The 113,526-nt window shown below is 60.7% G+C and carries 109 protein-coding genes, 1 tRNA gene and 1 riboswitch (2 of these 111 cut by a window edge); of the genes, 75 read left to right on the plus strand and 35 right to left on the minus strand.

All coding sequences use genetic code 11. The features are described 5' to 3' along the window. Both miaB and HWX91_RS15275 read right to left on the minus strand, forming a co-directional pair. Nucleotides 1-390 carry the 5' portion of a tRNA (N6-isopentenyl adenosine(37)-C2)-methylthiotransferase MiaB gene (miaB, locus tag HWX91_RS15270; RefSeq protein ID WP_028196367.1) on the minus strand. 984 nt of this gene lie to the left of the window's left edge, so 390 of the gene's 1,374 nt are visible here — the first part of the coding sequence; its start codon is at nt 388-390; its stop codon lies beyond the left edge, outside the window. Between the two features lie 200 nt (nt 391-590). Continuing rightward, nucleotides 591-1,574, minus strand: a complete 984-nt coding sequence (locus HWX91_RS15275) for a LysR family transcriptional regulator (protein WP_028196366.1) — start codon at nt 1,572-1,574, stop codon at nt 591-593. A 116-nt stretch (nt 1,575-1,690) separates the two neighbouring features. On the opposite strand from HWX91_RS15275, the gene HWX91_RS15280 reads away from it, so the two are divergent. From HWX91_RS15280 to ribB, 4 genes are all read left to right on the plus strand, one after another. Beyond that, nucleotides 1,691-2,101, plus strand: a complete 411-nt coding sequence (locus HWX91_RS15280; protein WP_028196365.1) for a VOC family protein — start codon at nt 1,691-1,693, stop codon at nt 2,099-2,101. A gap of 22 nt (nt 2,102-2,123) precedes the next feature. Next, nucleotides 2,124-3,290 (plus strand): MFS transporter, encoded by a 1,167-nt coding sequence (locus tag HWX91_RS15285; RefSeq protein WP_028196364.1) that lies wholly within the window; start codon nt 2,124-2,126, stop codon nt 3,288-3,290. A gap of 230 nt (nt 3,291-3,520) precedes the next feature. Beyond that, on the plus strand, nt 3,521-4,210 hold the full coding sequence (locus tag HWX91_RS15290) for a helix-turn-helix domain-containing protein (RefSeq protein WP_028196363.1): 690 nt from the start codon (nt 3,521-3,523) through the stop codon (nt 4,208-4,210). A 120-nt stretch (nt 4,211-4,330) separates the two neighbouring features. Further along, a riboswitch (FMN riboswitch) is annotated at nt 4,331-4,559 on the plus strand. 146 nt (nt 4,560-4,705) lie between these two features. Then, on the plus strand, nt 4,706-5,425 hold the full coding sequence (ribB, locus tag HWX91_RS15295; protein ID WP_028196362.1) for a 3,4-dihydroxy-2-butanone-4-phosphate synthase: 720 nt from the start codon (nt 4,706-4,708) through the stop codon (nt 5,423-5,425). Nucleotides 5,426-5,536: 111 nt separating this feature from the next. Here ribB and HWX91_RS15300 read toward each other — a convergent pair whose 3' ends face one another. The 4 genes from HWX91_RS15300 to glpD all read right to left on the minus strand — a co-directional run bounded on the left by HWX91_RS15300 (nt 5,537) and on the right by glpD (nt 10,408). Further along, on the minus strand, nt 5,537-6,223 hold the full coding sequence (locus tag HWX91_RS15300; RefSeq protein ID WP_028196361.1) for an HAD family hydrolase: 687 nt from the start codon (nt 6,221-6,223) through the stop codon (nt 5,537-5,539). Between the two features lie 196 nt (nt 6,224-6,419). Beyond that, the gene (locus HWX91_RS15305) at nt 6,420-7,133 is read right to left on the minus strand and encodes an MIP/aquaporin family protein (RefSeq protein WP_028196360.1); all 714 of its coding nucleotides are present in this window, start codon (nt 7,131-7,133) and stop codon (nt 6,420-6,422) included. 84 nt (nt 7,134-7,217) lie between these two features. Then, a complete protein-coding gene (gene glpK / locus HWX91_RS15310; RefSeq protein ID WP_028196359.1) occupies nt 7,218-8,717 on the minus strand; it encodes a glycerol kinase GlpK in 1,500 nt (499 codons plus the stop codon). Nucleotides 8,718-8,878: 161 nt separating this feature from the next. Then, entirely contained in the window at nt 8,879-10,408 is a 1,530-nt protein-coding gene (gene glpD, locus HWX91_RS15315) for a glycerol-3-phosphate dehydrogenase (protein ID WP_028196358.1), read from the minus strand. A 202-nt stretch (nt 10,409-10,610) separates the two neighbouring features. On the opposite strand from glpD, the gene HWX91_RS15320 reads away from it, so the two are divergent. After that, on the plus strand, nt 10,611-10,985 hold the full coding sequence (locus HWX91_RS15320; protein ID WP_028196357.1) for a hypothetical protein: 375 nt from the start codon (nt 10,611-10,613) through the stop codon (nt 10,983-10,985). On the opposite strand, the gene HWX91_RS15325 is transcribed toward HWX91_RS15320, so the two are convergent. The 3 genes from HWX91_RS15325 to HWX91_RS15335 all read right to left on the minus strand — a co-directional run bounded on the left by HWX91_RS15325 (nt 10,982) and on the right by HWX91_RS15335 (nt 12,988). Continuing rightward, entirely contained in the window at nt 10,982-11,608 is a 627-nt protein-coding gene (locus HWX91_RS15325; protein ID WP_028196356.1) for a TetR/AcrR family transcriptional regulator, read from the minus strand. The genes HWX91_RS15320 and HWX91_RS15325 overlap by 4 nt on opposite strands. Before the next feature lie 96 nt (nt 11,609-11,704). After that, nucleotides 11,705-11,902: a hypothetical protein gene (locus HWX91_RS15330; protein WP_028196355.1), complete on the minus strand. Its 198-nt coding sequence runs from the start codon at nt 11,900-11,902 to the stop codon at nt 11,705-11,707. A 306-nt stretch (nt 11,903-12,208) separates the two neighbouring features. Further along, a complete protein-coding gene (locus HWX91_RS15335; RefSeq protein WP_028196354.1) occupies nt 12,209-12,988 on the minus strand; it encodes a DeoR/GlpR family DNA-binding transcription regulator in 780 nt (259 codons plus the stop codon). Nucleotides 12,989-13,329: 341 nt separating this feature from the next. On the opposite strand from HWX91_RS15335, the gene ggt reads away from it, so the two are divergent. The 4 genes from ggt to HWX91_RS15355 all read left to right on the plus strand — a co-directional run bounded on the left by ggt (nt 13,330) and on the right by HWX91_RS15355 (nt 18,444). Next, nucleotides 13,330-14,967, plus strand: coding sequence for a gamma-glutamyltransferase (ggt, locus tag HWX91_RS15340; RefSeq protein ID WP_028196353.1), 1,638 nt, complete (start codon nt 13,330-13,332; stop codon nt 14,965-14,967). Nucleotides 14,968-15,176: 209 nt separating this feature from the next. After that, nucleotides 15,177-16,562, plus strand: a complete 1,386-nt coding sequence (locus HWX91_RS15345) for an MFS transporter (protein WP_028196352.1) — start codon at nt 15,177-15,179, stop codon at nt 16,560-16,562. A gap of 359 nt (nt 16,563-16,921) precedes the next feature. Continuing rightward, a complete protein-coding gene (locus HWX91_RS15350) occupies nt 16,922-17,749 on the plus strand; it encodes a ferritin-like domain-containing protein (RefSeq protein ID WP_028196351.1) in 828 nt (275 codons plus the stop codon). A 170-nt stretch (nt 17,750-17,919) separates the two neighbouring features. Then, the gene (locus HWX91_RS15355; RefSeq protein ID WP_028196350.1) at nt 17,920-18,444 is read left to right on the plus strand and encodes a hypothetical protein; all 525 of its coding nucleotides are present in this window, start codon (nt 17,920-17,922) and stop codon (nt 18,442-18,444) included. Between the two features lie 38 nt (nt 18,445-18,482). Here HWX91_RS15355 and HWX91_RS15360 read toward each other — a convergent pair whose 3' ends face one another. The 4 genes from HWX91_RS15360 to HWX91_RS15375 all read right to left on the minus strand — a co-directional run bounded on the left by HWX91_RS15360 (nt 18,483) and on the right by HWX91_RS15375 (nt 23,074). Beyond that, nucleotides 18,483-20,060, minus strand: coding sequence for a DEAD/DEAH box helicase (locus HWX91_RS15360; protein ID WP_028196349.1), 1,578 nt, complete (start codon nt 20,058-20,060; stop codon nt 18,483-18,485). Nucleotides 20,061-20,284: 224 nt separating this feature from the next. After that, nucleotides 20,285-20,905 carry a PAQR family membrane homeostasis protein TrhA gene (gene trhA, locus HWX91_RS15365; RefSeq protein ID WP_028196348.1) on the minus strand — a complete coding sequence of 207 codons (621 nt, stop codon included), beginning with the start codon at nt 20,903-20,905 and terminating at the stop codon, nt 20,285-20,287. Between the two features lie 117 nt (nt 20,906-21,022). After that, nucleotides 21,023-22,321: a c-type cytochrome gene (locus HWX91_RS15370; RefSeq protein WP_028196347.1), complete on the minus strand. Its 1,299-nt coding sequence runs from the start codon at nt 22,319-22,321 to the stop codon at nt 21,023-21,025. Between the two features lie 21 nt (nt 22,322-22,342). Then, complete coding sequence (locus HWX91_RS15375) at nt 22,343-23,074, minus strand: c-type cytochrome (RefSeq protein ID WP_035519891.1); 732 nt, start codon at nt 23,072-23,074, stop codon at nt 22,343-22,345. A 374-nt stretch (nt 23,075-23,448) separates the two neighbouring features. Here HWX91_RS15375 and copC point away from each other — a divergent pair, with 374 nt between their 5' ends. Next, nucleotides 23,449-23,826, plus strand: coding sequence for a copper homeostasis periplasmic binding protein CopC (copC, locus tag HWX91_RS15380; protein WP_028196345.1), 378 nt, complete (start codon nt 23,449-23,451; stop codon nt 23,824-23,826). Continuing rightward, entirely contained in the window at nt 23,823-24,752 is a 930-nt protein-coding gene (locus HWX91_RS15385) for a CopD family protein (RefSeq protein ID WP_028196344.1), read from the plus strand. The genes copC and HWX91_RS15385 overlap by 4 nt, the downstream gene beginning before the upstream one ends. Before the next feature lie 104 nt (nt 24,753-24,856). Here HWX91_RS15385 and HWX91_RS15390 read toward each other — a convergent pair whose 3' ends face one another. From HWX91_RS15390 to dgoD, 4 genes are all read right to left on the minus strand, one after another. Next, nucleotides 24,857-25,120, minus strand: coding sequence for a YodC family protein (locus HWX91_RS15390; RefSeq protein ID WP_370689572.1), 264 nt, complete (start codon nt 25,118-25,120; stop codon nt 24,857-24,859). 2 nt (nt 25,121-25,122) lie between these two features. Beyond that, nucleotides 25,123-25,425, minus strand: a complete 303-nt coding sequence (locus HWX91_RS15395; RefSeq protein WP_028196343.1) for a hypothetical protein — start codon at nt 25,423-25,425, stop codon at nt 25,123-25,125. 273 nt (nt 25,426-25,698) lie between these two features. Next, nucleotides 25,699-27,009: an MFS transporter gene (locus HWX91_RS15400; RefSeq protein ID WP_028196342.1), complete on the minus strand. Its 1,311-nt coding sequence runs from the start codon at nt 27,007-27,009 to the stop codon at nt 25,699-25,701. Nucleotides 27,010-27,074: 65 nt separating this feature from the next. After that, on the minus strand, nt 27,075-28,223 hold the full coding sequence (gene dgoD, locus HWX91_RS15405; protein WP_028196341.1) for a galactonate dehydratase: 1,149 nt from the start codon (nt 28,221-28,223) through the stop codon (nt 27,075-27,077). Nucleotides 28,224-28,416: 193 nt separating this feature from the next. Here dgoD and HWX91_RS15410 point away from each other — a divergent pair, with 193 nt between their 5' ends. Continuing rightward, complete coding sequence (locus HWX91_RS15410) at nt 28,417-29,094, plus strand: FadR/GntR family transcriptional regulator (RefSeq protein WP_028196340.1); 678 nt, start codon at nt 28,417-28,419, stop codon at nt 29,092-29,094. A gap of 66 nt (nt 29,095-29,160) precedes the next feature. Here the strand turns inward: HWX91_RS15410 and HWX91_RS15415 are convergent, their stop codons facing one another. Beyond that, on the minus strand, nt 29,161-30,699 hold the full coding sequence (locus tag HWX91_RS15415) for a DHA2 family efflux MFS transporter permease subunit (protein WP_028196339.1): 1,539 nt from the start codon (nt 30,697-30,699) through the stop codon (nt 29,161-29,163). Between the two features lie 179 nt (nt 30,700-30,878). Here HWX91_RS15415 and HWX91_RS15420 point away from each other — a divergent pair, with 179 nt between their 5' ends. The 5 genes from HWX91_RS15420 to HWX91_RS15440 all read left to right on the plus strand — a co-directional run bounded on the left by HWX91_RS15420 (nt 30,879) and on the right by HWX91_RS15440 (nt 37,162). Beyond that, nucleotides 30,879-31,322, plus strand: a complete 444-nt coding sequence (locus HWX91_RS15420) for a MarR family winged helix-turn-helix transcriptional regulator (protein WP_028196338.1) — start codon at nt 30,879-30,881, stop codon at nt 31,320-31,322. A 128-nt stretch (nt 31,323-31,450) separates the two neighbouring features. Beyond that, nucleotides 31,451-32,314: a LysR substrate-binding domain-containing protein gene (locus tag HWX91_RS15425; protein WP_028196337.1), complete on the plus strand. Its 864-nt coding sequence runs from the start codon at nt 31,451-31,453 to the stop codon at nt 32,312-32,314. Nucleotides 32,315-32,457: 143 nt separating this feature from the next. Further along, nucleotides 32,458-34,566: a LamG-like jellyroll fold domain-containing protein gene (locus HWX91_RS15430; protein ID WP_028196336.1), complete on the plus strand. Its 2,109-nt coding sequence runs from the start codon at nt 32,458-32,460 to the stop codon at nt 34,564-34,566. 13 nt (nt 34,567-34,579) lie between these two features. Continuing rightward, on the plus strand, nt 34,580-34,924 hold the full coding sequence (locus tag HWX91_RS15435; RefSeq protein WP_028196335.1) for a hypothetical protein: 345 nt from the start codon (nt 34,580-34,582) through the stop codon (nt 34,922-34,924). Between the two features lie 99 nt (nt 34,925-35,023). Continuing rightward, nucleotides 35,024-37,162: a phosphocholine-specific phospholipase C gene (locus HWX91_RS15440; protein ID WP_028196334.1), complete on the plus strand. Its 2,139-nt coding sequence runs from the start codon at nt 35,024-35,026 to the stop codon at nt 37,160-37,162. 94 nt (nt 37,163-37,256) lie between these two features. Here the strand turns inward: HWX91_RS15440 and HWX91_RS15445 are convergent, their stop codons facing one another. Next, nucleotides 37,257-37,607 (minus strand): hypothetical protein, encoded by a 351-nt coding sequence (locus HWX91_RS15445; RefSeq protein ID WP_028196333.1) that lies wholly within the window; start codon nt 37,605-37,607, stop codon nt 37,257-37,259. A gap of 346 nt (nt 37,608-37,953) precedes the next feature. Between HWX91_RS15445 and HWX91_RS15450 the strand changes: the two genes are divergently transcribed. The 5 genes from HWX91_RS15450 (at nt 37,954) to HWX91_RS15470 (ending at nt 42,518) form a co-directional block, all read left to right on the plus strand. Further along, nucleotides 37,954-39,291 carry an integrase family protein gene (locus tag HWX91_RS15450; RefSeq protein WP_028196332.1) on the plus strand — a complete coding sequence of 446 codons (1,338 nt, stop codon included), beginning with the start codon at nt 37,954-37,956 and terminating at the stop codon, nt 39,289-39,291. A gap of 239 nt (nt 39,292-39,530) precedes the next feature. Continuing rightward, nucleotides 39,531-39,737: a hypothetical protein gene (locus tag HWX91_RS40695; RefSeq protein WP_028196331.1), complete on the plus strand. Its 207-nt coding sequence runs from the start codon at nt 39,531-39,533 to the stop codon at nt 39,735-39,737. A 219-nt stretch (nt 39,738-39,956) separates the two neighbouring features. Beyond that, nucleotides 39,957-41,153: a styrene monooxygenase/indole monooxygenase family protein gene (locus HWX91_RS15460; RefSeq protein WP_127837950.1), complete on the plus strand. Its 1,197-nt coding sequence runs from the start codon at nt 39,957-39,959 to the stop codon at nt 41,151-41,153. Between the two features lies 1 nt (nt 41,154). Continuing rightward, nucleotides 41,155-41,712, plus strand: coding sequence for a flavin reductase family protein (locus HWX91_RS15465; RefSeq protein ID WP_081833047.1), 558 nt, complete (start codon nt 41,155-41,157; stop codon nt 41,710-41,712). Further along, nucleotides 41,700-42,518: an SDR family oxidoreductase gene (locus HWX91_RS15470; protein ID WP_028196329.1), complete on the plus strand. Its 819-nt coding sequence runs from the start codon at nt 41,700-41,702 to the stop codon at nt 42,516-42,518. Before HWX91_RS15465 ends, HWX91_RS15470 begins: the two co-directional genes overlap by 13 nt. A gap of 123 nt (nt 42,519-42,641) precedes the next feature. Here HWX91_RS15470 and HWX91_RS15475 read toward each other — a convergent pair whose 3' ends face one another. The 3 genes from HWX91_RS15475 to HWX91_RS15485 are packed head-to-tail and all read right to left on the minus strand — an operon-like array spanning nt 42,642 to nt 45,955. Beyond that, nucleotides 42,642-42,920 carry a SemiSWEET transporter gene (locus tag HWX91_RS15475; RefSeq protein WP_030101016.1) on the minus strand — a complete coding sequence of 93 codons (279 nt, stop codon included), beginning with the start codon at nt 42,918-42,920 and terminating at the stop codon, nt 42,642-42,644. A gap of 24 nt (nt 42,921-42,944) precedes the next feature. Next, a complete protein-coding gene (locus HWX91_RS15480) occupies nt 42,945-43,961 on the minus strand; it encodes a 2Fe-2S iron-sulfur cluster-binding protein (RefSeq protein ID WP_028196327.1) in 1,017 nt (338 codons plus the stop codon). 14 nt (nt 43,962-43,975) lie between these two features. Continuing rightward, nucleotides 43,976-45,955: a PAS domain S-box protein gene (locus HWX91_RS15485; protein ID WP_028196326.1), complete on the minus strand. Its 1,980-nt coding sequence runs from the start codon at nt 45,953-45,955 to the stop codon at nt 43,976-43,978. Nucleotides 45,956-46,172: 217 nt separating this feature from the next. Here HWX91_RS15485 and HWX91_RS15490 point away from each other — a divergent pair, with 217 nt between their 5' ends. From HWX91_RS15490 to HWX91_RS15515, 6 genes are all read left to right on the plus strand, one after another. Then, complete coding sequence (locus tag HWX91_RS15490; RefSeq protein ID WP_028196325.1) at nt 46,173-47,507, plus strand: acetamidase/formamidase family protein; 1,335 nt, start codon at nt 46,173-46,175, stop codon at nt 47,505-47,507. Between the two features lie 72 nt (nt 47,508-47,579). Next, entirely contained in the window at nt 47,580-48,782 is a 1,203-nt protein-coding gene (locus HWX91_RS15495; protein ID WP_030101019.1) for an aromatic ring-hydroxylating oxygenase subunit alpha, read from the plus strand. 14 nt (nt 48,783-48,796) lie between these two features. Further along, nucleotides 48,797-49,138 (plus strand): hypothetical protein, encoded by a 342-nt coding sequence (locus HWX91_RS15500; protein ID WP_042274897.1) that lies wholly within the window; start codon nt 48,797-48,799, stop codon nt 49,136-49,138. Between the two features lie 74 nt (nt 49,139-49,212). Beyond that, entirely contained in the window at nt 49,213-49,719 is a 507-nt protein-coding gene (locus HWX91_RS15505) for a nuclear transport factor 2 family protein (protein ID WP_051743358.1), read from the plus strand. 241 nt (nt 49,720-49,960) lie between these two features. After that, complete coding sequence (locus tag HWX91_RS15510) at nt 49,961-51,010, plus strand: porin (protein ID WP_028196322.1); 1,050 nt, start codon at nt 49,961-49,963, stop codon at nt 51,008-51,010. A 17-nt stretch (nt 51,011-51,027) separates the two neighbouring features. Next, the gene (locus HWX91_RS15515) at nt 51,028-52,446 is read left to right on the plus strand and encodes a purine-cytosine permease family protein (protein ID WP_028196321.1); all 1,419 of its coding nucleotides are present in this window, start codon (nt 51,028-51,030) and stop codon (nt 52,444-52,446) included. A gap of 69 nt (nt 52,447-52,515) precedes the next feature. Here the strand turns inward: HWX91_RS15515 and HWX91_RS15520 are convergent, their stop codons facing one another. Next, nucleotides 52,516-53,166: a response regulator transcription factor gene (locus HWX91_RS15520; RefSeq protein ID WP_042274862.1), complete on the minus strand. Its 651-nt coding sequence runs from the start codon at nt 53,164-53,166 to the stop codon at nt 52,516-52,518. Between the two features lie 987 nt (nt 53,167-54,153). Here HWX91_RS15520 and HWX91_RS15525 point away from each other — a divergent pair. The 7 genes from HWX91_RS15525 (at nt 54,154) to HWX91_RS15555 (ending at nt 61,765) form a co-directional block, all read left to right on the plus strand. Continuing rightward, on the plus strand, nt 54,154-55,632 hold the full coding sequence (locus HWX91_RS15525; protein ID WP_030101022.1) for a glutamine synthetase family protein: 1,479 nt from the start codon (nt 54,154-54,156) through the stop codon (nt 55,630-55,632). Between the two features lie 9 nt (nt 55,633-55,641). Next, nucleotides 55,642-56,433, plus strand: coding sequence for a type 1 glutamine amidotransferase (locus tag HWX91_RS15530; RefSeq protein WP_028196319.1), 792 nt, complete (start codon nt 55,642-55,644; stop codon nt 56,431-56,433). Continuing rightward, nucleotides 56,430-57,776, plus strand: a complete 1,347-nt coding sequence (locus HWX91_RS15535; protein WP_042274859.1) for an aromatic ring-hydroxylating oxygenase subunit alpha — start codon at nt 56,430-56,432, stop codon at nt 57,774-57,776. The genes HWX91_RS15530 and HWX91_RS15535 overlap by 4 nt, the downstream gene beginning before the upstream one ends. Further along, on the plus strand, nt 57,773-58,414 hold the full coding sequence (locus HWX91_RS15540) for an aromatic-ring-hydroxylating dioxygenase subunit beta (protein ID WP_051743359.1): 642 nt from the start codon (nt 57,773-57,775) through the stop codon (nt 58,412-58,414). The genes HWX91_RS15535 and HWX91_RS15540 overlap by 4 nt, the downstream gene beginning before the upstream one ends. Nucleotides 58,415-58,422: 8 nt before the next feature. After that, nucleotides 58,423-59,436 carry a ferredoxin--NADP reductase gene (locus HWX91_RS15545; protein ID WP_028196317.1) on the plus strand — a complete coding sequence of 338 codons (1,014 nt, stop codon included), beginning with the start codon at nt 58,423-58,425 and terminating at the stop codon, nt 59,434-59,436. Nucleotides 59,437-59,477: 41 nt separating this feature from the next. Beyond that, nucleotides 59,478-60,377 carry a LysR family transcriptional regulator gene (locus tag HWX91_RS15550; protein WP_028196316.1) on the plus strand — a complete coding sequence of 300 codons (900 nt, stop codon included), beginning with the start codon at nt 59,478-59,480 and terminating at the stop codon, nt 60,375-60,377. 173 nt (nt 60,378-60,550) lie between these two features. Next, nucleotides 60,551-61,765 (plus strand): porin, encoded by a 1,215-nt coding sequence (locus HWX91_RS15555; RefSeq protein ID WP_030101026.1) that lies wholly within the window; start codon nt 60,551-60,553, stop codon nt 61,763-61,765. A gap of 385 nt (nt 61,766-62,150) precedes the next feature. Here HWX91_RS15555 and HWX91_RS15560 read toward each other — a convergent pair whose 3' ends face one another. Beyond that, nucleotides 62,151-63,062 carry a LysR family transcriptional regulator gene (locus HWX91_RS15560; protein ID WP_028196314.1) on the minus strand — a complete coding sequence of 304 codons (912 nt, stop codon included), beginning with the start codon at nt 63,060-63,062 and terminating at the stop codon, nt 62,151-62,153. Between the two features lie 184 nt (nt 63,063-63,246). Between HWX91_RS15560 and catB1 the strand changes: the two genes are divergently transcribed. From catB1 to HWX91_RS15595, 7 genes are all read left to right on the plus strand, one after another. Continuing rightward, the gene (gene catB1 / locus HWX91_RS15565; protein WP_028196313.1) at nt 63,247-64,386 is read left to right on the plus strand and encodes a muconate cycloisomerase CatB1; all 1,140 of its coding nucleotides are present in this window, start codon (nt 63,247-63,249) and stop codon (nt 64,384-64,386) included. A gap of 29 nt (nt 64,387-64,415) precedes the next feature. Further along, nucleotides 64,416-64,706 carry a muconolactone Delta-isomerase gene (gene catC, locus HWX91_RS15570; RefSeq protein ID WP_028196312.1) on the plus strand — a complete coding sequence of 97 codons (291 nt, stop codon included), beginning with the start codon at nt 64,416-64,418 and terminating at the stop codon, nt 64,704-64,706. A gap of 103 nt (nt 64,707-64,809) precedes the next feature. Then, on the plus strand, nt 64,810-65,745 hold the full coding sequence (gene catA, locus HWX91_RS15575; RefSeq protein ID WP_028196311.1) for a catechol 1,2-dioxygenase: 936 nt from the start codon (nt 64,810-64,812) through the stop codon (nt 65,743-65,745). Between the two features lie 182 nt (nt 65,746-65,927). Then, nucleotides 65,928-66,725 carry a 3-oxoadipate enol-lactonase gene (gene pcaD / locus HWX91_RS15580; RefSeq protein ID WP_028196310.1) on the plus strand — a complete coding sequence of 266 codons (798 nt, stop codon included), beginning with the start codon at nt 65,928-65,930 and terminating at the stop codon, nt 66,723-66,725. Nucleotides 66,726-66,732: 7 nt separating this feature from the next. Further along, entirely contained in the window at nt 66,733-67,995 is a 1,263-nt protein-coding gene (locus HWX91_RS15585) for a GTPase (RefSeq protein ID WP_028196309.1), read from the plus strand. A 287-nt stretch (nt 67,996-68,282) separates the two neighbouring features. Beyond that, nucleotides 68,283-69,587: a dynamin family protein gene (locus HWX91_RS15590; RefSeq protein WP_244144077.1), complete on the plus strand. Its 1,305-nt coding sequence runs from the start codon at nt 68,283-68,285 to the stop codon at nt 69,585-69,587. 88 nt (nt 69,588-69,675) lie between these two features. After that, the gene (locus tag HWX91_RS15595; RefSeq protein ID WP_028196307.1) at nt 69,676-70,602 is read left to right on the plus strand and encodes an HTH-type transcriptional regulator ArgP; all 927 of its coding nucleotides are present in this window, start codon (nt 69,676-69,678) and stop codon (nt 70,600-70,602) included. Nucleotides 70,603-70,607: 5 nt separating this feature from the next. Here the strand turns inward: HWX91_RS15595 and HWX91_RS15600 are convergent, their stop codons facing one another. Next, the gene (locus tag HWX91_RS15600) at nt 70,608-71,894 is read right to left on the minus strand and encodes an SLC5/6 family protein (RefSeq protein WP_051743360.1); all 1,287 of its coding nucleotides are present in this window, start codon (nt 71,892-71,894) and stop codon (nt 70,608-70,610) included. Next, the gene (locus tag HWX91_RS15605; RefSeq protein WP_028196306.1) at nt 71,887-72,828 is read right to left on the minus strand and encodes a fatty acid desaturase family protein; all 942 of its coding nucleotides are present in this window, start codon (nt 72,826-72,828) and stop codon (nt 71,887-71,889) included. The genes HWX91_RS15600 and HWX91_RS15605 overlap by 8 nt, the downstream gene beginning before the upstream one ends. A gap of 210 nt (nt 72,829-73,038) precedes the next feature. On the opposite strand from HWX91_RS15605, the gene HWX91_RS15610 reads away from it, so the two are divergent. From HWX91_RS15610 to HWX91_RS15720, 23 genes are all read left to right on the plus strand, one after another. Further along, nucleotides 73,039-73,452 carry an ACT domain-containing protein gene (locus HWX91_RS15610; RefSeq protein ID WP_028196305.1) on the plus strand — a complete coding sequence of 138 codons (414 nt, stop codon included), beginning with the start codon at nt 73,039-73,041 and terminating at the stop codon, nt 73,450-73,452. A 186-nt stretch (nt 73,453-73,638) separates the two neighbouring features. Then, nucleotides 73,639-74,181 carry a hypothetical protein gene (locus HWX91_RS15615; RefSeq protein ID WP_030101028.1) on the plus strand — a complete coding sequence of 181 codons (543 nt, stop codon included), beginning with the start codon at nt 73,639-73,641 and terminating at the stop codon, nt 74,179-74,181. Between the two features lie 115 nt (nt 74,182-74,296). Then, nucleotides 74,297-74,536 (plus strand): helix-turn-helix transcriptional regulator, encoded by a 240-nt coding sequence (locus HWX91_RS15620; RefSeq protein WP_028196303.1) that lies wholly within the window; start codon nt 74,297-74,299, stop codon nt 74,534-74,536. Beyond that, nucleotides 74,529-74,813, plus strand: a complete 285-nt coding sequence (locus HWX91_RS15625; RefSeq protein WP_028196302.1) for a hypothetical protein — start codon at nt 74,529-74,531, stop codon at nt 74,811-74,813. The genes HWX91_RS15620 and HWX91_RS15625 overlap by 8 nt, the downstream gene beginning before the upstream one ends. A 367-nt stretch (nt 74,814-75,180) precedes the next feature. Then, complete coding sequence (locus tag HWX91_RS15630; RefSeq protein ID WP_028196301.1) at nt 75,181-75,756, plus strand: hypothetical protein; 576 nt, start codon at nt 75,181-75,183, stop codon at nt 75,754-75,756. Next, a complete protein-coding gene (locus tag HWX91_RS15635) occupies nt 75,756-76,406 on the plus strand; it encodes a lytic transglycosylase domain-containing protein (protein ID WP_030101029.1) in 651 nt (216 codons plus the stop codon). Before HWX91_RS15630 ends, HWX91_RS15635 begins: the two co-directional genes overlap by 1 nt. 48 nt (nt 76,407-76,454) lie before the next feature. After that, a complete protein-coding gene (locus tag HWX91_RS15640; RefSeq protein ID WP_028196299.1) occupies nt 76,455-76,796 on the plus strand; it encodes a TrbC/VirB2 family protein in 342 nt (113 codons plus the stop codon). Nucleotides 76,797-76,812: 16 nt separating this feature from the next. Then, the gene (locus tag HWX91_RS15645; RefSeq protein ID WP_028196298.1) at nt 76,813-77,133 is read left to right on the plus strand and encodes a VirB3 family type IV secretion system protein; all 321 of its coding nucleotides are present in this window, start codon (nt 76,813-76,815) and stop codon (nt 77,131-77,133) included. A 1-nt stretch (nt 77,134) separates the two neighbouring features. Then, nucleotides 77,135-79,612, plus strand: coding sequence for a VirB4 family type IV secretion/conjugal transfer ATPase (locus HWX91_RS15650; RefSeq protein ID WP_028196297.1), 2,478 nt, complete (start codon nt 77,135-77,137; stop codon nt 79,610-79,612). Then, nucleotides 79,609-80,766 carry a TrbL/VirB6 family protein gene (locus HWX91_RS15655; RefSeq protein WP_028196296.1) on the plus strand — a complete coding sequence of 386 codons (1,158 nt, stop codon included), beginning with the start codon at nt 79,609-79,611 and terminating at the stop codon, nt 80,764-80,766. The genes HWX91_RS15650 and HWX91_RS15655 overlap by 4 nt, the downstream gene beginning before the upstream one ends. A gap of 27 nt (nt 80,767-80,793) precedes the next feature. Then, nucleotides 80,794-81,498 (plus strand): P-type DNA transfer protein VirB5, encoded by a 705-nt coding sequence (gene virB5, locus HWX91_RS15660; protein ID WP_028196295.1) that lies wholly within the window; start codon nt 80,794-80,796, stop codon nt 81,496-81,498. A gap of 10 nt (nt 81,499-81,508) precedes the next feature. Next, nucleotides 81,509-81,709, plus strand: coding sequence for a hypothetical protein (locus HWX91_RS15665; RefSeq protein WP_081833044.1), 201 nt, complete (start codon nt 81,509-81,511; stop codon nt 81,707-81,709). Next, the gene (locus tag HWX91_RS15670; RefSeq protein WP_028196294.1) at nt 81,706-82,410 is read left to right on the plus strand and encodes a VirB8 family type IV secretion system protein; all 705 of its coding nucleotides are present in this window, start codon (nt 81,706-81,708) and stop codon (nt 82,408-82,410) included. Before HWX91_RS15665 ends, HWX91_RS15670 begins: the two co-directional genes overlap by 4 nt. Then, the gene (locus HWX91_RS15675; RefSeq protein WP_028196293.1) at nt 82,407-83,243 is read left to right on the plus strand and encodes a TrbG/VirB9 family P-type conjugative transfer protein; all 837 of its coding nucleotides are present in this window, start codon (nt 82,407-82,409) and stop codon (nt 83,241-83,243) included. The genes HWX91_RS15670 and HWX91_RS15675 overlap by 4 nt, the downstream gene beginning before the upstream one ends. Next, nucleotides 83,236-84,465 carry a type IV secretion system protein VirB10 gene (gene virB10, locus HWX91_RS15680; RefSeq protein WP_028196292.1) on the plus strand — a complete coding sequence of 410 codons (1,230 nt, stop codon included), beginning with the start codon at nt 83,236-83,238 and terminating at the stop codon, nt 84,463-84,465. Before HWX91_RS15675 ends, virB10 begins: the two co-directional genes overlap by 8 nt. Continuing rightward, nucleotides 84,462-85,580: a P-type DNA transfer ATPase VirB11 gene (gene virB11 / locus HWX91_RS15685; protein ID WP_028196291.1), complete on the plus strand. Its 1,119-nt coding sequence runs from the start codon at nt 84,462-84,464 to the stop codon at nt 85,578-85,580. The genes virB10 and virB11 overlap by 4 nt, the downstream gene beginning before the upstream one ends. A 9-nt stretch (nt 85,581-85,589) precedes the next feature. Then, complete coding sequence (locus HWX91_RS15690) at nt 85,590-85,964, plus strand: hypothetical protein (protein WP_028196290.1); 375 nt, start codon at nt 85,590-85,592, stop codon at nt 85,962-85,964. After that, a complete protein-coding gene (locus tag HWX91_RS15695; RefSeq protein WP_028196289.1) occupies nt 85,961-87,694 on the plus strand; it encodes a type IV secretory system conjugative DNA transfer family protein in 1,734 nt (577 codons plus the stop codon). Before HWX91_RS15690 ends, HWX91_RS15695 begins: the two co-directional genes overlap by 4 nt. Further along, the gene (locus HWX91_RS15700; RefSeq protein WP_028196288.1) at nt 87,691-89,589 is read left to right on the plus strand and encodes a PriCT-2 domain-containing protein; all 1,899 of its coding nucleotides are present in this window, start codon (nt 87,691-87,693) and stop codon (nt 89,587-89,589) included. Before HWX91_RS15695 ends, HWX91_RS15700 begins: the two co-directional genes overlap by 4 nt. A gap of 56 nt (nt 89,590-89,645) precedes the next feature. Beyond that, nucleotides 89,646-91,190 (plus strand): LPD7 domain-containing protein, encoded by a 1,545-nt coding sequence (locus tag HWX91_RS15705; RefSeq protein WP_028196287.1) that lies wholly within the window; start codon nt 89,646-89,648, stop codon nt 91,188-91,190. An 8-nt stretch (nt 91,191-91,198) separates the two neighbouring features. After that, nucleotides 91,199-91,738: a hypothetical protein gene (locus tag HWX91_RS15710; RefSeq protein WP_028196286.1), complete on the plus strand. Its 540-nt coding sequence runs from the start codon at nt 91,199-91,201 to the stop codon at nt 91,736-91,738. A gap of 1 nt (nt 91,739) precedes the next feature. Continuing rightward, complete coding sequence (locus HWX91_RS15715) at nt 91,740-92,753, plus strand: relaxase/mobilization nuclease domain-containing protein (RefSeq protein WP_028196285.1); 1,014 nt, start codon at nt 91,740-91,742, stop codon at nt 92,751-92,753. A gap of 15 nt (nt 92,754-92,768) precedes the next feature. Further along, nucleotides 92,769-93,560, plus strand: coding sequence for a DNA adenine methylase (locus HWX91_RS15720; RefSeq protein ID WP_028196284.1), 792 nt, complete (start codon nt 92,769-92,771; stop codon nt 93,558-93,560). A gap of 65 nt (nt 93,561-93,625) precedes the next feature. Here the strand turns inward: HWX91_RS15720 and HWX91_RS15725 are convergent, their stop codons facing one another. Further along, a complete protein-coding gene (locus HWX91_RS15725) occupies nt 93,626-94,057 on the minus strand; it encodes a hypothetical protein (protein WP_028196283.1) in 432 nt (143 codons plus the stop codon). A gap of 322 nt (nt 94,058-94,379) precedes the next feature. Between HWX91_RS15725 and HWX91_RS15730 the strand changes: the two genes are divergently transcribed. From HWX91_RS15730 to HWX91_RS15740, 3 genes are all read left to right on the plus strand, one after another. Continuing rightward, the gene (locus HWX91_RS15730; RefSeq protein WP_028196282.1) at nt 94,380-94,679 is read left to right on the plus strand and encodes an H-NS histone family protein; all 300 of its coding nucleotides are present in this window, start codon (nt 94,380-94,382) and stop codon (nt 94,677-94,679) included. A gap of 63 nt (nt 94,680-94,742) precedes the next feature. Then, nucleotides 94,743-95,678 carry a hypothetical protein gene (locus tag HWX91_RS15735; protein ID WP_127837949.1) on the plus strand — a complete coding sequence of 312 codons (936 nt, stop codon included), beginning with the start codon at nt 94,743-94,745 and terminating at the stop codon, nt 95,676-95,678. Between the two features lie 174 nt (nt 95,679-95,852). Continuing rightward, nucleotides 95,853-97,067 carry an SIR2 family protein gene (locus HWX91_RS15740; RefSeq protein WP_028196280.1) on the plus strand — a complete coding sequence of 405 codons (1,215 nt, stop codon included), beginning with the start codon at nt 95,853-95,855 and terminating at the stop codon, nt 97,065-97,067. 41 nt (nt 97,068-97,108) lie between these two features. On the opposite strand, the gene HWX91_RS15745 is transcribed toward HWX91_RS15740, so the two are convergent. Beyond that, entirely contained in the window at nt 97,109-98,143 is a 1,035-nt protein-coding gene (locus tag HWX91_RS15745; protein ID WP_127837948.1) for a hypothetical protein, read from the minus strand. Nucleotides 98,144-98,961: 818 nt separating this feature from the next. Here HWX91_RS15745 and HWX91_RS15750 point away from each other — a divergent pair. From HWX91_RS15750 to HWX91_RS15760, 3 genes are read left to right on the plus strand one after another with little or no spacing between them, the layout of a single operon-like run. Further along, nucleotides 98,962-99,423 carry a hypothetical protein gene (locus tag HWX91_RS15750; protein ID WP_028196278.1) on the plus strand — a complete coding sequence of 154 codons (462 nt, stop codon included), beginning with the start codon at nt 98,962-98,964 and terminating at the stop codon, nt 99,421-99,423. Nucleotides 99,424-99,432: 9 nt separating this feature from the next. After that, nucleotides 99,433-100,125: a nucleotide-binding protein gene (locus HWX91_RS15755; RefSeq protein ID WP_028196277.1), complete on the plus strand. Its 693-nt coding sequence runs from the start codon at nt 99,433-99,435 to the stop codon at nt 100,123-100,125. Beyond that, nucleotides 100,118-100,891, plus strand: a complete 774-nt coding sequence (locus HWX91_RS15760) for a hypothetical protein (protein ID WP_028196276.1) — start codon at nt 100,118-100,120, stop codon at nt 100,889-100,891. The genes HWX91_RS15755 and HWX91_RS15760 overlap by 8 nt, the downstream gene beginning before the upstream one ends. Here HWX91_RS15760 and HWX91_RS15765 read toward each other — a convergent pair. The 3 genes from HWX91_RS15765 to HWX91_RS15775 form a co-directional block, all read right to left on the minus strand. Beyond that, entirely contained in the window at nt 100,792-101,037 is a 246-nt protein-coding gene (locus HWX91_RS15765; RefSeq protein ID WP_028196275.1) for a hypothetical protein, read from the minus strand. The genes HWX91_RS15760 and HWX91_RS15765 overlap by 100 nt on opposite strands. A gap of 84 nt (nt 101,038-101,121) precedes the next feature. After that, entirely contained in the window at nt 101,122-103,359 is a 2,238-nt protein-coding gene (locus tag HWX91_RS15770) for a ParB/RepB/Spo0J family partition protein (RefSeq protein ID WP_028196274.1), read from the minus strand. 131 nt (nt 103,360-103,490) lie between these two features. Then, entirely contained in the window at nt 103,491-104,324 is an 834-nt protein-coding gene (locus HWX91_RS15775) for a DUF932 domain-containing protein (protein WP_028196273.1), read from the minus strand. 629 nt (nt 104,325-104,953) lie between these two features. Here HWX91_RS15775 and HWX91_RS15780 point away from each other — a divergent pair. The 4 genes from HWX91_RS15780 (at nt 104,954) to HWX91_RS15795 (ending at nt 108,600) form a co-directional block, all read left to right on the plus strand. Next, nucleotides 104,954-105,877, plus strand: a complete 924-nt coding sequence (locus HWX91_RS15780) for a toll/interleukin-1 receptor domain-containing protein (protein WP_051743362.1) — start codon at nt 104,954-104,956, stop codon at nt 105,875-105,877. Nucleotides 105,878-105,895: 18 nt separating this feature from the next. After that, nucleotides 105,896-107,278: a hypothetical protein gene (locus tag HWX91_RS15785; RefSeq protein ID WP_051743363.1), complete on the plus strand. Its 1,383-nt coding sequence runs from the start codon at nt 105,896-105,898 to the stop codon at nt 107,276-107,278. 66 nt (nt 107,279-107,344) lie between these two features. Next, nucleotides 107,345-107,815, plus strand: a complete 471-nt coding sequence (locus HWX91_RS15790) for a hypothetical protein (protein WP_028196272.1) — start codon at nt 107,345-107,347, stop codon at nt 107,813-107,815. Then, a complete protein-coding gene (locus HWX91_RS15795; protein ID WP_028196271.1) occupies nt 107,812-108,600 on the plus strand; it encodes a hypothetical protein in 789 nt (262 codons plus the stop codon). Before HWX91_RS15790 ends, HWX91_RS15795 begins: the two co-directional genes overlap by 4 nt. Before the next feature lie 201 nt (nt 108,601-108,801). Here HWX91_RS15795 and HWX91_RS15800 read toward each other — a convergent pair whose 3' ends face one another. The 4 genes from HWX91_RS15800 to HWX91_RS15815 all read right to left on the minus strand — a co-directional run. Continuing rightward, a complete protein-coding gene (locus tag HWX91_RS15800; protein WP_051743364.1) occupies nt 108,802-112,116 on the minus strand; it encodes an NERD domain-containing protein in 3,315 nt (1,104 codons plus the stop codon). Then, nucleotides 112,113-112,901: an AbiJ-NTD4 domain-containing protein gene (locus HWX91_RS15805; RefSeq protein WP_028196269.1), complete on the minus strand. Its 789-nt coding sequence runs from the start codon at nt 112,899-112,901 to the stop codon at nt 112,113-112,115. Before HWX91_RS15805 ends, HWX91_RS15800 begins: the two co-directional genes overlap by 4 nt. Nucleotides 112,902-113,273: 372 nt before the next feature. Further along, a tRNA-Met gene (locus tag HWX91_RS15810) sits at nt 113,274-113,350 on the minus strand. A gap of 86 nt (nt 113,351-113,436) precedes the next feature. Further along, nucleotides 113,437-113,526, minus strand: partial view of an MFS transporter gene (locus tag HWX91_RS15815; protein ID WP_028196268.1) — the end only. Its footprint extends 1,569 nt past the window's final position; 90 of the gene's 1,659 nt are visible here — the last part of the coding sequence; its start codon lies off the right edge, out of view; its stop codon occupies nt 113,437-113,439.

A 113,526-nucleotide genomic window follows, 5' to 3' on the forward strand; every position in this document is an offset into this window, starting at 1 on the left:
GAACGAGATGTCGACCTGCGCGCGGCCGCTCTCGCGGCGTTTGTCGATCATTTGCGGCAGACGGTGCAGCGTTTGCGGACCGAACACCAGATCGACATACGGCGCGCGCGACACGATCGACGCGCCTTCCTGGCTTGCCACGCAGCCACCCACGCCGATGATCAGATCCGGATTCGCTTCCTTCAGCTCGCGCACGCGGCCGAGATCGGAGAAAACTTTTTCCTGCGCTTTTTCGCGCACCGAGCACGTGTTGAACAGAATGACGTCCGCGTCTTCCGGCGTGTCGGTCTTGACGAGTCCTTCAGCCGCGCCGAGTACGTCGACCATCTTGTCGGAGTCGTACTCATTCATCTGGCAGCCAAAGGTTTTTACATAAACTTTCTTGATCATCGATTTTCGCCGGTCGCAGTGGTTAACCTGGGGGCGTCGTTTAAAAGGTGTAGAGGGGGCGAACGTGCGGGTAGCGTGCGGGCGGCCCGCGGGATGGTGTTCAAGTCCGCTCGAGCTGGCCCGGGGCCCGCGAGGGTCAATTCCGGTCCACGCTCATGACCCATTCGACAGATTCGACACGTTCGCAACGTAGCTCATCATTATAGCCCTTCATCGGCTGCGGTTTCTGCCGCGGCGGTTGCCCGCGACTGCTCCGGCGGCAAGCCCAGCAGGGCTTCCAGTTCGTCCGATACCTGCGCGAAGCGCTCGCTCAGGAAATCCAGCAACACGCGCACGCGCGGCGCCATGAACCGGTTGCGGTGGTAGAGCGCGTGCAACGGCGCGTCTGGATAGCGCCATTCGGGTAGCAGGATTTTCAGGCAGTCGCTGCGTAAGTCCGCTTCCACGTCCCACATCGACTTGATGACGATCCCGTAGCCGCGCCGGGCCCATTCGCGGGCCACGGCGCCGTCGTTGGTTTCCCGGGATGTCTCGAACGGCACGGTGTAGTGCTGCACTTCGTCGCCGCGCGTGAAGCGCCATTCGTTGACGGGCCCTGAAGCGGTGCCAAGAACGATGCAATCGAAATTCGCCAGATCGTGCGGATCTTTCGGCTCGCCCTTGCGCGCGATGTATTCCGGCGACGCGCACAGCACCCGCCGGTTCGGCGCGAGCTTGCGGGCGACCAGCGAGCTGTCCTGCGGCACGCCGAAGCGGATCGCCAGATCGATGTCTTCCTGCACCAGATTCGATAGCGAATCCGACAGCGTCAGCGCGAACGTGACTTCCGGGTAGAGCGCGTTGAACTCGTCGAGCCAGTGCATCAGCAGATTGCGGCCGAAGTCCGAGGTTGCCGACACGCGCACCTTGCCGCGCACCACGCCCTGGCCGGCCTGCAGTGCGGCCTCGGCGTCGTCGAGCGATTGCAGCGCCTGGCGGCAGCAGTTCAGGTACAGGCGCCCCTCGTCGGTCAGCCTGAGCTGCCGGGTGGTGCGCTCGAACAGCCTGGCTTTCAGGCCGGCTTCGAGCTTGGCCAGCCGCGCGCTGGCGGCGGCCGGCGTCAGGCCCATCTTGCGGCCCGCAGCCGAGAGGCTGCCTTGCTGCGCCGCTTCGACGAACAGGCGGATGTCACCGAGGCTATCCATCACGACCTTTCAACAGAATTTGAAAATGCTTCAAATGCTACGCCAATTATCAAATCGACGTGCCGCGCTCACAATGCAGTCCTCGTAAACCCTTTGTGCTGCGTGCAACCCACACCATGCAACTCGATCACGCAACGATCGTCACCGCCGATCTTGACGCCGCCCGACGTTTCTTCGTCGACGTCGTTGGGCTGACCCAGGGTGCGCGCCCGCCGTTTTCGATCGATGGCTACTGGTTGTACGCGAACGGCCGTCCACTGATTCATCTGATCGACGCGACCGTGGCTGCTCAGGTGGGCAGAGTCGCGCCGCGTATCGACCATATCGCTTTCCGGCTGGAGAGCGCTGACGAATGGCAGGCGTTGTTGCAGCGCCTGCATGCGACAGACACGCCTTATCAGCTAGCCGAAGTACCGCAGATGGGTCCGCAGCAAGCCGAATTGCAATTGTTCGTCGCGCTCGCGCCGGGTGTGGTCATCGAATTTGTGACCGCGCTGCAGCACGTCGACCGTAGTAAACACGCTTAACTTTAGAACCTGGAGTAGAAAAATGCCCATTCCATTATTGGCGCTAGCGATCAGCGCTTTTGCGATCGGCACGACCGAGTTCGTGATCATGGGCCTGTTGCCCGAGGTTGCGCGCGATCTGGCCGTGTCGATTCCGTCGGCCGGGTTGCTGGTGAGCGGCTATGCGCTCGGCGTCGCGGTCGGTGCGCCGCTGCTCGCGGTGGCCACCAGCAAGATGCCGCGCAAGCTCGCGTTGCAGTTGCTGATGGGCGTGTTCATTGTCGGCAACACGCTGTGCGCGATCGCGTCCAGCTATTCCGTGCTGATGATCGCGCGCGTGGTGACATCGTTCGCGCATGGCTCGTTCTTCGGGATCGGCGCGGTGGTGGCGGCTTCGCTCGTGCCGGCCGAAAAGCGGGCAAGCGCGATTGCGCTGATGTTCACCGGCTTGACGCTCGCCAATGTGCTCGGCGTGCCATTCGGGACGTTCGTCGGTCAGCAATTCGGCTGGCGTGCGGCGTTCTGGATCGTCAGTGCGTTTGGGGTGCTGTCGCTCGCGGGGGTGTCGCTGCTGGTGCCGAATCGTCACGATTCCGGTCCGGTCGGTTTGGGGCATGAAGTGCGCGTGCTGAAGGACCCGCAAGTCTGGACCGCGCTCGCGATGACGGTGCTCGGCTTCGGCGGCGTGTTCGTGGTGTTCACCTATATCGCGCCAATTCTCGAGCAGGTGAGCGGTTTCTCGCCGCGCGGCGTGACGCTGATTCTGGTGCTGTTCGGCATTGGCCTGACGGTTGGCAATACCGTGGGCGGCAAACTCGCGGACCGCGCGCTGATGCCTTCGCTGATGGGCATTCTGGTGGCGCTCGCGATCGTGATGGCGATCTTCGCGCGTACCAGTCATTCGCAGGTGGCCGCGGCGATCACCATTTTCGTATGGGGCATTGCTGCGTTCGCCACGGTGCCGCCGTTGCAGATGCGTGTGGTCGAGAAGGCCGCCGCGGCGCCGAATCTGGCTTCGACGTTGAACATTGGTGCGTTCAACGTGGGCAACGCGGGCGGCGCGTGGCTTGGCGGTCTGGTGATCAGTCACGGTTATGCGCTCGATACGCTGCCGTGGGTCGCGGCGGGCGTCAGTGTGGTGGCGTTGCTGCTCACGTGGTTCGCGGCGCGCATGGATGCGCCGACGGCCGCCGTGGCGCAACGGGCATGACGGTGGGGCGCCTGATGTCTGGCGCTGGACCCGGGTGCCGCACATGAGCTCTCCGGGCGTAGCCGAGCCCGGGGAGCCCATATGAAAAATTCGCACAAGCTTTGCGAGAATCGTCCTCCGCAATGCTGATAACAGTGTGAAGATAACTTCGTTGGGCGCGGCGGGACGCGATGCTATCTTGCTTCCACTAACTGCTTGCCCGCCGTACGGCGGCGCTTCTGGAGGCAATCATGCATTCCCCGCTTGCGCTGGTTCGGGACCCCACGGCCGACACTCATGCGTCGCCGCGTGCCGCGGAACCTTTCGATGCTCTCGAACATCTGGTCGGCGTGAATCTCGCCCGTTTGCGCGCCGAGCGCCAACTTTCGCTCGACGCTCTGGCCCGCGCTTCGGGCGTCTCGCGAGCAATGCTCGCGCAAATCGAGTCGGCGCGCAGCGTGCCGTCGATCAAGGTGCTGTGCAAGGTGGCCTCGGCCTTGAAGGTATCGGTGGCGGCTTTTCTGCGTCGCCATGCGACCAACGGCTTCGAGCATTTGCCTGCGGAGCGTTCGTCGCGTCTGGTCAGTTCGAATGGGCGGTACTCGGCCCGGCCGCTTTATCCCGACGCCGAACCGACCGCCGCCGAGTTTCACGAGTTGCGTATCGCGCCCTTGCATACCGAGGCCGGCACGCGCCGCGCGCCGGGCACCACGGTGAATCTGGTGGTGAGCGAAGGCACGCTGGAAGTCAGCGTGCACGACCAGCGCCAATTGCTGGCCACAGGCGACGCGATCGTGTTCGATGCCGACCAGCCGCACAGCCTGCGCAACCCCGGCGACACCGAGGCGCGCGCGTTTCGCGTGACGCTGAAGGCGGAAACGCCGCCGCGCTGGGATGTCCCGGCGCCGCACGATTTGACGCGGCAGGCCGAGCCGGTTTGAAGAACAGTGTTTTCAGGCGGACCGGCTGTCAAGCAGAGATGTCCGTCTAATCAGTAGGGGTTGCGCTGCAGGTCTCGCGCGACTGCTGTATCCTTTGCGAGCCGGTTGATCCGGCAATCAGTGCGTCTTCAGGGCGGGGTGAAATTCCCCACCGGCGGTATGCCGGCAGCGCGAAAGCGTGAGCCGGTGAGCCCGCGAGCGCCCGCGTCGTCAATGTATTTGGCGCTGTGCAACTCCGTTGCATAGGACCAGAGTAAGCGCCAAAGCGCTAACTCTGATCGACATGGGGTCAGCAGATCTGGTGAGAAGCCAGAGCCGACGGTTAGAGTCCGGATGGAAGAAGATGTGCAGATAGTCATGTTCGTTTCCGTGTCGCCGCCAGAGGTTGGAGCGGTGCATGAGCGTCGCTTTGCGCGGCGTTCAACGGCGCGTCTTTGTCTGTTTGCAATGCCCTGAAACGTTTTTCGCCCAACTTTTGCGATGAGCGTTTCAACTATGTCTTTTGCTACTTTTCCTGCTCCGTCGGTGATTGCGGACAACGCGATTCTCGACCTCCCCCTGCTCGCCACCGAACCCGTTCCGCCACGTATCGCCGCTGCCCTGCAAGCCATGCGCGATGGCCGTGCCGTCGTTTTGCAAGACGATCACGACCGCGAGAACGAAGCCGATCTGATTGTCTCGGCTGAACGACTTTCCGTCGAAACCATGGCTTTGCTGATCCGCGAATGCAGCGGCATCGTCTGCCTGTGCCTGCCCGACGAAAAAATCCGTGCGCTCGAACTGCCGCCCATGGCCGTCAATAACGAAAGCCGCCACGGCACCGCGTTTACGGTCTCGATCGAAGCACGCGACGGCGTGACCACCGGCGTGTCCGCTCTTGATCGCGTGACGACGATCCGCGCGGCCATCAGCGATACGGCAAAGCCTGCCGATATCGTGCGCCCGGGCCACGTGTTCCCGCTGCGCGCGCAGCCGGGCGGCGTACTGGCACGCCGTGGCCACACCGAAGGTACGGTCGATCTGGCCATTCTCGCGGGTCTGAAGCCGGCCGGCGTGCTGTGCGAACTGATGAATGCGGACGGCACGATGACGCGTGGCGCGGACGTGGAGCGCTTCGCGGCGCAACACAATCTGCCGATGCTGACGATCGCGGAACTGGTGGAATTCCGTCAGGCGCTGGCGGCAGCGCGCGAATGCGTGGCCGACGAGGTTTGATTCCGCAAAAAATAACCCCACGTTTGGAAAACCGTGGGGTTAGTCAGCAGTTTGATGCTTAAAGCCGGCGATTGCAGCCGGCTTTTTTTGTGGTTACGCCCGTTAAGCCGGTTAAGACTGCACGTCGCCAAACTCGCCGCGTGCGCCGGCTTCAACCAGCGCGGGCAGCTCATCCATATGCTTCATGATGCGTGTCATGCCCATCTTGCGCAGCGCATCCGCATAACCGTCCGGGATATGGCTCGCCCCCACGAAGGCAATTGTTTTCATGCCCGCCGCGCGTGCCGCATTCAGGCCGGCCACGCTGTCTTCCACGACCACGCATCGCGAAGGCTCCACGCCTAGCGTTTCTGCCGCGAACAGATAGACGTCGGGAAACGGCTTCGGCCGCGCGACCTGTTCGGCGCTGAAGATCCGGTCACCGAAAATCTGCTGCAAGCCCGCGCGCCGCACCGATGCGTTGACGCGTGCGAGACGGCTGTTCGAGACGACCGCGGCCGGCAGCGTCACGCGCTGCAACGCGTCGCGCACGCCGTTGATTGGGCTGAGCGATGCGGCGAGCGCGAGTTCGACGTTGTGTTCGATCGTATCGAGGAAGTCCGGCGGCAGTGTGATGTCGAACGATTTCTCGATCCCTTCGAGAAAGCGCGAGGTCTGCTGGCCGAACGCCGTCTTGACGACGGGCTCGAAATCAAGGCCGGGGAAAGTGGCGGACAGCGTTTCGAGCATTACACGGTCAGCGATGATTTCGCTGTCGACGAGTACGCCGTCGCAGTCACAAATGAGGTGGTCGATCATGCTTTAAGACGGGCAGCGAGAGGCACGCGAGCAGGGCAGTTGCAAGCTCATGCGCGGATATTGAAAGCATCATGATACGTGCTTTGGCGCCGGGTGCGCGGCGCCATCGCCTTCCGTCGGTGCTTAATTGCGTCTTGAGCGCGCTCACGGGGTGCATCGGATGCGCTTTTGCATGCGCCCGACGTACCCCGCAAGATCAATGCGCGTGCAGGTACAGATACAGCCCCGTTGCCAGCGCGCCGCCCAGCAGCGGACCGCACACCGGAATCCACGAATAACGCCAGTCGCTGTCGCGCTTGCCCGGAATCGGCAGCAGCGCGTGCATCAGACGCGGCGACAGGTCGCGCGCGGGGCTCATCGCATAGCCGGTCGGGCCGCCGAGCGAAATACCGATGCCGAGCACCAGCAGGCCGACCGGTAGCGCGTCGAGCGCGCCCAGACCCACTTGCGGCGAAGCCAGGTACAGCACGCCGAGAATCAGCACGAAAGTCGCGATCATTTCGGTGAGCAGGTTATGCGGCACGCTGCGAATGGCGGGCGCCGTGCAGAACACGCCGAGTTTCACATCGGCATCGCCTTCTTTCGCAAAGTGCTGACGGTACGCAATCCACACGAGCAGGGCGCCCGCCATACCGCCGAGCATCTGCGCGGCGACGTAGCCCGGCACTTTGGCCCATGCGAACTTGCCCGCCAGCGCAAGGCTGACCGTCACGACGGGATTCAGATGCGCACCGCTATACGACGCCGTGACGTATACGGCGATGAACACGGCCATCGCCCAGCCCATCACGATCACGATCAGATCCGCGCCTTTGCCTTTGGTGCGGGCAAGCAGCACATTGGCGACCGCGCCGTTGCCGAGCAGCACCAGCAGCGCGGTACCGATAAATTCCGCAATGTAAGGAGACATGGTTGGTTATCCGAAATATAGTTATCAGGGAAGCCGCGGGACAGGCGGCTTCGTTATATCAAGAGGTCTTGGGTGAATTCCGGATCAGGGCGTATCGGCCCAGGCCTTCGCCGCGCGAATCGCGCGCTGCCAGCCGTCGAGGCATTCCTTGACCTCGGCATGCGGCAGGGCAGGTGTGAAGCGGCGGTCGAGCGCCCATTGGCTTTGCAGTTCGTTCACGTCTTTCCAGTAGCCCACCGCGAGACCGGCCAGATACGCCGCGCCCAATGCGGTGGTTTCCGATACCTTCGGCCGTACTGCGTCGACACCGAGAATGTCCGCCTGGAATTGCATCAGCAGATTGTTCGCGCAAGCGCCGCCGTCCACCCGCAATTCGCCGATGCGAATACCTGAATCGGCTTCCATCGCCTTGAGCACGTCGAGCGATTGATAGGCGATCGAATCGAGTGCGGCGCGGGCGATATGCGCCGAACTCGTGCCACGCGTCACGCCGAACAGCGTGCCGCGTGCCCGGGCGTTCCAGTGCGGCGCACCGAGACCGGCAAAGGCGGGCACCAGATACACGCCATCGCAATGCGGCACGCTGCGCGCCATCGTTTCGATTTCAGCGGCGTTCTTGATGATGCCCAGGCCGTCGCGCAGCCATTGCACCACCGCGCCGCCGATGAAGATGCTGCCTTCGAGCGCGTAGTTGATCTGATCGCCGATCTGCCAGGCAATCGTGGTGACGAGATTGTTCTTCGATTCGATCGGCTTGTCGCCGGTGTTCATCACGAGGAAACAACCCGTACCGTAGGTGTTCTTCACCATGCCCGATTCCGTGCACATCTGGCCGAACAGGGCCGCGTGCTGGTCGCCGGCGATGCCCGCGAGCGGAATCTTGGAGGCGAATACGGTGGTCTTGGTCGGCCCGTACACTTCCGACGACGCACGCACTTCCGGCAGCATGTTGCGCGGAATGTCGAGCGCTTCGAGCAGTTCGTCGTCCCACTTCAGCGTGTGGATGTTGAACAGCATCGTGCGCGACGCGTTGGTCACGTCGGTGACGTGCAGGCCGCCCTTGGTGAAATTCCACACCAGCCAGCTATCCACGGTGCCGAAGGCGAGACGGCCTTGTTTGGCCTTTTCGCGTGCGCCTTCGACGTTGTCGAGAATCCAGCGGATCTTGGTCGCCGAGAAATACGAATCGATCGGCAGGCCGGTTTTCGCGCGGACTTTTTCTTCGAGACCCTGTTCTTTGAGTTGATCGCAGAAGTCGGCGGTCCGGCGGTCCTGCCAGACAATCGCGTTATAGATCGGATGGCCGGTTTCGCGATCCCACACGATGGTGGTTTCACGCTGATTGGTAATGCCGATCGCGGCGATCGACGTGCCGTTCATGCCGGCGCGCGTGACAGCTTCGGCGGCGACGCCGGCCTGGGTCGACCAGATTTCCTGCGGGTCGTGCTCGACCCAGCCCGGACGCGGATAGATTTGCTGGAATTCTTTCTGAGCGGTCGACACGACATTGCCGAGCCGGTCGAACAGCATCGCGCGCGAGCTGGTGGTGCCTTGGTCAAGCGCGAGGATGTACTGATCCTGCATTGTCTCTTCTCCATGCGTTTTATGAATCGCCGGACTGCTGACCGGCGACGGGAACGGCTTATTGTTTTAAGCGGGCTGCAACAGTTTGAGTATGTGCGTCCCGGCTTTCTCAGTAGCCGAGGGGTGAAAATCGATTCGGTTGATGCGGGTAAGTGACCCGATCAGGCACTCTGTCGGAAGGGCTCGCGGGCGAGCCACGCGTCGATGTCGTGTGTGATCGAATCGAGCGTGCCGGGCTCGACGTGCAGGCCGAGTTTCGAGCGGCGCCAGAGCACATCCTGTGCGCTACGCGCCCATTCGACATCGCGCAAATAGGCGAGCTCGGCTTCATGGAGACCGGGCGCGAACGCACGGCCGAGGTCCGCTACCGAGCGTGCGTTGCCGATGACATGCGTGACGCGCGTGCCGTACGCACGCGCGAGGCGGTGGGCCAGATCGGCCGGCAACCATGGATTCTGCTGTTTGAAGCCGGTGAGAAAGCGCTCGAAGTTGGCTTGCGGGATATCGCCGCCGGGCAACGGCACACCGGCCGTCCACGAAGGCGCGCCGTTATGCAGCGCGTGCGCGAGTTTGTCGACGGCTTCTTCCGCCAGCTTGCGGAACGTCGTGATCTTGCCGCCGAACACGGACAGAAGCGGTGCTTCGCCCGCGGGTGCGTCGAGTTCGAGCGAGTAATCGCGCGTGACCGCCGAGGGATTGTCCGCGCCTTCTTCCTCGAGCAGCGGACGCACGCCCGAGTAGGTCCAGCGCACGTCTTGCGGCGAGATCTTCTGCTTGAAGTAGCGGTTGATCGAATCGCACAGGTACTGTGTTTCTTCGGCGTTGATTGCGACTTGCGACGGGTCGCCGCGATATTCGAGGTCGGTCGTGCCGATCAGCGTGTAATCGTGTTCGTACGGAATCGCAAAGATGATCCGCTTGTCCGGATTCTGGAAGATATACGCGTGATCGTGCTCGAACAGGCGGCGCGTGACGATATGGCTGCCTTTCACGAGACGCACGCTGTGGGTCGCCTCGCGGCCGAGCGCGCCGTGCAGCAACTCGCCGACCCACGGTCCGGCCGCATTCGCGATCGAGGCCGCGCGCACGTCGAGGATCGTGCCGTCCGCTCGCTTGAGTTGCGCGCGCCATTCGCCACCGGCGCGCACCGCGCTCAGCAGTTTGGTGCGCGTGAGAATCTTGGCGCCCCGTTCCTGCGCATCCAGCGCGTTCAGCACGACCAGACGCGCGTCGTTGACCCACCCATCCGAATACACGAAGCCGCGCTTGATCGAATCGACCAGCGGCGCACCGGCAGGATGATCGCGCATGACGATGCCGCGCGAGCCAGGCAGCAGTTCGCGCCTCGCCAGGTGATCGTAAAGGAACAGGCCGGCGCGGATCAGCCAGGCCGGACGCAGATCGGGCATGTGCGGCATCACGAAGCGCAGCGGCCACATGATGTGCGGCGCGGCGCGCAGCAGCGTTTCGCGCTCCTGCAGCGCTTTGCGCACCAGCCCGAATTCGCGGTATTCAAGGTAGCGCAGGCCGCCGTGGATCAGCTTGGTGCTGGCCGACGACGTATGGGCGGCCAGATCGTCCTGTTCGCAGAGCAGCACCGACAGGCCGCGGCCCGCCGCATCGCGTGCGATGCCTGCGCCGTTGATCCCGCCGCCCACGACGAGCAAATCGTATCTCGAGCCTTGCGTCACCTTGCTGTGTCCCCTGCGTCGTATCCGGAAATGGTTTGGAAAAACTATCGAACCGATAGTGTTCGTTTGCGAACTTTAATGAACATATTCGAAAAAGTAAAGTTCGGTTTTCTTAGGTATTCCTCTAGTGCCTGGTGAAGGTGGTGGCGTAACGCGCGGCCACGGACGATACTCTCGAAAGGAGCCATTTCGAGGTGAATTCATGCGTGGACTTTGGATGATCGGTGGCGTTGCACTCCTGACGGGATGCATCAGTTCGCCGAGCTTGAACGGGACGATGGGCGCGCCTTCGTTCGCGTCGTTGCAACAGATGTGCGGTCCCCAAACGGTCGACTACGGCAACGATGCGCAGAACGTCTACACGACGCTGTTCGATGCGTACGTGGCGAACCGGCGCGGCAAGTTGTCGAAAGAGGATTACTGCGCGTTCCAGACGTCGCTTGCGCAGCGCTATACGGCACAAGGGACGAGTACCGATCCGCAGGTGCGTAATCAGTGGGTGAGCTTTTTCATCGATCAGCGGGCCAGGGCGTTGAGTTGGCGCGCGGCGGGCGATCCGACCTTGCGTGCGGGCTAGCCGCGCTGAGGCTGAGCTCCGCGCCACAACATCCGGCGGATTTGCGCGAACACGTCTTCGCGTGTCGGCGCGCTGCTTGTGGCGGGCTGTTGCGCCTGAGGCAGCGGCAACTGATTGGCGAGCGCGAGCATGGTGAAGCCGTGCAAGCTCGCCCAGTAGGCGTAGCCGATCAGGTAGGGATCGCCTTCCAGAATGCCCGCGGCAACCAGCTTCTCGAAGTGCGCCCCGAGCATCTGCCAGGCGCGTTGCGAAGCGGCGGCGAGTTCCGGGTAGGCCTCGTCCCGCTGGGCGAGATCGAACATCAGACGGTAGGCGTGCGGCTCGTCGAAGGCAAATGCCACGTAGGCGTCGCTGAGTGCGTAGCGGTCGGCCGAGGGGGCCTGTTTCGCCACGGCTTCGAGCCGCGCCGCAAAGCGGTTGAACGCCGCGGCGCGGACCATCGCGAGAATTTCATCCTTGTCGCGGAAATAGCGGTAGGGCGTCATCGCGCTGCAACCCAACTCCTTTGCCAGTTCGCGCATCGTTACGCCTTCTGCGCCGCGGGTGGCGAACGCATTTTCAGCGACACGCCGCATGGCTTCGCGAAATTGCTGGATGTCGTCGGAGGAGAGCGTTTTGGGCATGCGCGAGGGCTGAAGATCCGTCGCGACAATTTACAGCGTAAATGAATTAGGCACAATAAAGCGGCCGTTCAGGCGGCCGCTTCAAAAGCCAGCGTATTACGAAAAACGTTTAATGGCACGAAGTGCGCTGTCGCCGCTTTCAGTCACGCGCCATTGTTCGTTGCCCGATGCGAGCCGTTCGAGCTGCACCAACTGGCGTTCCAGCAGGGCATCGAGCTCATCTCGCTCCATGTCGACTTGATTGGGGGCGTCCTTGACGAGCAACAACGTGGCGAATTCATGCGGACTCAGCATCGTTCTCTCCATGTCAAGCTAACGCGGACGGCCTTGCCGGCGACTGGCACGATGCCAGTGAAGTCCGCTAGAGGATCAGGCGGGAGGTACGGCTCATACACACAGGGTCACTGCCAGCGCGCCGCGTAGCGCGGAACGGACGCTGGGGAACTGGAGTGTAGTCAACCGCCAGACAAACACCAAAGGGGCCCCAGTAAATTTTCCCTTTGACAATTGGGACCCTCACAGGCGGTTTGGGGCAGCGGTCAGATCCTTGATTTCACTCGAAGTTTTGCGTGCACTGCAACATGGCCGAAGACACCTGGATCACTCGGCGACATACACCTGGCAGTTGGCGGCGGCGAGCGTTTCGTTCATCTCGGCGGGTGGCGCGGCGTCGGTGAAAAGCGCGTCGATCTGGTCGAGATGACCCTGGCGGACGAGTGCCGGGCGGCCGAATTTGGAGTTGTCGGCGGCGAGAAACACGGTGCGCGCGTGCTGGATGATCGCCTCGGCCACGCGCACTTCGCGGGTGTCGAAATCGCGCAGCGTGCCGTCCGTTTCAATGCTCGACGTGCCGATGATCGCGAAGTCCACCTTGAACTGCCGGATAAAGTCGATCGCCAGTTCGCCGACAATGCCCTTGTCCCATGGCCGCACGATCCCGCCCGTCACCAGCACTTCGCAATCCGGATAGCCGCTCATCATGCTGGCGACGTTCAGATTGTTGGTGATCACGCGTAGGCCGCGATGCCGGTTGAGCGCTCGTGCGACTTCCTCGGTGGTGGTGCCGAGATTGATGAAGAGGGACGCCTGGTCGGGAATGTGAGTGGCCACTAGCGCCGCGATGCGCCGCTTCTCTTCATGGAACATCCGTTGACGCGCCGTGTACGAGACATTCTCGGAGCTGGTCGGCAGACTGGCGCCGCCGTGATAACGGCGCAGCAGGTTCATGTCGGCGAGCCAGTTGACGTCGCGGCGGATCGTCTGCGGCGTCACGTCGAAGTGGGCCGCGAGGTCGTCCACGGTCACGAAGCCGTCGCGTTGCACCCACTCCAGCAGTTCCTGTTGCCGGGCGTTGAGAGTCAGGCGGGGGTCTCGGGTCATGTGTCTCGGGTCGTGGGTTTTTATCGGCATGCCCCGCCAACAGCGCGAAAAGTCGAGCCGGAAAACGGGTCATGCGTGAACGAGGGTGAGCGTATTGTAAGACCATCGCACGTCTTGTCTGCCAACTCGTGCGTCATGGTTCGGATCCTCAGCGACCCGGCAGCGAGCTATTCAGATCATTTGTGCATTTATTCATTTGATAAATGAATTTGTTTTTTGTGCCGGATCGCGCTGCAATCCAAGGTTCCGCGTGTTACCCGCGTGTTACCTGAGTCTTACCCGTTTCCCATGGCTTCCGGCGTTTAAGAACACGCCGGGCCACGCTTTCGAGAGTGTTCGACATGACTGGCTTCAACTGGCAAAACCCCTATCCGACGCCGCGTCTGCCCGTATTCGCGCGCAACATCGTTTCCACTTCGCATCCGCTCGCCGCGCAAGCCGGGCTGCGGATGCTGTGGAAAGGCGGCAATGCCGTCGACGCGGCGATCGCGGCGGCAGCGGCCATCACGGTGGTTGAACCGGTGTCTTGCGGCCTTGGCGGCGACGCGTTCGCGCTGGTATGGGACGGCAAGAAACTGCATGGTCTGAATGCGTCGGGCGTCTCGCCGGCGGCGTGGAATGTCGATTACTTCAAGCGCAAGTACGGCGAAGAAGATGGTCTCGCGAAGCAACCCAAGCGCGGTTGGGACGCAGTGACGGTGCCCGGCGTGATTGCCGGCTGGGAAGCGCTGCATCAGAAATTCGGTTCGCTGCCGTTCGCCGATCTGATGGAGCCGGCGATCGAAATCGCCGAACGCGGTCATGCGGTGGCGAGCATCGTCGCTTATAAATGGGCGGCGGCGGTACCGGAACTGAAGGACCTGCCGGGCTTCGCGCAAACCTTCATGCCGCGCGGCCGCGCGCCGGAAGTGAGCGAACTGGTGCGCTTTCCCGGTCACGCGAAGACGCTGCGCAAGCTGGCTGAACAAGGCCCGCGTGCGTACTACGAAGGCGAGATCGCCGAACAGATCGCGGCGTTTGCGCGTGAAGGCGGCGGTGCGTTGACCCTCGACGATCTGCGCAACTACAAGGCGGATTGGGTCGAGCCGATCGGCAAGGATTATCGCGGCTACACCGTGCATGAGATTCCGCCGAACGGCCAGGGCATCGCGGCGCTGATCGCGCTGGGCATCCTCGAAAAGTTCGACGTGAAGGAACTGGCTGTCGACAACATCGAGTCGCAGCATTTGCAGATCGAAGCGATGAAGCTGGCGTTCGCCGACGTCTACCGTTACGTGGCCGATCCGCGTTCGATGGACGTCACCCCGGAGCAGATGCTCGACGACGCGTACCTCACGTCGCGCGCGAAGCTGATCGACCACAAGCGGGCCACGCAGTTCGACTTCGGCATGCCGAAGGCCGGCGGCACAATCTACATGTCGGTGGCGGACGAGCGCGGCATGATGGTCAGCTTCATCCAGTCGAACTACATGGGCTTCGGCTCGGGCATCGTGGTGCCGGACAGCGGCATCGCGATGCAGAACCGCGGCTGCGGCTTCTCGATGGACCCGAAGTCGCCGAACGTGGTGGAAGGCGGCAAGCGGCCGTTCCACACCATCATCCCGTCGTTCCTCACCCAGCAGGTGGACGGCAAGCAGGAAGCGGTGATGAGCTTCGGCGTGATGGGCGGCGACATGCAGCCGCAAGGCCATCTGCAATCGATCGTGCGGATGCTCGACTACGGTCAGCAGCCGCAGGCCGCCTGCGACGCACCGCGCTGGAAGGTCAACCGGGACTTCACGATCGATATCGAATCGACGCTCAATCCGAAGACCGCCGAGGCGTTGCAGAAGCTGGGCCACACGATCAAGTCGGTCGACGATCCGTACATGGACTTCGGCTCGGGCCAGTACATCTGGAAGCTCGACCGTAACGATCCGGAGCGCGGCTACGTGGCGGCGAGCGATAGCCGTCGCGACGGGCTGGCAGCCGGCTTCTGAACGACTTAAGCGAAGCGCGGCGCCGCGTGGGCGGCGGCCGCGTCTCGTTGCCGCCGTCGACGATGCATGTCGCATTGTCGTGAGGCGGACCGATCAGGCAATTAAAGCAGGGCGTCACGCACAACCGCAATGGACTGCGCGCGACAGCCGGGCGTCGAGTGCCTCGAGCGCTTGCAGCGCGTCAAATATCAGGCAGGGCAGGAGACATCATGAACACCCCCGCGTCGCAACCCGCGACAGCTTCTCCCCATTCCACGTCCGCGCCGCTTTCCAAAGCGATGGTGCGGCGTATCGTGTTTTCGTCGTCGGTCGGCAATGCGCTCGAGTGGTTCGACTTTCTGGTCTATGGCTACTTTGCGACGATCATCGCGAAACAGTTCTTTCCGATGCATGACGAGTGGCTCTCGACGCTGCTCGCCATTGCAACCTTCGGCATCTCTTTCCTGATGCGGCCGTTGGGCGCCATCGTGCTGGGCATGTACGGCGACCGCAAGGGCCGCAAGGCGGCGCTCACGCTCGCGATCGCGCTGATGATGGTCGGCACCTTCACGATGGCCGTGATGCCGCCGTATGCGTCGATCGGTCTCGCGGCGCCCGTGTTGATTCTGCTTGCACGGCTCGTGCAAGGTTTTGCGGTGGGTGGCGAGTTCGGCAGCGCGACGGCCTTCATGGTCGAGCATAGCGCGTCGCGTCGCGGCTACTACGCGAGTTGGCAGTTCGCAAGCCAGGGTCTCGCGGCAATCACCGCGGCGGCCTTTGGATCGCTGCTGACCGCGTGGATGCCGCCCGAGCAACTCAATAGCTGGGGCTGGCGCCTGCCGTTCGTGTTCGGTCTGCTGGTCGGGCCGGTGGGCTATTACATCCGTTCGCATCTCGACGAGACGCCGGAGTTTCTCGCGTTGCGTAAAGAACGTGAGGCAAGCGAAGCGGCGCGCCAGGCCGCGGGCAAGCGTCAGGCGCTGCCCCAGGAGAAGAACGCGTCGTTCAGCAGTCAATGGGTGAACCTGTTGCTGGCCGTGGGCATCGTGGCGCAGTCCACGGTCGGCGTGTACGTGCTGCAACTCTACATGCCGATGTACGCGGTCAAGCAATTGCATATGCCGGCTGCGGCGTCGTTCGGCGTGGTGGTGCTCAACGGCGGCTTGCAGTTCCTGCTCTCGCCGGTGATGGGTGCATTGTCCGATCGCATCGGCCGGATTCGCATCATGCTGACGACGTCGATCCTGATGGGCGTGCTGATCTACCCGATGTTTGCGTTGCTGCAATCGCATCCGACGCTCGGCTGGCTGCTTCTGCTGCAAGGCACCGCCGGAATCTTCAAGGCGGCCTATTCCGGGCCGATGCCCGCGCTGATGTCGGAGATCTTCCCGACCCAGGTGCGCTCCACCGGTCTTTCAATCGGTTACAGCATTGGCGTGACGATTTTCGGCGGCTTTGCGCCGACGATTGTGGAGACCTTCATTCACTTGACTGGCGACAAGCTTGCGCCAAGTTACTACGTGTTGATTGCCGCAGTGCTGTCGGGCTTGTCGCTGGTCGTCGTTGCATGGCGTATGCGGCGCGTCCGGCAGCTCGAACGCGTCCAGCTCGCATGACGCCATGACGCTTCGGCCGGCGGCCGTTGTGCTGTGCAGCGAGCCTTGCCGCAAGCGTCGCCGTGCCAGACATGCATCCGCGTCAACTCAAAGCCAGCTCTTCGAGCTGGCTTTTTTTCGCCTTGCGGGCCCCGCTTGTAATCAACCGAAGGATTCGACTACCGTGAATCTGGAACTGCGGGAGCCCGGCATGGTCTGTGCTGGGTTATCTGCAGAGTTGCTAAACACCGGCTAAGATGCAAGATACAAGGGGTTAACTCTAATTCAAGGCGCTGTATCCGACACGGCGGACCGTCCTTGCAAGCGGGCGGTTCCGGGCGGGCTCCACGAGTCGATACAGCTTTCGGAGCAAAGACACAATGCACACTGAGCTGAACCATGTGATGCCCTGGCGGATCGAGGATATCGACCTGACCCGCATAGATCGCCAGAAAGCGGTAGCTAACGAAGACCTGCTGCTTCTGTTGTGCGCCGCTTCGTTTATTGAAAGTGGTACCGATCTTTACACCAGCAATCTGAGCACCTTCTTCGACGGCGACCCGGAAGTTTCGGCGTGGCTCAATCAGGAATGGGAACCGGAAGAAATGCAGCACGGCCGGGCGCTCAAGACGTATATCGCCTACGTCTGGCCGGAGTTCGACTGGGACACCGCGTTCCGCAATTTCATGGAAGAGTATTCGCTGACCTGCTCGGTCGAAGACTTCGAGAAGACCCGCGCGCTTGAAATGGTTGCGCGCTGTGTGGTGGAAACGGGCACCGCCACGCTCTATCGCGCGATCGGCGAATGTTCGGACGAGCCGGTGCTCAAGCAGATCACCGACAACATCCGTACCGACGAGGTCCGTCATTACAAGCACTTTTTCAAGTACTTCAAGAAGTACAACAAGATCGAAGGAAATGGGCGTCTTGCGGTTCTCGGCGCGTTGATGCGTCGTGTGATGGAAATCAAGAACGAGGACTCGGAGATCGCGTTGCGTCATGTTTTTGCGATTCGATATCCGGAGCGGGTGCATGATTCGGCCTATAACCGCGAACGCGCGGCGCGCATCAACGCACTGGTGCGGCGCAATCTGTCGGCGGACATGTGCGTGAAAATGCTGCTCAAGCCGCTCGATATTCCGGCCAGGATTCAGCCGGGTGTGCATTACCCGCTCGCCAAGATCACGCAGCACGTGTTTTTCCGTTGATGTTCTTCGGCTGAGCTTGCGACGTATGGATGAAGAGGAATGGCCCGCTCGCGCGGGCCATTCGTTTTTCGAGGCATGATTGATCGTGGCAACGCCAGCGGCGCCACCAATGTCCGCGGCGCTGGCAACCCGCGCGACCCCCGTAACCCGTTTCAGACCGGATCGATACGATGAGCGATTTTCCTTCACCCGAACGCCCGCTCGAACAGCATGTGTTCGACGAATGGCCTGACGCGGTCCGCGCGCTGTTCGACGGCTCGTCACTGGCGAGCAAGACGGGGTTCACCGCGGCGCTGCTCACCGTCGATGCGAACGGCCACGTGCGCACGTCGCTGCTCGGCGTCGGCGAGTTGTACGCGCCTGATTCGCGTTCGCTCTGCCTCGCGTTGTGGCCACAGGCCCGGGCGGCGCGCGTGATCGCGCAAAGCGGACGGGCCGCGCTGACGTTCGTCTGCGATGAAGCGTTCTATCAGGTGCAGTTGCGCTTGACGCCGCTAGCGGGCGTGGCAGGCGACGACAGCGGCCTCGTGTACCTCAGCGGCTCGATCGACACGGGGGAGGCGCAAAGCGTGCGTTATGCGCGCCTGACAAGCGGCATTACGTTTGAACTGCAAGGGGAAGGGGAGGCGGTGCTCGATCGATGGGAAAGCCAGATCGAGCACCTGAAGCAAGCTGCCGCTGCGGCTAGCCGTTAGTCGGGGACCGGGGCTAGCGAGCAGGCATTGCCTGAAACTTAACGGCCGCGTTGGCCGCTGCGCGTCGGCTGACCGCCGCGCGGTGCGTCGTTGCGCGGCTTGGCGCCGCCGAGCAGTGCACCCGGGTTGCCGCCTTGCGGTTTTGCACCTTGCGGCTTGCGCGGCGCGTGTTGCGCGGCGCCCCCTTCGTGCGCCGCTGCACGCGGCTGAGCGTCGTGGCGCTGGCCGTCGCGGCGCGGCTGGCCGCCGTTGCCTGCCGGCTTCGCAGCTTGCGGCTTCGGTTGCTGCTGACCATTCGCCGGACGCTGGCCCGCGCGTGGCGCCGGCTTGGCAGCCGACGCGCCATCGCGCCTGACACCATCACCCCTACCGCCATCGCGCTTCGGCGCACCCTGGCTCTGACGCGGCGAACGACCGCCACCGCCGCCACCACCTTGGCCGCGGCGCAGAATCGGCTCCGGCTTCGCGGTCGGATCCGGTTCGAAACCGGCGATCACTTCCTGCGGCACCGGACGCTTGATCAGCTTCTCGATGTCCTTCAACAGTTGCAGTTCGTCGACACACACGAGCGAGATCGCCTCGCCCGTCGCGCCCGCGCGGCCCGTGCGGCCGATGCGGTGCACGTAATCTTCCGGCACATTCGGCAGATCGTAGTTGACCACGTGCGGCAGTTGATCGATGTCGATGCCGCGCGCCGCGATGTCGGTTGCGACCAGCACTTGCAGCGTGCCGTCCTTGAACTCGGCGAGCGCACGAGTACGGGCCGACTGACTCTTGTTGCCGTGAATCGCCAGCGCACTGATGTTGTCTTTCGTCAACTGTTCGGCGAGGCGGTTCGCGCCGTGCTTGGTACGCGTGAACACCAGCACCTGGAACCAGTTGTGTTGCTTGATGAGGTGCGTGAGCAACTCACGCTTCTTGTCGCGGTCGACCGGGTGAATCTTCTGCGCAACCGTCTCGGCCGTCGTGTTGCGGCGCGCGACTTCGATCAGCGCCGGCGAGTCGAGCAGATTGTCGGCGAGCGTCTTGATCTCGTCGGAGAAGGTAGCCGAGAACAGCAGGTTCTGGCGCTTCGGCGGCAACTTCGCAAGCACGCGCTTGATGTCGTGGATGAAGCCCATGTCGAGCATGCGGTCGGCTTCGTCGAGCACGAGAATCTCGAGATGCGACAGATCGATGGTCTTCTGCTGCATGTGGTCGAGCAAACGGCCAGGCGTTGCGACGACGATGTCCACGCCGCTGCGCAGCGCGCCGATCTGCGGATTGATGCCGACGCCGCCGAACATCACGGTCGACTTCAGCTTCAGATACTTGCCGTATGCACGCACGCTTTCTTCGACCTGGGCGGCCAGCTCGCGCGTCGGCGTGAGGATCAGTGCGCGCACGACGCGCTTGCCCGAGGCCGAGGTGACGGCGGGCATGGTGTTCAGACGCTGCAGGATCGGCAGCGTGAAGCCGGCGGTCTTGCCGGTGCCGGTCTGTGCGCCGGCCAGCAGGTCGCCGCCGTTGAGCACAGCGGGGATCGCTTGCGTCTGGATCGGAGTCGGGGTGGTGTAGCCGAGTTCGTGGACAGCGCGGACCAGCGGTTCGGACAAGCCGAGGGAGTCAAAAGACATAAATGCTCTTTGCAATGCAGTTTCGCGAACGGCACCAGACGGCACCACGTGGACCCAAGCGGGTACAGGCGCGGCATGAACACGCCCGCATGGCGCGTTCGAGGCCAAAGCCCAGTTCCGGTCGCAGAGAAATCGGCGGCACGCGCGATACGCGTGCCGAATGCTTCAACGCGCTATGCAGACACGTTGACTGGCCTTAAGTTGCATTTCGCCGCCGTGGGATGTCATGCGACGTAGCGCGCGACACTGACGAATTGACACAGACTGCCCGCCAGTACGAACAGGTGCCAGATACCATGTCCGTGCCGGATGCGCTCGTCGTTGATGAAGAAGTAGATACCGGCACTATAGATGACCCCGCCGGCCACGAGCCAGGCGGTACCCGCTGCCGGTAAAGCTTCAACCAGCGGGCGGACGGCAACGAGCGCGAGCCATCCCATCAATACATACAGCACCATCGAAACGCTGCGGGTGCGTCGTCCGAGCGTCAGTTCCTGCACGATGCCGAGAGCGGCAAGCCCCCAGCTTACGCCGAATAGCGACCAGCCCCACGGTCCACGCAACGTAACAAGTGTGAATGGGGTGTAACTGCCGGCGATCAGCAGGTAGATCGCCGAATGGTCGCATTTCTGCAGGACCGCTTTGACCCGCGGATTGCGCACGCTGTGATAAAGCGTCGAGATAGCATACAGCACGAACAGCATTGCACCGTAGACACTGAAACTCACCACCTTGTACGCGTCGCCAGCGAGCGCGCCCATTGTCACGAGCGTAGCCAGCCCCACCACCGACAGCACGGCGCCGACGAGATGGGTAATGCTGTTGAAACGCTCACCGACATGCACGGCTCTTTCCTCCTGCGCGGTTCATAAGGGTTTATCCCCACATGATACCGGTCCTGAAAAAACGAAGGGCGCGGCCGCGTGATTCGCAGGCCGCGCCCCAAGTGCATCACACGCTGCTTAGTCGAGCGGCGCCGAGCGCAGATCGGACACTTGCTGCGGCGACACAGCCGTACCGTGGTTGCCCCACGACATACGAATGTAGGTCACGACGGCGGCCACTTCCGTGTTCGACAGTGCCTGGGCAAACGGCGGCATGCCGTACGGATGCGGATTGGCATCCGTGCTCGGCGGGTAACCGCCGTTCAGCACCATGCGGATCGGATTGACCGCCGACGGCATCTGGATCGACTGGTTGTTCGCCAGCGGCGGGAAGGCCGGCGGCATGCCGAGGCCGTTGTCCGCGTGACACTTCGCACAGTTGTCAGCGTAGATCTTCTGACCTTGCTTCAACAGTTCGCCACCGAACTTTTCCGACGTTTCGAGTTGCAGGGGTTCCGGCGCCTCGCTCTTCTGCGGAATGGTCTTCAGGTACGTAGCCATCGCATTGATGTCTTCGTCCGACATGTACTGCAGGCTGTTGTGAACCACTTCAGCCATCGGACCGAACACCGCGCCGCGATTCGACACGCCGGTCTTCAGCAGATCGGCGATGTCTTTCGTGTCCCAGTCGCCGAGACCGGCTTCCTTGTTCGACGTCAACGACGGTGCATACCAGTTCTGCAGCGGGATCAGGCCGCCGGCGAATGCCGCCGAGCTGACCGGGCCGCCCATGGCGTTGATCGACGTGTGGCACATGCCGCAGTGGCCGAGGCCTTCGATCAGGTACGCGCCGCGATTCCATTCGACCGACTTGGTCGGATCAGCCTTGTACTCGCCTTCGCGGAAGAACAGCGTGCGCCAGCCGATCAGCATGTTGCGCTGGTTGAACGGGAATTTCAGTTCATGCGGACGGCTCGGCACATTGACCGGCGTGACCGAGCGCAGGTACGCGTAGATCGCGTCCGAGTCGGCACGCGTGACTTTCGTGTAGCTCGTGAACGGGAAGCCCGGATACAGCAGGCTGCCGTCTTTCGAACGGCCCGTGTGCATCGCGCGGTAGAAGTCGTCCTGCGTCCACTTGCCGATACCGTACTGGTCGTCAGGCGTGATGTTCGGCGTGAACATCGTGCCGAACGGCGTGGCCATGGGCAAGCCGCCGGCGAATTGCTTGCCGCCGCGCACCGTGTGGCAGGCGATACAGTCGCCGGCGCGGGCGAGGTACTCGCCCTTCTTGATCAGCGCGGCCTGGTCGGCGGGCGTTGCCGCCATAGCCGAGCCGTTATGCAGGTTGTCGCCGCCCGACCAGAGGACGGGAACGAGTGCGGCAGCCGCAACGACGACGACAGCCGAGAGGGCGAACAAAGACTTGCGTTTCATTTGAGTGTCTCTCCCGGTGCCTTATTGCGGTTCGCTGCCGCAGGCAAGCGGAGTCTTCATCGAGCGGGCCGGAGCCGGCACGGGGTTTTGTGGGGCCGTTTGCGTGGAAAGCCATGCCGCGACGGCGTTCACGTCGTCATCGGTCAGACGGGTGGCGATGGTGTGCATGCAATCAGGGGCGATGGCATGACGCGAACCCGAACGCCAAGCACCCAACTGCGCGCTGATGTAGTCCGCATGCAGACCGACCAGACCCGGAATCGCGGGCTCCATGCCGGTCAACGCCTTGCCGTGGCAAGCCGCGCAGGCCGGAATCTGTTTCGATGCGTCGCCGTGCAGCACGATCTGCTGGCCGCGCGCAACGATGGCCGCCGACACCGTCGGCTTGGCCGGCGCCGGGTACGGCGGGCGTTGCTGCGAGAAGTACGTGGCGATCTGATGAAGGTAGTCGTCAGAGAGATACGTGACGAGGTAGTTCATGGGCGGATACTTGCGGCGCCCTTCGCGGAAGTTCTGCAACTGGTTGTACAGATAGTCGGCCGGCTTGCCCGCCAGGCGCGGGAAGTAATCGTTGTCGGTACCTTGGCCGTGCGAGCCGTGACAGGCCGTGCAGCCCTGCACGCGCGCTTCCATCGTATCGGGGGCCTTCGGTTGAGTCTGCGCTTTCGCAGCGCTATAGACACCCGCGGAGCCGATCAGCAGAAGGGCAAGCAGCGGGCGGAAAATGCGTCTTGAAGACACGCGTAACTCCATCAAAATCGGGGACCTGACCGAACTTCGAGCGGCTCGGTGTGAAGGGCAGCCGGCGCTGCGGCGACGCAGCATTCTATCATCGAAGGGTGATGGTGACTATTTGCCACATTAGAGAAGGTTCCTGGTGTGATAACCATGCGACAGTTTGACGCGCGCTGGCGCCGTCAGGTGGTAAGTGGCCGGCCGTCTCGATTTTGTCCGGACGAGGCCGGGCGCGCGCCCGGTTCAGGTCGGTTGGCGTGACAAAGCAGGTTGAACCGACGCGCGTACCGGCCATCGAAGCGTACACTTCCGGGCTCGCCGGCCTCTGTCCGGCGTCCGTGCCCTTAAGCCCAACGTCCACCGTTTTACTTTTCACAAGCTATCGGCCTTACATGAAGCTATTCAATTTTTCCCGCCTGGCGCTGCGTGCGTCGATGGTCGGCGCCGCCACGCTGGTCGTGACGTCGACGGCTTTCGCTCACGCGCATCTGATCTCGAGCGAGCCGGCGGCGAACGCGGAAGTGACCGCCCCCACTGAAGTGACGATCCATTTCACCGAGCCGCTCGAGCCGGCTTTCAGCCGGATCGAACTGAGCGACGCGAGCGGCAAGCCCGCCGCGCCGGCTGCGTCGCAAGTCGACAAAAGTGATGCAAAGGTGATGCACCTGGCGCTGCCGCAACTGACGGCCGGCCGCTACGCAGTGCAATGGACCGCAGTTGCCACGGACGGCCACCGCACGCAAGGCAACTTCGCGTTCATCGTCAAATGAGCATGGACGGACTGTGGATCGGGCAGGTCGCCATGGCCGCGCTCATGAATGTCGCGTTTGCGTTTGCCGTCGGTTCGGCGTTGCTCGGCGCGTGGCTCGCTAAAGACGCTCAGGCCAAGATCAACCCTGCGCGCCCCGCCTGGTTGCGCGCGCAACGGTCGATGCTGACGGCCACCGTCGTGCTGGTGCTCGCGGATCTCGGCTGGCTGCTGTATCAGGCGGCGTCGATGAGCGGCGTCGCGCTGCCGTCGGCCATCGGCGTGGTGCCGACCGTCCTGACGCAAACCCACGTCGGCTATGGCTGGAGCGTGGCGTTCGCCGGCGCGCTGCTATTGCTGGGCACCACCATGGCCGGTCATACGGGCATGTTGCGCAATGCGCTGCTGTGGTTCGCGGTGATCGTGATCGCGGCGGGCAAGGCGTCGCTCGGGCACGCGGCCGATGCCGGTCCGCTGTCGGCGCCGATCGCCATGCAGACGCTGCATGTGCTGGTCACGAGCGTGTGGGGCGGCCTGGCCATGGCGGCGGGGCTCTCGGTATTGCCCGCGCTCGGCACTTCGACCGCCCGCGGGATGTTGATCCGCACGGCGACGCAGGTGTCGAACGTATCGATTGTGGCGGTCGGACTGGTGCTGCTCACCGGCATCTTCAATGGCGTGCGCGGCTCGGGCGGCTCGTTCCAGGCGATCGAGATGAGCACGTGGGGTCACGTGCTCACGCTGAAGCTGACGCTGGTCGGGCTTGCGCTGGTGCTCGGCGGCCTCAACCGTTTCCTCGCGCTGCCGCGCCTGCGCCGCACAGCCTCGACGATGGACGCGCATACCTTCGTCAACGTGCTGTATCTGGAAGCGTTGGCGATGATCGGCGTGTTCGTCGCAGCGGCCGCGTTGGCGCACAGCGTGCCGGCCTTTGCCGCATTGGGCTGAGGTCAAAAAAAGCGCCGCACAGCAAGAGCGTGCGGCGCAATACACACGGTCGCCCGGCGGTGGCCGGCTGATCCGTTACTGCCTGGTGCTGTCCTGCTGCCCTTTCAGGCGGCGAGTGCGTTATGCACCCGCTCCAGCGTTTCTTCCGGAAACATCTCCTGTTGCAGTTCGCCGTCGTCGCCGAACCACTGGCAGATCAGCCAGTTACCCGGCGCGAACAGTACCGGCCCGCTCCAGGCGGCGGTCATCCGGCGTCCACCGGACTTGAGCGTCAGGACGTCGCCGACGCGGTAGATGGGTTTTGCAGGCTTGGTGGGCCTTGCAGGCCGCTTTCCCGGCCGCATCGCGAGCATCCGTTCGATCAGCACGATTATTCGAGGCCGAGCCGGTGTCCGACAATCGGCGCGCAGAACAGCGCGATCGCGCAACCCGCCGCCTTGCCTTCCAGCTCCGCGCCGGCGGCGCGCGAGCCGTACATCTGCGTCAGCAAATCGAAGAGTTGCGGCAGGCAGTACAACACCGCGGCCGCGATAAAGCATTTCTCGACCACGGAGATGCGCCAGCCGCGCTCATAGGCGAGCATTGCACCGACGAGGCGAAGCACGCCGAACACTACCAGCGCGCCAACGGCAGCCTGTTCTCGGATCAGATAGTCTGGAAGGAATTCGCCCATGATGTTCCCCGCTGCATGTGTTGTTTGAGCACATTTGAGCAAGGAGCGGGCCATGCGTATGTCCGCTGCCGGACATACGACGTGAGAACCTTTGTGGATAAGGCTTTGCCCAAGGTGGGCGGGAGCGTGCGAACAGTCGGAAAACGCGGTTTCAGAGCGTTTCGGTCCGCGATGTTACGTAACTGCGACGGCGCGCGCGTCACGCCACGTAACGCCGCGTGACGTGACGCGCGAGGCGCCGGGAAAGCGTTCTGAAAGGCGCCTGGCTGGTCTTCAGCGAATCCGTTCGATGCGGCCGACCAGAAACAGATACGACAGCGCGCCGAGCAGGCCGACCGCGCTCATGAACACCAGCGCGGGCTTGAAGTCGTCGTTTCGGACAATGAGACCGATCACGATCGGCACGCAGATCGACGACAGATTGCCCATCAGGTTGAACATGCCGCCGGTGAGGCCGAGCAACTCCTTCTTCGCCATCGACGACACCAGAACCCACGTGATCGACGAAAAGCCGCTGCCGAAGAAAGCGATCGCCATGAAGAGGATCACCATCGACGGCGTCTCGACATAGTTTGCACCCACGATCGCGGTGGACAGCAGCAAGCCGGTCACGATCGGCACCTTGCGGGCGACGGTGGCCGACACGCCACGCCTGATCATCCCGTCCGACAGCAGTCCCGAACTCAGAATGCCGACGAATGCGGCGAGAAACGGCACGGCCGCCATGAAACCGGCCTTCAGGAAATCCATGTGCCGGTATTTGACGAGATAGGTAGGGAACCACGTCAGGAAAAACCACAGCGTCGAGGTCACCGCGATCTGGCCGATATACACGCCCCACAGTTTGCGGTTGCCGAGTACCGCGCGCCAGTCGGCGGCCGTATAACGCGCGCGGGCGCGGCGCGTGTCGCCCAGTTCGACGAGCCCCCCACCTGCGCGGATCGCCTCGAGTTCAGCCTCATTCACATCCGATGCTTCCGACGGCTCGCGATACAACGCATACCAGACCAGACCCCACGCGACACCAAGCGCGCCGGTCAGAAAAAATACCCCCTGCCAGCCGAAATGCTGCTGGGTAAGAACGAGCGCCGGTGTGAGAAACGCGAGCCCGACATATTGACCGGACGTGTAGGTGGCAATTGCGCGAGCCCGTTCGCTGTCGGGAAACCAGGTGGTGACGACACGATTCAGCGTCGGATAGGCCGGCGCCTCCAGTGCGCCGAGCAGCACACGCAACGACAGCAGGATCGCGAACGTGCCGGCGAAGCCTTGCAGAATCGTCGCCAGCGACCACAGCCCGATGACGAGCGCGAGCAGCAGCCGCGGCCGCGTGCGGTCGACCAGCATGCCGCCGGGAATCTGCAGCAATGCGTATGACCAGCCGAATGCGGAGAAAACCAGCCCCATATGGGCCGGATCGAGTTGCAGATCTTTAGCGATCGCGGTCGCGGCGATCGACAGATTGCTACGGTCGAGATACGTGATGACGACGGTGACGAACAGCATCGCAAGCAGACGGTGGCGCTTGCCGGTGGCATGCGTTCTAAGGTGGGTTGTCTCCACGGAGGGTGTCCTCTTATTGATTTTGCTGGCGGCGCGGCGGGTGAGCCAAAGAAAACGCCGCCCGCAGGCGGCGTTCACCTACACCATCACCATTCCGCGACGCTGCCGTCCTCGTGGCGCCACACCGGGTTGCGCCAGCGGTGGCCGACCTTCGCCATCTCGCGCACCTTCTCTTCGTTCACCTCGATGCCGAGGCCCGGGCCCTGCGGAATCGACACGAAGCCGTCTTCGTATTTGAAGACTTCGGGGTTCCTGATGTAGTCGAGCAGGTCGTTGCCCTGGTTGTAGTGAATGCCCAGGCTCTGTTCCTGGATGAACGCGTTGTAGCTCACGGCGTCGATCTGCAGGCAGGTGGCCAATGCGATCGGACCGAGCGGGCAGTGCAGTGCGAGCGCGACGTCGTAAGCCTCGGCCATCGATGCGATCTTGCGGCACTCGGTAATCCCACCCGCGTGCGACGCGTCCGGCTGAATGATGTCGACGTAGCCGCCCGACAGGATGTGCTTGAAGTCCCAGCGCGAATACAGGCGTTCACCCAACGCGATCGGCGTGTTGGTCTGATTGACGATGTCGCGCAAGGCTTCCGCGTTTTCCGACAGCACCGGCTCTTCGATGAAGAGCAGTTTGTACGGGTCGAGTTCCTTGGCCAGCACCTTTGCCATCGGCTTATGCACGCGGCCGTGAAAGTCCACGCCGATGCCGATGTTCGGCCCGACTGCTTCGCGCACCGCGGCGACGTTGTTGATCACGCCTTGCACCTTGTCGAAGGTGTCGATGATCTGCAGCTCTTCCGAGCCGTTCATCTTCACCGCCTTGAAGCCGCGTTCGACCACGGCGCGCGCGTTGTTCGCGACGTCGCTCGGACGATCGCCGCCGATCCACGAATACACCTTGATCTTGTCGCGCACCTGGCCGCCCAGCAGCGCGTGAATCGGCACGCCATGATGCTTGCCCTTGATATCCCACAACGCCTGGTCGACACCGGCGATCGCGCTCATGGTGATTGGGCCGCCGCGGTAGAAGCCCGCGCGATACATCACCTGCCAATGGTCTTCGATCAGCAGCGGGTCTTTGCCGATCAGATAGTCGGACAGTTCCTCGACCGCCGCCGCCACCGTGTGCGCGCGGCCCTCGACCACCGGCTCGCCCCAGCCGACGATGCCTTCGTCGGTCTCGATCTTCAGGAAGCACCAGCGCGGCGGAACGATGAAGGTTTCGAGCTTGGTGATTTTCATGGTGTGCGTCTCCTTGCGGGCTGGGCGTCCGCGTGTGCGGAATATTTCGAGGATTCACATGCTACAACAAAAGCGCGCTTAAGTACTATTAATAGTACTATTGGCCAAATAGTGGCAGGATGCCGGATAATCGCGGTCCATCGCGGGCTCAGGTCCGATATCAAAAGCGCCGAGAGGCTGAGGGGAGAAAGCTATTCAGCACGATCTGCATGGGCGCGTCGCCCATCTGCTGGCGACCGCGATATTGCGCGGCGACTACGCGCCCGACTCGATCCTGCCGCGCGAGGCCGAGTTGATGGACACCTTCGGCGTGAGCCGCACGGTGCTGCGCGAGGCGCTGCGCACGCTTACGTCGAAAGGGTTGATCGAATCGCGTCCGCGAGTCGGCACGCGCGTGCGGCCGAAACACGCGTGGAATCTGCTGGATGCCGATGTGCTCGACTGGTACTCGCGCGTTGCCGAGCCGATGGCCTTCGCGCTCAAGTTGCAGGAAATGCGCGAGATGATCGAGCCGTACGCGGCGGGTCTGGCTGCGGCCTCGCATACGGACAACACCTTTAATGCGCTGGCGGCGGCCCATGCGTCGATGGTCGCGGCGCGTAATGTCGACGAATGGGTGCGTGCCGATCTGCAGTTTCATCTGAGCGTGCTGACGGCATGCAGCAACGAATTGCTGATTCCGCTCGGCACGCTGATCGAGCGCACGCTGGAAGCGCAGCTTCGCCTGAATGCGAAACGTGCGGACGTGTTCAATGCGTCGCTGGCCGAACACACGGCGGTGTTCGAAGCAATCCGCGACCGTGATGCGAACGCGGCGCGCGAGGCGATGGCGGGATTGCTGGGCGTGACGCGCGGAAGAATCGAAGGGTAAGCGCGACGCGAATCGGTTAAGCGTGGCGCGAATGCGCCGCTGCATCCGTTGACTCGATCCTCGCGTTCAATCCATCGCCGCGTGCGCGACCGACGTATCCGGTGCGTGGCGCGCCGGCCGGATCAACAGCAGCAGCGGAATCACCAGCAGCGTAGCCATGAACATCAGTTTGAAGTCGTTCAGATAAGCGATCATCGACGCCTGCTGCGTGATCGACGCGTTCAACACCGCCAGGTCGTAGTTCGATCCACTATTGAGCATCGGCTGGATCGCCGGATTGAACGGCGTGATATTCGCGGCGAGGTCCGCGTGCGAGACCTGCGTGTTGCGCGTCATCAGCGTCTGCACGATCGAAATGCCGATACTGCTGCCGATATTGCGCATCAGGCTGTACGTCGCGGTGCCATCCGCGCGCAGTTCAGGTGTCAGCGTGGAGAAGGTCAGCGCGCTCAGCGGTACGAACACGAGGCCGAGCCCAAAGCCCTGAATCACACCAGGCCAGACGATGTCCGAGGCCGACAGCACGATCGTGTAATGCATCATCTGCCACAGCGCGAAGGCGGAGATCAGGAAGCCGGCGAGCAGCAACAGCCGCGCGTCGATCCGCTTCAGTAGCCGCCCGGCGAACAACATTGCGACCATGGTTCCGGCGCCGCTCGGCGCGGTCACAAGCCCCGTGGTTGCGACCGGGTAGTTCATCAGGTTCTGCAGCATCGGCGGCAGCAACGCGCGCGTCGCATACATCACGGCGCCGATCACGAAGATGAAGAACGTGCCGGTCGCGAAGTTCGGGTCCTTCAATAACTCGTATTTGAAGAACGATTTTTTTCCGACCGTGGCCGTATGCACGAGGAAGAACGCGAAGCTGATTGCCGCGACCAGCGCTTCGATAACGATCTCATTCGAGCCGAACCAGTCGAGTTGTTCGCCGCGGTCGAGCAGCGCTTGCAGCGCACCGATCGCGAGACCCAGGGTGGCAAAGCCGAACGCGTCGAACTTCGCGTCGTGCTTCGGTTCGCGCGCGGGCAGGAAGGTGGCCACGCCGAATAGCGCGAACGCGCCGATCGGCACGTTGATGAAAAACACCCAGCGCCAGTTGTAGCTATCGGTGAGCCAGCCGCCGAGCGTCGGTCCGAGAATCGGTCCGACCATCACGCCCATGCCCCACACCGCCATCGCCTGACCCTGCTTTTCGCGTGGATTGATGTCAAGCAGGATCGACTGCGACAGCGGCACCAGCGAGGCCCCGAAAATCCCCTGAAGCAACCGCGACGCCACGATCTGCGTCAGCGATTCCGACAATCCGCACAGCGCCGAGGCGACCGTGAAGCCGCCGATCGCGAAGAGCAGCAGCCGCTTGACGCTCAACCGGTCGGACAGCCAGCCCGTCAGCGGCGTGGCGATCGCGGCCGCGACGATATACGAAGTCAGCACCCACGTGATCTCGTCCTGCGACGCGGACAGCGTGCCCTGCATGTGCGGCAGCGCGACGTTGGCGATCGTGCTGTCGAGCGTCTGAATCAGCGTCGCGAGCATGATCGAGACCGTGATCATCGGCCGGTTGAGCGGGGCGGCGGCGCTCGTCGGCGTGGAATCGGAGGGCATGGGGGAGGGGTTCTTCGATATAGTAAGCATGCTTAGTATATCGGCCGTCGGCACAGGTGCCCATCAGGAATTATGCGGAGCCTGAATTGCGCCCGCTTTGTTTCCGCCTTATTTCTGTGGCGTACCCGTTCGCCACGCATTCCGACGATGACAAGCCAAAGCCTTCGTATAATCCGCACATGACCATCCAACTCGAAGAACGCTTCGGCTTTCTGATTTCCGACGTCGGACGCCTGACAGGCAAGCGTTTCGACGATCTCGCGAAGTCGTCGGTCGATCTGACGCGCGCGCAGTGCCGCGTGCTGGCCAACCTCGCCCACTACGGCGACGTCAACCAGGCGCGGCTCGCGGACCTGCTCGAAGTCGCGCCGATTTCGGCGGGGCGGCTGCTGGACCGCATGGAAGAGGGCGGCTGGATTGAGCGCACGGCCAATCCGAATGACCGTCGCGAGCGTCAGGTGAGCATGACGCCGAAGGCCGAGCGCACGCTCGGCAAAGCACGCAAGGTGGGCGATAAAGTCGCGCTCGAAGCGCTGAACGGTTTTACCGACGAAGAAGCGAAGCAGCTCATCGCGCTGCTGCAACGGGTGCGCGGCAATCTCAGCAGCCTCGTGGACCGCTAACGCCGCGCGCACGGTATTACGTCCGCGCGTTCGCGGCGGCGCTTGCAACTCATTACAAAATCAAAAGCCGTTCGTAACGAAATTGTCACGTTGCGGTAATAAGTTGGAAGTTTTGCCTTTGGCCTTCCATGCTTGCTCCGCTTCTGGTTGCCTTTTACGAAACCGTCCGGCAGGGCAGTGTCACCGCCGCCGCCAAGCGGCTCGAAGTCAGTCAGCCGACCATCACGGCGCGCATCCAGCAACTGGAAAAACAATACGGTGTCGAGCTGTTCCACCGGCGCGGCAGCCGTTTCGATCTGACCGACGCCGGCGCCGCATTGATGCCGCTGATCGATCGCATGCAGCAAACCGAAAGCGATATCGACTTCACGCTGCGCAATGAACGCGAACTGGCCGCCGGCAATCTGCGGGTCGGCGCGACCGGGCCTTACTACATTCTGCCTGCCATCGCGGCGTTTCATCGGCAGTATCCGGCGGTCAAGATTTGTGTCGAGATCGGCAATTCTCAGCAGATCCTCGATGCGTTGCTCGATTTCCGCGTCGATCTTGCGGTGTCGTCGCAACGGGTCGACGATCCGCGTTTCGCACGCCGTACGATTGCCGACGATCCGCTCGTCGTCGTCGCGCATTGCAGGCATCCGCTGGCCGCACAGAAAGTGGTCAAGCTTGCCGACGTTGCCGCCCATACGCTGCTGCTGCGCGAGCCTGGCTCGCGGACTCGCGAAGCCACCGAGGGCGCGCTCAAGCGTATCGGCGTGGTGCCGGCGAGGCTGATCGAAATCGGCAGCCGTGAGGCGATCTACGAAGCGATCCGCCACAACATGGGCTGCACGCTGATGCCGCTTGGCGAAGCGCCGGCGCATCCCGATCTGCGTCAACTGCCGCTGGACGCCGACGCGCCGGTCCTCCAGGAGTATCTGTATTACCTCGAGGCGCGCGCGGGGTCACGTCTCATCACCGCCTTCATGGCCAACGTCGGCGTGGCCGCTTAACCGCCCCTTAGCGGTCCCTAAAAATGCTGATGCCGGTATCGGCCAGCTTGCGCAAAACGACATAGCCGCGTCGCCCGCGGTCCCTATCGTTGCAACGACTCGCCGGATGGTCCGGCGCATATCGGCATCGAGAGGGGACAAACATGAGACGGCACACCGTCGTGCAATTAGCCTGCGGTCTGGCGCTGCTCGGCGCGCTCGGCGCAACGGCTGCGCTGAGTGGCTGCGGCGGCACATCGCAAACCGGCGCCGGTGGTTCCGGCAACGGCGCGGGCAACACGCAAGCCAGCGCGGGTACGCCGGCCAGCACACCGGCGGCGTCCGCCGGGCCGGCAGCCAAAAAGATACTGCTGGTCGAACTCGACGGCGTGACGTACGGCGCGTTGAGCGCGGGGATCGCCGGCGGCAAGCTGCCCAATCTGGCGAAGCTGAACGTGGCGCCCGCGTACAGCGGCGGTGTCAACGGCACGCTGTCGCAGCAACCCAATCTCGATACGCCGGGCTGGGCGACCGTGCTGACCGGCACGTGGGCCGACCGTCACCAGATCAACTCCGACGCGCCCAATCAGGCCTCGCATAGCAGCACGGTGTTTCAGATGCTCAAGACCGCGGGCGCCGGCACGGTGGGCGCGGCCGTCGATTCGAGCGGTCTCGCGGCCTTGCTGACGCCGGATCAGAATGCCGGCAATCTCGACACGCTCGTGAACTGCGCGTCGGTCGACGCCTGCGTCACGCAGAACGGCGTGAACCTGATCGACAACGGCTACTCGCTGGTGTTCGCGCAATACCACTCGGCGCAGGACGCCGCGCTGAACGACGGGTTGTCGTCGGCGAACTATGCGAGCACCCTGGCGCAACTGGATGCCGCGCTCGGCACGCTGGTCGCTGAAACCGCCAAACGCAGCAACGAGAACTGGCTGATCGTCGTGACCAGCAGTCACGGTCTGAACGCGGCCGGCGGCACCGACGGCTTACCGCTGCCGGCCGAGTCGACCAGCTTCATCGCGCTGAACCAGGCGCCGAATGCGCGCCTCGGTAACACCACGGCGCCGACCACGATGGCCGCGCTCTACACGCGCGCCAGCATCGCCGACATCACGCCGACGCTGCTCGCCTACAAGGGCGCGCTGCCCGATCCCACGACCTATGCGCTCGACGGCGGCCAGTTCATCGGCGCCACGCCCGTATCGCAACTGCTCGGCACCACTGGTAGCGACAACGCGAGCCTTGTGCTGACGTGGACCGCGCCCGCGACCGGCGCGATCAGCGTGCTGCGCAACGGCACCTTGATTGCGAGCCTGCCCGCCGGCACGGCGACCTATACCGACAGCCAACTCGGCCTGACGACGACCGGCGTCTACCCGTTCAACTACACGGTGGTGGCCGGCAGCGCGCCGCTCGCGACGATCACCCAGGTTGTGTACGTGCAACCCCCGCCGCCCCCACCTCCGCCGCCGCCGCTCGCAACGACGCTGACCAACGGTCTGTCGAGCTACTACCCGTTCGGTGCGCTGCCGCCGGTCGATCGCCTGAACGCCAGCACGATGGGGCCGTGGGCTGCGGATGCCGATAGCGGCACGCTGGTCACCGATCCGTTCGGCGGCAAGGGTTTGCAGATCGACACGCATACGGTCGACAGCAATGGCTTCGATGGCTACAAGCTCACGCAGACCAACGACGTTACGACCCACGCGCAATTCACCATCGGCTTCTGGTTCTACACCTCGTGCGCGAATCTCACGGGTAACGGCACGCCGGTGTTCTCGAACAAGAACTACTACTCGGGCGGCAATGCCGGCATCGCGATCGGCCTGTTCCCGGGCTCGAGCACGAGCTGCAACATCCGCTTCAATCTCGGCGACGGCAGCACGCGTAACGACATTAACAGCCTGAACGTCAGCGCCAACAAGTGGACCTATCTCGCGCTGGCTATCGACACCACAGCGAAGAAGATCAACGCCTACATCTTCGATCCGGTGCTCGGCGAGCAGAAGGTGCTGGGCCAGGCGCTGAGCGTCAACATCGCCAAGCTGCCGGGCCTCGGTGTGTTCGGCCTGAACGAAGACGGCACCGGCCGCTACTACATGAATGCCTGTAACGACACGCCGCCGTACACCGTCGGCAAATGCGCGGCGACGCCGCCGGATGTACAGGCGTTCGGCGACCTCGCGCTGTGGACCCGTGTCGTCACCGAAACCGAGTTGCAGTCGATCTTCGGTTCGGGCCAGCCGTTGTCCACGCTTACCCACTGACCGGAGTCCAGCGATGAACCCGATGGTTTCCTTTGCGAAAGCGCCTGAGATGAAGGCGATGGGCGAGGCGCGGCAAGCGCAAATCCGCAGCGGGCTGCGTCGTACGCGTGGCCTGCTGACGGCCGCTGCCCTCTGCGCGCTGTGCGTATCGATGACGGGCTGCGGCGACGGATCGAGCAGCAGCACCAGCAATGGTGCGGGCGGCTCCGGCACGGCCGCGAACAACGCGGCGGCCGGCGCGGGCGGTGCAAGCGCGCCGGTGCCGATCGTCGCGGCGCCGGCCTCCGGTGCGTGCGCCGCATCGGGCGCGAGCGCCGCGCAGCCGTTGCAGAACACGCAACTTGTCTGCGCGCCCTGACGTGCTGTTTGCCGCGTGCGCTTTGCCGCCTGCCTGTCGAGCCGCTGGCTGCGACGGCCCGGCAAGCGCACAGATTCTGACGATCCCAACACGCCAAACATGACCTCATTGGACCGCCGTACCTTCCTGCGCAGCGCCGCGGGCGCTGCCGCGCTCGGCCTGTTTCCGCCTGCGATCCGCCGCGCGCTTGCGATTCCCGCGAACAACACGACCGGCACCATCAACGACGTCCAGCACGTCGTCATCTTCATGCAGGAGAACCGCTCGTTCGATCATTACTTCGGCACGCTGCCGGGCGTGCGCGGCTTTAGCGACCGCTTCACGATTCCGCAGCCGGGCGGCACGACCGTGTTCCAGCAGAACGACGGCACGCGCACCGTGCTGCCGTTTTACCTCGACAGCACCAAGGGCAACGCGCTGCTGGCCGGCGGCCCGCATTCGTGGACCGACGCGCATCAGGCGTGGGACAACGGCCGTATGACACAGTGGCCGAAAGCGAAAGGCGATGTGTCGATGGGCTATCTGAAGCAGGCCGATCTGCCGTTCCATGTCGCGCTGGCGAATGCGTTCACGATCTGCGACGCCTATCACTGCTCGCTGCATGGCGGCACGAATTCGAACCGGATCTTTCTGTGGACCGGCACCAATGGCGCGAGCGCGGGCTCCAACCCGGTCGTCAACAACGACGGCTGGGACGGCCTCGGCGCATCGGCGACCGGCCTCACGTGGACGACTTATCCCGAACGTCTGCAGGCGGCGGGTGTGAGCTGGAAGGTCTACCAGAACATGCCGGACAACTACACGGACAACTCGCTCGCCGGCTTTGCGACTTACCGCAAGGTGAACGAGACGCTGCCGGGTTCGCCGTTGTTGCCGTACACCCAGTCGCTGGAGACCGTGGCGCCGTTGTACAAGGGCATCGGCAATACGATGCCCGACGGCGGTTTCCTCCAGTCGCTGAAAGACGACATTGCCGCCGGCCAGATGCCGCAGGTGAGCTGGATCGTTTCGCCGCAGGCCTACTGCGAGCATCCGGGCACGTCGACGCCGGGGCAGGGCGCCTACTACCTGCAACTGCTGCTCGACACGCTGACGGCCAACCCGGATGTGTGGAGCAAGACCGTGCTGTTCGTCAATTACGACGAGAACGATTGCTTCTTCGATCACATGCCGCCGCCCGATGCGCCGAGCAAAAATGCCGACGGCACGTTCGCCGGCAAATCGACGGTCAACGCGCAGTACGAATATTTCACGAAGGCCAACCCGCCCGGCGATTCGTCGCCGATCGTGCCGGACGGACAATGTTTTGGGCCGGGCCCGCGTGTGCCGATGTTCGTGGTGTCGCCGTGGAGCACGGGCGGCTGGGTGAATTCGCAGGTGTTCGACCATACGTCGGTACTGCGCTTTCTGGAGCAGCGGTTCGGCGTGACCGAGACCAACATCAGCCCGTGGCGGCGCGCGGTATGCGGCGATCTCACCTCGGCATTCAACTTTCGCAATCCGAACGATGCGCCGGTGGCGGCGCTGCCCGCGCCGACCAAGGCTCAGGCCGATGCGCAGAACACACAGCAGAGCGCCTTGGGGGCGGTGCCTGTGCCGCCGGCGGCGAGCCAGCAGATGCCGCAACAGGTGCTGATGTCGCGGCCATCGCGCGCGCTGCCGTATCTGCTGCACGTGAGCGCCAATGCCGATGTGCAGGACGGTCTGATCTGGCTGATTTTCAGCAATACCGGCACGGCGGGCGCGGTGTTCCATGTGTACGACCAGTTGCACCTCGACCGGCCGCCGCGCCGTTATACCGTCGAAGCGGGCAAGGAGCTGTCCGACTCATGGGCCGCGCTCGCCGACGATAAGGGCAATTACAGCCTGTGGGTGCTCGGGCCGAATGGTTTTCATCGGTCGTTTCAAGGCAGCGTGGCGACGGTTGCGACCGGGCCGAATCCGGAGGTGCGAGTCTGCTATGACGTCGTCAACAACGCGGTCTATCTGACGATCATGAATACCGGCAATGCGACAGCCAACGTGACCGTCACCTCGAACGCATATCGCAGCGATGGGCCGTGGACCTATGCGGTGCCCGCGGGCATGCAGGTCGAGCCGTACTGGTCGGTGAGCGCATCGGGCGGCTGGTATGACTTCACGCTGGCCGCGGCGGGCGGCTTTACGCGGCGTTTTGCGGGTCGTGTCGAAACCGGCAAGGACAGTATCAGCGATCCGGCAATGGGGGTGGCGAGTTAAGGCAGCGGCGATGTCGCGCTGATTAAGCGAGGAGTGGCATTTGATGGAGTCAGCTTCGGCTGACTCCTTTTTTTATGGCTATCTGGCCGAGTGTTTATTTGGCCTCGGACCCTGCGTTCGCGCCGGACGGCGGGGCCAGCTCGAAGCAGGCCGGCGGCATGGCCGGGGTTTTCGACTTCGCGTCCGGTTGCTGCGGGTCGATGCACTTGAAGGCGCTCTGATCGCGCTGGACGAAAATCGTATCGGCCGAGCCGCCATCGACATGGGCGCCGTTTACGACGGCGACGATTTTGTAGCCGTCCTGCAGCAGCGTCGACAGGGTGGCGGGGCTGGCACGCCACTGACTGCTGATCGGCGTTTGGGCGTTGGCGGCGAGCGGTGCTGCGGCGGCGAGAAGCGTGACGGCGGCGGTAGCTACGGCACGTGCGGCGGTGCGGAATGTCATCAAGAAACCTCCTTGAAGTTGCGTTTGGAAGACCGAACGGAAGACCAAAACAAAAAAGCCGCTGACCTTGTGGATCAGCGGCTTTTTCTTGCAACTGGTGGCGAATCAGGGACTCGAACCCCGGACCTGCGGATTATGATTCCGTAGTTTTGAATTCCGATGGCATCCGATGAAATCCGCTGAGATATGTAAAATAACTGCAAAAACAAGGAGTTATGAAATTATTCTGGCCGTACATTTCCGAGTTTTTCCGTTGTGATCCGAGCGATGAGTGTAGACCTAGTGTAGACTGAATTTGCTGCTGGGTTTCTGCGCCCATTGTTGGATTTATGCAACGGAGGCGGGCATGCTGACTGAAAGGACTGTCGCTGCGGCTATTCAGGAGGCCCGGAAAACTGGCGAGCAGCGATGGGTTCACGAATCGCGTGGACGAGGGCAGGGCGCTTTGTCGCTCAAGATTTCCGCTACGGGTACTGCTTCATGGTATTTCCGCTACGCCCTTGATCGGAAGAATCGATACTTTCCGCTGGGGCTTTACGGCGACCAAGCGGATCGGTTGACCTTGGCCAGCGCTCGGATTCGCTGTGGCGAGGCGGCGGCGCGGCGGCAAGAGATCACCGACGGCGATCTTCACTCCGACGAACGCGCAAGATTGATCGGCGAACAGGAGCGGAAAGACCAGGAAGTCCGAGCGAAAGCGGCTGCGGAAGCCGAAGCGTTACTCAAGGTGAAGTTCACGCTCAAGGCTTTGATGGATGCCTATATCGGCTATCTCGAGAATGCAGGCAAATCGAGCGCCGACGATGTCCGGCGACTGGTCACATTACACGTCTATGGGGCGTTTCCGGACTATTCGTCTGCGCCTGCTAGAGATCTGACGCGGCAGCAGGCTACAGAGATTTTCCGAAAGCTGGTGGAGGCCGGTAAAGGTCGAACAGCAGGCAAAGTACGAGCCTTTCTTCATGCGGCATATGAGCTGGCGCTGGGAATCGAAGGCGATGCTGCTGCCCCGTCCACTATGGAGGGATTCGAGATCGAGTTCAACCCGATCGCGGCAACGAGGTCTTTGACGCAGTTCAACAGGGTTGGGCATAGGCATCTTTCTACGTCCGAGTTTCGTTCGTTTTGGACACGCCTGTCGGAGATGGATAGTGCGGCAGCGGATGCCGCCAGGGTAGGTGTGCTCGCTGGTGGTCAACGTATCGCGCAGCTGCTTAGGGGGACTAGCCTGGACTACGATCTGGACGTCGACGTCCTTACGTTGTTTGACGGGAAAGGACGGCGGAGGGTGCCGCGTCGTCACGATATTCCGTTGCCGCCCACAGCAGCAGCGATAGTGCGTAAGCGTATTGGCGCGATTTCCTCAGAAGCAGACGATCGTCGCATATTCGGCACGACGGTGCCGGACACGGTCGGCGATGTGGTAGCCGAGATTTCGGCGGAAATGGTTAAAAGTAAGGAGGCTATGGCACCGTTCGGCTGGACTGATCTGAGGCGTACGGTCGAAACCTTACTCATCGAAGAGCTTCGCGTATCAAAAGACCTGCGCGGGCAGATTCTATCCCACGGGCTAGGGGGTGTTCAGGATCGGCACTATGATCGGGCGAACTACATTCGCCAGATGCGTCCCGTATTGGTCCAATGGGGCACGTGGATTAGAAAGCACTGCAAGAGTCAAAAATAGGTGTCGTGTGCGCGAGCATCACACTGTGAGGCCTACTATCCAAAGGCCAATTGCCTGATGCCGCTTGATTACAACATTGATCAGGACATCGGCGGGCTGTCATATACGCCGTGCCAGTTCGCGTGGCGCGGGCCGAAGTTCGATGCTGTAATCTTGCGGATAACTGCTTACCAGAGCGTTTTTCACTCCCACCCATGGAATCTAAATTCTACTGAGGCTGGCATCTCGCCAAGACGGATATGGAGTTTCAGACCACCGAGTTCGAGTGGCCGCTGATCCGTTTCTACGAAGCTTTCTCGCGTTTCGTGCTGACTACCGGCATGGTGACGATTGCCGCCGATGTCGATATCAAATATCAGGAGCATGTGGGGTCAGAGAAACGGATTCGCGTCCAAAAACAGGCTCTGACACATTACCACTGGCTCCTTGACGGGAGATGGAGTTGATTTCGACGCGTTGCTCTTGGTGGCGGCACATTCGGCGAGGTTACCTTGGCTCGAGTTCCATTATAGGTGCTTGCATCTATCCCCCTAAGTAGCTGATCGAATTTACCATGCAGGCGCGACCTCCTACGCTATGCCTTAATCAATCAAAAGGAGGTAGGAGACGTGAAAAGGATCGGAATCGTCGGAGGCGGTCAGTGTGGCTTTCATCTTGCGTTTGGATTGCTCGATGGCGGGCATGACGTCACGCTCTACACTGACCGGACACCGGAACAACTTATCGGAGGCAAGATACCGAGTACAGCTTTCCTGTTCAATGAAACGCTGAACTGGGAGCGCCGTCTCGGGCTGAACTTCTGGGAGGACGAGGCGCCCGTCGGTGAAGGCATGCTCGTCGACTTTCGGGAGCCGTCGGGTAAGAGTGTACTAACCGTGCGCGGGCGTTTGCATGGGAAGTCCGGGCAGGCAATCGATCAGCGCACGAAATTTGCGCGCTGGACCACGGAATTCGAGCAGCGTGGCGGCACGCTTATCTATCAGGCTGTCGACCTCACGAATCTCGAAGAAATTGCCGGTGCAAACGATCTCACGCTCGTCGCGTCTGGCAAAGGGGCAATCAACACGTTGTTCGAGCGCGATGGTAACCGCAGCACGCATGAGACGCCGCCGCGCCACCTTGCTGCGCTATTGCTGAAGGGGCCGAAAATCGTTGGTGAACGCCCGTGGCCGAAGGTGAATTTCCGGCCTTTGCGCTTCAATTTCGTTTTCGGTGTCGGTGAATTCTTTTCTCTGCCGTTCTACACGCATGCGGCTGGCGAATGTCGAAGTTTTTTGTTCGAGGCGCGCCCCGGTGGTGAAATGGACCGCTTCCAATCCGCCGCCGACGGCCAGGAGATGCTCGAAATCGCCCGCGCTGTGCTGAGGGATTTCGCGCCCGATGATGCGGCGCTCCTCGACGATGCGCAATTGACCGATCCCAACGCGTGGCTCAAGGGCGCGTTCACCCCGACCGTTCGGCATCCGGTGGGCCGCCTTGCATCTGGTCGTGTGGTCATGGGCGTCGGCGATACGGTCTGTTTGAATGATCCTATTGCTGGCCAAGGGGCTAACAACGCTTCGCGGATGGCCGCGCATCTCATTCGCGAGATCGAAGCCAACGAAGCATCCCGCTTCGATGCCGCGTGGATGCAGCGCACGTTCGATGACTTCTGGAACGCCTCAGCGAGCTTCACGACAGCCTTTTCCAATGCGCTGCTCGAGCCACCCGGCGAGGCCATCATGCACGTGCTGCGCTCGGCGGCCAATCATCCCGTCGTGGCCGACGACTTCGTGGGTTGTTTTGAACATCCGAGCGAGTTCTGGCCATGGATTGCCGACTTGTCCGAAGCGCAGCGCTTCGTTACCGAGCGGGTGGCCTAAGATGGAACGAGAGTGTGACATTCTTGCAGCGGACTGGCGTCACGAGCAAGAGATTCTACAGACACCGATCGAATTCCGACGGGCGCTTGGCTGCTTCGCCACGGGGGTAACGGTAGTGACAACCGTGGACGAAAGCGGGCGGCGCATCGGCTTGACGGCAAACTCATTTTCCTCGGTTTCGATCGAGCCGCCCCTGATTCTCTGGAGCCTTGCGCGCCGCTCGCCAAACGTACAAGCATTCGAGCGTTGTAGTTATTTTGCCGTCAATGTGCTCGCTGGCGCGCAGCGAGACATTTGCGCGCGTTTTGCGCGACCGGGCGACGAGCGCTTCGCCGGCGTCGAGACCGTCAATGGTCATGACGGTGTTCCTTTGATCGCTGGCGCGGCTGCACATTTCGAATGCAAGAATGTGGCCGTGCACGATGGAGGCGATCATCTCATTTTCGTCGGCCGAGTCGGTCGCTACCGCTGGAACGAAGTTCCGCCGCTCGTGTTTTGCAAGGGTACGCTTGGCCAGTTCAGTCCACACGAAAGGGAGTCAATTCCATGCAACGGATAGTCGCTTCGGGCTGGGGCATCGAAGGCAAGACCGCGATCGTGACAGGCGGCGCCACCCTCATCGGGGCCGCCGTTGCTCGCGCCCTGCATGCCGCTGGTACCAACACGGTGATTGCCGACATCGACACCCAGCGAGGCAGCGCGCTCGCGACCTCAATGGGCGAGCGGACGATGTTTGTCGAAACCGACCTCGTTGATGACGACGCAGTGCGAGCCTGCGTGCAGGCCGCGTACGAGAACTTCGGGCGCATCGATATTATCGTGAATGTTGCTTGTGCGTATGTCGACAATGCGCTCGCGTCCACGCGGGAGCAATGGCTCTCGGCATTTGACGTCAACGTCGTGGGTGCGTGCATGTTGCTTCAGGCGGCCCACCCGTTCATGCGCGTGGCAGGAGGCGGTGCGGTCGTGAACTTCGGTTCAACGAGTGCCTCGGCGGCACAAGCCGGCCGCTGGCTCTATCCGGCTAGCAAGGCCGCGATTCTGCAACTGACGCGCAGCCAGGCGCTCGATCTTGCGGCCGATAATATCCGTGTGAATGCCGTTTCGCCGGGATGGACGTGGTCCGGTGTGCTCGATGCGATATCTGGCGGCGACAAGGCGCGAGCTAATGCGGTGGCAAGGCCGTTTCATATGCTCGGGCGGATCGGCGAGCCTGAAGAGGTGGCCGATGCGGTGCTCTTTCTTGTCTCCGACAAGGCGTCGTTTATCACAGGTACGAATTTGCCTGTCGATGGAGGCTATTCGGCGATGGGCCCTGAGCAGGGGCTCTCACCGATTGCCGAATTGATGGCGACGTCGACATAAGCGGCAGACAAGTCGCTCTCCCTAGACCCTCCTAAAGTAAAGCGGACCAGTCACCTACACGATGACTGGTGCGTTGCTTTTCCACGCCAGGTTAGAAGGTGGTTCGCTTGTCAGGTGGACGGATCAGTTGGCGTTCGACCTATCTGCGCGCTCGAAGCGATATTTCAGTGCGATGATCGCGATGGCCAGCACCAGGATAATCGCGTTGTTCACCACAATGGGTAGCGCGGCGATGGCCAGGCCATAGCAGAGCCACAGGCCGACGCCTGCGATGAAGCAGGTATACATACCATACGAAATGTCGCGTGCGGAGGCGGAGCGCCAGATCTTGACGACCTGTGGGACGAAAGAGATCGTCGTCAGAACGCCAGCCGTTAGTCCGATGGCGTCGGTCATGTTCATGGGCATGTTGTACACGACGCGTGGTCAGAAGAAGCGGTCGAAATGAATCTGCGCGGTGGGCACGGAGTGGCGAACGTGTAACATCTCCTGCATCGCCTGGATCATCGGTGGCGGCCCAGCCATATAGAACTCGCAGGTTGCAAGGCCGGTAGCGATTGCTTCCTCGACGTAGTGATGTACGAATCCGATATATCCGCTCCATCCGGCGCGCGCGGCTTCCTCGGCGGAGGATACGGCCGGATGGAAGAAGACGCGTTCGCCGTAACCCGGCAGCGTGCGCAACTGCGATTCGCCGCATACGTCGCGTGGCGTGCGCGCGCCGTAGAAGAAGTGCAGACGACGCGTTGCGAGCATATCGAGATTGGCCATGCCGCGGGCAATCGACAGCATCGGGGCGAGGCCCGATCCGCCTGCGATGCACACGACATCGCGCACCGAATCCTCGCGTAGATACGCCATGCCGTACGGCCCGTCGAGTGTGATGCGATCTCCGGGCTTGAGTGTGTCGAACAGCGTCGACGTGCCGGCACCCTGCGCGACTCGACGTACCTGGAAGTGCCACTCGCCTTCATCGTTCGCGAGGTTTGCCATCGAATAGGCGCGCGCGCCGGCCACTCCATTGAGATAAAGGAGTGCAAATTGACCAGCTCGAAATGAGGCACGCGAAGGGGTGCGAAAGCGGAATTCGCGAATATCGTGCGTGACGTCGGTAGATGAAACGAAGACAGCCTCCTGCTTGCGTGGAGCATCGTGCGGGCGACATGCGTCATCAAGTCGGATCTTGATGCGGCAATCGCTCATCGGGCGACTCTGGCAGGCAAGCTTTCGCCCTTTTGCGCGGTCGCGCTCAGAGAGGCCCGGTGCGTCCTCCCATAACGTCTCGACAGTCCCCTCCAGTAACTCAAATTTGCACGTGCCGCATGCGCCAACCGTGCACTCGTAAGGCAGTCCCAGCCCGGCGCGCAATCCGGCAGCGAGCACAGTATCGTGCCGTTCACACGCAAAGCGGTGTGCCCCGCCTTCGAGCAGAATCTCCGACATGGCCACGATCTCCCTCACTCCTCGATGCGAACCGCGACTGCATCGTTTTCGACAACGCTGGCGTAGGTCTTCAGATTGATCGTGCAGGGCGCGCCAACCGCTTTGCCTGTGCGAATGTCGAATGCACCCTGATGAAACGGACATTCGACCACGTCGCCGTCGATTTCGCCGTCGCACAGCGAGGCTTCTCCGTGCGTGCAGGTGTCATCGGTGACGTGGAATTGGCCGTCAATATTGAAGACGGCGAGAGGCGGACGGCCAACCAACTCGATGCGCTTCGCGCATCCCGGTGGCACGTCGGAGACTTTACAGAGAATGTGAATCGTATGTTCGGCTACCGTCATCATGACGCTCCTGATTAGCGAACTCCGCAGGCCGGCGCGGGACGGCGTCGATCGGCGAAATACGTATTGTCGTTGCGTCAGGTTAGTGGCGGCTGCGCTGGGGGTAAATTGGATGGATTGCTTAGCGGATACAGGTTTTTGCTTATCGCAGAGGGCTTCCGGCCTGCGTGCGTGGAAGCAGCACGTGAAATCGCGTGCAAGGCGGCGCGTCCGAGCTTGTGACCCAGAGATGCCCGCCGTGGGTCTCCACAATCGAATGGCAAAGCGACAGACCGATACCGAGTCCTGCGTGCTTGTCGAGAATAGCGAGGCGAAAATGCGATCGGGACTCACGCGCGGCAAACCCGGCCCAGTGTCAGATACCGTGATCTGCACGTCACCGTTGGGCCGCTTCGAGGTGGATATCCGAAGCTCGCGCTTATCGGAGGACGAACCTGACATGGCCTCGATGCCGTTAATCGCAAGATTGATGACGACCTGCTGGATGAGCACATCGTCACCCTCGATTTCGCAGGGTGTATCGTCCATTTCATAATGGACGGTTACGTCATCCTGCGCCGCCCGCAAGGCGAGCAGGTCGGAGATGTCGTGCATCAGCTTCTCGAGATCGACGGTCTGGCGCTGATAGCTGCGGTTGCATGTGAATTCCCGCACCTTATTGATAATTCTTCCTGCGCGCTCAGCTTCATTTTGCGCGAGTTCCAGCGCATGCATCAGGTCTTCGGCAGAATAGTTGCCCGACTGGATGCGCCGCCGGCAGCCGGCCACAAAGTTTACGATCGCGAAAAACGGTTGATTTAGCTCGTGCGCGAGCGCAGTAACCATCTCTCCTGCCGTCGAGATGCGCGCGATGCGGCTCAGTTCCAGCGCACGCGCACGAGCGGTTTCCTCGGCCTTCACGCGCTCCGTAACGTCGCGAAAATTCACGAGAATGCCGTCGACGGCGTGGTCGTCGAGCAGGTTGCGGCAGCGCGCTTCGTGAATGCGCCAGCCGCCATTGCGATGCTGGATGCGATAGCCGAGATTGACGCTTGCGCCCGGCGCGAGTGAATGAATGGCCTTGCGCACCGCTTCGACGCTGTCCGGCGAAATGAACGCGTACGCTGATCGCCCAGTCAGCACGCGCGGGGTAACGCCTAGCAGTGCGTAGATCGACGGGCCCACGAAGCGGATCGTGCCTTCGACTGAAAGTATCGCGATACCGTCGGACGAACTCTCGATCAACCTGCGGTAGTAGCGCTCGCGCTCTTTGAGCCGTGCGACGGCTTGCTTGCGTTCGGTGATGTCGCGCGCTACCGCGATCACGCGGTCGATCCCATCGAGCGTGATGCGCTTGAGGCTTACTTCGACGGGTGTTTCCCGGCCATCCGCATGCCGGATGACCCATTCGAAAATCACGATGTCGCCGCAATCGCGGGCTTCATGCACGCGCCGCAAACCGCCATTCGTGTCGTATGGAAAGCGGTTGCGTGTCAATTCACCGATCGACATGCCGCGTAGTTCCTCGATCGAATGGCCATACATTTCACAAGCCTTGCGGTTGGCTTCGAGAATCTCACCGCTATCCATGTCATGAATCACCATGATGTCGTTCGCATAGACGAAGACCTCCTGGTAGTTGGTCGGATTCTGATGAATGGCTGTGCTCATGGCGTTGCTAACAGGCTCGATATGGTTGTGAGGATAGCACCGGCGCGGCGCACGCAACGTGCCGTGCGCGATGATAAGTGTTATCACTTACTTCACTAATCAACCGACCGGATAACGGCGCGCAGGCGATTTCAACTAAGCTGAAGCTGAACTTATAACCATTTGAAGCCGGACTCTGATTCCCGGGTTCGTGCCCCATTCAAGAGAGGAGACTTTCATGACGCATCCACTGCGGACGTCGTCCCCCCAAGACGTCGTTGAGGTTAGCGCCTATACCCGTGGCGTGATCGGTCCGACGCTCACCATGCTCGGCCCGCTCAGAGACGGGGGGCGTATTGTCACCGGCACGCCGCCTGGCTGCTGGGGCCCGATGATCACGCCGATCTTTCGTGGCGGCCACGAGGTTACGCAGCCGGTTGCGGTTGAGGGTGCCGAAGTTGGTGATGCTGTTGCGCTGAAGATCCTTCGGTGCGACGTGACTTCTCTCGCCACATCCTCGGGCGTGATGGAATTCGTTGAAGGCCGCTATGTTGGCGATCCGTTCGTGGCGAAGCGTTGCTCCGCTTGCGGCACCGAGAGTCCTCCGAGTCACGTTGAAGGGACCGGTGACGAAGCTGTCCACTGCAGCGTGTGTGGCGCGGAGGTCAATGCCTTTCGTTTCAGCCACGGCTACGTCATCGTACTGGATCGCGAGAACCGCGTCTCGCTGACGGTGGACAAGGACGCCGCCCAGCGCATCGCGGGCATGCCTGGCAAGATGGCGCGCTTGCCGCAACTCTCCGAGCAGCATTCGATTCTATCGCTCGCACGCGCCGATCTGAGTGGTCTCGCAGCGCATATGCAGCCGTTTCTCGGCAACATTGGCACGCTGCCTTCGGTCGACATGCCCGACTCGCATAACGCGGGCGATTTCGGCACTTTCCTCATCGATGCTCCGCATGCGTTTGGTCTCTCAAAGGCGGCGCTTGATGCGAACAAGACCGATGGCCACATGGACACGAACAGCGTGCGGGAAGGTGCCATCGTCATCTGCCCGGTCAAGGTGCCGGGTGCAGGCGTTTACATGGGTGACATGCATGCACAACAAGGCAACGGAGAAATTGCAGGTCACGCCACTGATGTAGCGGGCGAGGTCGAGTTGCAGGTCGAGGTGGTCAAGGGACTGACTCTCGATGGTCCGATCCTGTTGCAACGACCGGACGATCTACCGCCGATGGCGCGCCCGATGAATGCGACCCAGCGCGCGCATGTGAAGCGACTCGCGGAACGCTACGGGCAGGGCGAGATCGAGGAGAACGGTCCGATCACCTTCATCGGTTCGGGGCCAACGCTGAATGACGCGACAAAGAATGGGTTGCAGCGTGCAGCGGACGTGACGGGACTGGCTTATGACGAGATTCTCAACCGCGCGACCATCGCCGGTTCGATCGAGATTAGCCGGCTCCCCGGTGTTGTACGCGTGACATTCCTGTGCCCGATGCAGATCCTCGAGCGGCTTGGCATCGCGCATCTTGTGCGCGCGCAGTATGGACTCGACGGCGAGGCGAATTAGCCTCACGCCACGCATTGAGCCAGCGCCGCAGCTCACGAATTCAGCGGTGATCTTAGACAGAGAGGAGCAGTGATGGATACAGCGAGCAAGAACTTGAGATGGGCCAGCAAGTACCCGGACCTCGGCACGGAGCCGATTCCAGTGGAGCCATGCGTATCGCCTGAATTTTTTGAGCGCGAGAAAGAGCGTGTGTTCTCCAATACGTGGCTGAAGGTCGGTCGTATTGAAGAGATTCAAAACGTCGGTGATTATAAAGTCAAAAAGATTCACTTCGCGAAGACGTCGGTGATCCTGATACACGGCAAGGATGGGCGCATTCGCGGCTTCCACAACACATGCTCGCATCGTGGCAACAAGGTCATCGTCGAGCACGGTGAAGAAACGTTTGGTCGCAACAAGGCCGCGGTTGTCACGTGTCGCTTTCACGGTTGGGTCTACGACGGTCAGGGCAAGCTCATCCAGGTGCCGGAAGAGGAGCGTTTCCCGTCATGCTTCGAAAAATCGTCCAGTGGGCTTACGCCGGTTCATACCGACGTATGGGAAGGCTTCATTTTCATTAACCTGGCGGCCCAGCCGGACCGCTCGCTTGCCGATTACATGGGCGGACTCGGACGTCACCTCACAGGCTTTCCGTTCCAGGAGATGAGTCACTGTTTCAGCTACAACACTGTACTGGACTGCAACTGGAAGATCGCACTCGACGCGTTCTCGGAGGCGTATCACGTCTCGACCATTCACGCGGGCTCGTTCCCCAACGTGTTTTCGAGTGGACTGACCGACGTCGCGTTGTTCGGCGAACATCGCACGACGGGCATCTGCCTCTCGCTCAATTCCACGCCGACGCCGGTAGCCGGAATTGCGAACAGCATCACGGGCGCATCGCTGGTGGCGCAGAGGGGCTCTTCGATGCTGCCGCCGGGCGTGAACCCGGAACGTCGCGACGACTTCTCGTTCGAATTGAGCGTCGTTTTTCCGAATATTCTGATTCATATTTCGGAGGGCATCTGGTTCACGCATCAGTTCTGGCCGATCGCCCATAACAAGACGCTCTGGGAGGGCAAGTATTACGTGAAGCCACCCAAGACGAATAGCGAGCGATGGGCCGTCGAATTCGCGCAGGTTCTTCAGCGCAACGCGTGGCTCGAAGACACGGCGACGATGGAGGACACGCACGCTGCGCTCGAATCCGGCGCGAAGAGTGTGATGTATCTGCAGGACGAGGAGATTCTCCTTCGACACGGCTACAAGGTACTAGAGCAGTACATGGAACAATGAAGGAGATGAACGCAATGGAACAAACACTTCCGAAGGAATTCGAGATGCTCGAGCCGCTCGTCGCGGTATGGGCACTTCCCACACAGAATGAACGGCAGCGCCGCCGCATCGCCTCGACGGTCGGCGAATTGCGCGAGCTCTACGACAGCATGCAGCCGCGTCTTCCTGCGATCCTCGCTTACCTCGATAAGTTCCCATTGGGTGACATTCCTCCCGATGCGGCTCGGCTGATGTCTCTCGCGCTGTCGCTCGCGGAGATCGCACCGCACATCGAGCTCTACGGCGGTGATCACAACGTGCCCCACAGCTTCGACGAAGCGCGCTTCGTGGCAGAGCACGGCGAACTGCAATACTGAACGCACTGATAATGCGACGTAGCGGGCGGCGTCCAACGCGGATGCTGCCCGTTCTATTTCAAGGAGACATGCCGATGGCCGCATCGACGCTAGCACGGCGTATTGCTCGGCTCGAAGCGATAGACGAGGTTAACCGGTTAATCGGTCGATACGCGCAGGGAGCTGATCGGCGCAACGATCCTGCGTTGATGGCCCCGTTGTTCAGCCGAGATGCCCTCTGGGAAGCGAAGGGCTTTGGCCGCTACGAGGGACGCGACGAGGTAGCACGTGAACTCGCACATATCGGCAAAACACAGATCGTGTGGAGTCTGCATTACATGACTGCGCCCGTTGTGGACATCGACGCCGATCTGTCGCAGGGACGCGCTCAGTGGCATTTATGGGAACTCGCCCAGGTACGTGATCCCCACGACGATCTTTCCGCACCCGCCGCCGCGCACTGGATGGGGGGCGTATATGACGCTCGCGTGGTGATGGAGGGAGGGCAGTGGTGTTTTGCCAGTGTTTTGTTGGATATGCGCCTGATTCATCGTCATGACGCGGCGTGGTTTCCACGCGAAGGAACTACCCATACAGAGTGACGCGAGAGGCTATCGATTCATCTGGGCCGCTGCCGTGCAGCGGCTTTTTTTATCAATTTTGAGGGATATAAGTGATTTCATGTACTGAGATACATAGGTAGCCCAATTTCGCTTTGCTTTTTGTTTTCATATGGTGGAGCCGCTGAATCTCTTGGTGGATTCAGATGCGGACCTGAATGATCTTCAACCGCAAAAACGACAATACAGGAGACGTGGAGTGAAGACAGCGAAGTGGATACTGATGCCGGTACTCGGCTTGCCGCTCGTCGCGGCAGCCCAGAGCAACGTGACGTTGTATGGGATCATGGATGCGGGCGTAACGTTCATCACCAATCAGGCCGGCGGACACAACACAGTGCTCGCCACAGGCATGCAGGTTCCAAATCTCTTCGGTCTGCAGGGGACGGAAGATCTTGGTGGTGGACTGAAGGCGATCTTCAAGCTGGAAGGTCAGTTCGGGATCGAGAATGGCGAGTCCATCGGCGGCGGCACATTCGGGCGACAAACCTACGTTGGTCTTTCAAGCCCGTGGGGCACGCTCACCTTCGGCAACCAGTACGAGTTCATGTTCGAGTCCCTTTACGCCGATCGTTTAGGTCCATCACTCGCATATGTTAGTTTGTACAACTTACAACAGGGGCCGTTCCAAGGGATTGGGACGCCGGCCGGCGGCCTGGACTTCAATCGTGCCGCGGGCGCGTTTAGAACGCCCAATTCGGTAAAGTATGTCAGCCCGGACTATCGCGGCCTGAGCGGCGGCGTGATGTACGGATTCGGTGGCATTGCCGGCTCGTTCGGCACAAATAGCACGCTCAGCGCGGGCCTCAATTATGCGACCGGCCCGTTTAGCTTGAACGCAGCTTATACGGACGCCAAGGATCCAACGATCAACAATGGGCGCGACGGCATTCGTAACTGGGGTGTTGGCGGCCGCTACACGTTCGGGAAGTTCCAGTTGGACGGGCTCTATACCAACACTCACAACACTTTCAATGGCGCGCACATTGACGTGTATCAGGTTGGTGCCGACTACCACTTCGATGTGGCGACTACGCTGCACGGTGATTACCAGTACATGAAAGGTAACGCACAGCTCGGCAACAACAAGGCCCATCAATTCGGGTTGACGCTCGATTACGCGCTTTCCAAGAGTACCGATGTCTATGGAAACGTGGTCTACCAGCTCGCCAGTGGCAATGACGATGCCCAGGCATGGATTGCCGGTCTACCGGGCGCCGCGTCTGGTTCCAATCAGGCCGCCGTGCGCGTTGGCATCCGTCATTCATTCTGAGTCAAAGGGAGTACTTTATGCATAGCGAAACCGATATCTCTGCGCGCACCGACGACCACGCGCTCGAAGCCGTTCCTGAAAGCGAACGTCAAGGCTGGCTCCAGTTGTCATGGAGTACGGCGGGGATCGTCACGACGCTGATCCAGTTGTTCGTGGGTGCGCTCATCACCTTCGTTGCCGGTATCCGAATCGGCCTGTTCGCGGGCATGTTCGTCGCGATTGTCGGGGCGTTGCTCGGATGGGGTGCGGGCCACATCGCATATCGTACCGGCCTCGCGAGCACCGTACTGTCGCGCCGTCACGGTTTGGGCACACGAGGCTCGGCGTTGCTTGCGCTGGTGTTCGGCTTCATGATCACCGGCTTCATCGCACTCGAAAACGCCCTGCTTTACAAGGGCTTTTTGTTCTACCTCGATGCGCCCGACACGCTTGGTATGCGCGTTGCCATATATGGTGGTTTGTCGATCGCGTGGATCCTGCTTACGGCATTTGGTTTCAAGCTGGTCGCACGCGTTTCTTCGCTCGCACTGATCGCGTTTCTTGCATCGCTCGTCTACATGATGTTCGACGTAATCACCATGTCCGGGCAAAGCTGGGCTGCCGTCATGCAGTTCGGTGCGCAGTTGCCCGCAGGCGCGCTCCATGCGCTTGGCGCGGACACCGACGGCGGAAAATTCATCTTCTGTGTGAATGTGCTGATCGGATCGGCAGGTGCTCTAGCACTGATTGACGCGGATCTCGGACGCTATGCGAAGTCATCGCGCGATATAGCTATCGCGGCCTTCATCGGTAACGTCTTCATGGACATCGTAATGGTCGCGGTGGGCGGTATCGTGATGTATGCCGGTATGGACCAGCTTGTCGCGCATCATATGAAAGTGGGCGGTATGACTGAGGCCGCCGCACGCGCGTTGGCACTGCAAAGCCCGGACAGCGTCGCCGTGGCCTTCATCGTGTTTGGCGGGGTCCTCGGTACGCTACTGATGGTGTTCGCGCAATCGAAAGCACAAGTGCTCAATACGTATAGCGCCTCGCTCTCGCTGACCAACCTTGCCGACGTGCTATTCGGCTGGCGGCCTGGCCGCTTTGCGTTCGTTGTGCTCGCGAATGTGCTGGCCTGCCTGATGCTCGTCGGTTCCATCCTCAGCTGGTTCAACTCTTTCATCACGGTGCTCGGCGTGCTGACCACGTGCTTCGCGGGCATCATCATCGCCGATTATTTCTTCGTCAAGGCGAGGCTGGGCGCAACCGCGCCTACGAACGAGGAAGTCAACTGGGCGGGTGTCGTAACCGTGGTGGTCGGATTTGCACTGGCACACTACATCCTGAACCGGATCGTGCCAATTGAGTTCTTCACCTCACTGCTGGTATCGTTCATCGTCTATCCGGTGTTGCGGCTTGGCATGCTGCGGCGTGTGAAGCCTGCCCAGGCCTGATTCATCGTCCGGCGCGCGATCTCGCGGCCCGTCGCGTTCTCATCGGGAACGCCGGGCCGCGAGGCGTATTCAGTCCGCGTCGCGTCCTGCTTCGCGCAAGCCGAGACGCACAAGTTCGGCGAGAGAGGTCGCGCCGAGTTTCTCTCGAATGTGGGCGCGATGCACTTCGACGGTCTTATAGCTGATATTCAGTTCGGCGGCGATCGCCTTCGATGCTTTACCTTGAATGAGTAGATCGAACACTTCGCGTTCGCGCGCGGATAGTTGTTTGAGCAGATCCTGTGTCTTGCTATTCGCCTGGGCGCGATGGTGTTCGAGCAGGCCAACCTTGAGCGCGTCCGCGACTTTGTCGATCAGATCCTGGTCGTTGTATGGCTTTTCGAGAAAATCGTAAGCGCCACTTTTCATCGCGCGAACCGTCATGGGGATGTCGCCGTGGGCACTCAGAAAGATGATCGGCAGCCGGAAGCCCGCCGCGCGGAGGGTGCCTTGTAATTCAAATCCACCCATAAGTGGCATGCGGATGTCGAGCAGTAGACAGCCGGGCTTGTCCGGGTCGGCGCTGGCAAGGAATTCGCGCCCGTTTGAGAATGTTTCCACCTTGTGCCCGATCGATTCGAACAGCCAGCGTAAGGAAACGCGCACCGCTTCGTCGTCGTCCACGACGTAGATCGTTGGCTCGCTCTGAGGCGCGACCGGGCGCGATAAGTGTCTCTCCATGGGGTTCCCTTTTTCTCGCACGATACGCCCGTGGGACAGGCGGATTTGAACTACGCTTCGACGGCATGCTTTGCGCATGCACGGCAAGCCACGAATAAAATTGTAGCCCTTCAATAAGCGTGCAACTAGGCGGGAAAATCCTCACCGCGCAAGCCGACAGGCTACACGCGTGAACTGCCTTGTAGGCGGTTTTTTCTGAACTATTGATTCATCGCGCCGCCGCTCTTTCTAAACGATGGCGACGCCTGCGACGCAATGCAGGGCAACGACATCGCTCGCGGACTTAGTATCCGCGGCGTGCATGCGGACGAGCGCAACCTCGGCGGTTGACTATGAGCGCGAGATGGGCACCGCGATGTCCATCGTTGACGAGGCAGATGCGCAATGCAACGAATCGATTCAAGGCAAGTAGAGGCTCGCTCCACTCGCAGCGCCCGCACCACCTTCCGCGGCAGCAGTTCCTCGATGCGCCCGAGCGGGTGATCTGCTATGTGGTCGAGTCGATTCGGGTGCCCCGAGCGGATCATGCCGTACGTCTTCGCCGCTCGACCACGCCGGAGTCTGCGCTGGCGGATAGATCGTTCCGGGGGGGATTGCGACACCGCACAACCCGCTCGGCATGCAGGTCACCGATCTGCGAAATCCTGTCGTCGCAGTAGTCGACGAGCGCTCACCCAACAGTTGGGGATTGTCAGCCGATCGCGATCCGACAAGGTCAGTTTTGATCTTACGATTGGTTATCGGGGACGACAAAGTGTGCGAGACGAACCCCGAGCAAGGTAGCTCTAACCTGTTCCCCATCGTGTGGCAATCGAAAACCTTCGTCTCATTTCTGCGAATCGGATTCGCAGGGGCGTCATTTACCGATGGGATTTGACCTAAGACAATGTTCTTAACCGGTGTCGCCGATTTTGAAGCCTCCATAAAAATATATGGATCCGGTTTTGAATTTATTAGGTACGAAAGATTAAAAACACAGGAGACAAAATGAGCAAGAAGTTCATAGAGCAGCACGGACTGTGGACGGACGTCCAAAAGGCCGCAGCCGTCGAGGTACTGAAGCAGGCGGACCAGGCGGGCCTGCAGATGATTCGCCTTTCGTGGCCGGACCAATATGGGCTACTGCGCGGAAAGATGCTCTCGATCGCAGCTTTGCGATCCGCTTTCGGTAGTGGCTCAGAAATCACGATGGCACCGTTCTTCTTCGATACCGCCAGCGCCATCGTATTCAATCCGTTCTCTGCCGACGGTGGTTTTGGTAGTGCAGAGTTGGCCGGAAGCCCTAACGTTGTGATGGTGCCTGATCCTACGACGTTTCACATCCTGCCGTGGGCGGATCGCACCGGCTGGATGCTGGCTGATCTCTACATGACCAATGGGCGACCGTTCCCGCTGAGTCCTCGCTCCATCCTCAAAAAGGGACTACGGGAACTGGAGGCACTGGGCTATGACTTCCAAGCCGGGTTGGAAGTCGAGTGGTATTTGACCCGTATTGTTGATCCATGCCTGGATCCGGAGACCATTGGAAGCCCTGGTACCCCTGCGGCGCCGCCGAAGGTAATGCCCGTGGCCAAGGGATATTCCTACCTACTGGAGAATCATCTGGACGAGGTGGAGCCTATCATGGCCGAAGTGCGTCACCATCTCCTGGCCTTGGGGCTGCCGCTGCGCAGTATCGAGGACGAGTGGGCGCCAAGCCAGATGGAAACGACCTTCGACGTCATGCCCGGTCTGGAAGTGGCAGACTCGATGGTGCTGTTCCGCAATGCGGTCAAGCAGATCTGTCGTCGGCGCGGTTATCTGGCCAGCTTCATGTGCAAGCCTGCCATCAACGGCTTCTACGCGTCTGGCTGGCACTTGCATCAATCGCTTACCGCACGTGACACGGGCTTCAATGCCTTCATCCCGCAGCAGGGTGAGCCTTTGTCCCAACTGGGCCAAGCTTACGTGGGCGGGTTGCTCGAGCATGCCTGCGCCGCGTCGAGTTTCACTACCCCTACGATCAACGGCTACCGCCGCAGGCGCCCGTATTCGCTGGCGCCAGACCGCGTCACGTGGGCCAAGGACAATCGCGCGGCGATGGCCCGCGTCATTTCAGCGCCTGGTGATCCGGCCAGCCGTGTCGAGAACCGGATCGGTGAACCAGCTGCGAATCCCTATCTTTATCTGGCATCGCAGGTATTTTCCGGCATCGACGGTATCCGCCGCCAACGCGATCCGGGACCGCTGCAGGAAACGCCCTATGCGGCCGATGTGACGATTTTGCCGCACAACCTGTCCGAGGCGCTCGAGGCGTTGGAGTCTTCAAGCTTCTTTCGAGAAGCATTTGGCGACGAGTTTATCCATTATTGGCTGCATTTGCGTCGAAGCGAGTGGAAGCGCTTTACAGAGGCTGAGGGTGAAGTGGATATGGCGGCCGACCCGGTGACCGATTGGGAACATCGGGAATATTTCGAGTTGTTCTGAGGTGTACGGATGAAAAAATACGCTGTCATCTGGTGTACGAATTTTCCCGAGGACGAACCGCTGAAAGCTCGGATGATTGCCGCCTTTAGTCGGGAAAATGAGCAGTGGGATCTTCTACGTCCTGAAAGCGATGACTTTCTCGAAAGGGTTTTCAACTATGCGGGTCACGTGATTAGCGGCAGTCCGCAATCTGTCGTGGATGACGCCGATACGCCGTTGGTCAGGAACCTCTTGGAATTCATTCGCGCCGCAGACTCGAGAGGCGATATTCCAGTCATCGGACTGTGTTTCGGCTCTCAAGCGATCGCTGCCGCGTTGGGCGGCCGGGTAGAAAGAAATCCGTCGGGGCGCTTCAAGCTTGGCGTGGATCGGCTGAACTGGAGTGAGGAAGCTCACGCGCTATTGGGCGACTCTATTGCTGCCGTGCCTTCGGTGCTGGTGCAAAGCCATGGCGAATGTGTGGCTAGCTTGCCTCCGGATAGCGTCCACCTTGCTTCGTCAGAAACGATTCTCAATGAGGTCTTCCTGGTGAAGGACCAGTTCCTCGGCATCCAGGGGCATCCGGAGGTCGACAGCCTGTTTCTCCAGCAGAAGTTCATGGTGTACCACCGCTCGCTGTTCGATGAAGTCCAGTGGGAGCGCGTGGAGTGCGAATCGAAACAGCCTTTGGAGCCCGCGCGGGTCATTGCCTTGGGGCGTCGTTTGTTGGACGAAGGGCGGCTGTCAAAGCATGGCGCAGAAGCTAAAGCGGAGTTCGCAAGTCCCGTGCGGATGAATCAAGAGAGCAAGGAACTGTCATGACGACAAGTAGCAGACTCACCACAATCCCTGTACAGCCCGTCGCCTCCGACCTGTGGGACGGACTGGTGCTGGAGGATCGTGTGCACCGTCGGGTGTATACGGATGAAAGCATCTTTGCGCGCGAGATGAATAATATCTTCGCCGCTACATGGGTCTATGTGGCCCATGAAAGCGAGGTCTCCGAGCCCAACGACTTCAAGCAAACGTGGCTCGGCACCCGCGAGGTCGTCGTGACTCGCGACGAAGAGGGTGCCATACATGTCTTCTCCAATCGCTGCTCGCATCGCGGCGCGAGCGTTTGCCGTGAACAGCGTGGCAACGCTTCGCAGTTCACCTGCCCGTATCACGGCTGGCGCTTCGATAACCACGGCCAGTTGTTCGGCATCCCAGGAAAGAACGCCTATGGCCCGGCCTTCAAGGCGCGCGACATGCATCTGGCCAGGCCAGCACAAGTGGCATCCTATAAAGGTTTCGTCTTCGCCACTTTGAATCCCGATGCGCCGCCGCTGGCCGAGCATCTCGGCAACGCGGCGCGCTATCTGGACGACTGGATCGACCACAACGGGGGCGCCGGGAATCTCATCCTTTCGGGCGCGCAGCGTTTTCGCCTGGCGTGCAACTGGAAGCTCGTATGGGACAACGCCGGTGATGGATATCACGTGCCGTTCTCCCACCAATCGCTGCTGCTAATGACCAATGCACGCTATGGCGGAGGCGACATGGCCTATTTTGCGGATGCCGACCGCTCAACGATGACTAACAGTGCGCTTGATAACGGCCACTCCGTGATCGACCAGCGACCGGAGATGCACGGCGAGTCGGCCTGGAGGCAGCAGCGCCCCCAACCGGGCCGCGAACCGTTCGAGGAGCACGTCGCCGCCACCTATGGTGAGCAAAGCTCGCGCGTGCTCGACACCACTGTGGGCGCAGGCATGAACCTTAACATCTTTCCAAACCTCGCTCTGATCGGCAATCAGGTGCAGATGATCCAGCCCACGGCAGCCGGCGCAACGGTGGTGCACTGGTACGCGACCCGCCGCAAGGATGTGCATTCCGAAGTCAATACCATGCGGTTGCGTACTCAGGAGGATTTCCCCGTGATGGGCGAAATGGACGACGCGGCCAATTTTGAGGAGTGCCACCGTGGCCTGCTAAACAGCCCAGAGGATGAATGGGTGGACATGAGTCGTCATTACGAGACGGGCAAGGACGTAGAGGCTGAAGACGGCATCGTTCGTGGCCCTGTGACCACCGATTTGCACATGCGCAACTACTACGCACAATGGAAGCGTCTGATGCAAGCCAATCCTACGCTGCGTGTGGAGAAGGGGAGACTGGTATGAACACCGCCACGCAAGAAGTCGCGGGTCAGCATCGCTATCGTCACCAGCCTCCGTCCCTATACGTGGTGGCTTCCTTCTACGATTGGTTGACCGACGTTTCCGCCGATCTGGCCCAAGCTGTGGTGCGCGATCCTGATGCAGTCGATGATGCGCGGCAACGTGAAATTGCCCGAGCGTTGACCGCGGAGTCACGGCTACTGGACCAAGGTGCCCTCGTGAACGAGGCATACGAGCATTGGCTGGCCCTGTACGCCGAGGAGTGCGCTTACTGGATTCCGGCCGGCTCACCTGCACCGGATCCACGCCACGCCGTCACCCTGGAATTCCACGACCGCCGCCGATTACTCGACCGGGTGGCACGGCTGCGCACAGGCTTGGCGTTCTCGCAGTTCCCGACTTCGCGTACTGCCCGCCAGTGGAGCGGTCTGGAGGTTTGGCCTAGTGCCGGCCGTTCGGACGAATGGCGCGCGCGCTACAGTTTCACGCTGGTGGAATCGCGAGAAGGCCATAACCGCGTGCTTGCGGGTTGGAACGGTTTCGTGGTGCGCCAGATTGGGGACCATCTGAGGATAGTGCTCAAGCAGGTCAATCTGATCGACAACGAGAGTCCTCAGGGCAACAACTCGTTCTTTCTCTGAGGCAGCACATGGCGAAGCAGATACATTCCCTGACCATCACCGACGTGGTGGAGCAAGGCAGTGACGCGATCCTTTTGAGCCTTGGTGTGGAGGCCGGGCAGCAGCAAAGTTTCTGCTTTCGGCCCGGTCAGTACCTCACTCTCGCGGTCTCGGTTCAGGAGGACGAACTCTGGCGCTGTTATTCGATCACAAGCGAGCCGGTGCAAGGGCAGCCGATTAGCGTGCTGGTGCGGCGGGTAGCAGAGGGACGCGTGTCCAACTGGCTGTGCGACCACGCCCAGCCGGGCCAGCAAATTAAGGTGCTGCCGCCTGCGGGGCGCTTTATCTTGGCGCGGCCGGGGCAGCCGGTGCTGCTGTACGCGGGTGGTAGTGGCATCGCGCCTGTGTTTGCTCTTGCGCGTGAGGCGTTGGCGCAAGGTGCCTCGCGGGTACTGCTGTTCTACGCCAATCGCGACCGGGCTACGGCGATGCTGCTGAAGGAACTAGAGGCGATGCGCTTACGCGCTACTGGCCGACTGGAGATCGTGTATTGGTACGACAGCGAGCAGGGTCTGCCATCACAAGACGTACTGGCAGCACAGACGCGGGGCCTGGAACAGGCGGACGCCTACTTATGCGGCCCCGAGCCCTTTATGCGCGCCGTCAACACGAGTTTGCAGGCCGCCGGATTCGAGTCGCAGCGTGTGCACCAGGAGGATTTCGGTGGCGTAGTGGAAGGCGAGGCAGGAGAGGAAGAAGAACCTGTTGGTGAGCCGGCGCAACTGACTGTGCAGATCAAGGGCAAGACTTATACAGTACAGGTTAAAGCTGGAGAAGCGCTGCTGACAGCCATGCTCCGGGACGGATTGCCTGCGCCGCATGCCTGCCGGGTCGGCGAATGCGCCTCGTGCATGTGCCGCCTGCAGGAGGGAGAGGTACAGCGGCTCGAGAGTTCGGTTCTTGACGATGACGACGTGGCGGATGGCTGGCTGCTGGCCTGTCGCGCGCGTGCCGCGAGTTCTACGCTGAAGGTGCGTTTCTAGGTGTATTCCTGGCGTCCACGCGCCACTTAAGGAGCATTCACTTGATCCGAGACGGTACCCACACTCCCCCGTGGGATTTGATCCGAGCCTTTCTGGCGCTGGAGCGACACGGCAGCTACGAAGTGGCTGCCGAGTTGGAGGGGATTGACGATTCGACGCTTCGGCGACGCATTCGCTTGCTTGAACAACAGTTTGGCCGGACCCTGTTCGTGCGCACCGACAGCGGCTGGCGAGCGTCGGCCGATCTCCACGCGCTCGTTGATGCAGCCCAGCGAATGGAGGAGGCTGCTCGCAGCTTCTCTCAAGACCATCAGACTGGTGCCGGCGTAATTCGCGTCAGCGTGATGGACGTCTTTGCACAGCGTTTTAGCCCAGTGTTTACCGCTTTGAGCGATAAATATCCTCGCCTAGTGTTCTCCATCACTACCGAGGCCCATTTTGTTAACCTGGAGCAAGATCAGGTGGACATCGCCGTGCGTCTGGCCCGCCCAGATCGCACCAGCAATTCGCTGCGCGTGCGCAAACTCGGCAACGTGCCGATCGGGGCATATGCTAGTCGCGGCTACTTGGAGCGAGTTGGCGACAACGCCAACAATCTGGGAGTCGAAGAACATCAACTGCTTGTGATGAACTTGCAGTTCTTCCATCAGGATCACGATTTCATCTACGCACACTTGGATTGGTCAAAATTCGGACTTTCCGGAAATATCCGTATCCAGGCGGACAGCTTCGCACCGCTGGCACTCATGTGCGCGCTTGGGCATGGAATGGCTTTATTGCCCAGGTTTGTTGCTGCAGAGTATCCAGACCTCGTCGCGCATCCTTCAGACACTTTCGTCAACACTGAACTGTGGCTGGTCAGTCGCTTCGATATGCACGCCGCTTGGCAGCGCGATCTCGCCGACATGTTGCAGGTGGAACTCGCACGATGGGCGCAATGAATGAAGTCACGCTTTCGAGACCGGTACGAGGCAGGCTTTTCGACCGAGGCTGGGTGGTGCAGTTTGTAGGTCGCGATACTAGGCATATTGATCAAGCAGTGGAATGACGGTGCCAGCGAATTCAAGAAAAGAGAAAGAAAATATATTTAGTAAAACTAATAAGGAGACGTGAAATGAAGAAAGAAATAGTCTGCTGTACGGTAACCACGCTGTTCTCATGCGTCCTTGCGACGGTCGCACACGCGCAGTCATCGGTCACACTTTTCGGCACTGCGGACGCCGGTATCATCTATTCGACGAACCAGCAGATCACGCATACCAATGGTCACACCGATGGCCATTCGAACTGGCAAATGGGCAGCGGCATCCTTGAGCCTTCGCGCTGGGGTCTGACCGGAAACGAGGACATCGGCGGCGGCACCACGGTCAAGTTCACACTGGAAAATGGCTTCTTTGCGCAAAATGGCGCGCAGTTTCAGGGCGGCACGCTTTTCAACCGGAACGCGTGGGTGGGCGTGGCCAACGCGAACTATGGCACTCTGACGCTCGGTCGCCAATACGATCCGTTTTCAGACAATATGGGTGCCTATGTTTCGAGCACCAACTGGTCGACGCTCTACGGATCGCACTTCGGTGACGTAGACAACCTCAACGAAGCGTTCAATTTTAACAACTCGATCAAGTATTTGAGCCCGAGCTTCGGTGGACTGACAGTCGGAGGACTGTTTAGCTTGGGCGGGGTCGCGGGAGACTTCTCGCAGAACCGTGGCTGGTCGATCGCGGCAAATTACACACGCGGACCGCTTTCCCTCTCTGCAGGATATCTCCAGTTACGCAATCCGCTTCAGGCGGCGCTGGGGGGAGAGAGCGGGTATATCGGCGATTTCAGCTGTACCAATGCCGATGCCTCCTATTGCGAACTACAGAACGCGCAGAAGATCGATATCTGGGGCGCGGGTGGTTCATACGTCCTCGACCAAGTGACGCTCGCGCTTAGCTACACGCATACGCGGCTTTCGCAGAGCCAGTACTTTGAAAGCACGGCAGGGCCACGGGGCGCGGATATTTCGTTCGATATTGCTGAGCTCAACACCGTGTGGCAGTATTCGCCCGCGCTGCAGTTTGGCTTCGCGTATATCTTCAATAACGCGAAACCTGATCAGGGGGCGTCCACACGCATCCATCAGGTTAACCTGGGGGCTATGTACAACCTATCGAAGCGCACGGCGGTCTATGCAGTGGCAATCGGCCAGAAATCGTCGGGTGCCGGACTCGGCGTCAATGCCGCGGGCGGTGGCACACAGAACCTCGCGCAGATCCCTACTCTCGTGAACTCGGATACGGATAAGCAGCTGGCGATCATTGCGGGCATTCGCCATAACTTCTGAACGTGTGCTGGGTTCGCTCCATTGTAGCGGGCCATCTGAAGCCCGGGACTTTGATGGATCGAGTACCAGTTGCGCAGAACATCGCCCGAATGGTCGCTTGTGACGAGACCCAGGAGCAGTAGCCGGGAAACGGCGACACTTCTGCAGTGGTTTTCAACTTTCGGGCGTGACCTATTTCGACTGCCCAGGGGGTCTTTGGCGTCTGCTCTGACAGCTAAACTCGTTCGGCTGCCGCCTTATATCTTTCGTTAGCGACGGGCTGGAAAAGTCGGCCCAGATGGGCTGACTGGCATCCCATCCATTCGAATGAACTCGAAATGGGTACGGTTCAACAGCCATATTTCACGTGACCTCAGTGATAATCGTTCAAGGGGCGACGCGTCTATCAATTGTGAGTATCCAACCATGCTGGATGTTCGGCATACATTTCGCGGATCAATTGTTTGGTCAGGCTAATATACTTGGAGCTATCGTTAGCCCGGTGACTGACGATTACCGGAGAGGTCGCGCGGTCGCCGTCTATCAGCCGATAATGTACATCGTGGCGCATCTGCCGCGCAGACGCAGGTATCACGCACACCCCGAATTCAGCTGCGACCAGTCCCAAGGCGGTCTGGATTTCGCGTACCTCCATCACTTGGCCTGGTTGTACATCGTGCCTATCCAAGATGTTCAGCACTTGATCGGCGAAGCCCGGGCGCGGCTCCTTTGGATAAACAATCAACTTTTCTCCGGCTAGCTGGTGAACGGGTAGAGGTGTTGACTCCCGAGCCATGGGCGATTCCATCGGCAACGCAACGGCAAGCCTTTCCTCGTGGAGAACGATGCTAGACACGTTCGGATCGCTGTGATGTACGCGGCCGAAGCCGATGTCGATGCGGCCTTCGTTTATCGCCTGGATTTGCTGAACCGACATGAGCTCGACCATTTGAATGTCCAGCTCCGGCGCGTGTTGGCGGAGTTTGCGCATCAGTGTCGGCAATACGCCGTAGAGAGTAGATGCGACAAAGCCGATCGACAAAACGCTACGCTGATGTAATCCCACTCGCCGCGTGGCCGCTTGCATCTGTTCGACGCGCCCCAGCACCTGGATCGCCTGCTCAAAGAACAGACGACCCGCGTCGGTTAGCTGCACCGGCCGGCTGTTGCGAATCAGAAGAGGAACCCCGACCTCTTCCTCGAGCAACTGTATCTGACGGCTCAATGGTGGCTGAGCGATGTTGAGCTGTCTGGCTGCGCGGGTGAAGTTGCGCTCGCGGGCGACGGCGACGAAGTAGCGAAACTGGCGCAGATCCATAGTCTGATTTGGAGTCGAGTGTGGTTTGCGACGGACTTGAAGCATTGCAACGCTAAATTGCGCTTGGGCATAAAGCGCTCTCTATACTGTAAAGGTATCAAATCCTATAAAAAAGGTGTTGGACGTCGCAGGTGGCCGCAGCGTATAAAACCTCATTACAGACAATACGGATGCCACCTGCGACATGTCCAGTGTAACGATTGAACGGATCGAAACTTGCCTCGTCGATTTGCCAACGATTCGGCCGCACAAGTTGTCTGTCGCCACGATGTACGGACAGACTTTGATGCTGGTGAAGGTGTATTGCACTGACGGCGCGGTCGGCATCGGTGAGGGCACCACGATCGCCGGGATGGCGTACGGCCCGGAAAGTCCGGAAGCGATGAAGTTGGCGATCGACGCGTACTTCGCGCCGGCGCTGGTCGGCAAGGACGCGACACGCATCCAGACGTTGATGGCACACCTTGGCAAGCTGGTGAAAATCAACCACTTCGCGAAGAGCGCACTCGAAACCGCGCTGCTTGACGCACATGGTAAGCGACTTGGCGTAGCTGTCAGTGAACTGCTTGGTGGGCGCCGTCGTGAACGGCTACCGGTTGCCTGGACGCTGGCGTCCGGCGATACCTCGCGCGACATCGCCGAAGCAGAGCAAATGATTGAGGTTCGCCGCCACAACGTATTCAAACTGAAGATCGGTGCGAAGGAACTGAAGACCGATATTAAACACGTAGCCGAGATCAAGAGGGTGGTTGGGGAGCATGCGGCGGTGCGCGTCGACGTGAACATGGCATGGAGCGAGACGCAGGCAGCGTGGGCGATTCCAGCACTCGCCGATGCCGGTTGTGAATTGGTTGAGCAGCCGGTCGCGTCGGCGGCGGCGCTCGCGCGGTTGATGCGGCGCTTTCCGGTTGCTTTGATGGCCGACGAAATCCTGCAAGGCCCGGACAATGCGTTCGAGATTGCGCGAGTAAACGGGGCTGACGTGTTTGCGATCAAGATCGAACAGAGTGGTGGGCTATTCGCCGCGCAGCGCGTGGCGGCGATCGCCGACGCGGCCGGCATCGAGCTGTACGGTGGCACGATGCTCGAAGGCGCGTTCAGCACGGTCGCGTCAGCGCATCTATTCGCGAGCTTCGCGAACCTGCAATGGGGCACCGAACTGTTTGGCCCGCTGTTGATCACCGAAGAAATTCTGACCAAGCCGCTAGATTACAGTGATTACCAGTTGACCGTGCCAGACGGTCCTGGCCTTGGCATCGAACTCGACGAAGAGAAGGTCCGGCGTTTCACGCGCGACGGGCTGATCAAGGTCACGAAGGCGTAACCCCGGACGAAAAAAAAGAGAGGATGACGATGCTTTTCCATGTACGCATGGATGTGAATATTCCGGACGATATGCCGGTCGAGGTCGCAGACGAAATCAAGGCACGCGAGAAGGCGTATTCGCAGGCGTTGCAAAAGAGCGGCAAATGGCCTCACATCTGGCGCCTCGTTGGTGAGTATGCGAACTACAGCATCTTCGATGTTGAGAGCAATGCGGAACTGCACGGCATCCTGACCGGACTGCCGCTGTTTTCATATATGAAGATCGAGGTGACGCCGCTGTGCCGTCACCCGTCGTCGATTCGCGACGACGAGTCGTGATCGGATGATTCAAACGAGGGCGCGCTTCCGAGGGCGAGCGCGCTTCCAACGGGTTCGTTACCCGATATGTGCGCCCCAAAACTACTCGATGGAGACTGGCATCATGAGCATCAAAGTGTTCGGTACGAAGGAAGTGCAAGACCTGCTGAAGGCGGCGACCAATCTCGAAGGCAAGGGCGGCAACGCCCGCTCCAAGCAGATCGTACATCGACTGCTTTCCGATCTGTTCAAGGCGATTGACGATCTCGACATCACGCCCGACGAAGTGTGGGCCGGCGTGAACTACCTGAACAAGCTTGGCCAGGACGGCGAGGCGACTCTGCTTGCAGCCGGTTCCGGCCTCGAGAAGTATCTTGATATCCGGTTGGACGCGGCGGACAAAGCTGAGGGTATCGAGGGCGGTACACCGCGCACGATCGAGGGTCCGCTGTACGTCGCCGGTGCAACGGTGCATGACGGTGTGTCGAAGATCGACATCAACCCGGACGAGGATGCCGGCCCCTTGGTGATCCACGGCACGGTCACTGGTCCGGACGGCAAGCCGGTAGCTGGCGCGGTAGTGGAATGCTGGCACGCGAACTCAAAGGGCTTTTACTCGCATTTCGACCCGACCGGAGCGCAGAGTGATTTCAACCTGCGTGGCGCGGTTAAGACCGGTGCGGATGGCAAGTACGAATTCCGCACGCTGATGCCGGTCGGCTATGGCTGCCCGCCGCAAGGTGCGACGCAGCAGCTCCTGAATGTACTCGGGCGTCACGGAAACCGCCCGGCACACGTGCACTTCTTCGTTTCGTCCGATAGTGCGCGCAAGTTGACCACGCAGTTCAACATCGAGGGCGATCCGCTCATCTGGGACGACTTTGCATATGCGACGCGTGAAGAGCTGATCCCGCCGGTGACCGAGAAGAAGGGTGGTACGGCGCTTGGCCTGAAGGCGGACACGTACAAGGACATCGAATTCAACCTCACGCTGACGTCCCTGGTGAAGGGCAAGGACAATCAGGTCGTCCACCGGTTGCGTGCCGAAGTCGCAGCCTAACCGATCTAGGCGGCGGGGGGCATACCGCCGCCAATAGGCGTGAGTGGTGCGAGATGTGACGAGAGGATGTGGGGGCGTCATTGTCAGCCACTGACAGTCGCTGGCTAAATCTCCTCCCTTTACGACATTTGATTGCGAAAACGGGCACGGCAAGCGCGCCGGAACGACCATGGAGTTCTTGCATGTATGAAGGCGAACGGCTGCAATTGCCGAACCACCACCTGCATTACCGTCTCGACGGCGATGCAACCGATAGCGCGAAGCCATGGTTGCTATTCTGCAACTCCCTTGGTACCGACCTGCATATGTGGGATGCACAGGCAGCGGGACTTTCGCCGTATTTTCGTGTGCTGCGCTACGATCGCCGAGGGCACGGCAAGTCTGATGCGCCTTCGCCGCCGTATTCGCTTACCGATCTGGGCAGGGACGTTATTGCATTGCTTGATGCTTTGAAGATTGAACGTGCCCACTTCTGTGGTCTTTCAATTGGTGGTCTCACCGGCCAATGGCTTGGCATTAATGCTGGCACTCGGTTCGACCGGCTAGTGTTATGTGCGACCGCGGCGAAAATCGGTACCGAAGAAAGCTGGAACGCACGGATTGACGCCGTCAAGACGAACGGGCTTGCTGCTATGACTGAGGCGACGGCCGAACGCTGGTTCACGTCACAGTTTAGATCTGCGCACAAGGAGGCAGTAGGAGCCATTCTCGAGACATTTGCTGGAATTGATCCTGAAGGCTACAACGGGTGTTGTGCGGCCTTGGCTGCCGCGGACCTGCGCGAAGAGATCAGACGCATTGCTCATCCGGTGCTCGCGATTTCGGGCAGTGACGATTCCGTGTGCCCGCCCGGCGACCTCCAATACATTGCCGATAACGTACAGCGAGGTAAGCATCTCGCTCTGCCTGGCCGGCACATTGTGAATGTGGAGTCGGCACAGGAATTCAACGCTGCGCTGCTCGGATTCCTGATCGAGTGAGAAATCGATGCCTGTCCATGATGAAATCCGCGAGCGGGCTGCGTCCGACATCGCGTTCGTGCTGCCGGCCCGCGCAGACGATCTCACGCGGCTGAATACGTTGGCCGCCGGCGGCAAACCCGTCGTCACTGTGATCGGCAAATACAACCACGGCAAGAGCCGGCTGCTGAACGAGCTGATTGGCGAACCCACGTTTGCGGTGGCCGATAAGCGTGAAACGGTCGTACTCGCGGACCGCGTGCAGCGTGGAGTTCGCTGGCTCGACGCACCTGGGCTCGACGCGGACGTCGGCACCGAAGATGATCGTTACGCGCTGCACGCGGCGTGGCAGAAGTCCGATATCCGGCTGTTCGTGCACGCGGCGAAGGAGGGCGAACTCGACGCAATGGAACTCGCGCTGCTCACCGAACTGCGCGACGATGGCGCGCGCTCGCAGCGGCAGACAGTGTTCGTGCTGTCCCAGGTCGATCAGCTTGCCGACGACGCGGAACTTGACTATGTGAGCGCCGCGATCCGCGCGCAGGTGCCGCGGTTCGATCTGAACCCGGTGTCATCGACGCGCTATCGCAATGGGATCGAGGGTGGCAAGAAGCTGCTGGTCGAGAAGAGCGGTATGCACGCGCTGGTCGCTAGACTTGACGCCGCACTCGCGCAGGTGCCGGTCGCGCGTGCGCACGAGATCGCGCTGCTGCTCGGCGAGATACGTGACGAGCTTCAACATCTGTGTGCTGTGCGGCAACGCCTGCTCGCCGATTTGCGCGACACGCGGCGACAGCAGCGAGAGGGTTTCGACAACGGCCTTGCGGCGGTGATGGTCAAGGTGAGCGAGGACATCGACGCGATGCTCAATGCGCTCGGCACTGACTATGCAATCGTGCCCGACACCGCGAAGGACGCGTACGCGATCACCGCTGGCAAGGTCGAGCGTGCGCATATCCAGATCACGTATTCGCGCGCGTGCATCGAGATCGACGGGTTTCTTGCTGGGCACGGCGTCGTCGGCTTGCCGTCGTCCCAGCAGACCGCTGCACGCAGCCTAAATTCGGTGATGATTGCGGTGATGGGCGTATCGGTGAAGTTTCGCAAGGACTTGCGCCGGATGTTCTGCGAGGCACAGGGCCGCGAGCGGATGCGGCGCGAGTTCACGCACTACTATGAACTGTCAGACGACTGCCAAACCCTAGTGGCACAGATTGCGGAGGCTAACGCGGCGCTCGACGCCACCCAATGCGCGCTCACTGCGCTCAACACGCTGGAAGCGAGAGCATGAAAGCGGACACGACGCACGAGCAGCGTTTCATCACCGACGTTGACTCATTAAAATTCGGCGCGCAGAACATCGACCCCGTGCTGCACGCGCTCGACCGCTGGCGCACACAACTGGAGGAGGGACTGCGCGCTGCTCGGCTGACGTGCGATGGACTCGCGGATCACCATCCGCTTGCGTGTCGGGCGAACGCGATCGACGTCGCACTGGATACCGGTATCCGCGCGTGGGTGCAACAATGGGCGGACCTCGAAGGTGCGCGCGCGCTTTCCGATGCGCTCGACGACACGGTGTTACTGCTTGTGTTTGGGAAGTTTAACGCCGGCAAGAGTTCGTTCTGCAATTTCCTTGCGGAGCGTTTAGCCTTGCACGGCCGCGCGGTGCGGTATTTCCACGTCGACGCGGGGCGTCTCGTCGAGACGGACGGGCGTTTCGCGGAGGGCACGACGGAAACCACCGCACGGCTGCAAGGTGTGCACCTTGGCGACAAGCTCGTGCTGCTCGACACGCCCGGTCTACATTCCGTAACACCGGAAAATGCGGCGCTTACGCAGCGCTTCACCGACAGCGCTGACGCGATCCTGTGGCTGACAAGTTCGACGTCACCGGGGCAGGTGCAGGAACTCGACGAACTCGGCCGTGAGCTGCATCGCAACAAGCCGCTGCTGCCAGTCATTACGCGGAGCGATCTCTACGACGAGGACGAAATTGACGGCGAGATCCGAAAAATCTTGCGCAACAAGAGCGTCGAAAATCGTGCGCATCAGGAAGCAGACGTCACGGTGCGTGCGCGGGAAAAGCTCGTCGCGATGGGCGTCGATTCGGCGTTGTTGAAAGCGCCAGTGTCGATCTCGTCGCATATGGCGCGCGAAGCACATGAAATACCGGCCGCGCTTGCCGATGCGGGTTTCGAGCGGTTGTACGCGGCGTTGATTGACGTCGCGGAGCCAGCGCTCGCGTACAAGGCGCGCAAGCGCGCAGAAGTATTGCTGCATCACCTGGAAGAGAACGTAATCGGCCAATTGCAGCGCGACGTGCTGCCGTTGCTCGACGAACTATACGCGTCAGCGCAGGCGGCGCGCGAATCCCTCGAACAGCAGCGGACGCAGGTTGCCGACGCGGTGTGGCGCAGCATCGTGCCGACGCTGCCGGCGTTGCTCGACGCACACGCGGCGACGCGCGACGTCGGCGTGATCTGCCGTGTGTTGTCGAGATCAGTGTTTGATGCGTTTACGCGCGAAATAGGCCGCCGGCTGATCGATTATGTTGTTGTGAACGATGCATCACTCGCACATATAGAAGTAGCCGATGATGCTGGATTCGAGGAAATCGTGATCGGGGGCACCGGTATAAGCCGGGATCGGCATGAGGTTGTTGGCGTTGATTATCAGCGCCTGTACATGATGTTGGAAATGTCGATTCGCGAAACTCTATTGCGCCTGTCGATCAATGCAGTCGAACAGTGTGATGCTGCAATCAATGTGTTGCTGATGTGCTCAGCGAATATAAAAAACATACTGAAAAATTTTGATAAAAAATTAATCGAAATAAAAGTTGAGTTGCGGAAAAATTCTAATTCTTTAGAGCGATGTTGAGATGGGTCAGTGATGCTCGCACGATAAGTCTTGGATGAATATTGAAAGATATTCATCAGTGATCTGTCATTTTTGTAGGTGACGTGATATGAATTTTGATCGTCAACAGTTGGAAGCCTTTTCTGCCATTGTGGATACGCGGCATTTTGGTCGTGCCGCGATGTTGCTGAATATCACTCGTGGTGCGGTGTCTCTCAGGCTCAAGGCGCTTGAGGAGGAGTTTGGAACTCCACTGGTGGTAAGAGACGGCAACATTCCCACACCGGCGGGCGAGGTCTTGCTACGGCATATCCGTGTGCTCAAGGTACTGGAGGCCGATACGCAGTTGCAGATCAAGCCCATGGACGGCATGCGTCCTCGCGTAGCGATCGCGGTTAATGCAGATTCCCTGGCAACATGGTTTGAGGCTGTCGCCTGGGAAATTGCGGAAAGAAACGTAGCCCTCGAACTAATCGTTGACGACCAGGATTACACGCTGCCGCTGCTGGCCAAAGGTGAAGCGATGGGCTGTGTTTCGACCTCCAGCGATCCCCCGACAGGGTTCTTGGCCGAGCCCATTGGCATGATGGAGTACGAGTGCGTAGCGAACGTAGAATTCGCCGAAAGATATTTCCCGCAAGGTCTGGGGCTGCACGGCGTCCTTGCTGCACCTGCTGTGCTCTATAACCGTAAAGATGGATTGCACTCGCAGTTTCTCGAACGGTTTCTGGACGTTGAAGTAAGGAGTTATGCGGCGCACTACTTCCCGTCTCCTGCAGCGTTGCTGGCTGCGATCGAGAATGGCATCGGATACGGACTTGTTCCCTGCTTGCAAGCCAAGCCTCTGATCGACGCGGGCGAGTTGATACGATTGGCTCCCAGCCATAAGGTCGAAGTCAATCTATATTGGCACCATTGGGAGACGGCACCGTCGAACGCTCAGGTGATCAGCGAACTCGTGGTGAGTCACGCTCGTCGGTCGCTTCTTCATTCCGGCGATCATGCTGTCTCACGAATCGGTGACAACGAGTCGTGAAGTGATCATCCCTGTGAGCGTTGATGAAGCTCTTCTGCACTCACGCACCGAGGCGCAGCCCGGGTGATTCGAGGGCGGGATCTCAGCGCTACAACTAACGCGCCGGACCATGCCAATATGAGTGGTGTCGCTTCCGGCATGTGGATAGCGTGCGTCCATTCGATCACGACACATAGCGCCGACAGTCCAGCGCCGACAAACATCGAACGCTTTGCGGCTTCATCCCGAATTGGATAACCGAGAAGGGTCAATGCCAGAAGCGGGGCCACCGCAGCGAGATAGACGATGTTAAATGTCACCATCACGTTGATGATGCTTTGTCCGTGAACTGCGACTAGCGTGGCAGCGAGGATTGGCAACACCCGATGATAGAGCGACGGAACACGGGAGCCGCGAGAGACGGTAGCGGTCGCATCACTCATGGCTCGAAGAATTGAGCAAGCCGAACCGAGGGCCGTTATGGTCAACAGGCACGTGACGGCCATCGATATTATCAGACCGGGACTGCCACTCGCCCGAGCGAGCAGTGCCGGGACTACCTGAGTTTGATCGGACAGACGGCCGAGTTGCCACAGGTTTTCGCTGGCGATGACAGCAGAGGCGGGAAGAAATCCGATTCCCAGCACGATTGCTGCAGCAATCAGGCAGCCGAATCGAGCGTGTGCCGACGTTCGCGCCATGGCAGGGAACTGCTGATAGTCTGCGCCGCAGACAACGAGCGCGACGACCGACAGTAGTACCAATCCTGTATGCTCAACGGGCTGCGCGCGTATCGACTCTACAAAGATCGCCGGCGCATGTAGCCATAAGGTCAAGCTATGAGTTTCGGCCAAAGCATGGACAAGTATCACGATGCATCCGCACATACAGAGTGCGAATATGCCGGAGAGCCATGACATCCAGAGGAACGAGAATACAAGCACGAGGCAATCGACCAGGATAATCGAGGTCGCTTGCGACATGCCCGACAGCGCAAGGATTGCCGACGCTCCGCGGATCTGGGCGCTTAGCACACCGGTCATCCAGATCAGGGAAAATGCCGCGACCTGCTGGCTGATGGTGGGGCCATATAGCGAGCAAAAATATGCCCAGATGGACTGCTTGGTCTTCTGGAGACGCGGGGCAGAAAGCGCCAGCGCTATGAGACCGATGGCTGTCGCGACGGCGTACAGGCAGGCTGCCATGCCTTGATGCAGGGCGAGTTCGCCGGTTCCCAGGAAGAACCCGATTCCGCAACTGGTCGATACGAGCAGGCTCGCGACGTCCCAGACAGCCAATGTTCGATTAGCCATGGTTCATTCCCCACCCGAGTACGCTCGACTGTTGGCCGCCGAGATATGTCGAACATACGATGGCGCGCTTGGTGAAAGCGGGCAGGGTCATCAGTTGGGCGTGCAGGTCGGGCAACTGGTGGTACGGGACCGCCGGGAAAAGATGGTGCGTGAGGTGGTAGCCGTTGTGATGTGGATGGAGCAGCGCCGAAAATATCCCGTGGTCTGGAATTTCCCGCGTAACGCTAAAGATGCCTCCCGGGTTGAGGCCGTAATGGTCGGTCATTTCCCGGAATGTCGTGATCGCATGGAAGACCGTAACGCGCGCGCCAAACCATAGAACGAGGAACAGCAATCCGAAGCGAGCGCTCGAGGCGATCAGGGCTGACATCGTAGCCAGCCACCACGCCACGATACAAAGCTGAGGTCGCCAGGAATAGCGACCAGTTATCAAATGGCCGGTGAGCGGCCCCCGGACGAGCGGGAGCTTTGTGAGGTACCGTGTGTAGACACGAAACCATCGATCGCCCGTACGGGCCAGTGATGGCAAAAAATCGGGGTCGCGCTCAGCGTCACCCAGCCACGCGTGGTGACGCGCGTGCTGCTCGCGGTAGAGAGTCAGACTGTTCAGGAGCGGAGCCGCTAGCAGCAGGTGCGCAAGATAATCGTTGAGATGGCGATTCTGGCTCAGATTGCCGTGGCTGGCTTCGTGCAGAAGATTGCCTAGCGCGCGCTGTCGGTTTCCGATAGCGAGGAGTGCTATTGGCGTAGCCGTCCAGCCGATTCGATACATGGCGAAGACGGACAGAAAGATAATTATCCAGTCGAAGGCGATGTCAAAAACAGCACGCCACGTTTTCGCTTTTGGTTGTTGCCAGGCCGGAGCAAAGGCAAGAAGGGATTGCCTGATTGAGATCCGGTCAATCAGGATCGTTGATGTATCGCCATGATTCATTGTGGCCTCCGTTAGAAGCCGTGAACTCCCCGTGGTTCGGATTGGTGGAAGCGGTTACTTGTATGGATGCAATGATCTGAGCATAGACAAGAATCCCTTTGCCATTGAGGCGGTTAGTAAACTTCCGGGGCATTTAATTTTTCTGGCTGCAGGGAGCAGCGGGCAGTGGTGTAAGGTTGAGGCGACGCACCACAACCTACGGAGGAAACGTTGAGCGAGAAAGACCTTGCAACGCTATGCGCAACGATCGAGCCGGAAATGGCCGCACCGGTCTACGTCTACTGTTCCTTTCCTGATTTCGCACTGCCAGAAGGCTTATCGGCGCTTTTCACTTTCAGGGAACTCGAAGGCTTGACCGCCGTGTTCGATCTACAGGATGCGGAGCGGTACATGCTGCCCTATACGTTCAAGGCACGACTCATTACCATCAAGGTGCACTCAAGTCTCGAAGCAGTGGGTTTTCTGGCCGTTGTATCGGCACACCTGGCCAAGGCTGGAATTCCCTGCAATGCGATCGCCGGGTATTACCACGATCACATTCTTGTTCCCGTCGATCGTGCGGACGAGGCATTTGTGGTTCTTGAAGGGATACGCGAAGCGAACGTTCAAGCCTCGCGGTTGTAACCCCGGTTAAAGCTCGCGTGATGAGTTTTATTTATGGCCGGATAGTTAACGTGCCAACCGCATCAACTGTCTTGCGTCTGCGGATTCTCATCTCTAGATTGTTTTTGTACGACCATATACAAGAACAATCGGGAGTCGGGGAATTCATTCTCTCCGCGGATATTGCGTAGAGGGGAAGGAGGGCAGATGTGCCATTCTGGAAATGGTTATCCTCACACTGCGGATAGCGAGGCTCTAACCGAATCAGTTGCGTACTGGCGAACCCGCTTCGAGGACGCACAGGCCGATGTGTCCCGGCTCGCCTCACGCCTGCGCGGGCGTGATCAGCGAATCTTGCTGCTTGAGCGGGCACTTGCACGTACGGCTGCGCTCCACCATGTGCTTGAAGACAGCCTCGAGCAGCGACTGGAACAATGCTCTGGGCCGACGGAGCATGCCGTGGACCTGGATCGGCGCTCTCAGGTGTCGTCCGACAATGCGGGCAGTAGCGTAATGGTTCGGCTGCCGCACCTGACGCGCACGCTTTCTCTTCTCTTTGAGGTGATGTGGGAGCACTGGGCACAGTGGGACCCGGAGCGACCACCCAAGTCCTCAACAGTTGCGCGCACCATCGACGCGAAGCTCGGGCTGAAAGGACAGGCCGATGGTGAAGCATCTCGTAACGCGCAGTCGTTTGCGGCTGCGTTACGCCCCGATTCTCTCGGCGACGCCGATGGGCGCCACCGGTGAGGGGCGACTGCGACGGATAATCCCGCCGACATGACGGAATTTTCGGCCCCGTCTCCTGCTGCTTGAATCGGATCTGTGCCGGGCAGATCCGGACAAAGCCAGGAGGACGGAAGCCATGTCGGATTCGATACGGATGGTGGGCGCGATTTTGCGTCGCAAGCAGGTCGAACAGCTTGTCGGGCTGTCCCGTTCGACGATCTATCAGCGGATGAAGGATGGTACGTTTCCCCGCGCGGTTCCTCTTGGTGGGAGGATGGTTGGCTGGCGCGCGTCGGATATCGAGCTGTTTCTCGTCGACCCGGCCGGATACCGGGCGTTATCCAGCACGTCAGGTGAGGAGCGCGGCGATGATTGACGCGTCCCACACCTCGCTCGAATCCCGGCTGGACAACTGGGCAAATGCAGCGCGTGGTCCGTATGACCCGATCGATGCGGCGATGATCGAGGCTGCATGGCGACGTCTTGAACCCCGTCACAAAGAGCTGCTTCGGATGGTGTACCTGTGGCACGCCGGCCGAGAGGTTGTGTGCCGCCGCCTCAGGATTCCCCGTCACCCGCGCAACCGCTATGACCTGGAACTGGCGTCGGCCAGGAATGCGCTCGCTTGTCTGCTTGAAAAGGGGAAGGCGTAAAAATTTTTTTCGGATGTTGCCGGACTGTTTCGGAACGCAAGGGACGATGACACAGAAAGCCCGGCAATTTCGAGGCTTGCAACGCTGGAGAATCGAGCCTAGAGTGCAGTCAACAACTTGTTCCGGTCGACGCGAAATGCAAAGACCGAGTACGCGTTAGCGGCCCGATGTACCGACGTATGTGCGTTGGCGTGGTGGTCGCGATGCGAGTAAAGCCTGCAGACCTGACGGTCGCAGGCTTTTTTATTTTCTGATGCCGATCCCCCTTGAGCCCGCGGCGTGCTTCCCCGGCCCTGCGGGTTCCTTTTTCCGCGCACACCTGTTTCGGTACTTCGGCTTGATGGAATGAACCGATGGAAGGCGGATCATGAAGATGGGACGAACTGTTCCCTGGTGTGCCGGACTGCATGCGACGCAGCGTATCGCGCGCGGCTGGTCGATTGCGTTGACGTTGTTCGCCAGCACCTCGATCTTTGCACCTGGCGTGGCACACGCGGACGACTGGGGCTGTCAGGTGCTTCTGTGCCTCTCCAATCCGGGCGGCCCGGAAGAGTACAGCGAGTGCGTGCCGCCGGTCGAGAAACTGTGGACCGCGCTGCGCCACGGTGATCCGTTTCCGACGTGCGATTTCGGTGTCGGTGGTTCCCAGGGGACATCTGCGACCAATACCTTCGCGAGCGGAGGCTATTGTCGGGAGGATCTGCTGTATTGGGGCGGCGCTGAACAGAGCGTGTTGCTGTGTCGCGCCACCGGGGCGATCAACGTCGATATCGACAACCAGCTCTACACCCGTGTCTGGTGGGACGTGAGCGGCCAGGATCGTACGCTGACCGAATTCTACGGGGCAGGCAGCACGCAGGCTCCGTATGACCCTTCGCAGTCTGCCGCTGGGTTCCTGCAGCAGATGGAGCAGCACAACGGCGCAAATGGCGGGGGACAGTGATGCTGCCGCTCGACTTTATCCCGCTTGCACAACAGTGCGCGCCGCAGATCTCTCTGTCGACGATGGCAGCGATCGTTCGGACCGAATCGGACTTCAATCCGTATGCGATCGGTGTCGTGCATGGCCGGCTTGCGCATCAGCCGGCCAGCGAAGACGAGGCCGTTGCGACGGTAAATGCGCTGGAGCGCGGCGGCTGGAATTTCAGTGTTGGGCTCGCGCAGGTGAACCGCTCCAACTGGCCGGCCTATGGACTGGGCGAGCGGAGCGCATTCGACCCGTGCCGCAACCTGGCTGCGGGCGCCGCAATTCTTCAGGGTTGCTTCGAGCTGGCGCGGCAGGCACGCGCGCGCGCATCGATCGATGCCCAGTCGGACCTTCGCGCAAGCCTGTCCTGTTACGCCAGCGGCGACTTTTCGACCGGGTATCGGACGGGCTATGTGCAGCGCGTGGTCGGCAATGCCAGTGTCGCGCCGGCGTCGTCAACGTCTGTCGTCGTGCCGGCCATTGCTCCGATCCCTGTTGTCCCAATCGATTCTGACGTGCCGGAATCGCCGCGGCAATCCGGGGCGCTACACCACGGGTCGAATTCATCTGATATCTCGCCCGCGACCTCGGGCGGCAATTCGGACGGTAGTGCCGTGGTGTTTTAGTCCGCCCATCGGGAAGTAACAAAGTTTCGGAATGGAAAGGAGTTAATCATGAAATTAGGATTACTAATATTTGAGAAGCATAATAGTTTCACTCCAGACGATGGACGGCGTGCCCGAAGGGCAGCCCGATGGGTAACTGCGGCGGCCGTGGCACTGCTGGCTACGTCACCGGCGTGGGCGCAGCTTTCCCAGGTCAACACACTGCTGACCACGATCCAGACGACGCTGCTCGGCGTCGGCGGCGTGATCTGCTCGATCTCCATCATCTGGGCCGGCTTCCGGATGATGTTCCAGCACGCCCGCTTCGGCGATATCGCGAACGTGTTCATCGGCGGGCTCTTCGTTGGTTGCGCAACGGTGATCGCCGGCATGCTGATTCCGACGAGCTGATCAGGGAGCGCACACCATGAATCCGCTCAAGGACCCCGTCTTCAAGGGTGCCACACGTCCCGCGATGATCTGGGGCGTGCCGCTCGTAGCCTTCCTGATGATCGGCGGCGGCATGCTGATCCCGGCCATCTGGGCGCTACTCGCGACTCCGCCTCTCGGCGTCGCGATCCTTTTCCTGATGATCCCGGTGTTTGTCGTGCTGCGCGTGATCACGCGCCACGACGACCAGCGCCTCGCGCAGTACCTGTTGCGCGCACGTATGGTGCTGCGCCAGGGCAACCGCCGCTTCTGGGGCGGGCATGCCTATGTGCCGGTCCGCCTCAAGAGGAGGGTGTGACATGCCGGCCGAACCGCAACTCGTGGCCGTCGCCAACCGGGAAGTGCCACTCGCCGGCTACATCCCGTACTCGACGCATGTTACCGACCACGTCATCAAGACGCGCGAGGGCGACTACCTGCAGGTCTGGAAGCTCGCCGGCATCGCGTTTGAGGCGGCGGACCCGGCCGATATCCTCGCGCGGCATGACGGGTTCAACCAGTTCGTGCGGTGCTTGGCCGGCGGCCATGCGGCGCTGTGGTCGCATCGCCTGCGCAGGCGCGTGTCGGACCGCTTCCCGACGGAGTACCACAACCGCTTCTGCGAGGAGCTGGCCACGCGCTACTACGCGAGCTTCGCGGGCTACCGGATGATGGCCAACGAGCTGTACCTGACGCTGGTCTATCGGCCGAACCGTACCCGGCTCGGTCGTGTTTTCAGTCGCGCTGCGCGGCGCACGCGTGACGATATCCGGCGCGACCAGCTCGACGCACTGAAGGTCATGGCCGAACTGGCCGCCCACGTCGAATCGAGCCTCAAGCCCTACGACCCGGTCGCGCTCGGCGTCTATACGCGGCCAAGCCCCTTCACGCCGCGCTCGCGCCGTTATTCGTCGGCACTGGAACTGTTCGGCTATCTGGTGAACGGCGTCTGGGAGCGCGAGCCCGTACCGTCCGGCTCGATCCGCGAGGCGCTGCCGACCTCGCGCCTGTTCGTCGGCGCCGAGAAGATCGAGATCCGCATGCCGGCCGCGACGCGCTTCGCCGCGATGCTCGACCTGAAGGATTACCCCGAAGACACCGAGCCGGGGATGCTCAACGGTCTGCTGTACGGTGACTTCGAGTACATCGAGACGCAGTCGTTCACGATCCTCGACCGGCCCAGCGCGAAGGAGGCGCTGGAGCGGCAGCGCAACCAGCTTATCGCGGGCGAGGACGTCGCCGTGTCGCAGGTCGAGGCGATGGACCGCGCACTCGATGAACTGGTCAACGGCGATTTTGTGCTTGGCGAATATCACTATTCGCTGGCCGTGCTCGGCGACACGCTGGATGACGTATCCCGCAGCGTGGCGAAGGCCCGCACGCAACTGGCCGATGCCGGCTTCCAGACCGCGCTGATTGACCTCGTTGCCGATGCGGCCTGGTTCGCGCAGCTACCAGGCAACTGGCGCTACCGCCCACGCGAAGCGAAGCTCACGTCGCGCAACTTCTGCGGCCTGTCGAGCCTGCACAACTTCGCGACAGGAAAGCGCGACGGCAATCCGTGGGGCGAGGCGATCTCGATCGTCAAGACGCCGAGCGGCCAGCCGCTCTACCTGAATTTCCACGTCACGCCCGACAAGCAGGACTCGCTCGACGAAAAGGCGCTCGCCAATACCCAGATCATCGGTCGCGCCGGCGCGGGCAAGACCGTGCTCGAACTGTTCCTGCTCGCGATGGCGACGAAGTACGGCATCACCGCCGTGCTGTTCGACAAGGACCGCGGTACCGAGATCGCTATCCGGGCGATGGGCGGCACCTATACGGTGTTCCGTCGCGGCGAGCCGACCGGGTTGAACCCGTTCCAGATGGAGCCGGGCGAACCCGTGATCGATTTCTGGGAGCGGCTGGTCCGCAAGCTCGTCGACATCGGCGCGGCACTCTCCGCGAAGGACGAACTCGATATCTCGCGCGCTGTGCGCGAGGTCGCCCGCATGGATAAACCCTTGCGGCGTCTCTCGATGGTCCGGCAGCTCCTGCCGAACGTGGGCGAGAACAGCCTGCATGCGCGGCTCGCCAAATGGTGCGCGGGCGGGCGCCTGGGCTGGGTGCTCGATAACCCGACCGACCGTATCGATCTTTCGCTTGCGACCCTGTTCGGCTTCGACGACACCGAACTGCTCGATGACGCGGAGGTCTCCACGCCCGTCACGATGTACCTGCTGCACCGGACCGAGAACCTGATCGATGGCCGGCGCTTCGTGTACGTCATGACCGAATTCTGGAAGCGTCTCGGCGATCCGGTCTTCACGGACTTTGCCCAGAACAAGCAGAAGACGATCCGCAAGCAGAACGGCCTCGGCATCTTCGACACGCAGTCGCCGGCCGATGTGCTGCGCAGCCCGATCGCCAGCGCGCTGATCGAGCAGAGCGCGACGTTCTTCTTCCTGCCGAACCCGCGTGCCGATTACGACGACTATGTGCGCGGTTTCAAGCTGACCGAAGCCGAATTCAACATCGTGCGCAACCTCGGCGAGAACAGCCGCATGTTCCTCGTCAAGCAGGGGCATCGGTCGGCCATCGGCCGGCTCGATCTCGCGGGTCTGGGCGACGTGCTCGACGTGCTGTCTGGCACGACCGACAACGTGGAGCTGCTCGACACGATCCGTGCCCAGGTCGGTGACCTGCCGCAGAACTGGCTGCCCGTCTTCCATGAGCAGCTCGCGAAGCGCCGCGCGGCACAGGCAGAACAGGCCAGCGCGCGTCAGTCGCAGTTGCCGGGGCCGGGAGGTGTGCGATGAGCGGCCTCTTCACTGCTGTCGGCGGCACTCTCGAAAACGGCATGTCGACCTACGTCACGAACGTCTCGTCAGCGCTGTCCGGTGCGCTCGTGCCCGTCGTGACCACGGGCGTCACGATCTGGGTGCTCGCCTATGGTCTCGCGGTCGTGCGCGGCGAAGCGCACGAAGCTGTGCCGGCGTTCGCGTGGCGCGGACTGAAGGTGGCGATCACGCTCGCGTTCGCGCTGAGTGCCGGCATCTATCAGCAGCAGGTCGTGACCGCTGTCGATGGCGCGACTTCCGGACTCGCGCAGACCATCCAGAACGCGGCCAATACCACGGGTGGTGGCAATCCCGGCTGCGGGTCGGTCAGCGGTAGCAGTGTGACCGGGCAGGGCACGGCGACCAGCATCTACCAGACGCTCGACTGCTATGACCAGCAGATCGATCTCGTGCTCGATGCCTATTCGGAAAAAGCAACACACGAAGGGCTGAGTCTGGCCGGGATCGTCGCGGGCATTGGCGATTTCCTGTTCGGGCTGGTGGCTGCACTCGGCGGCACGCTCTTCCTCATCGTGCTGGCCTTCGAGGTCGTGATGGCGCGGATGCTGCTCGATCTCGTACTCGGACTGGGTCCGGTTTTTATCGCCTGCGCGGCGTTTTCTCCGACTGCTCGCTTTTTCGAGGCGTGGACCGCGAAGGTCGTCAATTACGCGCTGCTGCAGGTGCTCGTCGCCGCTTTCCTTGGCATGGCGCTTACGGCGTTTTCGACCGAGCTCGCGCCATTCCAGGTGACGACCTCGTCGCCCACATCGAACGCCGCTTCGCTGATCTCGGCTGGCCAGGCTGCACTGGAAGCCACGGCCGCCTGGGGGGCCGCAGCCGGCATGTTCGCGAGCGGCGTGTTCCTCGCCATGGTCGGCTGGCAGTTGCCGTCCGTTGCTTCGGGCTTGTCGGGTGGCGCAACGCTTTCCGGCTTCGGCGCGTTCGTCGCGGGCATCGCTTCGCGCAGCGTCGTGACGGCCATCGGCCGGGCACTCAAGGGCAACGGACGCGGCCCGCGTTCCGGCGGCGAGATTCATGACCGGACAGGTTCGCGCGGTGGCACGGGTGGTGGTGCGGTGCCTGCCTACCAGCGTGCGGCGCGCGCGAACCTGGGCCAGCAGAGCGATTGAAGGCGAATGGACAGCGAGGTGATGACGATGAACGAACGAAGCAGATGGATGGGTGCCGCGTTGATGTCGATGGTGTCGGCAGCGTACTGGAGCAGCGCGCACGCGCAGGGTATCCCGGTCTTTGACGCGCAGAACGTTGTGCAGGCCATCGCGACGGTAGCCCAGCTGGAGCAGCAAGTGCAGCAGGAAATCCAGATCTACCAGTCGACGGTCGGCACGCGCGGTTTCGGCGCGCTGATGAGCAACCCGGTCGTGGCGAAGTCGCTGCCGTCGAACTGGCAGAGCGTCTACACGGCGGTCCAGAACGGCGGCTATTCGGGCCTGACGGGCAGCGCGCAGGCGCTGCGCTCGGCGAGCCAGATCTACAACTGCGAGGACCAGACCGGGATCGACCAGCAGGTTTGCCAGCGCGCGCTGAACAAGCCGTTCCAGGACAAGGCGTTCGGGCAGCAGGCGTACCAGACCGAGCTGCAGGAGCTGAATCAGATCCAGAGCCTCGCGCAGCAGATCGACGCGACCCAGGACCCGAAAGGCGTCGCCGAACTGCAGGCACGTATCCAGGCCGAGAGCACGATGGTCGGCAACGAGATGACGAAGCTGCAACTGTTCCGGATGCTGTCCGATGCCGAGGACAAGCTCGTGGCCGAGCAGCAAGGCGAACTGGTACTGAGTCGCGCGGGCAAGACGAGTCGGCTCCAGGACCAGATGGTTCCCGCGTCGTTTGGGAATTGAGGAGGGAGCCATGTCCGTGCCAACTTCCCTGATCTTCGCCGGCTGTATTGCCTGGAGCCTGGCGGCGTGCAGTAGCGGGCCGCCGAAACCCATGCTGCCCGATGGCCTGCATCGTGTCCCGGTTAATCGTGTGCCGCCTATTCCTGATGTGTCGAACGCGACGCCGACAGCAAAGCCGGATGCTGCATCGGATACCGGAGACCGGTCATGAGCACGCCGCACGACTATGGGCGCGTGCTCGACATCGAGGCGTCGCTGACCTACCTGCAGGAACGTTCCGAGCGCCGTGCCTGGCATGTCGCCTATGCGGCGGTCGGCGTGGCCGTGCTCAGTGTGGCTGCGCTCGCGGTGATGGTGCCGTTCTACCGCGTGGTGCCGCTGCCGATCGAGGTCGATCGCTTGACGGGCGAGTCCCAGGTGATCGATGTACTCGATGCCCATCATATCCATACGAAGGAGATCCAGGACAAGCACTGGGTCGAGACCTACGTGCGCGAGCGCGAACGCTACGACTGGGGCCTGCTGCAGATGGACTACGACAGCGTGCTTGCGATGAGCGATGACGTGGTCGCGCGCGACTACCGCGGCATCTATAGCGGTCCCGACGCGCTCGACCGGCAGCTTGGGGCGGGCACCGAGCGGCGCGTGCGGATTCTCTCGGTCACGCTGCCGCCCGACGAACCGGGTCACGCGGTCGTGCATGTCGAGCGCGCCTCGTTCAGGAACGGCCAGGTCGATACCGAGCCGACGCAGCGTTTCGTGATCACGCTGGCCTATACCTACAAGCCACCTGTGTTCACGCGCGAGAGCGTGGCGATCACCAATCCGTTCGGCTTCAAGGTTACGGCATACAGCCGCGATCCCGAATATACGCCGCCGGCCTCGGCTGCCGCGGCGGGAGGCACGCCATGAGAACGCTTCTTTTCGCGCTTTTTGCCGCCACAGCACTCGCGGGTCTGCCGTTCTCCGGCATGGTCCACGCGGTCGATCTGCCAGGTTGGAACGACGATTCGCGCGTGCGCCAGGTGATCTATCACGCGGACGAAGTGGTGCGCGTCGAGGCGCAGCGCGGTTTTGCCACGCATATCGCGCTCGATCCGCACGAGCAGATCCAGGTCGTCGCGCCCGGTGACCGGGACGGCTGGCAGATCGTCGCAAACAAGGGTGACCACGACGTGTACCTGAAGCCGCAGCTTGCCGCGCACGACTCGAATCTCGAAATCCGCACCGATCGCCGCAGCTACAGCTTCGATCTGGTGGTGCTGCCGCTCCAGTCGAAATTCGGCAACGACCGGGTGATGTACCGCGTGACCTTCGTCTACCCGGACGAACTGGTGAAGCAGGCGCACGCGGATTCCGACGCTGGGCTGGTCGCGAAGCGTTTCGCTCAATCACCCGTCGTGCGTAACGCACGGTACTCGATGCAGGTCATGCCGGATTCGGACGACATCGCGCCGACCGCCGCATGGGACGACGGACGCTTCACGTATCTGCGTATCCCGAACAACCGTCGCATGCCGGCGATTTTCCGGGTGGCCGACGATGGTACGGAGAGCGTGGTCGATAAGCACGTCGAGGGAAACACGATTGTCGTGCATGAGGTCGCAAAGCGGTTCGTGCTGCGGCTCGGCAAGGAAGTCGTCGGGATCTGGAATGACGCCTACGACATGGATGGCGTGCCGCCGCATGACGGCACCACGGTCAGCGGCGTGAAGCGTGTTCTGCGGAGCCACGGCGATGAATGACGATACCGAACGTAACGTGATCGAGCCCGACGACTCCGCGGGCCAGCAGCCAGCGCGCAACCCGAATGGCGGTGCTGCGCCGATGTCTGCCGATCGCGGCATGCCGGCGCTGGGCCAGTACCGTAGCGCCCGTCCGCGGGCTTGGTGGCTGACGCCGATCGCAATCGTGCTGGTGGTTGGTGCCGGTGCGGTCTGGACGGTGCATGGCTTCCTCGCGCGTCACGATGCCGAGGCGAAGGCGCGGCGCGATTCGGTGACCGACACGTCCACGCAGGGCCGCACATTCAGGGACGCTCCTGCGTCTGCGGTTATCGCGGCATCGGTGCCCGCGCCCGCGAGCGCCGTTGTCGTTCGTCCTGTGCCGGCGTCGGGTGTGACTGTCGCTCCGGTTAGCACGCCGCATGTCGCAACTCCCCACAGCTATTACGATGCGCCCCTGCTGGCCATGGGCGGCGGGCAGGAGGCTACGGCCAGACTGCCAGGCGATCTCGGGACCGGCAGCGTGGCAGTTTCCGCTTCGTCGGTCACCGCAGCCGTATCCGGTAGCGCCGTGGCTCCGGTCATGGGTCAGGCGGGCGGCGCGCTCGCCCAGGCACTGACGCCGACAGCGACGCCGCGTGTGCGTGCCGCGATGCTTGGCAATCGCAGTCTCATTCTCGCGCAGGGCGCCAAGATCGATTGCGTGGGCGACACGGCCTTCGACTCGACCGAGGCCGGCACCTCGACCTGCACCGTCACGAAGAACGTGTACTCGGACGACGGACACGTGCTGCTGGTCGAGCGTGGCTCGCAGATTAACAGCGAGTACCGCTCGAACCTGGCGCCGGGGCAGAAGCGCGTATTCGTGCTGTCGGCGCGCATCAAGACGCCGGATGGTGTCACGGTCGAGATTGACTCGCCGGCGGCCGACGCACTCGGCCGCATGGGGATGGACGGGTACGTGGACAATCATTGGGGGCAACGCATCGGTGCAGCGATGCTGCTTGGTGTGACTCAGGACGCGATCGGCTATCTGGCGACACGTGGTGGCAACGGCAACGGGTCGGTGGTGTTCGAGAACACGCAGCAGCAGGGCACCGACATGGCTACGCGCGTGCTCGACAGCACGATCAATATCCCGCCTACGCTGAAGCAAAATCAAGGCACGGAATTTACGATCACGATCGCGCGTGATCTGGATTTCGGATCAGTCTATGCGTTGCAGCCGGAGGGCGCGCAATGATGCCCCGCACCGACATGCCGGATCTGTCCTGCGATCCGGTGCTGGCCCGCCTGCCCGACGATGCTTCCGTGCGCGAACTGATGCGCCCGTTCGCGCCATTGCTCGAGGACGCCGACGTGACCGAACTCGTGATCAACCGGCCGCAGCGCGTCCTGACCGAAAACTCGCGTGGCTGGCATGGTCACGATTTCCATGATCTCGATTTCGACCGGCTGATGTCGTTCGCCGTGGCGGTTGCTACGCTGACGAGCCAGGAGATATCGGCCCAGCATCCGGTCCTGTCGGCGTTGCTGCCGGGCGACGCACGTATCCAGATCGTGGTGCCGCCGGTTGTCTCGCCGCGCACGGTGTCGGTCACGATCCGCCGGCCGTCGTCGCACGAGAAGAGTCTCGATGCCTATTGTGACGAAGGTCTGTTTGACGACACGGTATGGCATCGGCCGGACGGACTTGATTCGGCGTTGCCTGTACTGCGTGCAGAAGACCGCAGGCTCATCCAGTGTCTGGAAGAGCACAACTGGGGCACCTTTTTCGAGCGCGCGGTCACGGACCGGCTCAATGTCGTGGTCGTCGGCAACACGGGGTCGGGCAAGACCAGCTTCATGAAGACCCTGTGTCGCTCGATTCCGGCGACGGAGCGGATCGTGACGATCGAGGATGTCCGCGAGCTGTTTATCCGGCACATCGAGAACTGCGTTCACCTGCTGTACAGCAAGGGTGGTCATGGACAGGCGCGCGTCACGCCGGCCGATCTCATCGCCAGCACCATGCGTATGCGCCCCGATCGCGTACTGCTCGCCGAGCTGCGCGGCGCTGAAGCCTACGATTTTCTGAAGCTGCTGACGACCGGGCATGCGGGGTCGATCACGAGCTATCACGCACCGAATGCCGCGGTGGCGATCGAACGTTTCGCGCTGATGGCGAAAGAACATCCCGAGGCTGCGGCCTGGGACGATGCCGCGCTCAAGCGTCTGCTGTTTCTAACGATCGATGTCGTCGCGCACATGGAGGCGCAACCCGTATTCGATGTGGCAGGCGAACAGACCGGCAAACGCTGGCGCATGACCGAAGTCTGGTTCGATCCGGTGCGCAAGGCGCGCACCGCGTTTGTATAGGGGATGGCCATGACCGGATCATCCTCCCGTCTGCTTCAGCATGCCCGACCGGCGGCGGTGACGCTGGCCGTGCTGGCCTGTCTCGTTGGCGGACTGGCCGCGTCGCTCTGGCTCGCATCGTTCTTCCTGTACGCAAGCCTGCGGATCAACCCGTTGCACGCGGGCCTGTCCGGCTGGCTCGACGCGGCGTTGGCCTGGCGACACGGTCTGATGCCGAACGCCGGCCGCAAGCTCGCGGGTGCCGCGCTCTTTGGCGTGCTCCTGTCCTTCGGCGGGCCAGTGTTCGGTCTGCATGCGTTGTGGGAGCGCTCGGGCCGACGCCGTCTCTACGGCAGCGCGCGCTTTGCGAGCGAAGCGGAAATCGGCCGGGCGGGGCTGCTATGACGGCGCCCGCCTACCTCGGTAGCCTGCCTTCGATTGTCGTGGGCGTATGGCGCGGACGCTATCTGCGCTTCGCTGGCCAGCAGTTTGTTTTGCTGGCGGCACCTGCGCGTTCAGGCAAGGGCGTTGGAGTGGTGATCCCGAACCTGCTCAGTTTCCCGGATTCGGTCGTGGTGCTAGATGTGAAGCAGGAGAACTACGCTGTCACAGCGGGTTTCAGAAAAGCCTGTGGGCAGGATGTGTACCTGTTCAACCCGTTTGCCGAAGACGGTCGCACGCATCGGTACAACCCGCTATCGGCGATTTCGGATGGCCTGTTTCGCGTCGGCGACATCCTCGCGATCGGTTACGCGCTGTATCCGCCCGGTGGTCACGACGATTTCTGGAAAGACCAGGCGAGAAACCTCTTTCTGGGTATTGTGCTGCTGCTGTGCGAGTGGCGCGATGCCCGCCGGGCGGGTAAAGGTTCGTCGATTCCCAGCTATCCGGTCACGATGGGCGAGGTGTTGCGGCAGTCTTCGGGTAACGGTATGCCGGTCAAGACGTATCTTCAGCGCGCGCTGGTTCAGCATCGCAGTCTGCTCACAGGCCAATGCGTTGATGCGCTGAACCGCTTCCTGTCGAATGACGACAAGGTGCTCGCGAGCGTGCTGGCGACCTTCAATGCGCCGCTGACGATCTGGGCCAATCCCGTGGTCGATGCCGCGACGAGTGCCAACGACTTCGATCTACGCGACATGCGTCGCCGTCGCATGTCGGTCTATATCGGTGTGACACCTGATCACCTTTCGGAAGCGGCGCTGCTCGTGAACCTCGTGTTCTCGCAACTGATCAACCTCAATACCAAACAGTTGCCTGAAGCCGATCCCACGCTCCGGTTCCAGTGCCTGCTTCTGCTCGACGAGATGACGGCGATCGGCAAGATCCACATTCTTGCCCGCGCCGTGGCCTACATGGCAGGCTACAACCTGCGCCTGCTGTCGATAGTGCAGTCGATCGCGCAGCTTGAATCGGTTTACGGACGGGCCGATGCCCGCACCTTCATCACGAACCACGCGATGCAGATTCTCTATGCGCCGCGCGAGCAGAAGGACGCGAACGATTACTCGGAGATGCTCGGCACGCTGACCGACCAGTCGCGCAGCGTCAGCCGCTCAAACGCGATCTTCGGCGGCCGGGGCGGGTCGAGCGAGAGCGTGTCCGAGCAGCGCCGGCCGCTGCTGCTGCCGCAGGAGCTGAAGGAGCTGGGGCGCGAGAAGGAAATCATCGTGCTCGAAAACACCAAGCCGATCCTGGCCGACAAGATCTGCTACTGGCGCGATCCCGAATATGCCGCGCGCGTGATGACCGCGCCCGCGGTGCCCGCGATGGACCTCGCGCACTTCAGCGCCGTGGTCGAACGCCGGCTGCGCGACCTGCATCCCGACGAGATTGATCCGGACGGCGTAGGGCTGATCAACCTGTCGCCCGAGTACCTCGAAGTGCTGCAGGCGTGGGACCCGCGCGATCTGCCGCCGAACCTGGCCGATATCAGCGAGGACGATGCCCGTGCCTATGTGGAGCGGCATTTCATGCTGATGGGCATGCCAGTGGAAAGAATTGCGCGGGCCACGCGCCGTCTTTCCATTGCTGACCTTGATGTGGCGGAGTTGGATTTTTCTGAACCCGTTCCGCTACCTGCAGTACGGCGAGCTTCTTCAAACGTCGTGCCGATCCAGGGAGCCCAGCGATGAGCACTTCTTTTGTGAATGAGGCCGATCGTGCCCGCGCGGCCCTTGCCGTGATTCCTGCCGATGACTACGGAACGTGGGTCGACATGGCATTCGCACTCAAGCAGGGATTCGGCGACGAGGGGTTCGAGATCTGGGATGCCTGGAGCCGCACGGCTGGTAACTACAACGAACGCGCAGCCCGTACCACCTGGCGTTCGGCGGACGCATCAGGTGGCAAGACACTGGCGACCTTGTTCTGGGTCGCGCGTCAGCATGGTTTCGATCTGAAGCGCTCGCATTACCCAGATCAGATGGCGACCGCGCTGATCCCCTCGCCCGAGGTGTTGGCGCAGCGCACACGAGACGAAGCGCAACGCCAGGCCCGGCATGTTGCGGTTGCGCGCGAGGCACAGGCGATCTGGGAATGGGCGCGGCCGGTGGGACCTCAGCATCCGTATCTGATGCGCAAGCGTCTCGACCCAGTCGAGTCCTTGCGTGAGCTGGATGCGCTGGAACTGCAAACGCTACTCGGCTATGCGCCCGCCAGCGAAGAACAGCGGTTGATCGGACGAGTCTTGATCGCTCCGGTCTGGATTGGATCGATCTCGACGCTCGAGCTGATTGACGAATACGGACGGAAGTCGTCTCTGGCTGGTGGTGTGAAGAAGGGCGGGTACTGGATGGCGGCGCCGCTGCCGCTTCCGGGTGATCTGTCTACGCCGATTCTGGTCGGCGAGGGCATGGCTACGGTGCTGTCCGCGTCGCGCGCGACAGGCTGGTTTGCGGTCGCGGCGCTGTCGAGCGGAAATCTCGCTCTGGTTTCCGCCACGCTGCGCGAGCGATATCCCGAGGGCGACCTGATCGTACTCGGTGAAATCGGCCGTGGCGAGGGAGACGCCCGGCGGGCATCGGAAGGTGCGACGGCGCACCTGGTCTGGCCGACCTTTGCTGAGAGCGTGCGTATCGACGGGAAGGTGCCCAACGATTTCAGCGACATGGTCGTGCTGTCGGGGTTCGAGGCAGTGGGGCTGTATCTGCGTGACGCGGCGTTTCGAGCTGCCGTCAGAGTGGACGGACTGCCGGAGCCAGATGGGCTGATGACGTCCGGTCTGGCTGTAGTTGAAGTGGACGAACGGAGGGAGGGTGCAGAAATGGGCAACGTCAAGGAAAAACTGGTGGGTGATGGCGAAGGGGGCGAAGGCCGTCCGCGTCGCCGGTCATCGAAGCGCGGCGTACCGCAGCGGGGATCGGAGGCTGCTCCCGCATCGTCGGCTTCATCCGAGCCTGATCCTGATGCTGCAGCAGCGCCGTCATCGGCTGCCCCTGCTTCCGTGTCGTCCTCTGCGACACCGACCGCCGCCGATCCGCCGCGGTTCGCGCCCACGCGCCCGCCGGTGGGCGAGCCACTGTTTGGGCTCGACGATGTGCCGCACGAGATCAAGGCACTGGCTGAACACCGGTTTGGTTCGCCGCTCAGGATGGGCGTTCCGCGCGAGAACGGCGGACCGTATCGCGGTGAGGTGCTGAACACCGAACATTACCTGATTCAGTCGGTCGCCACGCACAGCGTGGTGTTCCACCGAAAGGATCAGATGACGTTCGTCTCCGAGCGCCTGAAATGGATGGACGAGAACGCGCGATTGAACGGCTCAGAGTTGCAGGTGGGCTACGAAGGCGAGCGACCGAAGGTCTATCCGTGGGATCGCGCGCGCGACCTGCTTGAGCGTACGGTCGCATCGCTGAAGAAGTCGGCGCAGGAGCTGAATTACAGCCCGAATGTCGAGGTGATGCTTGACCAGATGCAGGCGAGATCGTGGGCGCGTGTTCGGGAAGCGCGGGCGGCCGCCGTGGAGAAGTCGAAAGAGCAGGCTGCGTCGCGCGAGGTCGACGGGGCGGGCACGGACCCCGATCGCTAGCGCGTAGCGATCACAGTACAAACAGATAACCGTTTTGAATGGCATGAGGTGACGACATGGCGCAGACAGCTTCAGATCAGGATGCCGATCCGGTCATCAATGTGATCGAACAGGACGTGCCCGGCGGCAGCGACGGGGCAACGCCAGCGAGCGGCCGTGCCGAGGCGATTGATGCGTCTGCAATGGGTGCCGTATCGGCGCGGCGCCGACGCGAGTTCGACGCTGCCCGCGCCCGGCTACGCGATCAGGCGATCCGGGAAGATGCCGGTGTGTTTCGGCAGGCCGGCGCGCGCGCGGCGACCGACGCACCGGCTGACGCCGATCGGGTTCGTGCGCCGCTCGACGAGGCGCCTGAGCGGGTGCGCAAGCGTTATCTCCGCGCGGGCAATCAATATTTTCTGAAGGATGCGCCGTATCAGCTTGCATTCGAGGATATCGGTCCGTACCTCGTGACCGAACATAACCGGCCTGACGTGGTCGAATCGATGGTCGACATGGTGCACGCCAAGGCGTGGCGGCGTATCCGCGTGTCGGGCCATGAGGCTTTCCGCAGTGAGGTGTGGCTGCAGGGCACGCTGCTCGGAATCGAGGTGAGCGGCTATCAGCCGAAGGCAGCGGATCTGGCGAGACTGGCGGAGGCTCGGCAGGCGCGTATGGATAACCGCGTCGAAGTGGTGCCGGATGCGATGCCGGCCACCGCAGCAGGAGGAGTAAATACCCGCGGACAGGTGGATGAGCGTCGAGCGGCACCACCTTCTCCGTCATCGATACCACCGGCCGCGGCGCCGGTTGCGGATATGTTTCCTGCTGCACCTGGGCGCGATGAGCGCGGACCTTCGCCTGGTGCTACGGACAATACGTCGGCCTCGACAGACGAAACCGATACACCGCGCCGGTATGCGGGCGAGTTGCGTGAGCATGGCGGCGCACCGTATCAGCACAATCCGGCACGCAGTGACTCGTACTACGTGGTATTCCGCGATGGGGCGGCCATCGATCACGTCGTATGGGGTGTCGATCTTGAGCGCGCGATGCGCGAGTCGGGTGCCCAGATCGGACAGCCCGTGACGCTCGAAAACCTCGGCAGACGTCTGGTGACGGTCAGGGTTCCCATTCTGGATGGCGAAGGCGTGGTGATGGGCGAAGAAGAGAAGGATGTTTATCGCCATAGCTGGCAGGTCGATGTTGTGCCACGTAATCGCGAAGCTGCGCTGTCCACGCCGCAGCCTGCGCGTCCCGATCCTGATAGCGCGCTCCCCGTGGATCGGTCTGTCCCGCCCGCCGTGGAGCATGCGCTGCAGCGTCGCCGCAGTACCCCGTCTAAACCGGTTCCGGACGGCGAGCAGGTGATGCACCTGGCTGTCCTGACGGCCGCCATGCGTGAGCAGGGCTTCAGCGAGCGATCCATCTCGCGCGTGCAGCAGCGTGCCGCACGCATGCTGGACTCCTTTGGGAAAGAGGGGATTCCGGTTCCGGTGCCGAAGGTCTTCGATCCGAAGGCGCCTTCTGGCCGGGATCGTCGGGCGCGTGCGGTTCCAGAACGTTCTCCGACGCGCGAGATTGATCGGACACCGGCCGAGCCGTCGATGCCGTCGCGCTAGGACAAGTCATGAGAATCCGCGAGCGGCTGTGTGTGGAACTCGGTGTGGCCCGGCCATGCTGGGACGCATGGTGCACGCGTCGCGGCGTGAGTGCAGGCGAAGGTGTGCGGCAACTGATTGCGGCAGCGCTCGACGCGGAGGCGGGTGGTCCGATGGACAGACTTGAATCCGGCCTGGCCCGGCCGGTCGTGGGCGAGACGCGTGGACGAATCGAAATCAGGCTGACGCTCGCAGAGCTGGAGGCTATCGGGCTGCGCGCGGTAGCGATGGGCATGAGCAGTAACCGTTGGATCGTCGCCGGGGTTCGCGCGCAATTGATGCACGAACCGCAGCTAGGCGAATACGAACTGCGCATGCTGTCGGCTTCGAACCAGCAGCTTGCCGTGATCAGCCGGTCGCTGGCCCAGCTTGTGCGCGGTGGTGTGGACGGCGTGGGGGGAGATCGATCCGAATCATTCTCGCCTGGAGACATACGGGACCAGATCGACGTGCACCTGCGTACCGTCGCGGCGGTGCTGCGTGTAAACCTTGACCGCTGGAGTCGCTGACATGCCTTACCCGAAAATCTATATCGATGCGATGCTCCTGAACTGGGGCGACCGCCTGTTCCAGGAGCCACTGCGACATGCACGGGCCGCAAGGCTCTCGCGGGTAGAGATCCGCGATGATGCGGCGCGCATGCGCGACCAGATCCGGCGGACGCTCAAACGCACGCCCGAGGTGATGGTCAAGATCACCAACAAGGCGGCCAGCGCACAGGGTATGGGCGCGGTGCGCCGGCATCTGCGTTATATCTCGCGCAACGGTCGGGTTGAACTCGAAGACCAGAACGGCGACCGGACAACCGGTGTCGATGCATTGCGCGATCTCATGAAGACCTGGCAGCTTGGTGGATGGGGTATGCCCGAGACGAGTAACCGTCGCGAGGTCTTCAATATCCTGCTGTCGATGCCACCGGGCACGGACCGGCAGGCCGTGCGGGCTGCGGCGCGCGACTTCGCTGCGCTCGAGTTTGGTGACGGACGGGCGTATGTCTTTGCGGCGCACGATGACGAAGAGCATCCCCATGTGCATCTGAGCGTGCAGGTACGCGGGCCGGATGGCCGCCGCCTGAATCCACGCCACGATGATCTGCAGCGCTGGCGAGAGCGCTTCGCGGAGCAGCTTCGCGAACACGGCGTCGAGGCGAATGCTACATCCCGGCGCACACGTGGCGTCACGCAGCGTTATCCAAAACCGGCTGTGGTTCATATGATGGCGCGCGGCGCACGGCCTGTGAACTGGCGACCAATCCCAACTGACGCTCAGCGCAAAACCGGGTGGGCCACGCATGGCGGTGTGTTTGCCGCATGGCGCGAGGTGGCCTGGGCGCTGGCGGGATCGCGCGACAAACAGGATCGCGCAATGGCGGTCGAAATGGCTTACTTCGTCGGGGGCATGCCGGTGCAGCGGGATCGGCCGACAACTGGACGCAGGCAGGAACCCGCGCGTGCGCAGCTGGATCAACGGCGTCCAGAGGCTGAAGATCGATCCGGCGACGTCGGGCCGAATGTAGAACGTTGATGCCGGGAGGTTGTCGTGGCTATGCCCATCGTGCCGTGGATCGGCGGGAAACGTCGCCTCGCGGATGTGCTGATTCCGCGCTTTCCTCCGCATTCCTGCTACGTTGAAATCTTTGCCGGCGCGGCGGCGCTGTTCTTCATGCGCCCGCCCGCAGAGGTCGAAGTCCTGAATGACGTGAACGATGACCTGGTCAATTTATACAGGGTGGTGCAACACCATCCCGAAGAATTTATTCGTCAATTTAAATGGGCCTTGAGCAGCCGGCAGGTATTCAAATGGCTGAACGATACGCGGCCGGAGACGTTGACCGACATCCAACGTGCGGCGCGCTTTTATTATTTGCAGCAGAACTGTTTCGGCGGCCGGGTGGAAGGGCGCACGTTCGGCACGGCGACGACATCACCGCCCGGGCTGAACCTGCTGCGTCTGGAAGAAGCTCTCTCGGCCGCACATCTGCGACTCTCCGGTGCCTACATCGAGAAGCTCGACTGGCAGGAATGCATCCGCCGATACGACCGGTCGCATACGTTTTTCTTTGCTGATCCGCCATACTGGCAGACGGAAGGCTATGGTGTGCCATTCGGTTTTGAACAATACGAGCAGTTGGCTGTAGCAATGCGAGGGCTCAGGGGGCGAGCTATCGTGACGCTGAACGATCACCCGGATATCCGTGCGTTATTCGCCGGGTTTGAGATGGAGCGGGTCGAAATTCAGTACACGGTGGGTGGTGCGGAAAACATCGCACAGCGCGGTGAGTTGATCATTTATAGCTGGGATCGCAAGAGCGATCCCGTGGGGCTATTTTGACGAAATTCAGGCGTGATGAGGGAACCCGATTCTCTATCGCACAATGCAGATCACGTCGAGATCGTTCAAGGATCCATGAACCACGCAGCAGGCCCGGCCTTGAATGTCGCGAACAGCAGAAAGAGCAGGGCGATCGCGAGAAGCGGGATACCGTAGAGTGCCACCGGGAAAAACAGCACGAGTTGGAGTGCAGATCCTCCTGCGCCATATGGCAGGTCGGTATACCGGATATTTTCGTAGGCCAGCCATCCTGTTGCTGCAAGGCCCATCGCTATAAGGATCAATCCGCCAGACGGCGGTATGTGACGTAGAGGCGCGGTGATCCAGAAGTAGTATCCCCACCAGAGGAAATTGATACCGAGGGCTGCCAGCCAGAAGCCACGCGCCGTGAAGAAGCTGTGGCCGAACCGTTGCCGGCAGCGACGACTGAATAGCTGGATGCTCTTGGCGATGCCGAGCAGAGCACCCATGATGAGGGCAAGCTTCAGGAACTCCATGTTGCGCGCTCCTTTGATTCGAGACACCGCTGTGTCTGTACAGGATTCCACAATAAATGCAGGTTACTTCTACGATTCTTTAGTCAATATAGACGGCTGACCGAAGAACGCAACGAGCTTTCGTCGCGGTTAGGAATTTTTACGGGCTGTATCTTTTATTCGATTGCGTGGTACATGAAATAGGTGGATAACGCTTCAATTGAAAGTGTGATCACACGCGGCAATGGCCTTTCGATAGCGAGGCCACCGTGCGCAGGAAGGGTCGATCTACTCAGTGCTCGCTATACTTGCGCGGTCTTAACCACGATAGGAGGAATCAGACATGGCTACCAGAGATTACAAGACGTTGAAGGTCGAGTTGGAGAAATTGCAGGCAGAGACGGAAGCAGCACGCATTTCCGAAATCAAAGCCGTGATCTCTGAGCTTCGTGCAAAGGCCGCCGAATACGGTTTGACCGCCGACGATGTGTTCCCGCCAAAGAAGGTCAAGGCCAGCAAGGCCAATGGTTCGTTGCCCCCGAAGTATCAGGATCCGAAAACGGGTCTTACCTGGTCGGGCAAGGGACGCGCACCGGCATGGATTCGAGACGCGAAGAACCGCGATAAATTTTTGATCCAGTAACGGCGAACGCCCTGCTCGGGTCACGGGTCACTTTCGGTGGTTTGCCAGTTATGGGCGGTCAGAATGAGCGTAACGAATCTAGGTATCGAAGAGAACACATCTCTCTTCTATGAAGGTTCTCCAAGTTTGTATGGTCATGCCATCTGGCCGTCCCCCTTCATTTCTATCGCGAGCTACGTGGGGAGCCTGTCAAATTGGAAGAAAGGTCCGTCGTTCTCAAATCTTCGAGACGCGCCGATGCTGTTCCGAGAGGACTCGTTTGATCCAGTGGCACGCATTCGCCGAGGGCGGCTATATACGCGCGCCGGGCAAAATCCTGGCAATTGGCATGTCCAGCGACATCCTGCGTATGCTACATCAGCACTAAATGAAATAGTCACGGCGCATGGACATGCGAAGGCCGATGTGCGCGGCTATTTTCTGACGCAGCTTGTGACGTTCACGTCGTGGCAAATGTCGCTAGGTTTGTCGGGAGTGCCGCACGATCCGGTGATGGTCCTTGGCGCAGGGGATAGAGCGACGGTGCATTCCGTGCTCGATGTCGAGCGCCTGGTGACTGGCGAAGAGCTGATCACGATTCGCACGCTACCGAGCTTGAGCGGTTTGCCCGAACTGGTGCCGGCCCTGATTCCCCAGCAGTACGTGAAGATTGTCATCGCGCAATACGAAAAGGCGGCCAGTGCAGCCTTTCGCGATGATGCCGAGAGCGTGATTGATCGGTGCCGGGAAGCGGCAACGGCTGCATTGAATGCCGAGCACTACGTGATGATTGAGGGTAACGAGATTGTTGCGAAGGATCTCGCCAAGCTGGGAAGCTTCTTCGAGTTACAGAAGCGCGATATTCTCGGCAAGGCAGCGAACATCTTGGCCCGTATGCATTCGAGGGCAAAGTCTGCAGAGCAGATCAACAACGGTTACAGAGTGCTTACTGAATCGGATGCCGAAATGGCAATTGCGCTGCTCGGCATGATCTATCGAGAATTGCGGTGGGCGCGATAACCGACGTCACAGGCAAGTCCTATGATTAGAGGCGGTTTCTTACCGATCCGACGTCATGGCTTGTTAGACGAAAATGGCGTTTGAATGAATTAGCCGCTGGCAAGGTGGCGCTCCGGTGGATGGGTGACTGGTAGCTGACAATGTGTTGATCAATTCCGATGGCGAGGTAGAGGCGTGACAGCAAGTACCGGAAAACAGCGTGCGGTGGTCATCGTGGGTGCCGGAGCATCGGTGGAGTATGGCATTCCAATCACGGCCAAATTCGGCGCATTGATCGATCAGGCTATTCAAGCCGACCCGTACTGCGTTCATGTGGATGGCGCGGCCGCTTACCTCGACGTGAAACAAAAGTTGACCGCCTACTACAACAGCACGGACGAAGCACACTTTGAGCGCATCTATCATGCCATGCATGAGCTATCGGTACTTCGTACCACGCCTGGCGCCGTACCCAAGTTCTTACCCGTGATGTATCCGTTTCTGGGCGGCTCGGTACCGTATAAAACGGACGCTCTCAATGCCGCATGTCAAACCATGCTGGCATTTATATATCGGCATGTGTCGGCCATCTGCGACAGGCCGGCTTGTTCAGTCGCTCCGTTCGGTATTTTTTTCGAGCGTATGTCGCAGCAGTATGTGCCGCGGGTTTACACGACCAACTACGATGATTTTGTCGGACAGGCGACAGGCGATACCTTCTTCACTGGTTTCACCACATCCCACGACAGTCACCTCGATTTCGACGCCACGTCATACTGGTCGAACTGGGACAAGCCAGGGTTGTTCCATGTGCACGGGTCGATCCACATGGGATTCCCACGGGGCGGGACACACGACATTGGTGACATTGCTTGGTATGCATCCAAAGAAGAAGCCGCGAAACACGCTACCTTCAATGGATCAGGCGTGCCTAGAATGGATGGCACTACTCTGGCACGTAGTGCCATTATTACGGGGCTTGATAAGCTCGGGCGTCTTCAGCAGTCGCCTTACGCACCGTACTACGCTGGTCTGAATCGAGATGTACTGGAGGCTGATGTCATCTTTGTATTGGGCAGTGGGCTGGCCGACCTTCATCTGAATACATATCTGAAGGAGGCTCGCCGCGCGCGGCCGAACGTGCCAACGTTATTTGTGGGTTATTGGGGCTGCGATCGGGAAGCGTTCTACAATGCCTTTCACTCTGAACCCGACGAGCGTGATATTTCCCTACTCCATGATCTACGGATTGACTTGATCAATGTCCGCGCAGGGCAATTCCGAGCCATCGATGGCTGGACGGTTGACGCATTCGGCAAAGCAGCGGTTTGGGCCGATGGCTTCCAGTCTTTTCTCAACAAACCTGCCGCTCTACAACGGGTCATGCAGGAGTTGGGTGCGCCGTGGTAGTTCGATATCTAGGGACTGCCGGAAAAGGAGGGGGATGGACGTTAAGTTGAGTCGCCGCTCTCTGCACGGAGAGCCTCTTTGCTCACTGTGTCGTGGTTGGGAATACGGAACAGATTGAGCGTCTTTCGCCATGACGGCGCGCGGAAATCCTGGATGTCTGCTACGTCGTTAAAGGCGAGGAAGTAGGGGTGAGGTGAAAATGCGTAACGTCGGATGCCGTCTACATCGACCAATGGTTTGAGCGATACGATATCGATTACGGACGTTGCTATATCCAACAAGATTCGCAGAGCCTGCTTGAAAGCGATCTTCGAGTCGAGGTTAACCTGGATCCCTTTGGTTGCGCTTTTCGCGTAATAGTAGTTGCTTGAGATATTGCCAATCCCGACGTGATCGAAGATCTCGTAAGTCATTAGTAATATCGCGTATACCTGTTCGAGATCGTCGCCAATTACCGGACCTTGGCCTGTTTTCTCCATCCTATCTACGTGCTTCCATAGGGCATCGCTGATTCCTTTGAGCTTGGCTCGGATGACGAACTCGAAGGAACTGTCGGGGAAATAGTCGGAATCTTGGCGAGCAGAGGCGCCAGCGTAGATCCGCCGATAGAGCGAATATGGTGTGGTGATAGCGATCTTTTCGGCTTGTTTTCCTCGACTGAAAATATCAGTTTCGCCAAAATCCAACGATCTGATCTTTTCGATAAAACTCTTTTCGTGTGCATAAAAACTGTCGAGTGCGTTCTTTTTGAGCACCACTTCGATTTGAGACGCCGTTTGCGTCGCCCGGTGGGCGCTTGCGATGATGGCTGACAGCGGAATGGATAGCGACAGCAGCGCTAACGGCAGCTTGCTGATAGCAACGAACTCCTTAAAGCCGTCCGAACTCATATCGATACTACGGCCATGCCAAGCAAAATATCCAAAAAATATGAAGGACAGCACCGGGGCCGCGATGCTCGCCCAGAAAAGTGGTTGGGCGGAAAGTGTACGATGGTCCATACGGTACCAGCATTTTTTATAGAAGCAGACTGCAGCGATGGCCAGTACCGCGAAATAGGCTGCTAGATAGAGCATCTCTTCCCCCGAGTTCTTTGACAGAACTATACCGAAAAGACGCCGATCAATCGATCGACGTGTCCTCTCGTAACGTACCATTGCTCGTGGATCCCAAAACCGGCGGTAGCCTATCCTGCCGTCCCTCGTTTTTCCGCTGTTCCATTTGTCTCGCGCAGATCCCGTGAGCTAGGTTGACCGCTGACCCGCAAATGGAACGACTGCCCAGCGCAAGAAAAACGATCCACAGGCGCAGAAAAAGCGTCTGATGCGTACGGCAAACCAAACCTCGCGCACGAGATGCTAAGTGCCTCCTTAGGAAGGATATATACCTGCTCGCGCAAATTGATATATCCATCTGGGACGCTAGGTCGTGGGTGCTGGCGCAATATCGAGAACACAGAGTTCCGTGCTGCGCGCAGAAAAATTCGAGTGCCATGCCGGATTGTTGTGTACAGGGTCGGCGGCTTCCGCAACTCGAAGGTGCGGCGGTGCCGGGAGCAGCGCGGAAAAAGCAGCATGGTGGAACAGACTCAATCTAATACCGCGATTGTCCGGCGCAATATGGTGGACTGTGGTCCTTTGCGACGCAGCTTACGTGTCCGTTGAATCTAGCCGTTAGCTGTCGATTGTTCGGCTGAATGGTCGGAGCGGTCGTGCTCTCTCGTGCAAATCCGTGCATGTTGCCCCTGCACGACGGCACAAAAAAATTTCCTATTCCGGTCGGTTCCGCTGGATTCCAGCGTATTCCAGCGCTCTGATTCAGGAAGGATTCCGGCTATTGACGATCACCATGAATCGTTTGCAAGATGACCCCGTGTTGTGCGTCGGAGCGAATCATGCCGGTGGTGAAGAGCTTTACTCAGGCGCAGTGGGATGCGGCTTCGCACCGTCTCGACGCGCTGCCGGAGAAGCCCGCGCACGAGCATCGCGTCAATGTCCGGGATGCGATCAAGTCAATGCAGGCCCAGATCAGTCGTGCCCAGAGGAAGGGGTACACACTGGACGAAATTGTGCAGCAGCTCGCAGAGGATGGTGTCGAGATCAGTGCGAGCACGTTGAGATACGCCATGCAGCGGGCAGCGAAAGAGGCGCAAACCACGCAAGTGGGCACGAATAGTATGCCCAGTACGGCACCGGCAACGCGTGCAAAGAAGGAGCGCCAAGAACGGACATCGCATACCGACAAGAAGCTTGCCGGGAAAACGCAGGATGGGGGAAAGACGGTCAGTCAGCAGGGTTCAATGGTGATTCGGGACGCGTTCTCGTTCGAGATCACGCCCGATGTTGAAAACTTGTAGAGGGTTCAAATGGACACGACGATTTCCCCGATATACCTGGTTGGCGGCAGCAAGGGCGGTGTGGGCAAGAGCTTTGTCTCGCTTGCACTGGTCGATTATTTTCAGGAGCAAGATATTCATGCTGCGCTGGTCGAAACCGACACCTCAAATCCAGACGTCATGAAAGCAGTGCACGAAGAGATTCATTGTGTTGCCTATAGTCTGGACGATGCAGATGGCTGGATTGGCCTCGTCAATTTCTGCGACGCACATCGGGACGCGGCGGTAATCGTTAACACGGCGGCGCGTAATCAGGCCGGTGTCGCGCGATTCGGCGCGATGCTTGCCGGTGCGCTGGGCGAGCTTCAACGCCGACTCGTCGTCCTGTGGGTGATCAACCGGCAGCGCGACAGCCTTGAACTGCTGCATGGTTTCAGCCGGACTTTCCCCGATGCTGTGACGCACGTTGTCCGTAACGGGTACTTCGGTACGCCGGACAAGTTTTCGCTATATCAGACATCGGAGCTTCGTAAAACCATCGAGGCGAAAGGAAAATCACTCGATTTTCCCGAACTGGCGGATCGAGTTGCCGACGAACTGCGCGGCCAGCGTCTGTCGATACGTAAGGCGGCGGAGACGATGCATATCGGCGAACGGGCAGAATTGTTGCGATGGCGCGCGCTATGCAGTGCAATGTTTGCTAGGGTGACGATCGATGAGTAAGGGGCGGGGCAGGCCACCAGACGCGCTTGCCCGCCTGTATCTCGATGTCACGGGTGAACTGCCCGACGACGCTAGTGTCCTGAGGATGCGGCGGGTGTCGACGGCGCTGAACTTGCGCGATAACGACGCGCTGTGGTCGGTGCTGGTCATGCTCGAGCATTATGGTCGGCTCTATGAGTTGATGCCCGAGCGCATCCGGCAGGCAGGTGCGGGCAGTCTCGATGCGGTGAGAGCCGAAACGCGCACGGCGGCGGATGCGCTGATGGCAAAGCACCGGGACGCGCTCGAGCGCTGCAAGGCAACGATCGAGTTGGCCGAGCGAATGATCGGCGAGCACGAAACGCGTTATCGGGCTGCGCTCGCGCAATTGAACAGCGAGGCGTTGACGTTGCTATCGGAACGGGTGGCGAACCGGATCGCCTATGCAGCAGGGAACCGTCTTGTCGGTGCGATGGCTATTGCGGCGCGCGATCACCGGCAACGGTTCGATGCGGCAATGGCGTCGTATGAGCGGGTTGCCGAACGGCGTTTCGTGAGGGCGTGCTATGGGCTGGCAATCGGCGGGCTTGTTGTGATGGCGCTGGCGGCGAGCGTTGGTGGGCTGGCAGGCTGGTGGGCGAGCACCCATGCGGTGCGGGCAGGCGGCTTGCCGTCGGCCCGCACCGCTTACACCTCGTCAGTGTCGCCTTCCATGAATTCGGCGGCGTGGCGAAGCAGGTCTGCTGCCGCGTCGTTCTGGTCGAAGGCGATCATCGGTGCCCGGTAGCCTTCATCTTCGGCGCGGGCACGTGCAATGTCGTAATGCCGGCCTTCGTTGTATTGCAGGTCGGTGGCTTCGACGAAGGTGAGGTAGAGATCGGGTGAGCCTTCGGCATTGGTGGCGAGCACGGCCATACGGATGCGGTTGGTCATGATGTGTTCCTCCGGCGTTGTGTGGCGGGCAGCGGATAGGGGCTTGCCGCCGGCCTTGCCCCGTTTCCGGGGCGAAGGGTTGCGTTACGCTGTGAGCGGGCGGGACTCCGTGCGGTGCATGCTGTCCGATGTCGGGAAAGGCCACGGCGTCAGTTGGCAAACGGCGGCTGGCGCAGTTTCCGCGTTAGTGGGCTTGTCGTTGACGTGTTCTGTGCTGCTACCTGCATCCGGTTCCGCGTCGGCGTTTTCGCCTTCCGGCGCTTCGTCCGCGCCGTCTCCGGTATCCGCGTCGTCGCTGTCGTCCTCATCCTCGTCGTCACGGTTTTCCCATGACGGCGTGGACGGGACTTGATCGGTGAAGATTTCCGGCAGCCACGCTGCCTTTGCGAGCCTAAGCTCGGCGGCTGCCGCAGCGTCGGCCTTCTTCATTTTGTCGAGGTCGGCTGCAGCCTTGGGTGACATGGCGGCGGATACAACTTCCGCAATACGCGCCTTGCTGACATGATCGAAATACGTGGCGCGCGTGGGCGTCCAGTACCGGGTCATGTCGAGGTGCAACGCGCCTGCGAGCCGGTTGATCTCATGTGGCTTTTCCTCGCCCGCGATGCCGTCGAGCAGGGTGCCGGTGCAGAATGCGAGCAGGTCAAGTAGCGTCGTGCCGGGATCCTGTTCGATCAGCCACGGCAGGAGGTCGCCCCGATTTGTGGGCAGTTCCGCAATCCAGCGCGCTCGCTGCGTTTCGATGGCATTCCATGCGGGGCTGGCGGACAGGTCTTCGGCAGCACGCAGCAGGCTGTCGTGGTTGTTCTCGCCGGACAGTGCGAAATAGCTGCGTGAGGACGCGTGCCCGTAGTACTCGGGCAGTGCCTTCGGGACGAGGTAGTGCAGCAGGGCTGCGAGCGCTACGGTGGGCTGCGCGATCAGTTCCGCGTGGACGGCAGCGGTACGGTGTGCTGTGAGCCGCTGGCAGAGTTTCGCGCTATGGACGGGTTTGATCTTCGGAGCCTTCGCGGATACGGTGTCCGGGCCTTCGGCTGCGGCGATGCCGGTGACGGTCGCGCCTGCCGCGTCGAGCGCCGCGCTGTTCTCGCGACGCACGAGGCCACGTTCGATGACGAGTTCGCCCTGTGGCCCGACGATCGCGAATGCACCCGCTTCGGCCATCTGCTGCGCGTCCCATACGAGTGTGCGGCTTTCGAGTGCGATGATTGCCGCGTTGACCCGCTCGATTTCGTCATTGAGCCGATCGGCTTCTTCGTAGGCATCTTCGTCGTCCTCCGACAGTGCCTCGATCTTGTCAGCGAGTTCGTCCTGCTGCATGATGAGGGTGTCCATTTCGTGCTGCTCGTCCTCGGTGTATGGGCGTTGCACCGGGCGCAGCCTGCCGTGGCGGTTGAGTTCGGAAAAATCGCGCTCGACACGCGTTTCAGTCCAGCCCCAACCTTCTGCCTGCACTTCGGCGGCAGCCGCGTCGAGCTTCTGTGCGACGAGCTTCTGCAGCAGTTCGGCGTCGGCGATGTACCCGGCGTTCTCGTCGTCGCTGAACAGGTCGCGGCGCACGTATCCACCTGCTGCCTCATAGTCGGCGAGGTTGACAAAGCGCACGAGGCGACTGCGGCTCACGTCGATTTCGGCCCGCGTGATCGCCTGCCGCAAGTAGTTCGGCTGGCGTTGCCACTCGTTCGCGTCAAACCAGATATGCTCCTGCGTTTCGTGGTCGTCTGCGAGGGCGAGTGCGGCAAGCTGGTCGAGCGTGATCGCATCCTCGCGCAACAGGGCGAGCAGTTTCGTCGATACGTTGGCGAGCTTCATGCGCCGCTTGACGGTGAGCGGCGATGCTGAGAAAAGCGCCGCGATGTAATCGACGCTGCGGCCTTCTTCTGCGAGCATCCGATACGCGCGCAGCACATCGAACGGGTCGAGTCCTTCGCGTTCGCTATTCTCGATCAGGCTGATCGCGAGGGCTTCGCCTTCGCTGACGATCCGCACCGGCACCGGATAGTCGGCTGCGATATGCTTCTGCTCGTGCAGCAGGTCAAGCGCTGCTTCGCGGCGCTGGCCCGCGCAGACGCCGTATTTGCGCTGCTTGCCGCGCGCCCCCTTCATCTCGTGGACGACGAGATTTTGCAGCAGTCCCTTTGCCCGGATGTTGGCGGCGAGCGCGGGAATGCCCGACAGGGGTTTCGTGCGGGCGTTGAGCGGTGAGGGCCGTAGACTGGAATACGGCACGGTGACGACTGGTTGTTCGTTGCCGAAGTTGGATTCGAGCGGTGAGACGGTTTCGTTGATGTCTGCCGAGGTGGTTTCGGTTTGGGCTTGCATGACTGACTCCAGAAAATTAAAAAGAAGGTCCGGGTCGGGTGCTGCCGGATTCCATCAGGACGTGACCCGGAAAGGAGTCCTAATGGAATTTGATGGGACGGGGCGGTGGGAAGCTGACGCCCCGGCGGCGTTTACGCTTTCATTTGGCGCATCGCGTCAGCGAGCATCCACAGCGCGCGGTTAAGCTTCACGTTCTGGTCGATGCCGGTGATGGGGCGCGTGGACATGGCACGTCCGCTGCGCGAACGTCCGTGCAGGCCGCCCTTCGTGAGGTTTTCTTGCACACGGTTGAATACCGTCCAGAGGTCGTCGCGGCGATCCTCGAAACGGCGCAGCATCAGTAGCTGGTCTGCGGTGACCGGGGCAGGTGCTTCGGCGTCGGTCGGGTCGTAGCGCAGCGCGAGGGCAGAGCGGGCGAACGCGTGTTGTTCGTCGCGGTCGAGCGCGACGGCACGCATGCCTTCCTTCTGCTCGCGGATCAGGTCGAATCCGTCGAGTACGTCGAATGCACCGTTGATGACGTTCTGGACGATGTTGCCTTTGTGCGGCACGCGAATATCTTGGAGGTTGTCGCCCACCACCATGCCGTTCTGGCAGACGAAGCGGAGCACGCCCGCGAGCATTTGGTAACTACTCGTGCCGTCGTGCGAGTTGAGCAGCACGATTTCGTTGGCCTCGTCGCCGTTGATCTGGTCGGCATGGCGAAGCCGAAGCATGTGCTTCGTGTATTCGCGCTTGCCTTCGTCGCGCACGCGGGTCTGGCAGACCATGAAAGGCTGAAAGCCTTCGTTACGCAGGCCGCGCAGCACGTCGATAGTCGGAATGTAGGTGTAGCGTTCCGAGCGACTTTCGTGCTTGCCGTCTGCGAAGATCGACGGGGCTACGTGGTGGATTTGATCGTCCGACAGCGGCGTATTGGCGCGCAACATCGGGGAGCCGTAACGGAAAGAGGAAGCGAGTTGCATGGCGTTCTCCACAGCAAAGAGGTTGAATTACGGGCTGTGGGATGGCCTTGCCGCTTGCGCGTGAAACCTTCCCGGTGGAACTCGGGGTTGGCTTCTGCTTTTGCCTGGCACCCGGTTTCCTGCCCGTGCGACCCAAGGAGTCGAAGGCGGGGCGGTGTCAAGGAAAGAGGCGAGGGAGGGGTGCGGGCAACACGGTCCCTCGCCCCTTGACACCGCCCCGCCTTCGACTACGGTCGCGGGACAGGGCAGGAAAGAGGGTGGCAGGCAGATGCCAAGGCGCGAGTTCGACGGGAAGAATGGCGAAGCTTTGGTTATTCACAGTTTCTGGGGGCAACGCTGTGAATAACCGCCGCGGCAGAAGCGTAAGTAATTGAGGGGTATCGGATTTCGCTTTGGACGTCGCGGTCAGCACGAAACGAGTCAGGCTTCAGGCGTTTGACGGGTTTGAGGAGCTCTCGTTCTGGCGATATGCATCCATCAGGACGTGCACTAAACGTGTTGACTCTACGGAGGGCAGCAGGCGTCTTGTGACTCGTTGGTGTCGACTTCTGCCGACATAGCAAACTTTCCCGATGTAGCGGCCGATACGTGCATACAATTGCGAGCAATCCCAACACACGACTCCAGCCATGGACATCCAGAACCATCTCTACAACCTATTGATGTCCGCAAATGAAACAGCTTGGACCGGCACATCATGGGTGATGGAGTACGACCGGGTTTTCGAATACACCCACCCACAGGTCAAGCGGCAATTCGAAGCTTTGGACGACACGGCCTTGGCGGCGCTTATGGCGCTGCCAACGCTTTTTGCCTATGAAAAATACGTGGGCGCTCCGGCGCATGTGGGGCGAATTACCGGTATCACCCGCAGGCAGAAGGAATTCGCCTTTACCTTCAATTTCGACAACACCGTGGCTCCCATCTCTTACGAGACCCTCATGCAGTTGCTGCCGGCGCTCGACATCGACCCGAAATGGGAAGTGAATCGCAGCCACTGGGCCGTGAAAAATGTCGATCTCGCGAACGTACTGTACGGCGCCGGGTTGTTGCCCACTGGCACGCTGGGACCGCTTCGACGCCCACCCCGGGTCTTCATCTCCTACTCGTGGGATTCGCCAGAACATCGGGCATGGGTCACCCAACTGGCCATGACCCTGCGGCAAAACGGTGTCGAAGTGGTGCTCGACCAATGGCATGTGCGCCTTGGCGAGGACTTGGCCCACTTCATGGCGCGCAGCGTGCGAGAGAGCGACCGGGTGCTGATGATCTGTACTGAGACCTATGTGCAAAAGGCGCAGCAGCGACAGGGCGGCGTGGGCTATGAGCAGATGCTAGTCACCGCGCAGATGATGAGGGAGGTTGGCACCGCGAAGTTCATTCCTATAATCCGGCAGTCAGGCCATCCCCGCCAGTTGCCAGACGAACTGGCCGGACGCATGTATGTGGACCTTTCCGATGGCCCCGAGCAACATCTCAACTTCCAGCGTCTCGTGCGGGAACTGCACGACATCGCGGTCTCGTTGCCTCCGCTTGGGGCGCGGCCGTTCTAGGCCTCATGGAGCTTGCTTATGGACCGCCTGCACGCCGAGCGCATCGCAAAGCAACTGCAATTCCCGCCGGATTTCTTCGATCCGCCCGACCCTCGTCCCGATGAATGGCCGGACAACCCCGAGCTACGCCGAGCCGTGGACTGGTTCAAGAGCTTCATTCCCCCTCATCAATGGGTACAGCGCCGGGAGCGGGCGGCCCGCCGGCTGTACCTAAGTGCGATGGGCATCGGCGACGGGGACGGCCGCTTCTTCGATGCCAAGGACGGCTTCGGCTGGTACCTGTTCTTGGGCGAGGCCTTGCTGGATCACATCGGCAACTACGACTACGTTTTCGGCTCAAGGGTCATCCCTGTTCTTCAAGCCATCGGGCGCGACCTGGATCTGCTGCAACAAGTCGGCGGCCTTGCGCTGCGAATTCAGCGCATGGTCGGCAAGGAGCGCGGGCAGCCCAACGGGGGCCTCTTCGAACTGCTTGTCGCGGCCTGCTACCGGCGAGCCGGCGCCAGCGTCGCCTTCGTCGAGGAGAAGCCGGGACAGGCCCAGACTCACGACATGGATGTCGCGCTCCATGGCCGCACGTGGGCCGTCGAATGCAAGCGCATGGAGGTGGGGGAGTACGGTGAGAGCGAACGGCTGCAGATCGGTCGGCTATGGTCCGACTGCTCCGCGCATCTGGCGAGGCTTGAACGCAGCACGCTGTGCAAGGTCAGCTTCCAGGTCGAGCTCCAGACTATTCCCCCGGATTACCTCAAGGCCAAAGTCCTCGAGTGGCTGGTGTCTGGCAAGAAGGAGATGGCATGGAGCGACACCACGGCAGTTGGCAGCATCGCCGCGCTCGACCTGCGTCCGCTGCAGAAGGTGTTGTCCACGGACCTGGTGCTGGGCAGCAGCCACCGGATCCTGGAACTGTTGACGGGCCGCTATGTCCGCAACGCCCACTACCAGACTCTGCTGCGAACCAAACCCAGCGACAACCCACGGTACGTCGAGGCGTGCGATCTGGCAGTTGTCCTGAACTGGGAAAGCCTGAGCGACGGCGCACTGGACAGTAAGGCACGCGACATTCGCAAGAAGCTGTCGGAAGCAACCGCCCAATTGCCCGACGGGCGGCCGAGCATCGTCCACATCGGTTTTGAGGCGGTCGAGGGTGACAAGGTCGAGCGCCTGCGCCACGCAAAGATCCTCAGCACGGCAGGTCAGTTCGATCCAGGCAACAAGCAACTCGAGTACATCTATTGCCACTACCTCGTGCCCGAGAGCCCGCCGCACGAGTGCTGGGCCTTTGATGAAACCACGCAGTGGTGCGCGATCCGCTCCACCCAAGCCAAGCCCTTGGACCGCTGCTTCTTGGTCCTGCCACCAGGCGTCCACAATCGCCAAGGTCCGCACTGGCAGGAATAAATCTGCGTGCCGCACAAGATGAACCGCCACTCAGATTGCGGTGCCAGAATAATCTAAGGAGGATGCATGCGCATAGAAGTGCAGGATGAGGAGGACCTGGAACAGGCGCTTGCCGAAATCCATCGGCGAGCCAACGCCTACGAGGGACCACTGATGCAGGAGTTCAGGGAGTTGGCCAGGCTGAGCGCCCCCGTCAAGGTCGATGAACCTCTCGGCAAGCAGTTCCAGGACGGCATATCTGGCATGGACGATGCCATGGCGGGTCGCCGCAAGGAGACCAAAGAACGTTTCGAAGAGGCGCTGTCGCTGTTGATGGTGCTTGCCTTCCCGGCGAACCGCGCCACGGAGCAGGCTGTGCGTCTTGAACTCAACGAGATGCTGGGACCTGACCAGCGAATCGACTCCATGCAGATGCGTGTCGGAAACCGCAAGTTCAGCCTGAAAAGTCATCTGGGGCGACGCCCCACGAAGCGCCAAATCGCGTTGCGGGATGCCTTGCTGGTCTTCCTGCCCCTCCAGACCGAGGAGAATCTGTGAGCACGACATCCGCCGCCGCGACAGACACTTCCACCACGAAAAAGAAGAATCAGCCGGCCCCACCAGCTCTGGTCAAAGCAGTCGGCAAACTCTTCGACATCGCGGTAACGACTTCCCCACCCCTGCAGCTCCAGGCCATGGCCCGCGACAAGCTTTTTGAGATGCTCGTGCTGACTCGGTTGTTGCGGGCCTTTCGGCGCGCGCATCCTCAGGGGCGCATTGAGCATCGGCCGTTATTCAAGGCTGGCAAAGCGGGCAAAGTTGGTAAAACTGGCAACGCGGCAGAGGTGATCGTGGCGGGGAAGCCAGCCTTGGCCGACCGCAGCCGATTCTCTCACTTCGATCTGTTTGATAAGAATGGTGTCCTGTTTGGGGAGGCTTGGACCTCGGTCGAGTTCGAATCGTTGAGCTGGGCCCTGAACGGTGGCGCCATTGGACAGGCCCCTCGTCACGCTCGCCATGAGCTTGACGTGTGTGTCCTCGAACCCGGTGCGGGCCAGCAGCCGGCACATTCGCAGGTTTATGCGGGCGTCAGCTGTAAGGATGTGCGCAAGTCGGCCAAGGAAAACGTACGGGAAGCCTTGGGTCTGCGGCGCGAAACAGCCTTCCTGTCCGATCTTCAGAGAAGCCTGGTTCCGTGGCTCGTTCCACAGGTCCCTGCCGACCCAGGCGCACCGATCCTGCTGGCGAGTTCCGATGCCGGCGTGAGGCGGTACGCCTCACCGGTGGACAACATGGGCGTCTATGTGCGGTTTGTCCGCCGGCCGTGGGAGGCGGAGACCTGAGTCCGGTATTCCGCAGCGTCGAAGTCCGCTCTGGATCGATCGCGACCTTTGGCACCAAACGGTAGGCTACCTGCGACTTGTTTTGACTCTGATTGATAGATCAGGTCTCGGTCTATACCTATCAAGCGCGCTATGTCCTTCACATCAACTGTCGATGGAACGGCAGCGGTTAAGCTCTTTGTGTCAGCAGCTACCTGCTACCTATCTGAAATTCACCCGTGCCTCTATCTTCTTGACAGCATCTAACGTACTAGTGCCATAGTTGGCGTCATCGCAAAGTTCTCTGAGGGCAAGCAAATCATTACCATCTCCCAATTCCCCCAATACCTGAATACAAAAAATGGCAATACCGACAGCACCCCCATGAAGTCCAAAGTCGTAGTATGAGACCTGAGCCTGTCGCTTATCCAAAGCTTCGCGGCAGGCCAGCAGGGCTAAGTCCGGATATGTATCTACTATGGATCGCCGAGCGTTGCGATCCCAAATTCGAGTAGATGTAACCAGCTCAAGAGCGCCAGCACTTGCACACTTGGAGGCATCAAGGAGAGTCGATCTAGCACCGTCCGTGAGACTGGAAGATTGAGGATCTTTAACGTCAGTCCGAGCTGACCAGTACAAAAGGTCACCGCATGCCAGCAAAGCTCGCTGAGCATCCGTGGTAGCGTCCCCTCGCGTGAGCGGGAGATCTACACCTAGAGACCCTAAGCATTCGTGTGCAGCAACAAAGACCTCGATCGCATCTTGTGGCATGAAGGCCTTTTCGTCGGGCAGCATTGTCCATGGCGCAATCGCAGATGCCACGATGGGATCACTAAACTCAGACAGCCGCCGGATAAGAATTCCAAGAAATGAAAGATACGGGCGTGTCGCGCCGCGACAAGCCTTGGTAAACAAGGCCTTTTTGCGTGCGTCATCGAGTCCTTGCACTTCCTCCCAGTACGCCGCATCAAAGGGATGATCAAATTGGCAAGAAAAAATGCCCCATGCCGCTCTGTTGGCCTCCTCTCCCTCCGTGTTTAGCGCTTCATCGATTTCGCGGCGAACGACGTCAGCGTGATCGTGTGCTGCCTCGTCCAATGCCCCGAGTGCCTGAAGCGCCTCGAAGATAATTGAGTTCATCACTACCCCTAGCTTGTCGAGGGAGCCTTCGAGAGCATCGATCATCTCGGTGCGATACGGCTCCTCCACGTCACGAAGGTACAACACGAAATTGAGAAGATCGAGTTGGAGATGGTAGGGGTACAACCGTATGTTTTGAAGCAAGCTTCGGACGTGAGGGACCACCTCTTTGCAGTATTCCGTCGATCTTGTTAACCCGATCAAAAGATAGAACTGTCCCGGTGTCTTCGCATCTGACCATGCTTTTGTTATCGCCGTGCCGAAATCCTGACCTGGTGGCCCGCGACGCGATAGGAAACCGCTGTGAATGAAGTGCATCAATCGCGATATTGCGGCAGTTCGGTCCATGACGTACGCCTGCCAGAACATTGCATGGCGAAGTGGGATCTTCTTCTCCTTGGCTGCAGTGGAAAATTCTTTTGAAGCGGTTGAGATGGCTTCGTCCATATAGCCACAGGCGGCCATGACAATATCTATGTATTGTCCTTCCATTAGGCCATCACTAATAGCCTCGATGTACCGACTACAATCCTCCGTATCTTGTCGGACTGAATCCTCGGCAACGGTTACGCCTTCCCATCCCTCGCCAGTCAACTCAAACCGGATTGTTTTCGCCTCGGCAACCATAGCGTCCAAGGTGTCGTCTAATCGCCGCTTTACGATCGAGAGGGCCGCGGAACCGCATTCGCCACGGCGGCAGTCTGCCAGGAGATTTTCATCTGTTGTTTTGTCGAGGACACTATTGATTGCGCGATCATCCTCAAGGCCGCCGACGATAAAGGTGCGGCATGACTGGAAACGGGGGGATTTGAGAATCAAATGAATCTGGGAAAAATGTCCCCCCAATTCCCGGATTACGGATTCTGCTGCGAACGCCGAGTAGAACAGTTCATGTGTAAAACTCACCCTATTTCCACGCAGGTTGAGAAGCTCCACGCGAAACAGCGTATCTCGAGCATCACCGCCGATCGACATCGAGTCGGCAAGTCTGTCAAACTCTCGGATAGAAACACTGAAGCACGTTCTTTCTATAAGTGTGCTGGCGAGGGCGGCCATCAGCCGAATACCGTCTCGGGCGGCACTGCCTAGCTTGCTCCTTGAGTAGGCGTCGAAGAGGGCAAACTTGCTCGCACCTGTTGGCAACAACCAGCCGGCCTCTCCGATGAGTCTCGCCTCGAGTCCCGATCGAGCGACACGAAGGAGTGCCGTGCAATTGACAGCTTGATCTCCTTGTTCCTCGATTCTGGCGAGAATTGTCTTAAGTTCATCGGACGGGCGTCGAACGAAGATCCTCCTTAGCGACAGTAGTTCTGCACAGGTCGGGTCGTGTTGCGTGCTGATGACAAGGCCTGCGCCGAAGCGCAACGAAAACGCGCGGAGGCTTCGGGTCAAGGCAACCTTCAGGTCATCACGGCATTCGTTATAGCCGTCCAGGAAAAGCACAATTCGCTTTCCAAGAAACTTGCAAGCACTTACGATACTCTTCGTCGAACGAGTATTGAGCAATGAGACTTCGCGGTCGAGAAGCCCTTGAAGTCGTCCATCGAAATCCATTGCAGAAACGAATATTGGGACACAATTTTGCTCAATGCTTGACATCGCACACGAGACCATAAGCAGCGTCTTCCCGCAACCAGATGGGCCAGAGATCAATACGCAATCGCTAGTGCTGGCAATTGTCGATTGAACGTCTGCGAGCGCAACAACAGTCTGTTCATAATCGTACTGGTCGGCGAGAAGGTTAGTCGCGCGGGGACTGTAAAATTGCGCGAAGGATGTTAGGTAGGTAGCGCACATTCGCTCGGACGAAAGAATCTTTTCATTCAGTGCGCCGTCAATGGATACGACCGGTTCCAAATGCAATCGCCGAGCGAAGGCTTCGCACAAGTGGTCCGTTAGGATCGCCCCCGAACGCTGGCCTAGCATCTGCTCGATTTTCTCTGTCCCGCCGACAGCAACCTTAAAATCGCCTGAGGTTACTTCAGAGCCATTTGGAATATTCGGCATGACAGCGACCAGACCGTTCGGATATCCGTCAACTTTTGTGATCTCCTGGAGCTCGTCGCGCAGACGGTTTTTTGCGCCGAGAGCCTGCTCGTAGGCATTCCCAACTTGCCTCGCACCAAATGGCCCAAGTTGTGTCCATGGGCCGTTGATTTCACCCTGTATCGGTTGGCGATAGCTTTTGGCTTCGATAACAAGGGTTGTCGTATCAGTAAAGACCGCGAGGTCGACTTGACGACCGCGCACATTGAAGTTGGCGAAAATGTAGGCCCAGCCAGAAGATTGAACTACGGTAGCGTGGACCGCGCGAAGTACATCAAGGTCGGACTGGTGCTCAATCTGAGCACCAATATAGATACGAACACCGCTATTGGAGTCCTGAGCGGGCGTCACTGCGCGTTCTCCGGAAGCGTTCGTGCGAGGTAGCGGCAAAGCACTCCACTGAGACCTACCATTAACTCCGCTTCTTCGAACTGAGGCGACTTTCCTTCGATCAAGTGACGACCGTTGTTCGAGGTGTACCCCCACGCTTTCTCGACGATCTGATTGACAGGTGGCGGAAAGATCCCGGGATTCCGTTGGATTAACTGTCCCAATGTATCTTTGCTACCGGTCACGTCTCGCGCTACACATTCGAGAGCCGCCATGGCGTGTTGAATTGCTCCGGTTGTTTCTGCCTGTGGGCGCCTGGAGAGATCGTTCAGTGCCTCGTGGAGTTCGGTGGCAGCGGTCTTTCGTCCTTGCTGAAGTAGTTCCGTCTGACCTTGGCGGACCGCAGCTTCAAAAACCTCAGTACCGCGGGTCTCGACGCGGTTATTGATAAGTTGCCAACCAACACCGGCCGCTCGAAAAAAACGGTTCATTTCGTCAGCGTAGCTGTGCCCCCGACGCTCACTTTCCTCCGCGAGCATCTCGATCAGATCGTAGACTTCAAACCATTCGCAATCGTCGACGAGTTCTCTAACCTCGCCATCGATATTGGGAAACTCCGACCAATTATTCCCGTCAGGCGACCGGTAAAGGATTTGGCACAAGATCCGTCTTATGTCGTTTGGCTTAAAGCCAGATCGATATGCGATCTGGATTGCCGCTTCGCGCACCTGTGTCGGAGCGTCATTCCTGATTGTGATCTCCGCGTCCGGGCGGACGAGACCTTGACGTTGAGAGAACGAGTCCATGTGATCTTGCTCCGAAGTCCGATGCAATAGCATACTGCTCGGCCCGTGCTTTCCACCGTTGCGCGTTTTTCAACAGGGACGTGCGGAGTTCCGGTAGCGTTGGCATTAACTGTTTGACGGCTCGACGTCGAGAGTCAAGGCATCACTTGAGTTTCCGCAAGACGTGCCGGTTCGGCGCAAGAGTCTTCTAGGCGTGCAAGGTCTCGAATACGCAGACTGACCCGGTGTAGCCTGCCATCAGTATGGTGACGGCCGTATCGCTGACCGGCAGAAGAGGGGGCGAATAGGCCATGAGTGTAGACCTAGTGTAGACCACACGACGCCTGAAATGGACAAGGGGTTACGTCAGACGACGTAACCCCTTGTTTTATATGGTGGCGAATCAGGGATTCGAACCCCGGACCTGCGGATTATGATTCCGTCGCTCTAACCAACTGAGCTAATTCGCCGAAAGAAGCGAGATTATGAGGATAGGGCTGGGGGCTGTCAACCCCCGCCACGCAACTTTTTTAAAGTGCCCCGTCCTGGAGGCGTTTCAGTCCTTGGCGTAAATATCCGAGTCCTTGGTTTCCTTGACGAACAGCATGCCGATCACGAGCGTGATGAGCGCGACCACGATCGGATA

This window comes from Paraburkholderia fungorum (assembly GCF_902833645.1).
In the GTDB taxonomy this organism is placed as follows: Bacteria; Pseudomonadota; Gammaproteobacteria; order Burkholderiales; family Burkholderiaceae; genus Paraburkholderia; species Paraburkholderia fungorum.

Excerpts from the sequence above, each read along its gene's own strand:
- HWX91_RS15275 (WP_028196366.1), bottom strand. The coding sequence starts at position 1,574 with ATGGATAGCCTCGGTGACATCCGCCTGTTCGTCGAAGCGGCGCAGCAA.
- HWX91_RS15280 (WP_028196365.1), top strand. The coding sequence starts at position 1,691 with ATGCAACTCGATCACGCAACGATCGTCACCGCCGATCTTGACGCCGCC.
- HWX91_RS15285 (WP_028196364.1), top strand. The coding sequence starts at position 2,124 with ATGCCCATTCCATTATTGGCGCTAGCGATCAGCGCTTTTGCGATCGGC.
- HWX91_RS15290 (WP_028196363.1), top strand. The coding sequence starts at position 3,521 with ATGCATTCCCCGCTTGCGCTGGTTCGGGACCCCACGGCCGACACTCAT.
- ribB (WP_028196362.1), top strand. The coding sequence starts at position 4,706 with ATGTCTTTTGCTACTTTTCCTGCTCCGTCGGTGATTGCGGACAACGCG.
- HWX91_RS15300 (WP_028196361.1), bottom strand. The coding sequence starts at position 6,223 with ATGATCGACCACCTCATTTGTGACTGCGACGGCGTACTCGTCGACAGC.
- HWX91_RS15305 (WP_028196360.1), bottom strand. The coding sequence starts at position 7,133 with ATGTCTCCTTACATTGCGGAATTTATCGGTACCGCGCTGCTGGTGCTG.
- glpK (WP_028196359.1), bottom strand. The coding sequence starts at position 8,717 with ATGCAGGATCAGTACATCCTCGCGCTTGACCAAGGCACCACCAGCTCG.
- HWX91_RS15320 (WP_028196357.1), top strand. The coding sequence starts at position 10,611 with ATGCGTGGACTTTGGATGATCGGTGGCGTTGCACTCCTGACGGGATGC.
- HWX91_RS15325 (WP_028196356.1), bottom strand. The coding sequence starts at position 11,608 with ATGCCCAAAACGCTCTCCTCCGACGACATCCAGCAATTTCGCGAAGCC.
- HWX91_RS15330 (WP_028196355.1), bottom strand. The coding sequence starts at position 11,902 with ATGCTGAGTCCGCATGAATTCGCCACGTTGTTGCTCGTCAAGGACGCC.
- HWX91_RS15335 (WP_028196354.1), bottom strand. The coding sequence starts at position 12,988 with ATGACCCGAGACCCCCGCCTGACTCTCAACGCCCGGCAACAGGAACTG.
- ggt (WP_028196353.1), top strand. The coding sequence starts at position 13,330 with ATGACTGGCTTCAACTGGCAAAACCCCTATCCGACGCCGCGTCTGCCC.
- HWX91_RS15345 (WP_028196352.1), top strand. The coding sequence starts at position 15,177 with ATGAACACCCCCGCGTCGCAACCCGCGACAGCTTCTCCCCATTCCACG.
- HWX91_RS15350 (WP_028196351.1), top strand. The coding sequence starts at position 16,922 with ATGCACACTGAGCTGAACCATGTGATGCCCTGGCGGATCGAGGATATC.
- HWX91_RS15355 (WP_028196350.1), top strand. The coding sequence starts at position 17,920 with ATGAGCGATTTTCCTTCACCCGAACGCCCGCTCGAACAGCATGTGTTC.
- HWX91_RS15360 (WP_028196349.1), bottom strand. The coding sequence starts at position 20,060 with ATGTCTTTTGACTCCCTCGGCTTGTCCGAACCGCTGGTCCGCGCTGTC.
- HWX91_RS15370 (WP_028196347.1), bottom strand. The coding sequence starts at position 22,321 with ATGAAACGCAAGTCTTTGTTCGCCCTCTCGGCTGTCGTCGTCGTTGCG.
- HWX91_RS15375 (WP_035519891.1), bottom strand. The coding sequence starts at position 23,074 with ATGGAGTTACGCGTGTCTTCAAGACGCATTTTCCGCCCGCTGCTTGCC.
- copC (WP_028196345.1), top strand. The coding sequence starts at position 23,449 with ATGAAGCTATTCAATTTTTCCCGCCTGGCGCTGCGTGCGTCGATGGTC.
- HWX91_RS15385 (WP_028196344.1), top strand. The coding sequence starts at position 23,823 with ATGAGCATGGACGGACTGTGGATCGGGCAGGTCGCCATGGCCGCGCTC.
- HWX91_RS15395 (WP_028196343.1), bottom strand. The coding sequence starts at position 25,425 with ATGGGCGAATTCCTTCCAGACTATCTGATCCGAGAACAGGCTGCCGTT.
- dgoD (WP_028196341.1), bottom strand. The coding sequence starts at position 28,223 with ATGAAAATCACCAAGCTCGAAACCTTCATCGTTCCGCCGCGCTGGTGC.
- HWX91_RS15415 (WP_028196339.1), bottom strand. The coding sequence starts at position 30,699 with ATGCCCTCCGATTCCACGCCGACGAGCGCCGCCGCCCCGCTCAACCGG.
- HWX91_RS15420 (WP_028196338.1), top strand. The coding sequence starts at position 30,879 with ATGACCATCCAACTCGAAGAACGCTTCGGCTTTCTGATTTCCGACGTC.
- HWX91_RS15425 (WP_028196337.1), top strand. The coding sequence starts at position 31,451 with ATGCTTGCTCCGCTTCTGGTTGCCTTTTACGAAACCGTCCGGCAGGGC.
- HWX91_RS15430 (WP_028196336.1), top strand. The coding sequence starts at position 32,458 with ATGAGACGGCACACCGTCGTGCAATTAGCCTGCGGTCTGGCGCTGCTC.
- HWX91_RS15435 (WP_028196335.1), top strand. The coding sequence starts at position 34,580 with ATGAACCCGATGGTTTCCTTTGCGAAAGCGCCTGAGATGAAGGCGATG.
- HWX91_RS15440 (WP_028196334.1), top strand. The coding sequence starts at position 35,024 with ATGACCTCATTGGACCGCCGTACCTTCCTGCGCAGCGCCGCGGGCGCT.
- HWX91_RS15445 (WP_028196333.1), bottom strand. The coding sequence starts at position 37,607 with ATGACATTCCGCACCGCCGCACGTGCCGTAGCTACCGCCGCCGTCACG.
- HWX91_RS15450 (WP_028196332.1), top strand. The coding sequence starts at position 37,954 with ATGCTGACTGAAAGGACTGTCGCTGCGGCTATTCAGGAGGCCCGGAAA.
- HWX91_RS40695 (WP_028196331.1), top strand. The coding sequence starts at position 39,531 with ATGGAGTTTCAGACCACCGAGTTCGAGTGGCCGCTGATCCGTTTCTAC.
- HWX91_RS15465 (WP_081833047.1), top strand. The coding sequence starts at position 41,155 with ATGGAACGAGAGTGTGACATTCTTGCAGCGGACTGGCGTCACGAGCAA.
- HWX91_RS15470 (WP_028196329.1), top strand. The coding sequence starts at position 41,700 with ATGCAACGGATAGTCGCTTCGGGCTGGGGCATCGAAGGCAAGACCGCG.
- HWX91_RS15475 (WP_030101016.1), bottom strand. The coding sequence starts at position 42,920 with ATGAACATGACCGACGCCATCGGACTAACGGCTGGCGTTCTGACGACG.
- HWX91_RS15480 (WP_028196327.1), bottom strand. The coding sequence starts at position 43,961 with ATGTCGGAGATTCTGCTCGAAGGCGGGGCACACCGCTTTGCGTGTGAA.
- HWX91_RS15485 (WP_028196326.1), bottom strand. The coding sequence starts at position 45,955 with ATGAGCACAGCCATTCATCAGAATCCGACCAACTACCAGGAGGTCTTC.
- HWX91_RS15490 (WP_028196325.1), top strand. The coding sequence starts at position 46,173 with ATGACGCATCCACTGCGGACGTCGTCCCCCCAAGACGTCGTTGAGGTT.
- HWX91_RS15495 (WP_030101019.1), top strand. The coding sequence starts at position 47,580 with ATGGATACAGCGAGCAAGAACTTGAGATGGGCCAGCAAGTACCCGGAC.
- HWX91_RS15500 (WP_042274897.1), top strand. The coding sequence starts at position 48,797 with ATGGAACAAACACTTCCGAAGGAATTCGAGATGCTCGAGCCGCTCGTC.
- HWX91_RS15505 (WP_051743358.1), top strand. The coding sequence starts at position 49,213 with ATGGCCGCATCGACGCTAGCACGGCGTATTGCTCGGCTCGAAGCGATA.
- HWX91_RS15510 (WP_028196322.1), top strand. The coding sequence starts at position 49,961 with ATGCCGGTACTCGGCTTGCCGCTCGTCGCGGCAGCCCAGAGCAACGTG.
- HWX91_RS15515 (WP_028196321.1), top strand. The coding sequence starts at position 51,028 with ATGCATAGCGAAACCGATATCTCTGCGCGCACCGACGACCACGCGCTC.
- HWX91_RS15520 (WP_042274862.1), bottom strand. The coding sequence starts at position 53,166 with ATGGAGAGACACTTATCGCGCCCGGTCGCGCCTCAGAGCGAGCCAACG.
- HWX91_RS15525 (WP_030101022.1), top strand. The coding sequence starts at position 54,154 with ATGAGCAAGAAGTTCATAGAGCAGCACGGACTGTGGACGGACGTCCAA.
- HWX91_RS15530 (WP_028196319.1), top strand. The coding sequence starts at position 55,642 with ATGAAAAAATACGCTGTCATCTGGTGTACGAATTTTCCCGAGGACGAA.
- HWX91_RS15535 (WP_042274859.1), top strand. The coding sequence starts at position 56,430 with ATGACGACAAGTAGCAGACTCACCACAATCCCTGTACAGCCCGTCGCC.
- HWX91_RS15540 (WP_051743359.1), top strand. The coding sequence starts at position 57,773 with ATGAACACCGCCACGCAAGAAGTCGCGGGTCAGCATCGCTATCGTCAC.
- HWX91_RS15545 (WP_028196317.1), top strand. The coding sequence starts at position 58,423 with ATGGCGAAGCAGATACATTCCCTGACCATCACCGACGTGGTGGAGCAA.
- HWX91_RS15555 (WP_030101026.1), top strand. The coding sequence starts at position 60,551 with ATGAAGAAAGAAATAGTCTGCTGTACGGTAACCACGCTGTTCTCATGC.
- HWX91_RS15560 (WP_028196314.1), bottom strand. The coding sequence starts at position 63,062 with ATGGATCTGCGCCAGTTTCGCTACTTCGTCGCCGTCGCCCGCGAGCGC.
- catB1 (WP_028196313.1), top strand. The coding sequence starts at position 63,247 with ATGTCCAGTGTAACGATTGAACGGATCGAAACTTGCCTCGTCGATTTG.
- catC (WP_028196312.1), top strand. The coding sequence starts at position 64,416 with ATGCTTTTCCATGTACGCATGGATGTGAATATTCCGGACGATATGCCG.
- catA (WP_028196311.1), top strand. The coding sequence starts at position 64,810 with ATGAGCATCAAAGTGTTCGGTACGAAGGAAGTGCAAGACCTGCTGAAG.
- pcaD (WP_028196310.1), top strand. The coding sequence starts at position 65,928 with ATGTATGAAGGCGAACGGCTGCAATTGCCGAACCACCACCTGCATTAC.
- HWX91_RS15585 (WP_028196309.1), top strand. The coding sequence starts at position 66,733 with ATGCCTGTCCATGATGAAATCCGCGAGCGGGCTGCGTCCGACATCGCG.
- HWX91_RS15595 (WP_028196307.1), top strand. The coding sequence starts at position 69,676 with ATGAATTTTGATCGTCAACAGTTGGAAGCCTTTTCTGCCATTGTGGAT.
- HWX91_RS15600 (WP_051743360.1), bottom strand. The coding sequence starts at position 71,894 with ATGGCTAATCGAACATTGGCTGTCTGGGACGTCGCGAGCCTGCTCGTA.
- HWX91_RS15605 (WP_028196306.1), bottom strand. The coding sequence starts at position 72,828 with ATGAATCATGGCGATACATCAACGATCCTGATTGACCGGATCTCAATC.
- HWX91_RS15615 (WP_030101028.1), top strand. The coding sequence starts at position 73,639 with ATGTGCCATTCTGGAAATGGTTATCCTCACACTGCGGATAGCGAGGCT.
- HWX91_RS15620 (WP_028196303.1), top strand. The coding sequence starts at position 74,297 with ATGTCGGATTCGATACGGATGGTGGGCGCGATTTTGCGTCGCAAGCAG.
- HWX91_RS15625 (WP_028196302.1), top strand. The coding sequence starts at position 74,529 with ATGATTGACGCGTCCCACACCTCGCTCGAATCCCGGCTGGACAACTGG.
- HWX91_RS15630 (WP_028196301.1), top strand. The coding sequence starts at position 75,181 with ATGAAGATGGGACGAACTGTTCCCTGGTGTGCCGGACTGCATGCGACG.
- HWX91_RS15635 (WP_030101029.1), top strand. The coding sequence starts at position 75,756 with ATGCTGCCGCTCGACTTTATCCCGCTTGCACAACAGTGCGCGCCGCAG.
- HWX91_RS15640 (WP_028196299.1), top strand. The coding sequence starts at position 76,455 with ATGAAATTAGGATTACTAATATTTGAGAAGCATAATAGTTTCACTCCA.
- HWX91_RS15645 (WP_028196298.1), top strand. The coding sequence starts at position 76,813 with ATGAATCCGCTCAAGGACCCCGTCTTCAAGGGTGCCACACGTCCCGCG.
- HWX91_RS15650 (WP_028196297.1), top strand. The coding sequence starts at position 77,135 with ATGCCGGCCGAACCGCAACTCGTGGCCGTCGCCAACCGGGAAGTGCCA.
- HWX91_RS15655 (WP_028196296.1), top strand. The coding sequence starts at position 79,609 with ATGAGCGGCCTCTTCACTGCTGTCGGCGGCACTCTCGAAAACGGCATG.
- virB5 (WP_028196295.1), top strand. The coding sequence starts at position 80,794 with ATGAACGAACGAAGCAGATGGATGGGTGCCGCGTTGATGTCGATGGTG.
- HWX91_RS15665 (WP_081833044.1), top strand. The coding sequence starts at position 81,509 with ATGTCCGTGCCAACTTCCCTGATCTTCGCCGGCTGTATTGCCTGGAGC.
- HWX91_RS15670 (WP_028196294.1), top strand. The coding sequence starts at position 81,706 with ATGAGCACGCCGCACGACTATGGGCGCGTGCTCGACATCGAGGCGTCG.
- HWX91_RS15675 (WP_028196293.1), top strand. The coding sequence starts at position 82,407 with ATGAGAACGCTTCTTTTCGCGCTTTTTGCCGCCACAGCACTCGCGGGT.
- virB10 (WP_028196292.1), top strand. The coding sequence starts at position 83,236 with ATGAATGACGATACCGAACGTAACGTGATCGAGCCCGACGACTCCGCG.
- virB11 (WP_028196291.1), top strand. The coding sequence starts at position 84,462 with ATGATGCCCCGCACCGACATGCCGGATCTGTCCTGCGATCCGGTGCTG.
- HWX91_RS15690 (WP_028196290.1), top strand. The coding sequence starts at position 85,590 with ATGACCGGATCATCCTCCCGTCTGCTTCAGCATGCCCGACCGGCGGCG.
- HWX91_RS15695 (WP_028196289.1), top strand. The coding sequence starts at position 85,961 with ATGACGGCGCCCGCCTACCTCGGTAGCCTGCCTTCGATTGTCGTGGGC.
- HWX91_RS15700 (WP_028196288.1), top strand. The coding sequence starts at position 87,691 with ATGAGCACTTCTTTTGTGAATGAGGCCGATCGTGCCCGCGCGGCCCTT.
- HWX91_RS15705 (WP_028196287.1), top strand. The coding sequence starts at position 89,646 with ATGGCGCAGACAGCTTCAGATCAGGATGCCGATCCGGTCATCAATGTG.
- HWX91_RS15710 (WP_028196286.1), top strand. The coding sequence starts at position 91,199 with ATGAGAATCCGCGAGCGGCTGTGTGTGGAACTCGGTGTGGCCCGGCCA.
- HWX91_RS15715 (WP_028196285.1), top strand. The coding sequence starts at position 91,740 with ATGCCTTACCCGAAAATCTATATCGATGCGATGCTCCTGAACTGGGGC.
- HWX91_RS15725 (WP_028196283.1), bottom strand. The coding sequence starts at position 94,057 with ATGGAGTTCCTGAAGCTTGCCCTCATCATGGGTGCTCTGCTCGGCATC.
- HWX91_RS15730 (WP_028196282.1), top strand. The coding sequence starts at position 94,380 with ATGGCTACCAGAGATTACAAGACGTTGAAGGTCGAGTTGGAGAAATTG.
- HWX91_RS15735 (WP_127837949.1), top strand. The coding sequence starts at position 94,743 with ATGAGCGTAACGAATCTAGGTATCGAAGAGAACACATCTCTCTTCTAT.
- HWX91_RS15745 (WP_127837948.1), bottom strand. The coding sequence starts at position 98,143 with ATGCTCTATCTAGCAGCCTATTTCGCGGTACTGGCCATCGCTGCAGTC.
- HWX91_RS15750 (WP_028196278.1), top strand. The coding sequence starts at position 98,962 with ATGCCGGTGGTGAAGAGCTTTACTCAGGCGCAGTGGGATGCGGCTTCG.
- HWX91_RS15755 (WP_028196277.1), top strand. The coding sequence starts at position 99,433 with ATGGACACGACGATTTCCCCGATATACCTGGTTGGCGGCAGCAAGGGC.
- HWX91_RS15760 (WP_028196276.1), top strand. The coding sequence starts at position 100,118 with ATGAGTAAGGGGCGGGGCAGGCCACCAGACGCGCTTGCCCGCCTGTAT.
- HWX91_RS15765 (WP_028196275.1), bottom strand. The coding sequence starts at position 101,037 with ATGACCAACCGCATCCGTATGGCCGTGCTCGCCACCAATGCCGAAGGC.
- HWX91_RS15770 (WP_028196274.1), bottom strand. The coding sequence starts at position 103,359 with ATGCAAGCCCAAACCGAAACCACCTCGGCAGACATCAACGAAACCGTC.
- HWX91_RS15775 (WP_028196273.1), bottom strand. The coding sequence starts at position 104,324 with ATGCAACTCGCTTCCTCTTTCCGTTACGGCTCCCCGATGTTGCGCGCC.
- HWX91_RS15780 (WP_051743362.1), top strand. The coding sequence starts at position 104,954 with ATGGACATCCAGAACCATCTCTACAACCTATTGATGTCCGCAAATGAA.
- HWX91_RS15785 (WP_051743363.1), top strand. The coding sequence starts at position 105,896 with ATGGACCGCCTGCACGCCGAGCGCATCGCAAAGCAACTGCAATTCCCG.
- HWX91_RS15790 (WP_028196272.1), top strand. The coding sequence starts at position 107,345 with ATGCGCATAGAAGTGCAGGATGAGGAGGACCTGGAACAGGCGCTTGCC.
- HWX91_RS15805 (WP_028196269.1), bottom strand. The coding sequence starts at position 112,901 with ATGGACTCGTTCTCTCAACGTCAAGGTCTCGTCCGCCCGGACGCGGAG.